The following is a 115,343-nucleotide window of genomic DNA, read 5'->3' as shown; positions in this document are numbered from 1 at the left end:
AGCAATACAACTTCATAATTATATGAACTTATAAGATCCTTAATCTCTTCTATTCCCTGTTTTATATGTTTGAAATTTTTATTATCTTTTTCATTATATTCAAATATTTTATACCATAGTGGAACTGCTCTTTTTCCCACTTTCAGCGAAAATTTAAGTATTAAAAATTTATCTTCCAGTGTTGTATGGTCAAATATTACAACCAGTTTATTAGTGGTACTTCTTTTTATATAATTTATCATAATTTCATCGATAAAATTATAATATAGGTAGTCTGACTTTATTGTTGAACTTGAAAAAAATCTATAAATTCTTTTTATTTTACTTTCTTCATTGGCTTCTGTATAGTAATCCTTTAGCTTTTCTGATATTTCTGAGATTATAACTGATTTTGATAACAATATTCCCAAAACAATATATACTAAATTTTTTAGTTTCTTGGATGATATGGGTAAAATCTCATATAGCATTTTTCCTAATTCTGCGGTAATATATTCTTGATTGTTAAGCATAGCCAATTCTCCTTTTTTATAAGTTTGTTTGTCCGAATTTAACTTATATTTTAGGGCTTGGCTATGTTTTTTTCTATCCTTTTTTTCATGTTACTTTATTCCATGTTAATTTTTCTCTTTTTACTGTCCTTACGTCAGTATATGAAGGACTATATAAACTATTTAGTAAAGAATATGATATGATACCATTTATAAAGGGATACAAGAAAATGATTGATAAGGCAAAAGCTGAGTCGATTTGTTTACCAAAAACTAAAGAAGGTCAAAATAAAAATATTAGTGAAATATTTTTAAGGGAATTTGATAAAGAGTACAGAAATGAAATAGAAAAAATGCTGAAAGATGGTTATTATATACCGCAGGAGATAGTGAATATTACAGATTTATAGCTGGAGGTTAACATGGATTTAAGCTTTTTAGATGTGCAGCATATTAGAATGAAAAAAATTGGTGCCTATGCTTTGCTTTTTAGAAATAGTATAGCTAAGGGAACCTGGAAAAAGTATGGTTTTGAAGAGGGATATGAACAAGATAATTTAATATTTTCAGTTTTGCTTTACATAATGGAGCAATCTCTAAAGGAAGAAATATGTACTATTGATCATATAGCTGCTTTTATTGATGAGGTTAACAATCTACATTTTAAAAAGGGGATTATCTATGAAGAATGCAGGGATTTAGGGGAATTCATAGTTAATACAATTTTATGTGACGAAGGTAATGCCATGTATTTTAAAGCTTATAATTTTAAAGAGGGACAGTATAAAGATATTAACATAAGTTTTATTAAAAATAAAATGGAATATATTGAAGGGGTAAGAAGGGTGTCATACTCTCTGACGGAGGACGGATATTCACTGCTGTTATCTACCTTAGAAATAGAGGAAAATTTAAAAATTACTATTCATGAAATTGTATTTAAAATGCATTTAGAAAAAGCATCTTATGATAAGGCAGTAGATGATATTAAAAACATATTTAATATGCTTAGAATAAGAGTTCAAAGTATGGAGGATGCCATAAGAAAGATAAAAGAAAATCCACTTGCATATTCGACTGAAGACTATAAGTCCATGATGGAAGGAAATATAGACATTTTAAATAATACTAAAAAACAGTTTATTATTCATAGAGAAATGGTAAATGAAAAAATTAATGAGTTTATTGAGCATGATATACATATTAAAGAATTAAATAAAGAGGAGGAAGAAAATCTCAATAATTTACGAATAATAGAGAAATATTTAAGCAGAACCATTGATGAAGATCAAAGAGTGCTAAAAAAACATTTTAACTTGAAGGATGTTTATGGGAAAGAACTTGAAAATATTTCGAAAATGTCCTTAATTGAAAGATTTAATTTTAGGAAAGAAGTCTATGATAGAATACTAGACGACCCAAATAAATTAGAGGATATTGATATATTTTTAAGACCATTATTTAAAATGCAGCCAGGGAAATTTTATAATATAAATAAAGCTTTAGAATATCAAAAGGCAATTAGAAAAGCTGAAATAGAAGATGATGAGGAAATTTCCTTTGATGAAAAGGAATTTATTGAAGCTGAGACTAAGAAAAAGTTAGAAAAATTGGAAAAGTATAAAGGGGTAATAGAAATACTTATAGAACTGGCAATTGGGCGTAATAAAATTTCTTTAGGAGAAATTAATTCTTTAATAAAGGAAAGCGAAACGCTAAGGATTACTTTGATACCAACTGTAGAAATATTCAGAGAAGTGATTATCGAAATGCTGAAAAATAGAACTATAGATATAGCTGAAATAAGAGAAGAAAGAAAAAATTCTGTTGAATCTGGAGAAATAGAATTTCAGCTTAATAAAAGTATTTTAGAAATTATAGATTCTAATAACAGCTTCAAGAAAATAGCAAAGATAAAGGTCGAAAAAATATTAGATCATGAGGATGTTAAATTAGAAGGCTTAAAAAACGAAAATGGAGATATAAAAAACTTCATATGCTCGGATATTTCTATTGAAATAATAAAATCAGGAGGCTTAAGGTTATAATGGCATATACTACTGAAGAAATTAAGATAAGCAATAAAATATTTTATCATTTATTAAAGCATGGTGAACTGAAAGAAGGATCAGAAGAGCTTTATAAAAGTTATTCTGAAAATGAAAATGTAACGGAGCTTGTCAAAGAACTGGGAGAAGCTTCTGAATGTTATGTTAAAAAATATGGGGGAGTAGTATATCTTATACCAAAGGAAGACAATGATTTTATAGGATATTCAAAAGGTGAGCTTAAAAAAATATTGTGTAAATCTGGAGCAAATGATAAGGATTATTATTTGTCACAATTTGTTATATTAACTCTTTTGGTGGAGTTCTATAATTCCCAAAGTGTCACCAGTAAATCCAGAGAGTACATTAAAGTTGGTGAATTTTTAAATATTATTACTGACAGATTAAAGGATGGTATTGAAAGATCACATAATAATGAAGAAAGCGGAATTGCCTATGAGAATATACTTGAGAGGTTTGAAGCTTTAAAAAGCAGTGAAAAGAAAAGTATGTCCAAGACAACAAAGGAAGGTTTTATAAATACAATTTTAGATTTTTTGGATAGCCAAGGTTTAATTTACTATATTAAAGGCGATGATATGATTAAAACAACTAAAAAGCTGGACAGTTTTATGGATTGGAATCTTTTAAATAAAAATAATTACAATAGGGTGCTAAAAGCTTTAGGAGAAGAGATAAATGAGTAAGATAAATAAAATTAGGTTTGTAAATTTAAATTATAATTACAATACTATGAAAATAGATGATGAAAAATTTTATTTAGATGGCGAAAATACTATGCTTAATTTAAGAAACGGCGGTGGAAAATCTGTTCTTGTTCAAATGATTATGGCTCCCTTTGTTAACAGAAGATATAGAAACACAAAAGACAGAGCCTTTGAAAGTTATTTTACATCGGGAGTACCTACCTATATATTAATAGAATGGAAGCTTGATGATGGAGCAGGTTATTTATTAACAGGTATGATGGTTAGAAAAAAGGAAGCTGCTTCTGATGAAAACTCTAAAGAAAGATTAGATATTATAAACTTCGTTCATGAGTACAGAGAAAAAAATGAATATGATATTAATAGTATCCCTATAATTGAAGAAAAAAATGACAGAAAAATGATAAAGAGCTTTGCTAATTGCAAAAGTTTGTTTGAAGCTTTGAAAAAAGATAGAGAGTTAAAGTTTAATTATTATGATATGAATAATCCTGTAACGACAAAAAATTACTTTAACAAATTAGAGGAATATAAGATTAATTACAGGGAATGGGAAACTATAATTAAGCAGATAAATATTAAGGAATCAGGGCTTTCAGAACTTTTTACTAAAGCTAAGGATAGCAATGGATTAGTTAAAGAATGGTTTCTGCCAGCTGTAGAAAATAAACTAAAGGTTGATGATGATAGAATTGATAATTACAGGCAGCTGCTGGACAGTTACATTAAGCAGTATAGACAGAACAAAGCAAATATTGATAAGAAAGCAAAGCTTGAATTATTCAATGAGTTGTCTAAGGATATACTTATATGCTGTGAGGAATTTATACTTACTGCTGAAAAAAGAGAAGAGATAAAAAATTATATAGCAAATGTAATAGTATATTTAAGAGAAAAGCTTGAAGATAAAGAAAAGGAAGAAGCAGCATTAGAACAATTAATTGAAAGCCTTAATGATAAAATTATAGAGCTGCAGTATGAAGAAGAATCTATAAAAGTTTATAAAAAGCAGGAGGAAATAGATAGCTTAGAAGCTGACATAAAAAAACATCAGGAATTAGTCAATGAAAGTGAGTTTAGGAAAAATAGCTTAATAAGAGAAGGTAATATATTAGAGTGCGCAAAAATACATAGGCAGTATCAAGATACTTCAAAAGAGCTTTTAGAGCAAGAAACTAAATTAGCTAATTTACATAAAAAGAATGAGGATAACGCACCGCATATTATTAATCTAGGCTTTACTATAAGAGGAATTTTGCAAAAGGAGCTGGACACTGTAAAAAAACAAAAGTCAGATAAGCTTCAATTGAATAAAAATTTAGAAGAAGAAAAAGAAACTATTAATAATTCCTTGAAGATTAATAGAAATGAAATAAATAATTTAAATGAGAGAAAAGGAAGTCTTTCAGCTGAAATTTCATCCTTTGATAAATTAGAGGAAGGCTTTAACAGAAGCTCTGGTTTTAATTTATTTAGAAATATTGAAGCATATTTTGACGAGGAAAGATTGCTTAGTATTGATAAAGAAATTAACGATGAAGGCAATACGCTGGATAAAGAAAGAAAAAATGTCAGTGAAAAAATACTGCAGGATGAAGAAAAATTAAAAAGTAAAGAAAGTGAAAAAATACGCAATTTAGAAAAAAACTCTGATGTTAAAAATAAATTGAACAATAAAAATTCAGAACTTGAAAAGGCAGAAGAGGAAATAGAGAGAAGAAAGGAAATAATTAAGTTTATTGATTTTGAGGAAGATAAGGTTTTTGATAATGAAAGTATAATCAATGCTTTTGACAGAAAAATAGATTTGTTAAAAGAGGATGAAGTAAAGCTAAAAAAGTTATTTGATAATTTAAATAGTGAGCTGATAAAACTTAAAACAGGTAAGGTTTTAGAACTGTCTAAGGATATTGAAGAAAAGCTTAGAGAAAAAGACATCAGCATAACTTATGGAATGGAATGGTTAAAGAAAAATGGGTATCAGTTAGAAAAGAACGAAAAGCTTGTAAAGGATAATCCTTTTATTCCATACTCCTTAATAATGGATTCTAAAGAAATTGAGCTTCTAGAAAAAGAGCTTTTAGATATATTTACTTCTTCTCCAATATCAATAATTAATAGAAAGGATCTTGAGAAAAGTTTTGCTAATATAAATGCAGGTGTCGCTCACTTAAATGGAGTTAGCTTTTTTATATCCTTTAATAATAAGCTGTTAAATGAAAGAGAGCTTTTAAAGCTGATAGATGATAAAGCTAAAGAAGCACAAGCAGTACAAGCAAAGATAAATGAAAAGAGTGAAAATATTGCTTTTTACGAAGAAAAAAGAAACATAATAAAATATTCAGCTTTGACCTTAGAAGTTTACGAAGGGTTAAAAAAAGAAATCAGCAATTTAAAAGTGGAAGCTTCTGAATTAAGAGAAATAGAAATTGCTTTAGAAAAGAGTATATTAAGCATCAAGGATGAATTAAAAAATTGTAAAGAAAGAGTACAGCTTTTAGAGAAGGATATTCAAAAAAGTATTGATAAAGCAAAAGCTTTTAAAGAACTTTTAGAAGCCTATGAAAAGTATAAAAAGAATAAAATTTCTTTAGAAAGAGTACTGGAAAGCCTAAGTGTAATAAATAATCATATAGATAAAGCTGAAAGCAGAATAAGTGATATTGAAAAAGAAATAAAAGAGTGTAACAGCGCAATTAATTTTTATAATAATGAAGAGGAAAAAGCTTCAAAGGAGCTTGCAGAGTTTAATATTTATAAGTCAGGAACTTTAATTGAAAAGGATAAGGAAGATTTAATATCTGAGTATAATGCTTTGACAAAGGATATTACAAGCTCAGAAAAGGAATTAAGAGATTCAATAAAAAAGCTTAATGAAAAATTTGATGAGATACATAGCGAGCTTACTTTGAAGGCTGATAAATATGAAGTAAAAGAAGCTGAGTATATTAATGAAACTTTTGATACGCAGAAGGAGTTTGAATTAAAAGATGAACTCCAAAAAGAAAATAAAAAATACAATAATTTAAAGGATGAATACAATAAATTTGACAAAGCACAGGGTATCGCTGTAAGTAAATTAGAAGATTTAAAGGCTAAACTTAAAGCTAAGTTTAATAAGGATGAGCCGAAAGCTAAGAATTTATTAATAGATAAGGATTTTAAACTGGAAATAGAAAAACTGAAATTAGAGATTGTTGAAACTAATAGTAAAAAGGCAGAAGTTAATAAAGTTATAGCAAAAATTGAAAATAATTTAACCAGCTTGAATGAGTTTAATGATCTAAATATTACAGATAAAGTTGATGTAAACATAGACTTAAATGAATTAGACAGCTTTGTAGGAAAACTAAAAAGAGACTTAAATAATGTAATAGCACAAGAAATTGAAAGAGAAAAAAATCTTACAAATTTAGTCGTTGATGTTGAGATAAAGGATGAATTTAAACAGGAAAGCCTATTCAAAGAGCCAATTCAGACGCTGAAAAGTTTAATCGGAAAACCAAGAGAGTTTAAGGAACAGCTGAATTTAGTTATTAATTCCTATGGAATGATTATGGAAAAGTTAATGGCAGACATTGAACTTATAGAAAAAGAAGAGGGCAAAATATTAGAGAGCATATTAGAGTATATAAAAGATGTTCATGAGAATATTGAAAAGATAGACGACAATTCATCCATAACTATTGGAGCAAAAAGATTAAAAATGTTAAATATAAGTGTATCTGCTTGGGAAGAAAATAAAGAGCTTTATAAGGTTAGATTAAAGGAATATATTGAGAGAATAAGAGAGCAAAGCATAAAAGCTTTAGAGCAGAATGAAGACATAGAAGATATTATCAGCAATAATATCAATATAAATAAGTTATATGATGAAGTTGTTGGAATTGGAACAGTAAATATTAAATTATACAAAATAGAAGAGGATAAGCAAAGACAGATTTCCTGGGATGAAGTTTCAAAAAATTCAGGGGGAGAGGGTTTCCTTTCCGCATTTGTAATACTATCAAGCTTATTATCCTATATGAGAAAGGATGATAGTGATATCTTTAGCAGAAAGGAAAGCGGAAAGGTGCTTATAATGGATAATCCTTTTGCACAAACAAGTTCCGCGCATCTTTTAAAACCATTAGTTGATATTGCTAAAAAGAGCAATACTCAGCTTATATGCTTAACAGGACTAGGCGGAGATTCCATATACAACAGATTTGATAATATATATGTTTTAAACCTTATATCCTCTAAGCTTAAAAGCGGCGTTAAATATTTAAAGAGTGAACATACAAAAGGTGAGGAAGAAAAGGAAGAAATTGTAGCATCAAGATTTAAAATAGAAGAACAAATTAAATTGTTTTAAAAATTTATTACCATATGATATTGAATTTGTGCAACAAGTAGTTGCACAAATTCCCTGGGCACATAATATTGTTATTATGGGGAAAATAAAAGATAAAGAGGAAAGGTTATGGTATATAAATAAAACAGTTGAGAATAGTTGGTCAAGAAATGTTCTAGTAGCAAGGAGCTGACTTCCAGCCATCTCCTAGTGGGACTGACACCATAGCATACTGGATATGATTATTGAAGAGTCTGGTGAAGATAATGTGGGGAACTATGTAAATTATAATATTTAAAAGACATGGATAATAGTTTAAGAAATATGATAAAATTTAATATATAAAATTGTAGTTATTGAGTAAGTTTATTTTATAATTTAAGAATAGATGTTGATTAACACTTTGTTTTATCCTACTTTTTGCAATTTATTTTCTCCAAAGAAACGATAAATTTACAATTTAAAATATCCTATTTAGAAGATAAATTAACCTAAAATTTCACTTTAATTTATCAATCATAAGTAAAAAATAAAAGAACAGTGAACTGCTCTAAAAATGAATTAACAATTATAGATAATCAGCAAAAGTATACAAAGCATCCGCAACAGTGATCCCATCAATATTGCCCAAAACTCTGCATAATTGTTCTTTAGCAAGCTCAGTCATCATTCCTTCGCAAGGGTAACAGTGACTTGGGAAAAATAGTAGCGAGGAGTGACTTACAGTCATCTCCTAGTGCCTCGGAGGTTGAGCCTTATTTTGGAAACTACGTTAAGTATAACTAAAGCATTTTCTTGGAAAAAATAATGCCTAAAATTTGTAAAGTATATAATTTGAAATATTTTAATATACATTAATGTAGAATAATATATTAATGGAATGAGTTTATATGAATAAATTTGTAGTTAATTATATAGATATAAATTTTAGAGTAAGACTTATTAAATCAGCCAAGAAAAATATATTTTTGCAGGTTAAATATTTACAAAGATTTGAAATTGAAGCTATTTTAGAAATGGAAAAGATACTAGGAAGAGATAATATCGTTATTTGGATTGACAAAGACATGAATTTATCTACAAAAAATTATAGAGTATTAGAAAATCTAAAGCTATTGCATAAATTGATAGATGTTACTTTGTGTGTTAAAGGAATAGGTATAAATATTCTCTCGGTAGATGATATTGTCTGTGTTTATTATGATTGTGAATATGAAAATAATATACGAACTGCTAATGGGTTTATGTTAGATAAAGTATCAAGTAAAAAATTATTGGATAATAGAAATAAAACATTGAGCGGAAAGATTCCAACAAATTTAACAAAAGAGATTATAGATTCAATTGAAATGGAGTATTTGAATAAAGTAACATATTGTGATTTAGAGGTGCTAAGAAAAAAGATTCAATTCATAAATATAAGGTTTAATGGTATAAGATTTTCAGATAAAACAGTAGGAATAAATACTATTATTAAAAGTATGTTTTCAAAAACTAAGAAAGAAGGTAAACTATTAAATAAATGGAGAAGTAGTCTAAAAGTATTTTATGATAGTGATAAAATTAAAAAAGTTTCAAATAAGTTTGATTATGAATCTAAAAAAATTAAGAAAGCAAATCTAATTAGCACTGGAGAAAGAGAATATATCATTTTAAAAGAAAAGATTCCTTTACTATGTGAAAGAATAAAGGAATTTAATAAATATGTTGAAAAATTATTTAGGGAAAATGATATACAAAAACAAATTGATAAATGTAAGCAAGAATTTAATAAGACTATAGAGGAAATGAAGAAAGAGTACTTGTTAAGTGAATATGTAAGTAAACAAGACTTACAGGATAAAATAGAAAAAGTAAAAAGTTTTATTCCTGATGAAAATTCTATTATCAATTCAATAAAAGTGAGTATAGCATACTATGATATATCTATAGATAATCTCAAAGATAAAGATTTTTTATTCAGTTTATTAGAAGAATTAGACATTAAAATTAAAGATGGATATACTGATGATAATGAGTTTAGAAATTTTGTGGAAAAATTAACGTTAAAAAAATCTTAGTAATGTTAAAAGAGAATGATTCACTATTAAAAGAAGGTGCAAAAAATGCTAAACGTAGTAGCAGCCATGTTAAAAAACAATAATGACAACATCCTAATAGCAAAAAGACAACAGGGAAAAAGCATGGGCGGCTTCTGGGAGTTTCCTGGTGGCAAGATAGAGCAAGGAGAAACTCCAGAAGAAGCACTTATTAGAGAACTAAAAGAGGAAATGAATATAGATATAGCCATTGATAATTATTTTGGAGAAAATATTCATAGATATGATACAATTACTATAAAACTAATAGCTTTTCAGGGAAGTATAGTTAAAGGAAATATAAAGCTTTCAGTACATGACGAGTGCAGATGGGTAAGCATAGAAGAATTAAAGAACTTTAATTTTGCACCGGCGGATAAATATTTTGTTGAGAAGTTGATGGAGGAATAGTATTAATGGAAGTAACGGATTTTAAAGCCCTTCAAAAATGGGCTGAACTACCTAAAAACATACAGGAACTTATAGTAAAAAATGTTTTTTGTCCTGATTGTGGAATGACTACTATAGTTAGATATACTTTACATAATGATAAAGCTGGTATTGTACTTAAAGGCAAGTGTAAAAAGTGTGGTCATGATGTAGCTAGGTTTGTTGAAGATGAATAAAAGTACAAAAATAAAAAAGAGGCTTTTATAATATACATATTGAGTAAATAAAAAAAGGTGATACATATGAAGAATAAGCAAATGGCCCAGGGAATATATGAACAGGTAATAAATGAAGAAATAAAAGAAAAACTTAAAGCCTTAGATGTGGATAAATATCTTATAGAAAAAGAGTCTATAGATGTAGAGGAAGCGAAAACTGTTCTTTCAAATTACATATCTTTAGTTATAAAAAAATCACTTCGTTTTATAAGGGAAAACTATAAATCTGATGATAAAGAAGAGGCTTTACTTTCACAGATAAAAGCTTGTAATGAACTTATAGAAAGTCTCAGTAAACTCACAAAAGACAAGGGTATAGAAGATTTTAAAATTGATGAAGAGGGAGAGATGTTAACGGCTCTTTATTCTAAAATAAATAATGCAAGAGCAGTAAAAGGTGATAAACATAAGTCTCCAAGACCAGTTACCCCTCTTTCTCAAAGTTCTCTTTTTACGGGAACACCCTTAGAACCTGATATGATGAGTGAGATAAAAAAAGAAATTTTAAGCAGTGATGCTGTGGATTTGTTAATATCTTTTGTAAAGTGGAGTGGATTAAGATGTATAATAGATGAACTTAGAGAGTTTACAAAGGATGATAACCATAAGCTTAGAATAATAACCACTTCCTACATGGGAGCTACAGATTATAAAGCTATAGAGGAACTCAGTAAGCTAAAAAATACTGATATAAAGATTTCCTATGATACAAAAAGAACAAGACTTCATGCCAAAGCTTATCTATTCAAACGTGAAACTAGCTTTACTACAGCCTATATTGGTTCTTCAAATCTCTCAAATGCTGCTTTAACTTCAGGACTAGAATGGAATATAAACAGAGTTCTTAGTATCAGGTGGAGTTTTTGTTCCACCTGATGCTTAGAAATCGTTATCCAGGGACGTAGCCACTCTTTATTCCCACTTTGAAGAAGATGGGAGTATTAGAGTGGGTAGTCATCGGACAAAAGTAACAGAAAAGGATTCTTTTGATATTATAAAAAAGTTTGAAGCTACCTTTGAGAGCTATTGGAATGATGCAGAATTTATAAGTTTTAATTCTGAAAGCAGGGAAGATGAAATAAGATTAAAGACATCTTTAAATAGGGAATCTTTAAAAGATAGTGGTAGTGAATTCACCTTTAATTTTGATATAACTCCCTACTTTTATCAGAAGGAGATACTTGAGAAGCTAAAAGCTGAAAGAATATTGTACGGTAGAAATAAGAATCTCATAGTAGCAGCCACAGGTGTTGGTAAAACTGTAATAGCAACTTTTGATTATAGAGATTTTGCAAGGCAGAATAAAAAGGAAAGAAACAGGTTATTATTTATAGCTCATAGAGAGGAAATATTAAAACAGAGTCTTGGTACATTTAGGGCTATTTTAAAAAATAATAATTTTGGGCAGCTGTTGGTGGAAATGTTCCCACATCTTTAGACCATCTATTTATGAGTATTCAAAGCTTTAACAGTGTAAAGCTTCAGGAGAAAACTACAGAGGATTTCTATGATTTTATCATTGTAGATGAATTCCATCATGCAGAAGCACCTTCATATACAAAACTTCTTGACTATTATAAACCTAAAATTCTTCTTGGACTTACTGCTACGCCTGAAAGAATGGATGGTAAAAATGTTCTTGAGAGATTTGATGGTAGAATGGCAGCAGAGATGAGACTTCCAGAAGCCATTGATAGAAAACTTTTAAGTCCTTTTCAGTATTTTGCTGTATCAGATTCAGTAGACTTATCAAAGCTTAAATGGACTCGTGGTGGATATGATAGAGCTCAGCTAGAAAATGTATATACTAATAATGATTTGAGAGTTAATCAGATAATAACTAGTGTGCAAAAATATGTTACAGATATTAATTCAGTAATAGGATTAGGCTTCTGTGTAAGTGTAAAACATGCACAATTTATGGCAGATAGATTTACTACAGCTGGAATTCCATCCTTAGCATTACATGGAGATAGTAGAGCAGAGGAAAGAAATGATGCAAAAGTAAAGCTGGTTAATGGTGAGATTAAATTTATATTCACTGTGGATTTATATAATGAAGGTGTAGATATTCCAGAAGTGAATACAGTATTATTTCTAAGACCTACAGAAAGTTTAACGGTATTTCTTCAGCAGCTTGGAAGAGGGCTTAGACTTTCTGAGGACAAAGACTGTTTGACTGTTTTAGATTTTGTTGGACAGGCACATAAAAATTATAATTTTGAAGAAAAATTTAAGGCTTTAATAGGTAAATCAAAGCATTCAGTAGAATACAGCATAAATAATGGATTTATAAAACTTCCTAAGGGATGCTATATACAGCTGGAGAAAGAAGCTAAGGATTATGTACTTAGAAACATAAAGAGTGCAAAAATTACTAAAGCCAATCTAATAAGCAAATTAAAATATTTTGAAAAGGATACAGGAATAAACCTTACTTTAGGCAACTTCTTGAAATATAACAATTATATTTTAGGTGAGTTTTATGGTAGTCAAGGTAATAGAAGCTTTTCTAGACTTAAGGTGGATGCTGGTTTAATAAATGACTTTCAAAATGAAGATGAGGCAATAATAACAAAAAGACTTAAAAATTTATTTCATATAAATTCAAGAAAGTTTATAGAATTTGCTATAAGGAGTTTAAGATCATTTATAGAAGGATATAAGGTAGATAATTATAATGAAGAAGAAAAATTAATGCTAGGAATGCTATATTATAGTTTCTACCAAGACTGTTCAGAAAAGCTTCAATATGAAAGTTTTGAAACTGCACTAATACAGCTTTGTAAAAATAAAGAGCTAAGGATATAAGGTAGATAATTATAATGAAGAAGAAAAATTAATGCTAGGAATGCTATATTATAGTTTCTACCAAGACTGTTCAGAAAAGCTTCAATATGAAAGTTTTGAAACTGCACTAATACAGCTTTGTAAAAATAAAGAGCTAATGGAAGAGGCAATAGAAATACTTACTTATAATTATGAAAACATTGATTTTATTGCTAAACCTGTAGACTTAGGATTTATTTATCCCCTAGAGTTGCATTGCAGCTATTCTACAGATCAGATAATGGCTGCTTTTGGATTTTTTAATGAAAATAAAAAGCCTTCTTTTAGAGAAGGTGCCAAATATTTTAGTGATAGAAAAACAGATGATTTTTTCATAACTCTAAATAAATCTGAAAAGGACTTTTCACCTTCAACACTTTATGAGGATTATGCCATAAATGAAAGACTATTCCACTGGCAAAGTCAAAGTGGAACTTCACAGGATAGTCCTACAGGGCAAAGATATATTAATCATTTAAATACAGGAAATAAGATAATTTTATTTGTAAGAGAATATAAAGTAAATAATGGATTAACTTCGCCATATACATATCTAGGTGAGGCTGAATATGTAAGTCATGAAGGTAACAAGCCCATAAGCTTTATGTGGAGACTGAAAGAGGATATGCCAGCAGGACTTGTTAGAAGTGCGGAGAAGGGTGCGGTGTAGAGAATAAATTAAACTCTTAATAATTTCTTCTCCATGTTGGGAGGAGTATTGTTATTTCATGATAAATCCCTGACACTCATCTGCTTAACAGGAATATACTCGTGGTTACCGGAGTGATCTTAAACAGCCTTACAGCTGTCTCCAATCACGTTACACAACTTTCTTGTAATATACAAGAAATAAATGTATCATAATATTCTAAACTATATATAATCAGGGAAGGGATATTAACTACAAGGAATGCCCTTTATCTAATTAATATGGCCAGGCATAGACATGGAAAATCACTTAAGGCCCTTGAAATCAAGGGCTTTAAGTGATTATTATACACACTCTATTAATCTAGTTAACAGTAATCGCATGGGGCATCTGTTTAGCGAATAAAAGAAGAAGATCTAAATTCATTGTTGATCTCAGAAATTTCTTTTTCACCGTCAATATATGTCTGATACATTTCATAAGGATCCTGTGCTCCGTATACGCCGCATGCAGAACAGTTTTCACAGCCGCCTCCGCCGCAGTTAAGTGAATCTCTGATAATTTTTTCTCTTTGTTCTTTAGTTGTATTCTTAATTAAATATTTATCCATAATATATTCTCCTCCCATCTAATATTCATATTTAATTTATTGAATATTCTGATTTCTTTCTTTAATTATATATAATTTTATTCATTTATTGGGTATATTAATTTAAAATAAATGTAAAATATTTGTGAACAGCCCATATGGTTATACGGATCATAAAATGTGGACTGAGATTATTTTTTATTTTTGAGCTATATATTATCTGCTACCGATAAAATTCATAAGATGATAAAATAGAGTTACAGGTATGTTTATGTAAAATATTTAAATAAAGGGTGATAAAACTATGAACAGATTAGTAAAAATACGTATAATTGTTAATGATATTTTAAACAATCAACCTGATTTAGAGTTAAGAAATCATGGCTATATTCATCTATATGCGGTATCTTCATTTTGCAATTTACTTGCATTAAAAAGAGGAATCAATGCAGAGCTCTGTACTATTTCAGGAATGCTTCATGACATATATACTTATAAAACTGGCAGCAGTACTGACCATGCAATATTGGGTTCTATTGAAGCTAGAAAAATCTTAAGTGAACCTATTGTGCTAGTTAAATCACTAGTACAATAGGTTAATTAATATTCTTATATTGACACAATCCTTATATACTGTGATATAATATCAGCAAATAACAATTAGATAAAGGTGGATATTTATGCCGAATATCAAAGATATTGCAAAGCTAGCTGGTGTATCGCATGGAACAGTATCAAATGTTCTGAACAAAAAAGGAAATGTGAGTGTTGAGAAAATCAGGTTGGTTGAAAATGCAGCTAAAGCACTTGGCTATAAAATCAATGCTCAGGCAAGAGAATTAAGACAGAGATACAGTAAGCGTATAAGTATAATAATCCCTGAACTTAATATGAAGGTATACACTGATTTGGTTATAAGTATTGATAATCAGTTGAAAGAATATGGGTATGAAGTAAATGTTTTTGCCACTAATAGTATATCCTATTCAGAACAAAAGATTCTAGAACGGGTTTTATCATTAAATCCTGATTATGTAATTGTCGTAAGCTCTTTCGTGAAAAACAATGAAATTTATAATGATAATACAAAATTTATTTTTGTAGATAGATTTGTGGAAAATATGCCTGAAAATTCTACCTTTGTTTCTTTTGACTTTAAAAAAGCAGGAACAGATATTGCAAAGAGACTAATAAAAGACGGGCATAAAAATATTGCATTGTTTTCAGGAGAAAGTAAATTTTCCAATATAAAACAGTTTGTAAAAAGCTTATCCGAAACTTTGGAAGATAATTATTGCAATCTTAAAATTTTTAGCAGTGATTATTCTCTAAGATTTATCACTGCGTTTGACGTGATTTCATCTAGTAATTGTTTTGATGCTATTGTAACTACAAGTATAGAAAGAGCTTCTTGTTTAAAGGATATCCAAATCTATAATCCTCAGAAGAAATTACCATCTATATATTCTATTTCAAGTACAGAAACCATGCCTAGCAGTGATATTATAAAGTATGAGCTGAATTATAGACTCTTAGGGAAAAAAATAGGTCAATACATTCTAAAATTAGTTAAAAATGAGAATACAAATAAAAATTACCTCTATACACCAAATGATGGATTCCGCTTTTGCTTTTCTGATATTTCTGTACGTAATCAAAAACGTGAATTGAATGTTTTAACACTTGCAAGTCCTACTACAGAGGCTTTGAAAAAACTTTTACCAAGCTGTAAGTTGGAGACAGGTATCGATGTTAGAATTACTGATTTGACTTATGATGAACTATACAAAACAGCTACAACCATAAATTCATGCTATGATTTGATAAGACTTGATATGGCTTGGCTTTCTGAACTGGGAGAAAAGCTATATATGCCTTTAGATATTAATTCATCACAGATTCAATCATTGCTAAAGAAATTTTCTGATAGTATTTCTGCTGATTATTATAAAATAAATGATAAATTATATTCTATGCCATTAGATCCAAGTGTACAGATTTTATATTACAGAAAAGATTTATTTGAAGATGCAAAAATTCAAAGAGAATTTTATGAAAGATATAGACGTCATCTAAGATTGCCACAAAGTTTTAAAGAATATAATGAAATAGCAAGATTTTTTACAAGAAAATATAATCCAGACTCTCCGATAGATTATGGTACAAGTCTTGTATTTGGTTCTGCAGCTGTGGCGGCCTGTGATTTTTTGCCAAGATTTAAAGATTTCGGAGGAGAAATATTTGATGAAAATGGAAATGTTGTTATAAATACAGAAATAGCAAAGAAATCACTGGTAAGTTATATAGAGACTTATGATTATACAGATGGGGCTACAAATATTTGGTGGCAAAAATCTTTAGAAAACTTTGCGGAAGGCAATACAGCTATGATTATTGTATTTTCTAATCACTCATCACACATGCTTCATAGTAAGAATTCTAAAGTTGTTGGAAAAATCGGTTTTGCAAAAGTTCCAGGGGGCTATCCTCTTCTGGGTGGTGGTATTGTAGGTATAAGTAAAGAAAGTAAAAAATATCAGGAAAGCATTGATTTTCTAAATTGGATTTATAGTGACAATATTTCTTCTACTATTACTTATTTGGGAGGTTTTTCACCTTGTAAAAGTATTCATAATAATGAAGATGTGATGACTCTATATCCATGGATTAAAGGGATGGATAAAAGTTTTAGACATGGATATAGAAGAAATAAAAATTCAAAGCATTCCCAATTTGACGATAGAAAATTTGAAACAATACTGGGTATGGCTATACGCAGTTCTGTAACAGGAATTGTTAATATCGATACAGCATTAAGTAATGCACAGCATTATTTTGATAAAGAGTTTAACAGGTAGACACATAAAAAAACGGTATGCACATTTTAGTGCGTACTGTTTTTTTTTATGCAATATTTTACAATTTAGAAATTCTAAATTGTAAAATATTAGAACGTTCCAATCAATATAATCATTATATATTGTAAATACTAAGTAAAATGTATGTAAAAGCTAGGTAAAATCGTTTGTTTACTAAGGAAATATAATTGACACGTTCAAAAATAGTTTGTTATAGTATAGCTGTGGAAAGAAGGGAGTAGAATTAAATTGAACTTTGAATTAATAAGAGAAAATATTTGGAAAAAGAAAGAAGAAAAAAAAATACTGATTGCTGCACATAGGGGGACTTGTGGTGGAAATATTGTGCAAAATACTATAAAAGCATATGAAAATGCTCTAAAACATGGGGCAGATATTATTGAAGTTGATGTAATTATGAGTACTGATGGTGATTTTTATGCATTCCACAATGGAATGGAAAGAGCAGTTATTGGTGTAAACAAAGACATCAGAACTATGAGTACAAAAGAAATTGAAAGTTATTCCTGCCTTAATGTAGATGGAGTTAAAATTAATCAGAAGATTGAAAAACTGGATAATGTCCTTGAACATCTTAAAGGAAGATGTTTGATTAATATCGATAGATCTTGGTTTTATTGGAACGAAACAATAAAAGCTTTAGAAAAGCATAATATGGCAGACCAGATTATTTTGAAATCTCATGAAGATAAAAAACTTTTAAAGTCTCTTGAAGACAGTGAAAGCAATTTAATGTATATGCCTATTGTATATACTAAAGAAAATATTACTTCAGTAATGAAATGTAAGCTTAATTTAATAGGAGTGGAATTGATATTTAAAGATTTACATAGCGAATTAATAGATACAGAATATATTGAAAAGCTTAAGTCAAATGGAATTTTAACCTGGGTAAATGCGATAACTCTTGATGATGACACTATACTCTCTGCAGGACTTGATGATAACAGAGCAATCATGGAAAACGAAGATGAAAGCTGGGGTAAATTGATAGATATTGGCTTTGATATTTTGCAAACAGATTGGCCATTGCTTTTAAAACAGTATATAGATAGCAGAAATGCTAAATTTATATAAAATATAGGAGGTAACTATGAAAAAAGTAAAAGTTAAATTTTTGCTACTGACATTAGTTTCAATTATCTTAATGACATTTGCAGCGGGCTGCAGCACAACGACTGGAAATCAAGGGGGAAATAAAAACAAACAAGCACAGGGGACAGAAGAAAATAAAGACAAATCATTAGTAATTTACACAAACTCAGGCTCTGATGGGAGAGCAGAATGGCTTACACAAAAAGCTGCAGAGAAAGGATTTAAGCTAAATGTCGTAACATTAGGAGCTGGAGATCTAGCAAACAGATTAGTTGCGGAAAAGAATAATCAGATTGATGACGTTGTTATTGGATTAAATGCAGTGGAATATGAAAAATTGAAAAAACAAGATATGCTTATGAAGTTTAAACCTTCTTGGGCTAAAGATGTTGATATGACTCTTGGAGATAAAGATGGTTATTATTATCCAACAGTGACTCAACCACTAATTTTGGCTTATAATAAAAAATATTATAATGATCAGACAGTTCCAACGGATTGGACAGACTTAATAAAACCTGAATATAAAAATAAATATACTATACTAGATTTAGGTGGAGGTACTTCAAAAACTATTTTAGCAAGTATTCTTGTAAGATATAAGGATCCTAATGGACAATATGGTATTTCACAGGAAGGCTGGGATGTTGCAAAGAAATATCTTCAAAATGGGCATATAGAAAAAACTGGTGAAGATAGCTATGCTGCAGTAATGAATGGTCAACGTCCTTTGATAATGGCCTTTGGTAGTGGATTGTTACAACATGAAAAACAACTAGGGACAAACTTAGGGATTATGGCACCTAAGATAGGTGTTCCATTTGTAGTAGAACAAGTAGCTATTTTTAACAAAAGTAAAAAGACTGATGTAGCAAAAGAATTTGTAGACTGGTTTGGTTCTGCTGAAGTGCAGGCAGAATGGTCTCAAAAGTTTGGTACAGTGCCTGTTCAGCCTGATGCTCTTGCAAAAGCAGCACCAGAAGTAAAAGAATTAATGGCTAATGTAAAACCTCAACAAATTGACTGGAAGTTTGTTGCAGACAATATGGACAAATGGATGGAAAAGGTACAACTTGAATTTCTGAAATAAATTCATTTATGGCGGTGTATAGGTTGTTATATACACCGCATTTATATATAGGAAGGTGTATATATATGATAGAATTTAAAAACGTACAAATAAAATATGGAGATTTTCTTGCCATACAAAATTTAAATTTATCTATCAATGATGGAGAATTTTTTACATTGTTAGGACCTTCAGGATGTGGAAAAACTACAACTTTAAGAAGTCTTGTAGGTTTTATTACTCCAAGCAGTGGAAGTATATTTATTGATAATAAAGATGTTACTAATGTATCTGTAGAAAAAAGAAATATAGGAATGGTGTTTCAAAGTTATGCACTTTTCCCATCTATGAATGTATATGAAAATATTGCTTTTGGATTAAAGGTAAAAAAAGCTTCAAAAGAAGAAATACATAAAAACGTAATGGAAGTTGTTAAAAAAATAGAATTAAATGAAACGCAGTTATACAGAAATGTATCTGAGCTTTCAGGAGGTCAGCAGCAGCGTGTTGCATTGGCTCGTGCTATTGTGTTAAAGCCAAAAATACTATGCCTTGATGAACCTCTTTCAAACCTTGATGCCAAATTAAGAGTCGGTCTTAGATATGAACTGAAAAGATTTCAAGAAGAACTTGGTATTACAACATTATATGTAACACATGATCAAGAGGAGGCACTTACTCTTTCTAATAGAATTGCTGTTTTTAACAAGGGCAAGATAGAGCAGGTGGGTACACCTTATGAAATTTATAATAAATCTGCTTCTGAATTTGTTTGTGATTTTATAGGTGATGTTAACAGACTTGACAACGAAATAATAAAAGAAATCAATAAGCAGACTGTAAATAAATTAAATGAAAGCAAAGAAGCTTTTGTTAGAATAGAAAGAATTTACACACAAAAAAGAGAGGGCTTTGTAAAACTTAAAGCTATTGTCAAAGATTCAGAATATAATGGTATTTACACAAAATATAATTATTCAGTTTTAGGACGAAACATAAAAAATATTGAGAAAAATGATGATGTTATATACCATAAAATAGGAAGTGAAGTTGATCTATATATAAATACTAAAGATATTATGCAATTTTAAGTGCATAATATATAAGGTAGGGTAAAAATATGAAAAAATTAAATTTAAAAGAAAAATTTAAAGGTATAGGAATTATAGGGATTGTTATTAGAGCGTTCCTTATATGGTTTGTTATTGCTTTTTTAATTTATCCTAATGCTAATCTTTTAATCAACGTATTCTTTAAAAATGGTGAGTTTTCTACAGCAGTATTTAGTAAGCTCTTATCTTCCGAAAGAGCTATGAGAAGTTTATTAAACAGCTTTATTTTGGCGGTTTCACTTATTATAACTGTAAATATTGTGGGTACATTATTAGTTGTTTTTACTGAATATTTTGACATTAAGGGTGCTAAAATATTAAAAATAGGTTATATGAGTACGCTGGTATATGGAGGGATTGTGCTGTGTACCGGATATAAATTTATATATGGTACAAATGGTGTATTTACGAAGCTTTTACTTTATATAAATCCAAACATCAATCCAAATTGGTTTACAGGCTATTTCGCAGTTATATTTATTATGACTTTTGCCTGTACATCAAATCATATCATTTTTCTTACTAATGCTATTCGTGGGATAGACTATCAAATCATAGAAGCAGCGAGAAATATGGGGGCATCTTTTAGAACTGTATTTTTTCAAATCGTGATGCCTGTTTTGAAACCTACTTTCTTTGCTGTTACTATTTTAACATTTCTCACAGGGCTTGGAGCCATGGCTGCACCAATTATTGTAGGAGGAGATTCTTTTCAGACTATAAATCCTATGATTATTATCTTTGCAAAAAGCTCATACTCTAAAGAAATCGCATCTCTTCTTTCTATTATTTTAGGAGTGGTAACTATAATCCTATTACTCATATTGAATAAATTTGAAAAAGGTGGCAACTATATTTCTATATCAAAAACAAAATCGAAAATGGTAAAGCAAAAAATTATAAATCCGGTAGGTAATTTCATAGCACATTTTTTGGCATATATTTTATTTGTAATTTATACTGTACCAATTTTACTAGTAATTGTTTATTCTTTGTCAAATTCTAGCAGTATTAAAAGTGCTACCTTATCTTTTAAGAGTTTGACTCTAGAAAATTATAAAGCATTGTTTATTGATGTGAATGCATTTAAACCTTATTTAATAAGTATTGTTTATTCTTTACTTGCAGCTATTATTGTGGCAATAATTTCTATATTAGTATCAAGAATCATACACAAATCAAAAGGAAAATTTGCTGCTATGCTAGAATATAGTATGCTTATTCCATGGCTGCTTCCAGGTACATTAATAGCGCTTGGTCTTATGACTACTTATGACACACCAAGAATTTTAGTGGGTAATAAGGTGTTAATAGGTACTGCAGGTATACTTTTGTTAGCATATGTTATTGTAAAAATACCTTTCTCATTAAGAATGATTAAGGCTGCATTTTTTAGTGTGGATGAAAGTTTGGAAGAGTCTGCAAGATGTATGGGAGCAAGTGCATTTTATATAATGCGTCGTGTAATTTTGCCAATTATTTTACCTTCAATTTTATCAGTAATAGTTTTAAACTTTAATAGTATGCTCACAGATTATGATGTGACAGTATTCTTATATCATCCACTTCTTCAACCACTGGGTATAGTAATTAAAAATGCCAGTGATGAAGATGCAAATATAAATGCCCAAGTAATGTCTTTTGTTTATACAGTAGTTATCATGATAATTTCTACAGCAGCACTTTATTTTACAAGTAGTATGAAGATAAGAAAAAATAAATAGGATAATATCAAAGACTTGGGGTATTTTGCTATTTTTGGTGTGTATTTTATATTCTATATTTCCTTAAACTACAGTTTGAGGAAATTTTTATTGTTTTAGAATGCCACTGGTTTTACCAGTGATTCCAAAAAGCTTATAGCTATGAGCAGAAAAAACAAAACTTCCAATATAAAATAGAAGTATGATATGAATGATGTATAAATAATAAAGACAAGACTTCATAATTTTATAAATAAAAAACCATAAAGTCTTGTCTTTGTTCATTATTTTGTTATCCATATTTGTTACTCTCCAAGTAGTATTATTGTGATGTAAATAAGAGCTATGCAACCTTTTGTGTTTTTTTACCATCTTTTTTTGCATCCATATCTCTAATAATGCCACTCAAAATTGAATAATAAGATGAAGAGTATGATTCAGTGAATGCACTGTATATCAGAGTTCTCTCTAAAGTTTCTAAATTAAATATTTCTTTAAATAACTTTTTCATAAATTATTTCCTCCTTGCAATTAATTTTTATATTATTATAATATTCTATTTCCAATAAAAATTCAAAGGAGGAAACCACCGAAATCGTTACAATATATGAACGAATAATAAATATATTGTAACTAATTTGTGAATATAATATATAAATGCTTGAAACCGTTTAAGAAAACGTATATAACTTTCTCTTAAATTTTTGGATAATAACTTTTGAACATATGTTATCTAAAAAGTGATAAAAAATAGTGGTGGATAGCATTACATTAGCTTCCAGCCATCTCCTGTAGGAAATGCCTATTTAGTGAAGGGCTTGACCTAAATTGCTTTTATCCACAAATTCCTTAAATAAATTTAGATTCCTTACTTTTACTAATTCTTCATCTTCTAAAACATATTTTAAAAACTGTGGATATAATTTTAAAGCCATAATTATATCTTCACATGCCTTATTTTCTTCATCAATTACAGCATAAAAACAACTTCTGTTATAATATAAAAAATATACTTCACTACAATTATTAATTCCCTTGGATAAAATTTCTATACCCTTTTTTGTATCTTTATATTTATAAATTACTGCTAAATTCAAATAACTATATTCATAGCCTTTATCTTTTTCAATTGACCTTTCATAAAAATTAATGGATTTTTTTATCATATTAAACTTATGACAAATTACTCCCATATTGAATAAAGCTAGATGATTATTTGGGTCTATTTTTAAAGCTTTTGAAAACATTTTATATGCAAGATCATTTTGATTTTGTTCCTCATAAATACATCCTAGATTTAAATTTGCCCAAAAATCCATAGGATTTAAACTTAACAGTTTTTCGTAAGTTTCTATTGATAAATCTTTTTCCCCAGATACATCATAGGCATTTGCTAAGAAAAAATAAGCTTTATGATAATTTGGATTTATATAGATAGCTTTATTGTATAATCTTATAGCTTCTTCATATTTTTCTTCTTCATCATATATTGTAGCTAAACCATAGTAGGCCCTTTCTTCATAGTTATCTATACTTAAAGCTTCTTTATAGTACTCTTTAGCTTTCTCTGATTTTCCCAAAGAGTCATATATTAAGGCTAAATTAATTATTGCATCCAAATTTTTACCACTTGAAAGTTCATAAACTTTATTATATAAATCTAATGATTTAATTAATTTATTATCTTCAAAAGCTTCTTCTGCCTTTTTTAAATATTTATTAATTTGTATATCATCCTTCATAAATACACTCTTTCTATAAAAATTATTATTTAGTTTTTTAAAATTGTATATAATTATTACTTTAATAATACTGTTTCTTCTCAATTATATTTCATTATATCATAATATATGTTAAGTTAGATTATGCTCATAACTCTAATGACAATAAAACAAATCTTTAAATTTTTTATCCAAGGCAAAACCATAACAAATCTATTGATTATTATAAATCTAAGATTTTTCTTGGATTTATTGATATTGATAAAGTAATAAATTATAAAATAGAACACATATAAATCTAACTTCACAAAATGGTTCTAATAATATAGAATTTATATTATCAGGTTAGATGATATATAAATAAAACAGTTGAGAATGGTTGGACAAGAAATGTTTTAGTCCATCAGATAGAAACTAAGCTTTATAAAAGACAAGAATTAAATGAAAAAATTACAAATTATAATGAAAAATTAACAAAGCCTAATAGTGATCTAGCTGTAGAAACTTTAAAAGATCCATATATATTATAATTATAGATGAGGAACATAAAGAGATGACAATAGAATTGGAAAAATACTACAATAAATTTTGTGAGGACAAAAGATTAACGAGAAAATATGGACAAGTTGAATATATCACTTCCATGAAGTATATTCATAAGTATCTAGAAAATAATGAGAACGCAAAAATCTTGGATGTTGGTGCAGGGACAGGGAGATACTCTGTACAATTAGCAAATGAAGGATATGATGTTACTGCAATTGAACTTGTGAAGCACAATCTAGGTATTTTGAAGTCAAAAGGAAGTACAGTAAAAGCAATGCAGGGAACAGCATTAGATTTATCAAGATTTTCAGAAAATACTTTTGACATGACTTTGGTGTTTGGACCAATGTATCATTTATATAAATTTGAGGATAAAGTAAAAGCGCTGCAAGAGGCAAAAAGAGTAACGAAAGTTGGAGGTGTTATCTTAGTAGCATATTGTATGAATGAATATAGTGTAATAACATATGGTTTTAAGGAAAATAATATTCGTGCATGTATTGATAATGGGAAACTTAATGATGATTTTCATATTATATCGGAACCAAAAGATTTATATGATTATGTAAGGATTGAAGATATTAATAAGTTAAATGAGGAAGTAAGACTGCAAAGGATAAAAATAATTGCAGCAGATGGACCAGCTAATTATATGCGACCTGTTTTGAATGCTATGGATGAAAATACATTTCAACTTTTTCTTAATTATCATTTTTCTACGTGTGAAAGACCAGATTTGTTGGGAGCAAGCGCACATACATTAGATATCTTGAGAAAGGAATAGGGAAAAGAGAAGAAGGCAATCAAAAGGTATATTTTGAAAATAGCAAGGATCTGACTTCCAGTCATCTCCTAGGGGGACTGATATCATAGCAGATACAAGGAAGCAAATGGGTAAGAGTTGCTAAAGTAACAAATGATTTAGTTTGGAGGGAGACAAATGGGGACAACACTGGCTAATCTTCAGATTCACAAGCTGTCAATTGACGAGGCGGAAAAATTATTGCCAGGCAGCCTTATAAAACAATTTAATCCTGAGTGGACTACAATCACCTCGAAGAAATTTGAGGTAGCTATGGAGAAGATACAATATTCATGGTGAACAACTGTTCATTGAAGATATTGCTGATTATTATGTATGGTCAGTATTAAAGAATGGATGTTTTTATTTATGCCACTTTGATGACAAAACTAAAAAGACCAAACTTATAAAGAAGAAGGCTGATACTGAGTACACTTGAAGTATTCAATACTGACCTTAACATAATTTCTAGACATCGTTTAAAAGGAGTAATACAAGATAATTATATAAATGCAGCCGGAAATGTTTGCTTTGTAACCTTTCAAATGACTGGTGAAGCATTTACTACGGATAATGTTAAAAGCACCTTGAGAGTTTATGAAATACTGAATTCAAAGTTGTAATAGATGCAAGTTTTATAGCAAGGAGCTGACTTCCAATCATCTCCTAAGGGGACTGACCCTATAGGAGAAACTGGAAGTTTCTGCTTGCTAGTGTTGTTAAATGGAGATTCTATATGGGCTGATGATGTACTCAAGGTGCTTTATTTCGATTAAATAATAAGTCCAAAAACTTTTAATACAAAAATGCAGAATGTCAGAGTAAAAGCTGATAATAAAGTTGGCTTTATCTTTGCCAGTGCTTTTCTTTCCTGAAAACCAGCTCCAATGGTGACTAGAGCCAGGGGAGATGCCATAACTGCAAAACTTTTTAATGTTTTATCAACCATCTGAGGGAACCTAATATTTAATAAGGATATTAACATCCCCAGTAAAATTCCAATAATGATGGGATTCTTTATAATATTGATACATGCTTTTTTTATATTATCGTTTCCCTGTTTGCCATTTTCACCTTCAAAGGTAAGCACAATAACAGAATATATGTTATAAAGAGGTACGGCACCTATAATCATCATGGGAGCCATACCTGAATTTCCGTAGATATTTTGAATAAAAGCAATTCCAAGAATGGCGGCACTTCCACGAAAAGAAGCTTGCACAAAAGCTCCAGTCATATAGGAATCTTTCATAAATTTTTTGGTAAAGAACCAGATTGACCAAAAACAAATTGATGTAACTACGGCACAAAACAATATATACTTTGTATCAAAATTCTTAATTATATTAGTGGCTCCTATATCTGTAAAGAGCAGAATAGGCAAAGTAACTTTAAAGTTGAATTTGTTTACTTTAAAGAACTTTATAGAGTAATGTCTGATATAAAAGGGGACACTAATCTTGTAAGAAATAAAAAAATTAGAATAAAGAGGTGTTAAAAATGGCAGGAAAACAACAACTTACAAATCAGCAAATGTCTTCAGCAGGAATGAAAAGAAAAGATAATGGTGAGGTAGAGCATAATTCAGAGAAGACAGCAAAAAGTAAGAAAAATGATAATGTAAGGCCAAGATCTTAACCTGAAAAAATTATATAGTGGCAAGTATTTTGAGAGCTTGCCACTAGTTATTTTTGTTATAAAAAATAGTAGCTATCCAATTTTTTCTAGTAGTGCTTTGACGGTTTATTCATATCCCTCAGCAGATGATGTAAGATAACAATAATGAATGAAGCAAGCAGGGAATCGAGAAATCCACCCATATTCACTCCGGATACAAAGTGATCCGCAATCAATATGGTCCAGGCATTTACGATAAAGGTGAATAAACCTAAGGTGAGGATGCTTAATGGCAATGTAATCAACAGCAAAAATGGTTTCAACAATAGATTGATTATTAATAAAACCAATCCCATAATCAGCAATGAGAGTGTATCACCAATATAAATTGTATGAATTAACATTGATAATAAATAAATGGTCAATATAATTGATAAATATTTTAAGATGACTTTTGTCATGTTTACCTCCATATGGATAAGATTTACCTGATTTTTATTGATATCCTGACTTTATCAGTGGTTACGTCAACAAAGTCATAGGGTTCAAACTCTGATGATGAATCACACAGATCAATTATCATTTGCACAAGTTCTTTGGCAGTATATACAGTAAAGGATGAGTATGAATCCGAATTAGGCTTGTTTGATACAAATAAGCCTGCAAATTTCAATAAATCCAGGGTACTGTCCAACAATTCCTGAAAGATATACAAGGGAATAGGAAAGGAAAAATAAAAATGCTTATTTTTCCCTATCTGCAATTTCAGCCATATTATACGAAAGCTTTTATTCCACATATATTTTTACCTTTACCATGGCTTTGTGTTCTTCATCCCATGCTTCAACATCTACGATATTCGGATCATCCAATGTGCCGTTTAATATTTCTTCAATAATTTTAGCGAAATCGATGCTTGTGATGTCAATGCCTTTGCTCTCCATTTCTTTTCGGGCATCTGCTGGTACCATAGTAGTCATTTTGCTTGCTATTTCACCGATGGTGGTTAACAGGCGTATAGGAATATTAACTTTTACATTCACTGTATTATTGTCAGAGGTAACCTTTACCTTAAAAAATTTATAATTGAATTTGGCTCCGGTCAGAGCTTTAGAGGTTTCAATTGGTTCAGGTTCCTTAGTGGTATTGAGGGCTTCCAGAAGTTCCATACCTTCAGCAGCTGTAATTTGACCTTTTTCAATCATTTCCAATATTTTTTGTTGTTCACTCATTTTCAACACTCCCATAAATTAATTATAGATTTTTAATTTTTTCAGTTGCCTCTTTGGCAGTGATTTCACCCTTTGATAATTGCTCTAGAATTTCCATTTTAGCTGATTCCTTTAAATCTTTATCCTTTACAGTATCTTTAGCAGGTATTTCTAGGCCTAGAGCTTTTATAACTGCATCTAACTTGCCACGGACGGTGGGATAAGAGATGCCAAGTTCTTTTTCCACATCTTTAATGTTGCCCCGGCATTTAATGAATACTTTGACAAAATCAAGATCTTCTTCAGGAAGACGACAAAATTCACAGGGCTGGAAGTCACCTTCAATGGATGTAGAGCACTTGGGACAGTTGAGTTTGGTAATGGAAAGTTTTTCACCACATACGGGACATTTGCCCGGGGCTTTGTATTTCATTATTTTCACCTTCTTAATGTACTATTATGGTTTTAATATACACCCGTCAATTCATAAAGTCAATATTAATATTAATATAATTAATAAAAATATTAATATAATTAATAAAAATATTAATTATATTAATTATGAAAATTAAATAATTAATATTTTATAGCCAGTAGCAAGTGGGTCATCGATGGCCCCACTAAGGCCCTCGAGGGATGTAAACAAATTGTGAACACAATTTGTTTTACTAATAAGTTAATGTAATAGTTTTAAATCAAATAATTCATCGGTTACAAAGATAGACAATGCTTTGAATAGTGATATTTTTACACTTGAAAGTACATATGTAAGTGTAATTAATCAATTATAAGAATATTTTTCAGATATTATGCATTAAATAAAAAAATCACTATACATGTTTACTTGGTATAGTGATTTTTTATCCATAATATTATATACTCTTGTTTAAAATCTCCCTTTGCTATGCCTAACCCTAAGTTAATTAACTCATTTTGAGTAAATTTTAATTTAATTCCATTATATTCCAATAATATGAGCATTACATATATTCCTATTCTTTTATTTCCATCTACAAAAGAATGATTATTTATCATACTATAACAAATATTTGCACATTTATCTTCAAGAGTAGGATAGAGATCTTCTCCATTGAAAGTTGACTTTGAATTTTCTATTGATGATTTTAACAATTCTATATCTCTTAATTCACTTGATCCACCTGTAGCTGTTATAAGTTTTTTATGAAGTTTTAAAACATATTCAATTGAAATATACTTTATCTAGCTAATTCCTTAAATGCTTCCATGTTTTCTTCTAATATTCTATTAGCAATAGTATCTAGCTTTTCTTCTTCTGAAGTAGCTTCTTTACTAAATTCTTCAAAATCTAAAAGAATATATTTAGGTTTATTATTCTTCATTATTACTACAGATTTGTCTTCATCAACTATTTTTGCTATTTTAGAAAAATTTTGATTAGCTTCAGACATAGAAATAATTTTATGAGTATTTACTAACATATAAATCCCTCCAAATATTTATCTTATATATATCATATCATATTTAGGATAAATTTATCCTATTTTTTAAAATTATTATTAAAATATTCCGGACACTTATCTATTTCTTCGGCTTTAGCAAGGAGCGACTTCCACTCACCTCCTAGCGTCTCGGAGGTTTGACCTTATTATTTTCGATTTAAATATTATGCACTACTGATAAAACTCATAAGATGATAAAATAGAGTTACAGGTATGTTTATGTAAAATATTTAAATAAAGGGTGATAAACTATGAATAGATTAGTAAAAATACGTATAACTGTTAATGATATTTTAAACAATCAGACTGATTTAGAGTTAAGAAATCATGGCTATGTTCATTTATATGCGGTATCTTCCTTTTGTAATTTACTTGCATTAAAAAGAGGAATCAATGCAGAGCTCTGTACTATTTCAGGAATGCTTCATGACATATATACTTATAAAACTAGCAACAGTACTGACCATGCAATACTGGGTTCTATTGAAGCTAGAAAAATCTTAAGTGAGCTTAATTGTTTTAGTAAAGAAGAAGCTGATATTATCTGCATGGCAATTCATAATCATAGCAGCAAACTAGACATAGATGGAATTTATGATGAAACACTTAAGGATGCTGATACACTGCATCATTACCTATATGATATAAATGCCAAGGTGGCTAAAAAGGAAAAGAAAAGACTAGAAAAGTTGATTCAAGAATTGAATATGGATCATGTAAATTAAATATTTTATTTTATAATGATAATAATAGTTTAGAAATACTTTTAATAAACTGGGAGGATTAATAATATGAAAACTTTAGTAATAGTAGCTCATCCTAATATGGAGGAATCAAGAATTAATAAGAGATTTATGGAGGAAATAAAAAAACAGCCTAAGGTTACAGTACATGAACTTTATAAAGAATATGAAGATGAAAAAATTGATGTAGAAAGAGAACAGCAGCTTTTATTAGACAATGATAGAATAGTACTTCAATTTCCGTTCTACTGGTACAGTACTCCATCACTAATTAAAAAATGGCAAGATACTGTTTTAACTTATGGCTGGGCTTATGGTCCAAATGGAAATAAGCTTAATGGTAAGGAATTTGTTTTAGCAGTATCTACTGGAGGGCCACAGAATTCCTATCTAGCAGGTGGATATAATAACTATACTTTAAGTGAATTATTAAGACCTCTTCAAGCTACAAGTAATTTGATAGGTACTACTTATCTAACTCCATACGTTTTTTATGGTGCTGTAGTAGCCAGTGATGATGAAATAGAAAAAGGTGCGAAAGCATATGTTGCACATGTTTTAAATCCTGAGTTAGATCCAAAGGCTGCCCTTAGAAATCTTACAAAAAAATGAAGGAAGAAGGAGTGGAATTATAATATCAATAGCAAGTGGGTCCTCAATTGTTCCACTAAATAATCTCTATAGCACTTGATGTACAGTTTGAACTAAATTATTAGCAAGTTCACTACGTTCGCAAAAACCCCAGGGGGATATTAATAAATTGTGAACACAATTTGTTTTGCTATCTCTGTCATCAATTCTAAATTCTTATAGAGCTTCTATTTGTCTTGCTAAGTATTGGTATGAAGATTAAATATAGTGAATTATTTGATATAAATAAAATCGTAAATTATTTGAAACCATATAGTTCTTATTTAAATAAATCATATATTTGGAATACACCTTTAGAGATGGAGCTTTTAGATGCAGTAGAAAATAAAATATTTAATGAGATACAGTTTAATGAATTAATATCAGAAGAAAATATGTTTCAGAGAAATGTAATTTTAAAGAAAATGATATGTAAAATAATTTTATCAACTAATTCAGCAGAAACTAAAAAGAAAATTTTTAAATGGATTGTTAATATTCATTTCGGCTGGCTTTTTTAATGGGATAAGTATATTGAAAAAGAAAAGTTAAATGACTGTGGAGGAAGAGCTACTATTCGGTTGTTGCAGGGTGATTCTTGTGATATACGGTATGATGTTAACGGTAATGAGCTAGTCTCACCCAAAATTTCTCCAGCAAATCAGTTAGTATGGGAAGCTTTTGATGCTGCAGTTGAGGTTGTAGTCAATAACGGAGGCAAAGCCATTAAAGGTAAAGCACGTTCCGGTGCTAATCTTGGTAGTGATGATTTACCACTTAACTCAATTGAAGGATATATTGCCTATAAAGTACACGGGGTCAGGAAGGTCAAACTGCATTTGGACCCAGGTTCGTAATTGCTGCAGTTCTAGATTGGGCGGGTATTTGTAATAATGAAAGAGGCTATTTGACAATCAATCCAAGTTTTATGAATGAACTAAAATAAAGGTTTTGGGGGTATATAGCTGAACTTTTCAATGATGAGGAAAGAAAAATGTGCAGAGATAGACTTGAAAGGTTTGAATTTAACTCTGACCAGGCTCATGTCGAGTAGAAAGTTTGGGCAAGCCATCATCACAAGGATGTTTTTTGGCATAAAATGGGACCTTGTGCTTGGTAAATAATATAGTCAAAGGAATTTGTTAAATATGGCTAAATTTTATGAGATTTTTTCTGATAAAAAAAATTTGCAGACAGTGTCTGCAAAATTATCTTGGTCTCACTTTGTTAAATTAAGACCAAGGGTAGTCGACCTAAGCAGCTGGAACTACCGTTAGACACCGTTCTGTAAGTACTTTATAATACCGATAATGATTAATAAATTAAGTAATATGTTATAATATATAATAGAAAAGTCCATATTAAGGAAGGTGTTTTACATGAAATGGGAAGAAATAAGAAAAACATATCCAGATAAATTTGTAAAGCTTCAGATATTAGAATCACATATGGAAGGAAACAAAAAATATATTGATGATATGGCTGTTATAAAAGTTATTGATGATAACAAGGAAGCAACAAAAGAGTTAGTTCATGCTAGAGATAATACAATAGTCTACCATACAGGAAATAAAAGTATATTTGTTGAGGTAAAAAACATTAGAGGCTACAGAGGTGCAATTTAATGAAAATTGAATATAGAGATGGATTAATATATACATCTATTAATATTTCCTATAAAGGTAATTCAAAGATAATTGATAATGTGGTAATTGATACTGGAGCAGCTGGTTCCATTATATCTCCTGATGCAGTAGATGACATCGGAATATATGCTGAGCTGGGTGATAGAATTATGGAATACTACGGTGTTGGTGGAAGTTCACATATTGCTTTTATAAAAAAGATTAATGAAATTAAATTAGGCTCTCAAGGTATAAAAGATATTGAAATTGACTTTGGTATAATTGATACTACAGGAGAGATAAATGGATTGATTGGATTGGACATTCTTATTAAAGTTGGAGCAATAATTGATTTGAAAAATTTGAATATTGATATAAGTTGAGTATTTCACCTAATTAGTTTACAGAAAATTAAATATGGTTGTCTGTATTTTTATATATTTTTTTTGAAAATTCTGCTATGGGGATTGACCCCATAGCAGAAACTGGAAGTTTCTGCTTGCTAATATTTATGAAATGAATTTACAATGATGAGAAGGTAAATTTATTATGATAATAAACTGTACAAAAAAGTTGCAAGATGAATTGAAAATCAATCCGATTCTTTCTGAAGTAGAAGACCCTTTATTTTCCTGGCACGCAAATATTATAAAGATCAATCGAAGAAACGCAGTTGTGCTTGTCAATGATGCAAGCCGTTATTCAGTTATATTATATGGTTTAAAAACAAAAGAGTTTAAGAATATCTCTGCACTTATTGTAGATGCGATTTATAGGACCTTTGTAGATGATGGAATTAATCCGGAGGTTGTTTTAAATTATTTACAAGATGCTGGTGAAATAGTTTTCTCCAAAACGCAAAACAGAACTCTCGTTTCTAGGATGAATAAAGGTTGCGAGGCGGCAGAAGTATATTCTGATTTTATTGCAGAAAATAGTATTATCCAGACCTGCTTGGCTAAAAAAGCATACCGTTTTATTTATGTTGATTGCGAAAGCGAAATTAAACATCCAAATGAAATACTTTATGAAGAATTAGAGAAAAAATATAAAAATCCCATTATTATGTGCAAGGCAATAAAAATAAAAGTAAAATTAGATCTAGAAAAATTTCATATATGGAGAAGTGCAATTGTTCCTCTTAATTATACCTTTGGAGAATTTCATCAAGTAATGCAAAAACTGTTTGATTGGAAAGATTATCACCTGCATGATTTTTTGGTTTACAGAGGAGATGAGCCAATCATAAATATTGTTGGAAGTGAAGAAGATTTTGAATATCAAATGGATACTCCTATGGTTATGGAAAGTAAAGTGAAGCTTTCAGATTATCTTCCCGAATACAAAAGTCTGAAATATAGATATGATTACGGAGATAATTGGGAACATATCATCAAAGTTGAGGATGCTATTTTTGACTATGACAAAAATTATTCTTATTGTTTAGATGGCAGTGGCGATAAACCTCCAGAAGATGTAGGCGGAGAACATGGATATGAAGAATTTATAGAAATTATGAGTAATCCTATTCACGAAGAATATGAGCATATGAAACAATGGGCAGACAGTCAGGATTATGGGGGATTTGATATTGATATGGTTAATAGAAAATTGAAGTATTTGTGGTAGATAAATGAACATTATAAATATTTATCAGGTTTATTTTCAATGGATTATTCAAGAGAAATTAAAAGGTAGGGGATAATTATAATGATAGAGCCATCAAAAATAGAAGAAGAATTTAAAAAGGCTGAAGATGAAAATTATGCTTTTAGAACATATTTAAAAAATCATGCAGATTCAGACGAATTAGATGAGCAATTTGCGAAGCTTCATAGTGAATTATTCCATAATTATGATTGTAATAAGTGTAGAAATTGCTGCAAGATATATTCAATAACCTTTGAAGAAACTGAAATAGAGTCAGCTGCAAAGTTACTTAAAATGACAAAGGGGGAATTTATGAATAAACACATAGAAATGACTGCTAATGGATATGAGGTAAAAGGAAAACCATGTTATTTCCTAAGTGAAAGTGGCATATGCAAGATTGAAAGCTGTAAACCAGAAGGTTATAGAGATTATCCATTTACAAATAAGCCAGAGAGATTATTCAGTTTGTACAGCATAATTGGCTCTGCGGGTGTATGTCCAGTTGTTTTTGAAATACTTGAAAGACTGAAAAAAATGTATAATTTCAAAAGAAGAAAAAGAAATTAAAATTTACAGATATGACAATGATTTTAATGAATAGTAGTAGTAAAATCACTGAGAATCATGAATATTTTGGAACGAGAGGATGAAATTGAAGATAATATTTTAATTTATAATAGCTACGCACTGCGTAGCGAATTGATTTTTGAACACAATGCTGTTATAAAGATAATCAAATCATTGTAAATGTATCCGTGAAATACCTAGACCAACAAACGAAAGCAACTCAAATCTCACAATTTACTTTAACCTTACAAAAGTTTGAAAATTGGACAATTATAAAATAAAAAGAAAAACAAGCTAATGATTGTACTCGAGAGTGTAAAATAATCTGTGTAAACTCCATAAAGATGATATAATTATTCTTATTAAATGGAGGGTGCACAGATTATGTCTTTTTCAAGAAAGGAACTTATTAAACAACTTATTAAGGAAACAAAGCCTACAAGTGCAAAAGATGTTCAAGAAACATTGAAAGATCTATTCGCCGATACGCTTAAAGAAATGTTAGAAGCGGAGCTTGATGACCATCTGGGATATTCTAAATATGACTACAAAAATAAAAATACATCTAATAGTAGAAATGGACGAAGCTCTAAAAAGGTAATTTCAGATCTTGGAGAATTTCAACTTGATGTACCAAGAGATAGAAACAGTAGTTTTGAACCGGAGGTTGTTAAGAAAAATCAAACAGATATATCTGGAATTGAAGATCAAGTTATTGGTATGTATGCAAAAGGAATGACTACCAGAGATATTGCTACTCACTTAGAAAACATATATGGTTTTGAGGCTTCGCCTACACTAATATCTGGTATAACAGATAAAATTACTCCTATAGCTAAAGAATGGCAAAATAGACCATTAGAAGCCGTTTATCCTATAATCTTTATGGATGCCATACATTATAAAGTTAAACAGGATAATAGAGTCATAAACAAGGCTGCTTACGCAGTTATTGGAGTAAACTTAGATGGTATTAAAGAAGTTTTGGGAATTTGGATTGGAGCTAATGAAACATCAAAATACTGGCTCTTAGTATTAAATGAACTTAAAAATAGAGGGGTTAATGATATACTTATAGCTTGTGTTGATGGTCTTAATGGATTTAAAGAAGCTATTAAAGCGATTTATCCTCGTACTGAAATTCAGAGATGCATAATACATCAAATTAGAAACTCTTCTAAATATGTATCTTATAAAGATTTAAAAGCATTCAATGCAGATTTAAAACTAGTATATACATCTGCAACAGAAGATGCAGCCTTAGCGGAGCTAGCTAAATTTGAAGAAAAATGGGGAGATAAATATCTTATTGCTATCCGCTCATGGAAAGCTAATTGGGAAGAACTTTCTACATTCTTCAAATACCCGCCAGAGATACGAAAAATAATATATACTACCAATGCAATGGAAAGCTATAATAGACAATTAAGAAAAGTAACCAAGAGTAAAAGCGTATTTCCTTCAGATGATGCTTTACTTAAAATGCTTTATCTAGCAACAATGGATATAAGCAAAAAGTGGACCCAATCTATACGTGGATGGGCTCAAATACTAGCTCAATTATCTATATATTTTAGTGATAGGCTTGAAACTGTAATTTTTTAAATTTACCTATAATCTTCTAGTCATAGCTATAATGCTTTACTGTAAAAATATATAATAAATATAAAAAACTAGGTTTTTATATTTCTAATACCAAACCTAGTTTCTCATAAAAACATCTAATTTAAAATTTCTTATGGCAGTTTACACAAAATTATTGACAGACTCTTGTACTCTAATCAATAGCTTTTAAATCATTTGGTAATAATTCTATATCTTCTCCCTGTTGTTGTCTTTTTTTAATATTATCTCTTCCCCAAGAACACATTAAATCAATTATTTTATTTACTGATACTCCATACTCTGTAATATGATACTCAACTCTGGGAGGCATTTGATTATATACAATTCTACCTACAATACCATCCTCTTCAAGTTCACGAAGTTGTTGAATAAGAACCTTTTGAGTAATAGTCGGAATACGACGTTGTAATTCGCTTGTCCTTTTTTTTCCATGCATTAAAAGGCATATGATTAATGCTTTCCATTTACCTCCGATTATTTCAAGTGTAGCTTCTATACCTAAATTATATTGCTTCATAATAACCTCCTTTTTACAAATTTAAATAATAGCAGAGTTATAGTCCAGTACTACCTTTATCATATACTAACACCATCTAATACATACTTTCAAGTAACATTGTTACTTGAAAGTGTGTATTTACAGTACACTCCATGCGTTATAAAATGTAAATATTCAAAAAAACAAAATATTATAAAGAGCTGTACTTACTTTTGAGCTAAAATTAGAACACACTTTATAAATATTGATAGAACAGTTTGGCTTAGTATATCCTGTTTTTTTGATTTTGAAATAAATTCATAAAAATTTAAGAAAAGGAGAACTATTATGAAAAAACTTGTAATTTTAGCACACCCGAACATAGAAGATTCAAAAATAAATAAAAGATGGAAACAGGAATTGCTTCAATATCCTGATAAAATTACTATTCATGAGATTTACAAAGAGTATCCAGACTGGAATATTGATGTTTTAAAAGAGCAAAAATTAATCGAGACATACGATAGTATTATATTCCAATTTCCATTATATTGGTATAGCTATCCCCCGTTATTAAAAAAGTGGTTGGATGATGTTTTCACTCATGGGTGGTCTTATGGTTCTAAAGGTCATAAGCTCAAAGGGAAGAAGCTGGGGATAGCAATGTCAATTGGCGATAAAAAAGATAATTATTTGCCTTCCGGTTCAGTTAAATTTACAGTAGATGAGGTTATTGCTCCTTTTAAAGCAACCGCAGTGCATGTTGGTGCAGTCTCTTTGCCATATTTTGCTATATTTGGGGCTTCGTATCAAGCTAGTGATGAAGATATTAACCAGAGCGCAAAAGACTATATCAAATATATCTTTGACCATAAGTAACAACAAAATAAACACTTTAGCTTTGTAGATTAATATTAAACCTTAAATTACTAAACAGTAAATAAAAAACTGTTTTTGGTAATTTTGTTTTTCATGCGTCTAAATTAAATATTTAAAAAGCTGTGTCACTATCTATGCATGGAAATGCATTGTGACACAGCTCTTATTTGTACAAATTTATACTATAAATTTATTTTTACATTGTATAAAAAATCATTTTATATTTTTTTAGTTCCTTTATTAGATTTATTAATTACACCAACAGAATTTTTTTGTTCTGAAGTAACATTCACACTATGTGTTCCTTTAGTTGGAATTCCAACTTCTTCGGCAGCTTCCAGCTTAAATTTAGCTGCAGCTTCTCTTCCCTCTGATACAGAGAATCTACCTTTACTTTTTTTATTTGCCATATCTAACATCTCCTTTTTTAATAGCATTATTATATTTATGTAGTTTTCATAAGGCTATTACAGGGAATTAGAGGCTAATATGGAATTAAATTTTTTATATGACTTATATATTTTTCTCTTTTAAAATAGAGCTTTTCAGCATCCTTTAGGGAAATTTCTTCAAAACTAATTTTCTCATTAGACTTCAACTGAACAATTTCCTGAATATCCACAGAAACTAGCAAGGATATAATCAATATTATGTAAACAAAGCATCATTTTTTATTAAAGGATAATTTTAATGGGTACATTGAAATCCCTTTTTGAACAAGTTCTAAAAATTCATTTCTAGGAATGTTTACTGCACCTAAGCTTTCAAGATGTTGAGTATAAACTTGGCAGTCTATTACAATAAAATTTTTTTCCTCTAATAATTTGCAAAGAGTAATAAAAGCTGCTTTAGAACTATTACTCATAGTAGAAAACATAGATTCTCCAAAAAAACATTTTCCAATGATAATTCCATATAGTCCACCTACTAACTTGTTTTCATGCCAGGCTTCTACAGAATGTGCAAAACCAAGTTCATGGAGCTTGCAGTAGGCTTCTATCATTTCATTAGTAATCCAGGTTCCACTTTCTTTCCTTGTATTACCACAATTATATATAACTTCTCTAAAACAAGTGTCAAATGTAATTTTATATATATTCTTTTTAATTATTTTTTTCATAGAATGAGAAATTTTTACGTCTTTTGGATAGAGAATGAATCTAGGGTCAGGAGACCACCATAGTATTGGTTCATCTTCTGAGAACCAGGGAAATATTCCATTAGAATAGGCAAGTAACAGTCTCTCTGGAGACAGGTCTCCGTATACAGCTAAGAGCCCATCCTCTCTTGATAGAGAAGGATGAGGAAAGATTAAATCATCGCTTAATGAGTAAATTGGCATAATGCAGCACCATCCTTAAAATATATATTACAATTTTTTGTAGAATTCTGCAAGTGCAGGGGTTCAGATACCATAGCATTAATATTATAAAAAAGTTTGAGGCTACCTTTGAGAGTTATTGGAATGATGCAGAATTTATTAGTTTTAATTCTGAAAGCGGGGAAGATGAAATAAGATTGAAGATCTCTTTAAATATGGAATCTTTAAAGAGATAGTGGAAAAGCTAACATTAACATTTATAATAGCTACGCACTTTGTAGCGAATTGATTTTTGAACACAATGCTGTTATTATGGAGAAAATTAAATTTATACTTATTGGGGGTGCTTTTGCATTGAACAAATTACTTGAAGAAATACAATACAATGCACTATTTTCAAGGGTCAAATAGCGGTATACTATATCTAGATGTAAACAACATAAGGATAGTTATAAATTTAACTCAGGAGATGATAATATGGAACTATCAAAATATATAGATCATACCATACTTAAGCCAGATGCCACTTTGCAGGAAGTTAAGAAAATCTGCAGTGAAGCGAAAAAATACAGTTTTGCTTCAGTTTGCGTAAATCCTTATTATGCAAAATTTGTCAGTTGTGAGCTTAAAGAAACAAGCGTAAAGACCTGTGTAGTGATAGGTTTCCCACTAGGTGCAAATACTAAGGAAGTAAAAGCATTTGAAGCTTCAAATGCTGTGGAAAATGGTGCTCAGGAAGTTGATATGGTAATTAATATCGGGGCACTTAAGGACAAGAAGTACGATGTGGTGGAAAGCGATATAAAGGCAGTAGTGGATAGTGTTAGTGGTAAAGCATTGGTAAAGGTAATCATTGAATGCTGTCTTCTAACTAAAGAAGAAATAGTTATGGCATGTAGACTCTCCTTAAAGGCTGGTACAGATTTTGTAAAGACCTCAACAGGGTTCAGCACGAGCGGTGCTAAGGTTGAAGATGTAAAGCTAATGAGAGAGACGGTGGGTGAGAATGCTGGAGTAAAAGCATCAGGTGGAATAAGGGACTACAAGTCTGCAATGGAGATGATAAATGCAGGTGCTAATAGAATAGGGGCAAGTGCAGGAATTGCTATAGTAAGTGAATTTAATGAGCAAAACTAATGACAGATATAAAAAGTACAGAAATATTGGCTTCAATATGTTGTGAGCCGTATAACATTTAAAAACAATCGATTATTTAATAAAAAAGTAACCTTTTGTTAAAAAACAGAAGGTTACTTTTTATTAAATAAAATATAAATAATTTGGAATTTGGAAGGAAGTGTAACTGTTAAACAATTGTAGTAAAGCAACCTTAATTAAGATAGTAGATTTATGATTATGAAGGATTAATCGTAACAGACAAAAGGGAAACTTGAGATTAAAGAATTAGAATAGTTATTTATTTTCTGGAGTATATATTTTTCAATTAGAAAAAACTTTAATTGTTATTGATAAGAAATATGAAGCTGATAAAATAGAGTTAACAGATTATTATGAAATGAACGTTAAAGTAGAAAATTTAAATTCATATTTAAACGAATAGCTTAAATTTGAATGTTATAGGGAGTATTAGGAGGAATGGTAGATGGTGTCTATCAGCATAACCGTAATTTTAATAGCAGTAATTTTAATAGCACTTATTTTTGCACTTTCCAATGGGCTGCATGATGCAAGCTCTGTAGTTGCAACCTGTATTGTTTCTGGTGCAGCAATGCCAAAGCAAGCAATTGGAATTGCATCAATTTTTGGAATGATAGGTTCTATTTTAGGTGGAAGTGCAGTAGCGGATACTATCTCTAAGATTATAGATTTACCAGTGAATACTTCCATGCTCACAATACTTCTTGCAGCAATTATGGGAGCAGTTATATGGAATTTAGTAACCTGGAGATTAGGACTGCCTTCAAGTTCTACACATGCTTTGATAGGCGGAATAATTGGATCAGTATGGGTGTCTTCAGGTTATAAACATATACTATGGGGCTGGAATGAACTAATTGGTGGACAGTATCAACTCACTGGAATTGTGAAAGTAGTTGCAGGTTTAATTATTTCACCGATGCTTGGATTTATAATTGCATTTATTCTTCAAAAAGTTACGAGATTGTTGCTGAGGAATGCGAAATTTACATTAAATAATAGTCTAAATAAGCTGCAATTGGGAATAGCTGCAGCACTTGCCTACAGCCATGGTGCTAATGACACTCAAAAAATAATTGGAATAATAACCTTAGCATTGATGGCAGGTAAAGGTATAGCAATAAATACAGCACCGCTTTGGGTAAGAATAGCTGGCGGACTTGTAATGTTTATTGGAACAATGCTTGGAGGCTGGACAATAATGAGAACTATCGGTAGAGGAATATTTAAAATAAGGGTTATTCATAGCGTAAACTCTCAATTAGCTTCTTCAGGGTCACTACTATTGGCTACTTTTATTGGGGCACCCGTTTCTACTACTCATGTAGTTGTCGGCAGTGTTATGGGAGTTGGTGCAGCTGACGAATATAAAATGGTCCATTGGGGTGTAGCAAAGGAAATTATTTTAGCTTGGTTTATTACAATACCACTATCTGCGGTAGTTTCTGCATTGATATATAGTTTAACTAATTTTATTTTCAAAGTAATATAAAGTGAGGGCAGGAAATATGGATAAAAGAAATATCTTTGATAGGTTTTTCCCAGTAAAATATGATTTTTACGAAATGCTAAACAAACAGGCAGAGCTTAATATGTTAGGTATTGATATGTTACACAAATGGTTGAGTAGTCGATCAAAGAATGAAGAGGAAGAACTTCTACGGTATGTTAAAGAGGCAGATGAAGTTAGATTGGATATGGAAAGTAAACTGATAGAGGCGTTTACAACACCTTTTGACAGGGAAGATATTTATTCTATTTCCGTTGAAATGGATAAGGTAATTGAGTTTGCTAAATCAACATTAGAATCTATGGAAGCATTTGAAGTGGAACCGAATGATATCATTATTAATATGGTGGAAAAGCTTAAAGAAGGTATGGATTTTCTATTTGAATCCTTAACAATATTGGAAAGCAATCCAATAAAATCGCAGCAAAACATAATTAAAATGAGGGAAGCGCACGTTGAGGTAGAACGGCTTTATCGAAATGGAATGGCTGAAGCGTTTAAGTGTAATGACCCAATGCATGCTCTTAAACAAAGAGAAGTGTATCACCATATAAAAGATGCCTCAGCTAATTTAGAATATACTGTAGATATATTTCACAGGATAGTTGTACGAAGAGTATAATTTGGGGGAGTAATTCCCCAATTCTACTCGACCCATGCCCACATTATAGATTTAAGGAAGTTTTAATTTTAGCATCCTTATTGTTTTATTTAAAATTATTGTTTATAATATTTTTATAAAATCTGACTTTCCAAATTTAAAGGGTTTTTCGGAAAGAAATCTTAAATAGAAGAATAGCCAAAGGCAATATAAAGCTTTCAGTACATGATGAGTGTAGATGGGTAAATATAGAGCAGTTAAAGGAATCTAAATTTGCACCAGCAGATACATATTTTGTTGGAAAACTTATGAATAATAAGTAGCTTGTTTAAGAATATAGTAATATACTTTTATTAAGTACAGTGAAAACATATTTTAAGCTTTTATAATATACATATTGAGATTTTTTTTAACGCTAGAAAGAGCCTAAAAAGTACACAATTATTGCAAAATAAAAATGCACAAATTTGTGTACTTTTTCTTTTATTAAAATATATTTAAGTACATATAACCTTAGTTTTTATAAGTTTCATATCGAATATATATAAAAGGTTTTAATGCGAGGTGAAAAGATGTTTTTTAAGAAATCTCTTGAGGAACGAGTAGAAAAGGCAAAAAAAAGTCAAGAAGAATTAAACACGTTAATCGAGGAATATAAGCCGTTTATAGCAAGTACTTTGCAGAAAAAGACAGGAAAATATTTAAAGTATGGATATGATGACGAGCTTACAATTGGTATGATGGCTTTTAAGGAAGCTATAGATTCATACGATAAAAGCAAAGGGAAATTTTTAAACTTTGCTAAACAGGTTATTATTCTTAGAGGTATAGATTATTACAGAAAGAATGAAAAATTAAAAAATACAGTTTATTTGCAAGGAACTTATGATATAGAAAATGAAGATATAAGCATTGGAATACTGAATAGAGCGATGGAAGAATATGAACATAAAAATGTAAATGAAATGAGAAAATTGGAAATTTTAGAATATAAAAAGGAATTAAAAGAATGGGGAATTGAACTTTTAGAACTAGTGCAAGCTTCTCCAAAACAACAAAAGCTTAAAAAAACCTATAAGGATATTGCACAATTTATTGTACAGGATAAAGATATGCTTAACAAGTTAATAAGTATAAAAAGATTGCCTTTAAAAGAAATAGAAAACAGTATGCTTATCCAGCGTAAAAAACTTGAAAGAGGAAGAATATATATTATTGCATTAGTGATTGCGGCAATAGGTGACTATGAACTGATACGAGAATACATCGAATGAGGGTGAAAGTATGAAAGGAATTGTATTTGAAGAATTAAAGGATAAACTTATTGTGTTAACAGAAGAAGGAGATTTTATAGAAATAGGTAGGTTAAGTGACAAGGTAGAAATCGGGGAAGAAATTGTTATTAAAGGAGAAAAAAGAAATACAAAACAAACTTTAAAACGTTTTACTTTCGCTGCAGCTATATTTGCTATGATTATATTGGCAAGTTATGGAGTTTATGGTTGTTTTATTACACAAGGATATGTAAGTATTGGTATAAATCCAAGTGTTAATAAAAATGCAAGCATGGAAATGGCCTACAATTTGTTTGGAAAAACTATAAAATTACAAGCATTAAATAAAGATGGAAATACTCTTATTGAAAAAATAGGTGGATTTCAATTTAAACCTACAAATATAGTGATTAATGAATTTATTAAAGCAGCAGAAAAAGAAAAAGTTATTTTACAAGAAAAGGAAAATACAATTGTAATAACGATAACCACCTCTAATAAGAAAATTGATGATGAAAGCCTGGATAGTTCAGTAGAACATTATATTAAAGACAATAATATAAAGGCAAAAGTTATGATTGTATTGGGAAATAAAACTGATTATGAAAGAGCTAAACAATCCGGTGTTCCAACTGATAAGTTTATTTTGATAAATAAAGCATTGAAAAAGAATTCTGCTTATAAATTTGGTGATTTAAATAAAAAGTCCATAGAGGAAATTATTCATATAATTAATGAAGAAGAAAAAAACTATAAATAGGATAATCAGCAAAAGGAAAGATATGAAGATATCAACAATTAGAGGAGTAAACAAAATTGTTATTTAGTTGCATTAAATATGAATATAAATTAAATTTATATTTAATAATAATGTAATTATAAGAAAAAGATCAAATTAATTAGATTATGTACAAAGCAAAGGGGTTAATCCTATTTGGTCTATTTGACGAGAATTCATTATATATGGTAATTTTGTGTAAACGAATAAAGTGGAGGGGTTTATTTGCAAAAAAGAGAAATTTATAAGAAAGCATCTAAACGATTAGTTGCTTTAGTGATTTGTTTGGGGGTATTATTAATTATCTTCTTATCTTCCTATCAGCTAAATAAGAAAATAATTAATATAGTTCACCCAAGTATTTGGTCACGTCAGCAAGCACAGAATTTCGTACTTACAAAGGAAAATACAGCATCTAATATTGATCCAAATTTCAAACTTGCGGCTCCTGATCTCTGGATTTGGGATACTTGGCCACTTACTAAAAGAGACGGTTCTGTAGCAACAGTTAATGGATATAAGGTTATTTTTGCGCTAACTGCACCTAGAAGTGTGGATTGGGACAAACGTCATGATGTTGCAAGAATAAGTTGTTTTTACTCAGAAGATGGTAAACATTGGACATACAAAGGACCTGCTTATAATCCAGAAGATGCTCTTGGTTCTAGACAATGGGCTGGTTCAGCAATGCTTGATGACAATGGAAAGGTTCAGTTTTTCTATACTGCTACTGGTAGAAAAGGGGAGGCAGTTATAACTTCTGAACAACGTTTAGCTAAGACTACCTTTGATATAAGTGCAGATAAGAATGGAGTTCATCTTTCAAATTGGAGTAAGCACCAAGTTATCCTTGAGCCAGATGGGGTATACTATCAAACTATGCAGCAGGCAAAAGGACCTATAATATATTCTTTCCGTGATCCGTGTTTCTTTGAAGATCCTAAAACTGGAAAAGAGTATTTATTGTTCGAAGGAAATAAAGGTGGAGATGATCAAAGATTAAAACCTGAAAATATTGGTGATGAATTATTTCGTAAAACACATATAATACCACCAGAAGCGGAAAATTTCAACGGAAATATCGGTATTGCCGCTGCAGAAGATAAAGATTTAACAAAATTTAAATTATTGACTCCATTACTTGAAGCAGCTGGTGTTAACCAACAGCTTGAACGCCCACATGTTGTAATTAAAGGAAATCAATATTACTTGTTTACTATCAGCCACAGATTTACTTATGCTCCAGGATTGAATGGTCCAGATGGATTATATGGTTTTGTTGGTGATTCTCTACGTAGTAATTATAAGCCTTTAAACGGAAATGGGCTTGTAATAACTAATCCTGCTAATGATCCATATCAAACATATTCATGGTATGTGATGCCTGGTGGAAGTGTTTTAAGTTTTATAAATGAATATCATGTTAATGGACAACTTAGATATGGGGGTACTTTTGCACCAACATTGCAAATTAGTTTAACAGGAGATAAATCAAAAATTACAGAAGAACTTGCAGAAGGAGTAGTTACTTCTTCACATTAGTTGAAAACTTACTAATTTTATATGAATTCAAATCTATCCCTTATTGAATGCTGTCTTCTAACTAAAGAAGAAATAGTTATGGCAAGCTTTGGATATGGTGCAAAGGAACCATATCCAAAGACTAGGCAGTCATTAGAGAAAGTTGTACAGTGGATATAATTATTTGTTAGAAAAACATATTTTTAAAGCATTAAATTGAGATATTACTTTTATGTCAATCAATAAAAATATTGACAGAATATAATTAATATAATATTATATTATATGCATATACATATAATATTAATAATTCTTCTGTAGAAAGCTAAAAATAAATAAATTTTACTTACTTATATGTATATACATACAAAAGGAGTGATTGAGATGAAAACTTTATTTGACAAAACGCAGATAGGTACTCTTAAGTAAATTGCACAATTAAGTTTTTCTAAATTATATATTAAAGAAGTAGAATACTTAAGGGGAATCCAAGCATGTGGGGGTGAATTTCCTTTTGCCATTGTAGCAAATAAATTCAATGCTTATACAATATAAAATTTGCTCATTTAACTTTTTAAGAGGGAGTGATCAGGTATGGAAACAATTGAACAAATGATTCAAAAAAAAGCTTACGAACTGGGCTATGAAAAATGTGGTATTATTCCAATTAGTTTGATGAAAGGTTATGCTGAAAAATTTGAAGAGCGCATGCAAAAAGTTCCGGAGTCCAGACCATTTTATCAAGGACTGCAGCGCTTAGTTAATCCGCTGGAGGTGTATCCATGGGCAAAATCCGTGGTAGTACTTACAGTATCATACGGAAAATACAAGATTCCAGAAGAGGTAAAGGGACACATTGCTAAGGCGTATTTATTTGATGTACGTGTGGATACAAATACGAAAGAATATCAAAATAATCGTGCATTAGAAAAATACATGCAGGAACTTGGTTTAAAGGTAGAAACCAATCAGAAATTTGGAGTAGTAGGAATGCGTTGGGCAGCTATGCAGGCTGGAATCGGGATTATTCGCAGAAATAATTTTTTGTACACCGAGTCTGGTTCATGGGTTCATCTTGAAGCCTGGGTTACTGACCGAGAAATGGAGTTAAAAGAAACAAATAATGTTCCTCAGTGTCCTAAGGGATGCAATCGTTGTATGGCATCCTGTCCAACAAAATCTCTTTCTGATCCATATACCATGCTGCCAACTGCCTGCGTTTCTTTCCTGACAACCTTTGGTGGGCGTAATCTGCATCAAGAACCATTAAGTAAAACCTTCGGAGGCTGCATTTATGGATGCGATATTTGTCAAGATGCGTGTCCTATGAACAGGGGAAAGTGGAAGGGTGAGGAAGAATTTCCCGGCCTTGCAGAATTGGCTCCTGAATTAACTCCTGAAAATATTTTGAATATGGAGGAAGATTTTTATCGCGAGAAAGTTCAGCCAAAATTTTTCTATTTATCACCAGAGGAACTTTGGAAATGGAAGGTAGATGTATTGAATTATATGCGTAATAACTATATGGAAAGTTATAAGTCGCTTATTATAAATGCATGTAATAACGAAAATGAAAAAATATGTGAAATGGCGAACTCAATTTGCAATGAACTTTGCTTACAAGGAAGGCAGAACTCTATATGAAGAAAATTTAAATAGTCAATAATAAATTTTCAATGGAGGACCATGCTCTTTTTGAATATATTGTCTTTATGCCAAGCTTCTTTGATTCTTTTTTTATGTGCTCACATAATTTATGATTCACAAAATCAATAAGAACTATTACAAGTTCAGCATTTTGAGGTATATCAACACATTTATGATTATTTTTTCTTCCGCTTATATGCTTTATAACACAAAAACCTTTGCTGCATAAATGGCAATTTATCATTTTAATATTATCTCCTCCGACAATCATAATTCCCATAGAATCCCCTCCTTATTCATACTATTCATATTAGTATACTATATTTATTGCTATTCTTCAATACCAATTTTTGTATTTATAGCTGTATACAATAAAACTTTAAGGTAAGTAATTTTGAGTTTGAGAAAGACAGTGAATTAGGAATAATATTTATAAAGTAAATTTACAATTAAATTTAATGAAATTAAATAATTATAAGTTAATGGATAAGCTTGGTCATACTGCTATGAATGCTTATAGACTTAAAATTTGTGAAATTATAAATATATAACATTTAACCATATAATTCAAATAAAATTCCATTTAAATTATAGAGAACTTAATATAAAATATTATATGTGAAAAGCTTTTCTAATAGATTGACAGTAGCATATTATACAATTAAACAATTTCCTGTTGATATGTAAAATTAAGGTGGAATGTTCATATCCCAGAAGGAATAAAAGTGGACAAGAAACAAAGTTTGAATGGTATGAAGAGACAGGTCCTTTGGGCTTTGGTCTTAAAGTATAGATTATTAATAACAAATTTGTCTTTTAAGGAGGATAATATGATAAGAGAAGATAGATATGATAATATGGAATATGTAAAATGTGGTAAGAGCGGTCTGCTATTGCCGCGATTGTCCCTAGGAATCTGGAACAATTTTGGTGGAGTTTTCGCCTATGAAAATGCAAAGGATATGTTGGTTACTGCCTTTAATGAAGGTATAACGCATTTTGATGCAGCAAATAATTACGGACCACCACCAGGAAGTGCAGAAATACTTTTGGGTAATGTATTAAAAAGAGAATTGAATGGATATCGTGATGAATTATTAATTACAACAAAGGCTGGTTATGATATGTGGCCTGGTCCCTATGGCAACTGGGGATCAAGAAAATATATGATATCAAGTTTGGATCAAAGTCTAAAACGATTGCAATTAGATTATGTAGATATTTTCTATTCTCATAGAAGAGATCCTGAAACTCCATTGGAAGAAACCATGGGAGCCTGACGTAAGGACAGTAAAAAGAGAAAAATTAACATGGAATAAAGTAACATGAAAAAAAGGATAGAAAAAAACATAGCCAAGCCCTAAAATATAAGTTAAATTCGGACAAACAAACTTATAAAAAAGGAGAATTGGCTATGCTTAACAATCAAGAATATATTACCGCAGAATTAGGAAAAATGCTATATGAGATTTTACCCATATCATCCAAGAAACTAAAAAATTTAGTATATATTGTTTTGGGAATATTGTTATCAAAATCAGTTATAATCTCAGAAATATCAGAAAAGCTAAAGGATTACTATACAGAAGCCAATGAAGAAAGTAAAATAAAAAGAATTTATAGATTTTTTTCAAGTTCAACAATAAAGTCAGACTACCTATATTATAATTTTATCGATGAAATTATGATAAATTATATAAAAAGAAGTACCACTAATAAACTGGTTGTAATATTTGACCATACAACACTGGAAGATAAATTTTTAATACTTAAATTTTCGCTGAAAGTGGGAAAAAGAGCAGTTCCACTATGGTATAAAATATTTGAATATAATGAAAAAGATAATAAAAATTTCAAACATATAAAACAGGGAATAGAAGAGATTAAGGATCTTATAAGTTCATATAATTATGAAGTTGTATTGCTGGCAGATAGAGGTTTTAAGAGTATAGATTTATTTAAGTTTATAAATAAAATAGGATGGAAATATTGTATAAGATGTACCAATGATATGCTTGTAAATATAGAAGGGAAAGAAAAAATAAAATACCTTAGAGATATAAAAACTCTAAAAAAAGGCGTAAAAAAGTTTAATGGAATTTTACTAAGTGCTGAAAAATATAGATGCAATTTAGCAGTTTGTAAGGCAGAAGAAGCAGCGGATACCTGGTATATAGTAACCAATCTTGATAGTAAGAATGCTGTTAATGAATATAAGAAAAGATTTATTATAGAAGAAATGTTTAGAGATTTAAAATCCAGTGGCTTCAATATGGAAGATACATGGACAAACAGTCTTATATATTTTGAAAACTTATATTTATGCTTATGTATAGCATATACATGGATGATAATATTAGGAGCAGATTGTTCTAAGAATAAGAAGAGTAAGATAATAGGCGCAACTAAAAAGATAAGAAATAAAATAGTTAGAATATACAGCTTATTCAGCAGTGGATTGACATGGTTTAACAGATGTTATGATTCTAATAGAAAAAAATATGCCTTAAAATTTAATTTGATACTTTATGACATCTAATATGGCAAAAAAAGTAAATATATTCTTTAATAGTAAGGCACCAGTATACCCATTCTCTATTACATTAATTTCATGTTTATGATTATATTATCTTTATAAGCATATTATTGCATTATTACTATTTGGAAATATAATCTTGTAAATGATTTTTATGTTTATTATTCTTATTTAATGCAATTCACTGTCCGTAAGTCAGCCATGGGAGCACTTGCTGATGTAGTAAAACAAGGAAAGGCTCTTTATGTTGGTGTTTCAAATTATAGTCCGAAAGATACAAAGAAAGCATCGGATATTTTAAAGAATATGGGAGTGAAATTATTGGTGCATCAGCCAAAATATTCAATGTTTTGGAGAGAACCAGAAGAGGGATTACTTAAGGTATTAGAAGAAGAAGGTATTGGATCGGTTGCTTTTTGTCCATTGGCACAGGGACTATTAACCGATAAATATATTCATGGTATTCCAGATGATTCTAGAGCGGCTAATTCAAATATAAGACATTTAAATAGCAATGATATAAAGCCAGAATTAATTGAAAAAATAGTTGCTTTAAATGAGGTAGCAAAAGATCGAGGTCAAAGTCTTGCACAGTTAGCCCTTGCTTGGGTCATTAGAGAAGGTGGGGTTACTTCTGCAATTATAGGAGCAAGTCGTAAAGAACAAATTATTGATAATGTAAATATGTTAAAAAATAAAAAATTAACTTCTGATGAATTAGCACGAATAGATGGAATATTAAGTAAATAAAAAGTAGCATGCAGAAACTGGAAATTTCTGTTTGTGAATACAATCTATTTTGCTAATTTCTGCGAAAAAGTCAATTACACATATGTAATTGACTTTTTTTCGATTTACATGGTAGAATTTGAAAGTGGATTATTTATTTAATGATGTTTACGATTCCTTGTTTTTCAAAGGGCTTTTGTTGTTTCGTATTATCATGAATGCTAAAAATAGGTGATAGGAGTGATAACGTGAAGAATATAATTGAAGTTCGGAATTTTGTAAAGAAATATGGTAATTTTACAGCAGTGGACAATGTTTCATTTGAGGTAGAGGAGGGCAGCATTTTTGCTTTTTTAGGTCCAAATGGAGCGGGTAAAAGCACCACCATCAATACCCTCTGCACTATATTCGATAAGACTAGTGGCACCCTGATGATTGATGGAAAAGACGTTTCCAATGACAAGGATGCCGTTAGAAGTGTTATTGGAGTTGTTTTTCAGGAACCAACACTTGATAATAAAATGACCATTTTTGAAAATCTAAATATGCATTGTTATTTTTATGGAATCCCTAAAAGTGAAATCGTGGAACGTATTGACTTTGCTCTAGATATAGTGGATTTACGGGATCGGAAAAAAGCCATGGTAAGTAGTCTGTCCGGAGGGATGAAACGACGTGTGGAAATAGCCAGATCGCTCTTGCATTACCCCAAGGTATTGTTTTTGGATGAGCCAACCACAGGACTTGACCCTCAAACAAGGGCACATATCTGGGATTATATTGTGAAGCTCCAAAAGGAAAAAAATATTACTATTTTTCTAACAACGCATTATATGGACGAGGCTGAGATTTGCAGCAAAGTCGCTATTATGGATGCCGGTAAAATTGTTGCAATAGACACGCCATATCATTTGAAACAGCAATACACAAAAGATAAAGCATATATCACAACAGGTGATGAGCAAGGGTTGGAATCACTGCTTAATAAGTTAGGGTTTATTTACAAGAAAAAAGATGGTTATTATTCTATTGAAGTTCGAAGTTTGCCGGAATTGATGGAGATATTGAGTGCCCAGAAACCGGCGATTACAGATTTGGAAATTAAAAAAGGTACATTGAACGATGTGTTTTTAAAAATCACAGGAAAAGATATAAGGGAGTGAGAAATTATGCAAATTATAGCAGCTTTATGGTTTAGAAATCTTAAAATTTTTGCACGCAATCGCGTTCAGCTTGTTTTCACGATTATCATGCCGTTTTTCTTTTTATATGTGTTCAGTGCAATATTTAAAAACGACAATATTTCCAACCCGGTAAACTATATGCTTGCCGGTATTGTTATAACAACCGTCTTTCAAACTGCACTTACCATTGCCACCAGTACAATTGAAGATATTGTTTCGGGTTTTATGAAGGAAGTGCTGGTAAGCCCAGTTAAGCGAATTCAGATTGCTGCAGGTCAGCTCTTGTCTGCAGCAACAATAGCAACCTTACAGGGCATTATAATTTTATTCATTGGTTATTTCATAGGTTTAAAATTCACATCCCTGATTACGCCATTTGCGGTAATTGGTGTGATGGCTGTGGTTGGGCTTGTGTTTTCCGGCCTGGGATTATTTTTAGCTGCGCTGGTGAAGAATTCCCAAACATTCCAAATTGTCATAACGGCTATTACAATGCCATTGACATTTCTTTGCGGTGCATATATCCCGCTTTCGCTGTTGCCAAAAATATTGCAATATGTTGCTTATCTCAATCCAATGACATATACAACAGCGTTTTTTAGGACCATCATACTGGAAAAGACGTCTTTAACAACCGATCAGTTGATCTCGGAACAACTTGCTTTTAAAATTGGAAATTTTGTAATTACTCCATCTATCAGCATGGTGATTGTAATTATTTTCGGACTCATATTTTTACTGTTGTCAACATTCGTTTTCTCAAGAGTGGATTTTTCAAGAATTAATCGCTCCAAAAGCAAAGAATCAGATATATGGAGTTAGTAATAATATCATGTAAGGAGTATTAACATTTGTCTTGCCACCAGGTATTCCAACCATCCAGGAAAAGAATACTGATTCACACAAAAACGCACTTGTCAATTACGTTGATGGGTGCGTTTTGTACGTCCCCATGTATGCCTATAAGCTAGGACGGATGGATCCACATTTAGGCAGGTATACTTATCTGGAGAAGCCTGAATTATCCACTTATTGCAATGATTTTCCATTATTTTATTCTTGTATTGATGTCACACCTCATCATCCAAATATACATACCTATTATTACTATATACCCAGCCTATGGGCATTACTTGTCGAATCCAAGTTTAAATTTATTTGTGTTCTACCTTAAATGCTTTACCAGCCTGTACAATACTTATATTTAATATATTTGTTAATTGTTTAAGGGCTCTAAGATCATTTATATACTTAATATTGTTCTTACTAATTAAATTTTCAATTATTACTACTATATCCTTTTTTTGATCAGAATTCAGACTGAGCTTATTGTTTAGACACTCTCTATTAATATATGTTAAAGTAGTCCATATCTGCTCCTCTGATATACTATTTATATCCATTAGAACCCATGTGAAATCTTTCCTTCTAGTATTTTCAGGATAGGCCTTCTTAAAAAACTCTATAAAGTGATTCACTGGCTTCGGATCTTTTTCTTTAACATACTTTCCAAGCTGTGTTTTTAGCTTATTCTTTAGATACATCATTGTATTTGGTTTTATTGAACCCTTTAATTGCTCTATATGCTTATAAATATAATTATAGGTGTCTTTAATCTTCTCCTCATTTATATTTTCCTTTTTAAGCACCACTGTTATATCAATGTATTCTAGGATGTTCTTCTTAGAATTAAGTTCTTTATTATATAGTCTTTCCCAAATTTCGGATGCAGTTAATTGTTCAAATTCGGTGTTATTTAATACTACGTCTTTATCCATATATGCTCCTTACCTCTTTTTAAATTTCTTAATTCTTATATTGTATCACAATTAGTAGGTGGCTTGCAGTCATCTACTCGCTACTTGATAAATAAAAATATATCACTATTGTCATAGTAACATTAGTGATATATTTTCTAAAATCTTCAATTATTATACCTATAGTATTGGTATGATGGTAAGTGTACCTACATTCTCAGTACTGTGTATACTCTTTTAAAAGAGTTTGTCTATATATTCATACTAAGTACTAAGCCACTGATAAAATATGAAACCAGGCTCTCTGCCCCTTCATTTAAATTTATACTATTTTCAGTAATTCCATCATAACAACCGCCGTTCTCACTATCGACCAAGCATTTACCCTTTGAATTCTCACCCTTATACCAAGCATAACACTGCTTGGCTTTATTTAAATAATCAATATTCTTTGTCAATTTATAGGCAGTTATATAAGTTAGCGCTGTTTCCGCAGCCTCCACAGGCTGCTCATCATATTTAGATGCCTCTTCTCCCTTGTTTAACCATCCATTACAGCCCACTGGTTTGTAATACCAATTTTTAAAAGTAATCTTTTCTAAAAATTTTAGACTCTCCTCTGCACAGTCTAAAAATTTTTCTTCTCCTAAAATTTCATAGCTTATAAACATAGCCCAGGGAAATATGGAATTGCTGTAGGTAATAGAGGACTCATACCATTTCCACTCTTCATCTTTACAATGATTATATTTTTCAAGTATACTCTCTGCCAGTGGTCTTATATACTTTTTAGGATCATCAACATATTGAAGCCCTATAATGGAATAAGCTTTTCCTCTAAGAAATTTAAGATCAGCACAGTTTTTTAAAGACTTTGTTAACATGTGCTTACAGGTAAGCTTTATATTATTAGGTACCTTTAAGTCTGATACAGTGTATCCAAGAGCCCAAAGGCATCTTCCAAAGCAGTCTTCAGAGCCTTCCTTCTCAATAAACTGCCTATCATAATTCATAAAATTTTTAAATTTTCCTTCATCATTTTGTGCATTAAGTAGAAATGAAGTGTAGGTATATATAAGCTTTAAATATTTTTCTTCTGATTTATTATGATAAAGCATAACTGCCATAATAAGAGCTCTTGCATTATCATCTGTAGTGTAACCCTTTGTTGGATCCGGTATTCCATATTTGCAGTGCTGAAACATTCCCGTATCATCTGTCATATGAAAAATGTGATCTTCTTTTAATTTACCTAAAGTATCTATCATCATACTACTAAACTTCCTTCTTTCTTATGATCCTCTATAACTGTTATGAATAATTTTGCATATTGCTTAGCTACACTTTCCCACATCATTGTCTTTCCTACTTTTAAGGTTTTATGTTCCATATCTCTTTTTTTATCAGGATTTTCCAGTATATAATTTATACATTTTGCAAGAGAATAGGCGTTCTTAAATTCTCCAAGCATTCCTCTTCCTTCTGACAGCATCTCTTTAGCATAGCTGTAAGGAGTGGATACAATAACTCTTCCATAGCCTGCCGCATAGGCAAGAGTACCACTTACTGCCTGATCTTTTCCAAGATAAGGTGTCATATATATATCAGAAATCTGTAAATAGTTTATTATTTCATCCTTAGTAAGATATTTGTTTATAAAGCAAACGTTGTCCTTTATCCCTAAGTTCTCTACTAACTCTTCAAGTCTTTCTCTATACTCCTCGCCTTTTTCTCTTTTTATACAAGGATGAGTCTGACCTAGAATTAAGTAAACTATATCTTTATGTTTCTTTACTACTTCTGCTACAGCTTCTATACCATATTCTAGTCCCTTACTTGGACCTATAAGACCAAAAGTACTGATTATATTTTTATCTTTTAATCCATACTTATCTTTCAAATTTTCTCTAGCTGGCATAATCCTAAAAGGGACTCCATGATTTATAACTTCTATCTTATTCTTATCTATATCATATATGTTTTCAAGCACATATACTGTGTTTTTTGACATAGTTATAATTTTCTTGCTTTTTTTGCCAATTATATTTAGAATTTCTCTCTGTTTAAAAGATGGTTTAGGCAATACCGTATGCAGCGTAGTTACAAAGGGGATATTTAAATTATCCACAAAATCTAATAGATATTCTCCGCATTCTCCGCCAAATATACCGTATTCATGTTCAATTACCAGTAGTTCTATACTTGAATTATTTATAGCTTTTGCAGCCTTAATATAGTCTTCTCTAGTGCACTGATTTATTTCCATTTTTACGCTATCATTATCATATTTATAATCATCATTACTAAGAGCTATTATCTTTGGTTTTTGTAGAAGTTTTATCTTATCAAGTTCTCTTACTAAATCTTGAGTAAAAGTAGCTATTCCACATTCTCTTGGTGGATAGGTGCTTAAAAATGCTATGTTTCTCATTCTGTTCAATACCATTACAAATCCTCCTGTTTTATATTGCCATAAGCTCAGTATAACCTGGAGTATATATGGTATTATAGTAATCGCTGTCGCCATCCATAATACAATTTGATGACATTATGCTGTGATATAATTTTGATCCGCTGCCTATGTTTACATTGTCCCACAATATACTCCCTATTATGTTACTTCCCGTACCAATGCAGCAATTGTTTCCTATTACTGCATTTGGTCCTATAACTGTATTAGCTCCAATTTCTACATTATCTCCAATATAAGCTGGTTCTATAATTTTTACATTACTATGAAGCTTTACATTTTTACCTCTATATAAGCAGGATTTTTCTAAATTTAATTCTGGTATTTTACATTTTCCAGTAAGAATATCTCTGTGTGCTTCAAAATATTTTTTAGGAGTACCCACATCCATCCAATAGGATAATTTATTATAAATAGCTATCTTATATCCCTTTTTCAGTAATAATGGGAATATTCCCCTTTCGATAGATACAACTCTCCCATCAGGTATTTCCTTTAATACCTTGGGCTCAAATATATATATTCCTGCATTTATATAATTTGATGTAATCTCATTAGGAGAAGGCTTCTCTATAAAGGATTTAGCATAATTGTTTTCATCATAGTCTATTACTCCATAGGCTGATGGATTTCTTACTGTAGTTACGGCAATAGTAACATCTGCCTTTTTACTTTTGTGATATTTAATCATATCTTTAAAATCTATGTCACTTAAAATATCAGAATTAAATATCAAAAATGTATCATCATAAAATTTTTCGGTATTCTTTATAGCTCCTCCTGTCCCCAGTGGAACATCTTCTTTTACATAGTGCATTTTAACACCAAACCTATCTCCATCCTGGAAATATTCCTTGATATGTTGTGGTTTATAACATACACTTAATACAATTTCATCTATGCCACACTTCTTAAGTGCTGTAATATCTCTTTCTAAAAGTGGTTTTGTCATTATGGGAACCATAGGTTTTGGTAATTTGTCTGTAAGAGGTTTTAATCTTGTTCCCTTACCCCCTGCAAGAAATAATGCTTTCATATTGTATTCCTCCCTAATAAATTGTTTTTTAATATATTCCTTAAATTAAACAATTTGAGCACCTTCAGTTAAATAAGCATTTAGTATATTTTTCTTCCGGATGCCTAATTTAGAAATACTTTTTTTATAAGCAAATTATTTTAATAATCTTCCTGCTTAGGTTCTGGGCATCTTTTTATATATTCAATTAAATCACTTAATGAAGCTGTTGCCAGAGCTATACAGGTATCTGCCCCTCCATAATACATTTTAATTTTCCCTGTAGAATTATCTAGTATCCATCCGCAGGGGAAAACTACGTCTTGTACATCGCCATTTCTTTCATAGCTCTCATGAGGACCAAATACCCATTCGTCACTTCTTCTAAGTACTTTTGATGGAGTTTCTAAATCCAATAATGCTAGCCCTAAACGATACAATGCTCCTGAAGCAGTCTGCCTTACTCCATGATATAAAATCAGCCATCCTTCTGGTGTCTCTAGTGGTTGTGTACATAGTCCGATTTTATTTGCATCCCACCAGCCGCCTCTTCTTGCCTTAATAAGTATTTCATGACCTCCCCAATACTTAAGATCATCTGAACCAGAAATCCATATATGTGCATAGGGTCCTTTATTGGTAGAGATAGGCCTGTGGATCATGAGCCATTTTCCATTGAAGCGTTTTGGAAATAAAGCTGCATCCTTATCCTCTGGCGCCATAACCGGTCCTATTCTTTCAAAGTTTGTAAAATCTTCTGTAAGTGCCAGAGATACTAATGGTCCCGCATTGGAGTATGAGGTATAAGTAACTGCCCACTTTTTTAATTCTTCTAAATGTGTAATTCTTGGATCTTCAATTCCCCATTCTTCCTCAGGGTAGTTTTTGGGATCTGATTCAAGGGTTGGTGACGTATCTATCTGCCAATTGCTTACTCCATCGTCACTTATAGCTTTTGTAAGGTGAGAAAATCCTCGTCTATCTTCAACCCTTGCAAGTAACAATACTTTACCGTTAAACATAGTAACAGCAGGATTAAAGACAGTATTAGCAGCGTAGGGCCAGGATTTGGCCGTTAGAATAGGATTGTTTCTATACCTTTTAAAAAGTTCTTTATAGGTATTACCGCCGCTTTTAAGTCTAGTTTTAAATCCAGTCATAAAATATTCCCTCTTTCACCAATAATTAATTATTATGCCTTTAAAAATTAGCAAGAAGATTATCTTATTATTAGCACTCAATGACATTGAGTGCTAATAACTTAAGTTTAGTGCTCTTCATTGCAATGTCAATAATTTCTAACTATTATTAACAAAAAATTCATTATTTAAATCATTTTTTACAACTCTATTTATTAAAATTCAATCATGACCTGACATGATTGTAATATAATAAAAAAAGATACTATAATAAAATGTAACATGTAATTATCTAATCTCAAACAAAAAAGGGAGTGAAATCAAATGAATGAAAATCAAATGAATCGAATGCATACAGGTAAAGGCTTTATTGCTGCACTTGATCAAAGTGGCGGAAGCACTCCAAAGGCACTACTACAGTATGGTGTTCTAGAAAGAAATTATTCTAATGATGAAGAGATGTTTGATTTAGTACACGAAATGCGAAAACGCATCATAAAGAGTCCTGCATTCACTTCGGAGTATATTTTGGGTGCTATTTTATTTGAAAACACAATGTATCGTACCATTGATGGTCAATATACTGCTGACTATCTTTGGAAGCAAAAGAATATTGTACCCTTTTTAAAGGTGGATAAAGGACTTACTGAACTTGAAGATGGTGTTCAGCTCATGAAACCAATAACTGATTTGAATGAACTTTTAAAGAAGGCCGCAGAAAAAAACATTTTTGGAACAAAAATGCGATCAGTTATTAGAGAAGCCAATTCTCATGGAATTAAAAAAGTGGTTGATCAGCAATTCGAAATTGGTAAACAAATCGCTAAGTTTGGTTTAGTTCCAATCATTGAACCAGAGGTTGATATTTACAGCGCTGATAAGGAAGAATCAGAAAAACTTTTAAAACTTGAAATTTCCAAACAATTATCAAATCTTGATCAGAAAACAAAAGTTATGCTTAAACTCTCAATACCAATACAGGATAATTTCTATAGTGATTTGATGGATGATCCACATGTTGTCCGAATCGTGGCTTTATCTGGCGGTTATAGTCAAGCCGAAGCTAACAAAAAACTAGCATGTAATCATGGATTAATCGCTAGTTTCTCACGAGCTCTATCCCAAGGGTTAACTGCTCAGCAAACTGAAGAAGAATTCAACGCAATGTTATCAAACTCAATCAAGAAAATCTATGAAGCATCAATCAAATAATTTAGTGTGAGATTTTAAATATAAAACAAAAGCCGCTGTCAATCCTACAAAGAGGTAGAATTACCACGTTGGAGGGATTTGTTACGATTATTTCAAAGATATATGAGTTTATCCGATGACTACCCACTCTAATACTTCCATCTTCTTCAAGTGGGAGTAAAGAGTGGCTACGTCCCTGGATAACGACTTCTAAGCATCAGATGGAATAAAAACTCCACCTGATGCCAAGAATTCTGTTTATAGGGTTAGCTATAATAATAGTTATATTCCTTTCAGTGCCAGCATACGTAGTTATAGACTTATAGAGAGTGTGTATAAAGGTCAAAATAAAATATTTAAAAAATTATTGTATTCTTAGATATTTTTAAATACTATTAAGCTAACTATCACAAATATATCTAAGGAGAAGTTTGTAAATGAAAAAGAAAATTATTTTATTAACATTGGCAATAACAGTTGTATTTGCGTTAATTTTAGCAGGATGTACTGAGTCAACAAAGAGATCAATCAAGGATACTCAATCGGAATGGACAGGGGGATTAAACCAGTTGTCCGAGCGTACAAGTGCTGTAGAAAAATAAGTGAAGAATAAACCAGCCTATATCTAAAGTTTGTGATATAAGCTGTTTTTTTTATATTCTTAAAAAGCAGTATCAAATAGATAATTAAGTTTCCAAAATTTATACCCTAAAGGTGTAATAAATGGAATTAATCTCATAAATTACATTCCTAGGGTAATTATACTTTAAAGGATTTTTCACATATATGATATAATACCTATTGAAAAAAATATGTGTTTCATAAAAAGGGTTGTAGTAATAGCAGCTAACTTTTCAATTATGACATCATTTCTTAAGCTATTCCGATTAATATTTGCATAAAATGTAATTTGATTAAAAATAATTTTTAAATTTATAAATATTTTTGCACGGATTTTCATTGCCTAATCGTATTAAGTATAGAAGGGGGGGAAAAATGAAGCCTACATTTCTTGATATCAATAAGGAAATTGAAGTTGCACTAAAGAAATACTCTGACATGGTTTATCGAATATGTTTTTTATATCTACATAACAGTGCAGAGGTTGATGATGTATTTCAGGAAGTATTCTTAAAACTATTGCAAAATAAAACTAAAACTACTTTTGAAAGTGCTGAACATGAAAAAGCATGGATAATAAGAGTTACAATCAATAAGTGTAAGGATGTATTAAAAAGCTTTTGGAAGAAGAACATCGATTCTATTGAAAATATGGAATTACCATTTGAAGATAAAGCTGAAAATGAACTTATGCAGGTGGTTTTATCCCTTCCAGAAAAATACAAGAATGTTATCTACCTATATTACTATGAGGATTATACTGTGCCCGAAATTGCAAAGATGTTAAAGAAAAATGAAAATACCATATACTCTAACTTACGTAGAGCAAGGGCACTTATTAAACAAAAATTAGGGGGTAAGGAACATGATTACTCGTTTTAAATCTGCGTTAGATCAAATTAAAGTTGAAGACGCCTTAATAAGTAAAACTGAAGTGTATCTAAAAGATTCACTGACAAAGAATCGGAATTCTAAAATTAATGAATTTATAAAGTGGAGGTTAGTGCCTTTGAAGAAGAAATTAGCAATAGCTACTTGTTGTTTGGTAGTTCTATTAACTCTTGGGGTGGGTAGCGGAGTATATAGTTATTACCAAACACCAGTATCATATCTTAGCTTAGACATTAATCCAAGTGTGGAATTAGGAATTAACACATTTGGCAGAGTAGTAAAAGCTGAGGGATACAATAATGACGGTAAGAATATATTAAATGGAATAAATGTGAAAGGTTCAGATATTACAACAGCTGTTGATACATTGGTTACATCTGCTGTTAAAAATGGATACATAGCTAAAGATGGTTCAACAGTTATTTCTTTTACATCTGAAACAGATGATAAAAATACTGCAACTAACCTTGAAACTGAGGCAGAAACCGGAGCAAACGAAGCTTTAACAACCAGTGGGGAAAAAGCAGAGGTTTTAAAAGATAACGTTGCATTAGCTCGCAGGGATGAAGCAAGAAAATTAGGAATTACACCAGGGAAGCTTAACCTTATTCAAAAGTTACAAAAAGTAGATCCAACGGCAACAGTAGACCAATATAAAGACGCAAAAGTTAAAGATATAATGAAAGCTATACAAAACAATACTGATAATGGTGCTGTAAATAATAATGATAAAGGTACTGTGGATAATAAAGATGAAGGTACCGTAAATAATACTGATAATGGTGCTGTGAATAATAAAGACGAAGATGCCGTAAATAATAATGATAAAGGTACTGTAGAAAGCAAAAAACAAACTATAGATAAAGGTAATACAGTAGATACCACAAAATCAGTTAAAAATGATAATGTAGATAATGGTCATGGCAAAGGTAATAATGGTAAAGGTAAATAATTAGATAAAGTTAAGAGTGAAATAAAGTATATTTTGTAATTTCCTAAAATTGTGCATGATGTGGTAATCATTAAAAAGGTTGTGATTAGTATGAAAATAATATCTAACAAAGAACATATACTTATTAAACCAATATTTCCTCTGGCAAGATTAGAGGTTCCCAATGCTGCTAGATATAATTCTGTAAAATACGATATTCATGTAGATGAATATGATGTAGTTATAGAAGTAAAATGCAGCAGAAAAAGTATAACAGAAAGAACTTTTGAGGAGGAATTTGGTTCGGATATTTGTCATTATCAAACAAGAAATGTATATGACAAAGATAAGATAGTAAAAAATGTTGATGCATCTATAAAATCATATACTAAGAATGGTAATTATTTCAATAAAAATGTTGATGTAATTTTAATTCAGCAGAAACAACCTCAAAGTATAAAACGGACTTCTAGTAAACAGGTACAAGCATCAAAAAAGAACTCTTATGGTAATATATTAGATACATTTGCTTAAAAAACACACCCTATGAGTACAATAAATGGAATATATTTCATTTATTATAATTATGGGGTGTGTTTTAAGCATTATATTGCAGAAACTAGAAGTTTACGATTGCTACTATTTCAGTTATTTAGACAATTTAATATCTATTATTGAAGATTATCAGAAAGCATATATATCTTTATATATTATTTAAAGATTTTAAGCTATGAGAATAAAAGGTGCTGGGTAAAGTAACTTTTATTTTTTTTCTATATATTATATAGTATTAATATAATATATATCAGGGAGGATTAGCTTTTTATGAATAATACACTAACAGAAGAAAATATTAATAAATTAAAAGAAGAATTAGAATATAGAATGACCGTAAAAAGAGCTAAAATAGCAAAGGAAAAATTGGTAGCCGCTGCACATGGCGATAGATCAGAAAATGCAGAATATAAAGAAGCCTGCGCAAACTATAGAGAAAATGATAATAGAATTCAATATTTATTAACTATGATTTCAACAGCAACTGTAATAGATGATAAAAATGTAGATAAATCAATATTAGGAATTAATAGAAAAGCTAGAATTAAATTTATAGAGGATGAAGATGAAGAGATTGTAACATTAGTAACTACTATGGATTCAGACCCAGAAAATATGCTTATAAGTATAGAATCAGATTTAGGAAAAGCATTAGCAGGCAAAAAAGTTGGAGATATAGTTGAAGTTAATGCTCCAAGCGAAAAATATACAATAGAAATATTAGAAATATTATAAGAATTTATCAGTTTTAATCTTTTATAGTACAGATACATCGAAGTCCTTTACAAACTTTGAATACTATGAATTTTAATTAAAATATTACATATGTATATTTAATTCGTCTTTTATAATATATTATTTAAACGTAAAAATACAAATATTGTTGAACTAATGGACAAATTTTATTTGTTTGCATAATTAACACCTCGGTAAAATTGTTGACAAAATTGCAGCAAGGAGCTGAAGCCTAGTTATCTCCATTTTATGAAGATTTCAAGGTAAATAATAGTTTATTTTACACTTTAATATTAGATTTATTAAACTTGGAATATGAATTTACGTTATATTCCAAGTTTTTCTTGTTTATTGTTTTAAATAAGTTTTTTATCCTGTCTATTTTTAAAGGGTTTCTCGGAAAGGAATCTTAAATAATAGTGGCATTCATGTAGCACAATACTTAACTCAAATGCCTCCAAAAGAATTATTTGAAGAAAAACTTCACAAGGCGATACAAAGGGCAAGATTGCATCTTGAGCAAAGAGGTCAAAATATCAATTTTGCACAATAAAAATTAAGAATCCCTTTATATAATTTATTTTGTCTGTTTGAAGTATTACAGCGGCACGACCCTGTATAATTAATCTAAACTAAGTTTGAGAGCAAACTCTCACTAAGTAAGATTCATTGATAATTGTAATCACTTAGTAGAAGTAATTAATCAATATCAATGTAAAATGCAGTAAATGAGCAATTTTATAATATATGAAGTGAAATTTGCTCATTTATAGTATTTAGATCAAAAATGAAAAACTTTACATACTAGCAACTTGTATGTTAATATAAAGTTGTTAGTTTCAAAGTTACACAATATGTAATTAAAAGGAGAAGAGTATGATTAGAGAAAGAAAATTGAGAGAGATTAATATCAATGACTTAGAACATAAATACTCCAATTGGAAAGATTGGAAGTGGCAAGTGAGGCATACGGTAAGAGATATAGATACTTTGGAGAAGTTGTTAGAAATTGAATTAGATATTAGAGATAAAAGAAATATTGAGAGAACTATAGAGAAATTTCCTATGGCTATAACCCCTTACTATTTATCTTTAATAGATATTGATAATTACAAAAACGATCCTGTTTTTAGACAGGCAATTCCAAGTGAAAAAGAACTCATAATCAGCACATATGATATGGTAGATCCTTTGGGTGAAGATGAAGATAGTCCTGTAGAGGGGATTACTCATCGTTATCCAGATAGGGTGTTATTTCATATCAGCAATGTATGTGCCATGTATTGTAGACACTGTACGAGAAAGAGAAAAGTAGGGGATAAAGATCATATTCCAAATAAAGAGATTATAGAAAAAGGTATTGAGTATATAAGAAAAAATGCACAGATAAGAGATGTATTATTGTCGGGAGGAGACCCATTTTTATTACCTGACGAATATCTGGATTGGATTTTAACAGAGGTAAGTGCAATTCCACATGTTGAGGTAATAAGAATAGGATCAAGAGTACCAGTAGTACTGCCTTATAGAATTACTGATGAATTAGTTAATATGCTAAAAAAACATCAACCTTTATGGATTAATACACATTTTAATCATCCAAAAGAAATTACAGATTCGTCAAGAGAAGCATTAAGAAAATTAGCTGATGCAGGTATACCTCTTGGAAATCAATCTGTATTATTGGCAGGAGTTAATGATTGTCCGCATATTATGAAAAAGTTGGTTCAAGAATTAGTGAAAAATAGAGTAAGACCATACTATATTTATCAGTGCGACATGTCAGAAGGACTATCACATTTTAGAACATCAGTGGGAAAAGGAATTGAAATTATGGAGTCTCTTAGGGGGCATACTAGCGGTTTTGCAATTCCTACTTTTGTTGTTGATGCACCAGGAGGGGGTGGGAAAATTCCCGTGATGCCAAATTATTTAGTATCTTGGTCTAATGATAAAGTCATTTTAAGAAATTATGAAGGTGTAATAACAACCTATAAAGAACCAGATAATTATAAAACTACTTCATGTGATCTAAATTGTGATAAATGCGATTTAACTTTAAAAATCGATAATGATAAGAAAATAAAAGTATTAGGTGTTGAAAAATTACTTTCTGATTATGATGAAACTATTTCCTTTGTACCCAATAATAATGAAAGAATAGAGAGAAGAATTAATGAATAATATAACAAACAAAATAAGTAAGTCAACTATTCAACATGATAAAGAGAATAATAGAATATATTTAATGAAAATGCACAAAGACGATGCCTATGATATCATTGATACTTTAGAAGAGATAGTTAGAGAAAACAAATATACTAAAATTATCGCAAAAATACCTTTCAGTTCAAAATTATTATTTTTAAAACAAGGATATTCTGTAGAAGCTATAGTGCCTAAATTTTATAAGGGTAGAGAAGATGGAGTTTTTGTAGCTAAATATTTTTCTATAGATAGGCTAAAAGATAAAGATAAAGAGATTATTAAAAATGTTTTAAATGAGTCAATAAAAAAAAATAATGAAAAGAATCTATGTACTCTATCAAAAGAATTTAACTATAGAAAAGCAGAGGAAGAAGATGCAGAGGCCATTGCAGAATTTTATAAAAGGATTTTTGAAACATATCCATTTCCAATATACAATCCTCAATATATTTTGAAAACTATGAGAGATAATGTTGTATATTTTACTATTTGGAATGGTGATAGACTCATAGCGGTATCTTCTTCAGAAATGGATATAGATAATTTAAATGTTGAAATGACAGACTTTGGTACACTCTCTGAATACAGGAGAAAAGGTTTTGCAGTATATCTTCTAGGAAAAATGGAAGAAGAAATGATAAGTAGAGGAATTAAAACCGCGTATAGCATAGCGAGGGCTGTGTCATATGGTATGAATACTACATTTTCAAAGAAAGGATATACTTTTGCAGGAACTTTAATTAATAACACTAATATTTCAGGAAGAATAGAGAGTATGAATGTGTGGTATAAAGAACTTTTTAAATAATATAGCTATATATATTGATTTAATTAGCAATATTAACACTTGGCAATGCTCAGGTGTTTTTTTTATGTGATGTCAATGAATTGCTTTGACAGCCAATTCAACTCCACCTCTTGAAAAACTGGCACATTCTACAATTGAGGTAGTTGGATATTCATCGAATAAGGAAAATTATCAATCAAATCTATTCACTAGAACATTTTAACATTTTTAGTTACGCCCACTTCTGCTGTAATAGAACCTATGGTTATTCCAGCCACATAATCAAAGTAAGTCAATTGAAATATTTATTTTCTTCCCATAGCTCTTGTTAAAATAACCAAAACAAAATAAGTAACAATTGATCTAAATAAGAGTATTAAATGTTCATTTATTTTAGCACTTCCTTTGTAATTATTATCCATATTAATTACAGTTTAATTTAGCTAATGTCAATACTCTGAAATCAAGCATAAGTTGTACTATAATATTAATTTTTTGGAATACTAATTTTAAATAATAATCCGATAAAAATGTTTAATTTAGGAAGAAACCCAATCAAATACTGCCATGATTGGATTTTCATGTGCCTAACATTTAATTATATAGAGGTTATTATGACTACTTATAATATTTAATATACTGTATAACTCAGTTTGCAAATAATTCAGTTTAATATAATGTTGGAGGTTTTATTGAATGAAGAAGAAAAGAATGTTTTGGATTTTTTCAGTTTTTGTCCTGATTGCTATTATATCTGGTTCTCTTATAATTAAAAGTTTAACTACAACAAGTTATGGTAAACTAGATACAATATTTGGCGTGATGACAAAAATAGAAAAATATTTTAACCCTATCTCACTCAAAGGAAAATCAATATATGAAATGCGGGCAGCGTTACATAAGGATACAACAAAATGGAGCTCTAAACCTATAACCTTTTCAAATATAAAGAACATGGATATAAAAACATCTTCAAATCAAGTACCAGTGCGAATATATACGCCTGATAATGGCAACAAGTTTCCTTTGATAATTTATTCCCATGGTGGTAGTTGGATAGGTGGTAATCTTGATGATTATGACAATGTTTGTAGGAAACTTTCAAAAAATTCAAAGGCTATAGTAGTATCTGTTAATTATCGTCTTGCACCAGAAAATCCTTTTCCAGCCGGGCTTAATGACGTATATAATGTACTCCTATGGGTTTATAAAAATGCTAACAGTATTAACGGGGACTCCAGTAGAATTTGTGTTGCAGGTGATAGTGCCGGGGGCAACCTTTCTGCGGCAGTTTCTCAAATGGCACGTGATAAAGATGGTCCCCACATAACTTCTGTGGTACTAATATATCCATCTACAAACATTTATAAGCTTCATACTAAATCTTGGTCGTATTTTGGTATGAATTATAATCCTACAAGGGAAAATTCTGAGAGATTTATATCCCTATATACTCCAAGATTAGAAGATAGAAAAAGTAACTATGCTTCCCCTTTGTTATCTAAAAATTTCAAGGGATTACCAGACACACTAATAATTACAGCTGAATTTGATCCACTAAGGGATGAGGGTGAAGCTTATGGAAATAAGCTAAGGAATGCAGGGGTGGATGTAATTTCCACCAGGTATAAAGGTGTTAGTCATGGCTTCGTCTCAATGGATAATATTACAAAAAAAGCAGATCAGGCTTTAAATCAAATTTCCACATATCTACAAAGGCAATTTAATAAAAGCTAATTTTACTCTCAATTGGGCCTGCACCAGCGTGTGCATTAGGAAGTTGTTGTGACAAAAAACATGGAGGAAAAGATTGTTTAACTGTTTTAGATTTTGTTGGTCAGGTACATAAAAATTATAATTTTGAGGAAAAGTTTAAGGCTTTAATGGGTAAATCAAAGCATTCAGTAGAATATAGCATAAATAATGGATTAACCTCACCTTATACATATTTAGGTGAAACAGAGTATATAAGTCATGAATGTAACAAGCCTATAAGTTTTGTGTGGAGGCTGAAAGAAGATATGCAGCAGAGCGATTCGCTCTGATTTTTCGTAGTTTAAAGTAGCTGTTCTAACGAAATTGATTTCTCATGAAAAAGCTTACTAGTCATTAGAAAATTCTTCTTTTAAGCATGCTATAAATGCTTTCATAGCTGAATTTAACCATTTGTTTTTATGATACAGTATTTGAGTCATCATATTAAAATCATCTTTATTTAAATTAATGGATATTAATTTTTTACTTTTCAATTCTTTCTTTACGGTCATAACAGGCAAAAGAGTAATACCAAGGTTATGCATAGTAAAAATTTTAATTGCTTCAATACTTCCTACTTCTAAGGATACATGCGGCTTAAATCCTTCTTTATGAAACATGGCTTCAAAGACATTTCTATAGCTGCATCCTTTTTCAGTGAGGATTAATGGCTCATTTTCAATATCTTTTATAGTGACTTTTCTTTTATTTGATAATTTATTTTCTGGGGAAGCTAAGAATACCATTGGCTCATTAAAGGCCATACATGGAATTAGATCCTCATCATCCACTGGTTTATCAAGAATAAATATTAAATCAACTATATTATTTTTTAACATATTTCTTAAATCTGAGCATACACCTAATTTAATTATAATTTCTACATCAGGATATTTAGAATGGTATTTTTTAAGCACTTCTGGAAGCCTGATGGTACAAAGAGATTCAACAATTCCAATTCTTAGGATGCCCTTAGGTGTCTCAACATCACTTACTACTTCTTTAGCTTCATTTGAAAGATTAATCATGTTTTCTGCATATTTTAAGAAAACTATACCTTTTTCAGTAAGTTCCATTTGTTTTCCAATTCTCTCAAATAATTTTATTCCTAGTTCCTGTTCAAGAAGCTGCATTTGAGTTGTAATAGTGGATTGAGCATATCCAAGCTCTTCTGCTGCCTTGCAGTAGCTATTTAATTGTGCAATTTTGCAGAATGTAATAAGATTTCTAAGTTCCATATTAAGCCCTTTCTGTAAGTTCGATAAAATTGAATTGTAAATTCAAATAATTCAATTTTATTAATCATTAATCTTATGTTAATATAAATTCATCTTGAATTCAAGGATTTTATCCGATGACTATCCGCTCTAATACTCCCATCTTTTTTCAAAGTGGGAGTAAAGAGCGGATACGTCCCTGGATAACGATTTCTAAGCATCAGATGGAATAAAAACTCCATCTGATGCAAAGAACTCTGTTTATAAACATTATAAGAAAGATGGTGCTTTATGAATAATAAGAATATTGGTGTTATTACACTTTGCGGACTTATAATTGGTCCAGTTTTAGGTTCAGGAATTGTTCTCCTTCCGCCTCTTGCCTATAAAATGATAGGTGAATGGTCTATATTGGCATGGATTTTTATAATGCTGCTGGGAGTAGTTTTTGCATATGTATTCATATTTTTAAGTCTTGAAAGTCCTGGAAATGAAGGCGTTGCAATTGCAGTTGGAAATACTTTGGGGAATTTTTGGCGTGAGGTAACTTCTAATTTTCTCTCAACTGCAGTCTGCTTTGGTCCAACTGCTATTTTAATTACTGCAGCGGAATTTTTAAAAAATTTCAGCTTATTTTCAAACATGAATGTGATGATACTTGCCTTTGGATTAGAAATTGTCTGTGTCTCTATATTAGCTTTTGGAGTTAAAACTTTAGCAAGGCTTACTCTAATTCTTACCGGATTTACTGCAGTATTATTGACTTTAGGTAGTGTTTATACATTGATTTTTTCTTCAAATATACATTTTTCAGGAAAGCAATTTTCCTTTTCAAGTTTTACACACACACTTTTACTCTTATTTTGGGCAATAATTGGCTGGGAAGTTGTAGGAAATTATATTGAAGATATTAAAGATCCTAAAAAAACATTAAAAAAGGCAATGACTATAAGTATAATTGTTATTATATTTCTCTACATAATTGTTGCACTGTCTTTGCAAAATATTTCTAGTAAAGAATATACTATAGTAGCAATTATAACTCCTCTCTTTGGCTCCTTTGCAGCGCCACTAATAAGTGTTATTGCCTCTTGTCTTTGCATATGCACTTATCTCATGATAGTTGGAGGAGTTTCACGAATGAATGCATCTCGTTCCATAAAAAATAAATTGCCAAGTTTCCTTGCTCACTTAAATAAAAGTGGAAGTCCAATTAATGTCATTATGACCTATTTTACAATACATTGCTTTATATTGCTTTTAGCTTACCTAAAAATCTTAAATCTTGATGAGATTCTCACATCAGCAAATGTATTTTTCTTATCAAACGCACTAATTGGACTATTTACAGGCTTTAAACTACTAAAGAATGTAAAATTAAGAATTGCAATTATAATACTTATTGCATCATTTATGTTCCTTTTATTTAGGGCTTCCATTTGGAGTTTAGCGTTGTTAATAATGATTTTTATACTTACATTATATTATAGAAGAGTGAGTGCCTGATGTAGTTTGGATGGTGCTTTCTACAAGATATTTAAAACTATTTTAAGAAAAAACAAATCATATAATAGATTAGCAAAAAGAAAGTACATAGATTTGATCTACATAAATCCATGTACGCTCCCTCCAACTTTATTTTAATGTGCTATATGCTAGGTTGAGTTGATAATGATTTTAATGTATCTGTAGTTATTGTTTTTTGTTGATTTTAGAGATATCTATTTGTAATTTTAATAATATAACATATTTCATCATCATTAATTTTTATATTGTATTCAGTTTCAAGAATATTTGAGGCTTTACGTATTTCATTAAATTGTTCAATGTTTTTTTCTTTGTACTCCTCAATATTTTCAAACTTAACAAAATTGCCATTTACACATCTATCAAGCATACAGCCTAAATGAATTATTAAATCGATAATATCGTCGCTAGTTTCATTTATATTGCCTAAACTAATAGATTCTATAAATTTTTTAATATTTATAATAGCGATTTTGGGATTTATAAATTTTACATATTCCTCTAGCATTTCTTTTGAAGTTTCATATACACTTTTGATAACATTATTTTTAACACTATGATCATTAAAATTACTATCAATAAATTTTAAAAATTCTCTTTGAAAGCTTTCATTCAGAAGTTTATTTATTGGAAAGTAAGGTACATTTATGTTTGGATTAAATGTACCTATAATGGCTACAATATCATATTTTGATTGTAAATCTGTAATGTTTTCTGAATCTATATAATTACTTGTTACGATTTTAAGTCTATCATTATATTTATTATTCAATATTTGATTTAATATATTTTTGGCTATAACACTAGCACCATGCCCAGTAGCGCACAAGGTCAGTATAATTTTTTCTACAGGTTTCAATGGACTAGATATAGGTATCCCTGCATTAGTTAATGAATTGTATATAGTATTAAGATTGTCATTTTTATAAAGTACATTTCTCAGTGCCTCTATAACAATTAAAGTTGATACATTATTTATAGTCCTAATTTTTATGCCGGTCTCATTCATAATTTTTTCACCAAAACCCGTTAAAGAACCCATGTCAACAAGAAATAGTACACCTTTACCATTATTGTTATCTACAACAATTGATTTGATTTTATCATAGGTTTCTGTAATATCAGCATCCAATGGCATATCAATAGCTTTAGCATAATCTACATTTAAAAGGGTATTGGCAACGTTTACTATGCTGGAGGCAGTTCCATAGCCATGGCATATAACAAATATGCCAATTCCTGATTCATGCTTTTTATAAAGCTTATTATTAGCTAATAGAATGGTTAGGAAACCTCTTTCATCTTCAGGAATTAATACTCTGAATTTTTCATTCAATAATTTAACTAATATTTCTGAAACTCTAAATTCATTAGGATAATCTCTTTTTATTTTTATCATATTTGGATTTCTTATAGGTTTTTCCTCTGCAATTCTCTTTAAAAGTGCTTGTACATGCAAGGCAAATCCAAAAATAAATTTATTATTAAATTTTATTGAAAGTTCATTTTCCGCTATGCTAATTAACTCTACAGAAAAATCTGTTATGTCCTTTGAAACAATTTTGTAGAGCTGATTTATATACAATTTATTTAAGCTGAAACTTTCCATTAATTCTTTAAAATTGTCATCTATTAGAGAATTAATTTTTGTTTCTATTATTTCTTTACTTAAGCCTTTACTTTTAAAGTTTTCTAGTGTTTTAATTATAAGTTCATATATATCTTTCTTTGATTCATCTGGGTAGTACCCTTTTTCATCTAATGGAGATATTATCATATCTTCTGTATACATATTTAAATAGGTTTGTACACTTCTATCTGGATAGTTGTAATTAAGGTAATATTCACGTATTTCATTATCAAGCATATTAAATTTTATTATGAGCTCTTTATCATTTTGAAGATGATTTAGAAAAGATTTTGCACATAATAGTTTTATTTCCGATCTCAATTGTCCTATATTTCCTACATTAAATTTATATAAAGCAAGTGATTTAAGTACTTGGGAAGAAACTCTAATATTCTTTCCTAAATTTTTTGATTCATAGGAAAATAAGCTTTGTATAATTTGAACTCTTTCATCGATAGTTTTTTCTCTAAAAGATGGAAGAGTTATTACCACAGGAATTCTTCTGAGAAATGTGGATAATAGATTACCATTAGGTTCTTCTGTAGTTGCAGCAATAATTAAAACGCTGCTCTTTCTTTTATTTTCAGTTTCACCCATTCTGTGAAATTCGCCTTTATCCATGAGATAAAATAGCATTTCCTGCCCATTAGGTGGAAGTCTGTGAATTTCGTCAAGAAATAGGATCCCACCATCTGCTTTTTCAACTAGTCCAATTTTTTCGTTATCCGCACCAGTAAAGGCACCTTTTATATGACCAAATAATTGAGATAAGAGCAGTTGAGGATTATTGAAATAGTCAGAACAATTAAAAGAGATAAAGGGAAATTCATCCTTTGAAACTTTCTTTTTTGATTTACCAAATTCATGCATTGCGTAAGCAAAGGTAGTTTTTCCTACTCCGCTTTCTCCGAGAATTAGAGTATTCAAGCCTTTAGGTGGATAAATTAGAGCTGCTTTTGCTTGATTAATTTGATTAGAAAGACTATCTTTACTTCCAACTAAATATTGAAAGGGATCCGAACTAGGCTGCTGAGGAGCTATATAATTAACTAATCTTTTTATTTCATCAGATGTATAGCAGTTGCATAGATTCTTTTCAGGTACTGATTTGAATTCTCTAATTACATCAGTAGGAATAAAAGCAACTGGCCTTGTGTTTATTTTTATCAATTGTGATGATTTCCATAATTCACCTAATATAGTACTTGAATTATTACGTAGAATATTAAGGTTGTCTTGTATTTCTAAAGCAGTTACTCCACAGAGTATATTATTTTTTATACAATTTAGTATATAATCCTTTGTTACTTTACTTTTTATATAATTTAAAATAATGTCAATATTCTTCAAGGAAATTCACCTACCATTGTGAGATTATTTATTTTTGTGAATTATATTTAAACTTTCAAATTGTTTAGGAAGTGGAATATCTTTTTTGAACTTGTTTAATATTAAAGCAATTATAAAACAAAAAATTGTGAAGTAAATATTATGGGATAGTATTGAAATAATTAAAAAAGTAAAGTCAAGTACTACAAATAGATACCAAATAGCAATTTTCATAAAATCCTCCTAATCTTAAAATTACTGTAATGGTTAATTTAATTACCAGATAAATTTTTAACTAATGTTTATAGAGTATTTTATTGATAAGATTAATTAATTTGAGTTTCTCAATAAGTATTTAATGTGAAACTTTAAAATTTATTCATAGTCTTTATTTTAAGTTACATAAACATTATATTAGATACAATATAAAAAAATGAAAAAACCAATAAAATATTTGAAAATGTTTTCAATACAAGAAATATATTAAAGATAATAAAAAGAAAGGATGTGAGTATTTAGTAGATTTGTGTACCTATAATACACTGTCTTACTAAAAATAATTTATGAGTTATAAAATAGATTTACATGTTCATTCTTATATGTCTGATGGAACATTAAGTCCAAAGGAAATAATACAACTGGCAGTAGAAAAAGATGTAAAGGCCATTGCATTAACAGATCATGATTGCATAGATGGCATCAAAGAAGCTGATGAAAGTGCAGCACATCTCAATATAGATTTTTTAAATGGAATAGAAATAAGTGTAATATATGAAAATGGAAGAAAGCTTCATATATTAGGTTTAGGCATTGATATAAACAATAGTGAATTTTTAAAGGTATACAATAAGATGAGGATAGCAAGAGAGAAAAGTATACCATCCATATTAAAAGTAGTTGAAAAACAAGGAATTAAAATAGATATTAATGATTTAAAAAAGCATACCCATAATAAATATCTGGATAGATACGATGTACATGAATACTTTACTAGAAATAGACTATGCAATAATTCTCAAAAGATATGGGATAAATATTTGGATCCTATTCCCTATGGAAAGGATGAATTGTTAACAGTTGAAGAAGCTATAGATATTATAAAAAAAGCAGGAGGACTTTCATTTTTAGCCCATTATAATAAGACAATAGGACTATATGGATTTTCAAATACTGAAATAGAATCACGTATAAAGTATATGTTGGATATGGGTCTTAATGGAGTTGAGCGATATTATCCATCCTATACTGAGAAGGATATTAAATTTTTAGATTATATTATAAATAAATACAATCTTGATTTCTCTGGTGGTACAGATTTTCATGGTAAGAATAGGCCTGGTATAAGTCTTGGTACAGGAAGTAATAATAATTTATTTATTCCCTATAAGGTGTATGAGAATATTATATGCAAAACAAGTAATTTAATATAGTTATTTTGTCCAAGGATTACCCAATGCAGCATTCTAACTTCTAAAGTTTATAATAACAGTGGCATGCTGCTGTTATCATAAACTTAGTGAAATGCAAACTTCAACTAAGTAGAGTTAATAGATTAAGCACTAGAAAATATGCACTAATAAATTAAAAATATTAGTGCATATTTTTTTATGCAAGTGGCTATTTATCAGGTATACACTGAGCTGGCACGGTACTTGCTTTAGAATATTGCATAGCAAATTAAACTACACAAAGGGGGTTGTAAAAATGGATGAGAGGGAAGAACTTTTACATGAAGATTTAATCTTTATTAATTACGAGGCACAGAGTAAGGAGGACTTACTAAAAAAATTATCTCAAGTATTAAGGGAGAAGGGCTATGTAAAGGATTCCTATACAGAGGGGATTCTGCAGAGAGAGGTAATTTATCCTACAGGTCTTAACACTGAAGCTATAAAGGTTGCCATACCTCATACAGATGCAGTACATGTAAATAAATCTACAATATTAGTTGCAGTACTAAATAATACGGTAACTTTTAAAGAAATGGGAAATGGGATAAATGATGTTGATGCAAACCTTATATTTATGCTGGCAATTAAGAATCCAAATAGTCAGGTTGCTACACTTAGTAAGCTTATGTCAATTCTATCAAATAAAGAAAGACTGCTGAGCATTTATAATTCTAAGACGGAAAAGGAAGTAATTAATGTACTATCACAGGTTTTAAATTAGGTTAATCAAATGTATCAAATTGAAGGAGTGAAAAATTATGAAAAATATTTTTGTTGCATGTGGTTCAGGGGTAGCTACTTCCCAAACTGTAGCATCTAAAATTGCAAGTATGTGTGAAGAGGAAAGTATCAATGTAAATGTTGAGGCAGTTGATATTAAATCGCTTGAAAATGTTATTAATCAGTGTGACATTTATGTATCCATAGTTCCAACAGGAGTAATGGATTGGGGAAAACCAACTATAAGTGGAATACCATTTTTAACTGGTATGGGTATTGAAGAAGAATTTGATAAACTGAAAGCATTATTAGAAAACTAAAAAAATCTCCCATTGAAAAGGATACAGGGAGATGTTAAATATTCCTTAATATATATTATACAATAAAAAACTATTTATGATGATATATTTTAGTGAAGAGGTGATAGTAATGAGCCAAATAGTTAATTATATATTGAGTTTAGGTGCAGCTATATTTTTACCTGCTATAATGATAATACTTGGTTTAGCCATGAAAATGAAACCTAAAAAAGCAATAATAGCAGGTTTAACTTTAGGAATAGCTTTTACAGGAATGAATGTAGTTTTAGGCTTTATGTTTAATTCCATAAGCCCTGCAGCTAGTGCTTTTGTTAAGCATACAGGAATACAGCTTAATTCGATTGATGTAGGCTGGTCGCCAATGTCAGCTATAGCTTGGGCATGGCCATATGCACTAATTATGTTTCCAATTCAAATAGCTATGAACTTGGCTATGTTAGCACTTAAATGGACCAATTGTTTAAATGTAGATCTTTGGAATGTTTGGGGTAAAATATTTACTGCCACTATGGTTGCAGCGGTAACAGGAAGTGTTTTATTAGGCTTTATAGCTGCGGGGATACAGATATTTATAGAGTTAAAAAGTGCAGATGCATCACAAAAACAGCTATACCACATTACAAAAATACCAGGTGTTGCCTGCTCACATTACATGACAATACAAGCAGCTATTCTTGCTCCTATAAATAGATTATTAGACTTTATACCAGGTCTAAATAAAATTAATATAAATGCGGAACAGTTAAAACAAAAAATAGGGGTGTTTGGTGAAAATAGTGTTATGGGTTTCATTGTTGGCGGTATCATAGCAATATTTGCAGGATATAGTTTTAAAGATATTATGAATACATCAATACAAGTTTCAACAGCTCTTGTTCTCTTTCCAATGGTAGCTAAATTATTCATGCAGGCATTAGCTCCAATAGCTGATGCAGCTGGAAGCTTTATGAAGAAAAGATTTAAGGGTAGAGAAATATACATTGGTCTTGATTGGCCTTTCCTTGCTGGGCAAGCGGAGATATGGGTTGCAGCAATTATTTTAGTACCTTTTGAATTATTGTTTGCAGTTTTAATGTCAAAGGCAGGATTAAATAACGTTATTCCTTTAGCAGGGATAATAAATGTAATAGTAATAGTACCTGCATTAATTGTAACTGGTGGAAATTTAATCAGAATGATTATACTGGGATTAATTGCAACACCAATATATTTGGGAGTAGCTTCAAGCTTTGCGCCTATAGTTACTGATTTGGCAAAGAGTGTTGGATCTATAAAAGTTCCAAGTGGACAATTTATAACTTATTTTGGTGTAGAATGTCCTGAATTCAGGTGGGCACTTGCTCATGGATTTAATATAATTCATGGCGATGTAATCGGTTTCTTAGCATTGATAGGATATTTTGGATTGTTCCTTTGGTATTTAAAATATATGAAAAAGAGAGATTTGAAGTTTATAGAAAAATAAAAAAATGGGGGAATAGAAATGTTAGAAATAATTAAAAAAGAAGTAGTTAAAATTGCTCAGGAGGCAGATAGATCAGGACTTTGCAAACATAGATCAGGAAACTTTAGCATTAGGGATAAGGATACAGGATACGTAGTAGTTACTCCATCTGGCATTGATAGGGAAGAATTAACCATTCATGATATATGTGTTATAGATTTGAAGGCAAATATTATAGAAATAGAGACTAGGGTTAAGCCAACAAGTGAACTACTTATGCATCTACAAATATATAAAACGAGACCAGATGTATTTTCAGTAGCTCACACCCATTCTCGTTTTGCAACTTCCTTTGCAGTATTAAAAAAAGAAATACCTGCAGTTGTATATGAGTGTTCCGTATTAGGACTAAAGGATGGAGTAATACCAGTTGCGGATTATGGAAGACCAGGTACAACGGCTTTATCAGAGAGTGTTATTGAACCTATACAGAGAGCTGATGCTATATTACTAGAGGGACATGGCGTAGTGGCTGTAGATAAGGATCCTAAAGAAGCCCTTTTAAAAGCTCATTATGTAGAGGAATTTGCAGAAGTATACTATAGAGCTCTTACATTAAATAATGGAAAAGAACCAAAGGTTTTTTCAGCAGAAGAGCTGGAAAGATGGAAATATCCTTCTCAAATAAAAATAAATGAGTAAATTAATTGAGGTGAAATTTTAATGAAAAAATTAATAAATAATCCTGAAGATTTTGTGAGAGAGACTGTGGAAGGCATAATAGCAGCGCATCCTGAAAGTTTAAAATTAGTAGATAATAATTTTAGATGTGTTGTAAGATCGGATGAAAAGAAGGAGAATAAAGTTGCCATAGCTACTGCAGGTGGATCAGGACATCTTCCAACTTTCCTTGGATATGTTGGGTATGGATTGGCAGATGGGGTTACTGTAGGAAATGTTTTTGCATCTCCAAGTGCAGAGGCAATGTATGAAGTTGATAAAGCTATTGACAATGGAGCGGGCATACTTCACTTATATGGCAATTATGGTGGAGATAAAATGAACTTTGGCATGACGGAAGATCTTATCTCCATGGATAGTATAGAAGTTGAAGAGGTGTTAGTAACTGATGATGTGGCATCTGCTCCTAAAGGTGAGGAAGATAGGAGAAGAGGGGTGGCAGGACTATTCTTTGCATATAAAATAGCTGGTGCAGCTGCTGAAAAGATGTATTCTTTAAAGGACGTAAAGGCGGTTACGCAAAGAGCTGTAGATAATATAAGAACTATGGGAGTTGCACTTACACCCTGTATTGTTCCCGAAGCTGGAAAAGCTACTTTTTCCATAGCAGATAATGAAATGGAGTTAGGTATGGGAATACACGGTGAGCCAGGAATTATGAGGTGTGAATTAAAGAATGTAGATGAAGTAGTTCAGTATATAATGGATAGAATTATTAAGGATATGCCCTACGTTAATGGGGATGAAATATCAATTTTGGTAAATGGATTAGGCTCTACCCCAAAGGAAGAATTGTATATAGCTTATAGAAAAGCCAGTGCAATTCTAAAGGATCAGGGTATTAAAATCTATAGAAATTATATAGGTGAGTATGCCACATCTTTAGAAATGGCTGGAATGTCAATTTCCTTATTAAAATTGGACGATGAACTAAAGGGGCTACTGGATCAACCTGCATATTCACCTTTTTTCCAACAATATAAATAAAATATAGGGGGGATATATTTCATGGAAAAGATAGATAGAACTATTTTAAAACAGATACTGGGAGAAATAGTTAATGTATTAAAGCAGGAGAAAGAATATCTTACTGAACTAGATGCAGCTATGGGAGATGGAGATTTAGGTCTAACAATGACCAATGGATTTAAAACTATATATGATGAGCTTAACAACATAGATTCAGAAGATATGGGTACAATTTTTATGAAACTTGGAATGAAAATGAATTCTACAGTAGCTTCAACTATGGGCACTCTTATGTCAATTTGCTTTATTAAAGGGGCAAAGGAAGTGAGAGGCATTAAGGAGATAGGACTTGAAGAGGCAGTGAAAATGGCACTATCAGCAGTAAAGGGAGTATCAGAAAGAGGTAAAGCAAAGGTTGGAGACAGAACAATGTTGGATGCACTTTCACCTGCTGTAGATGCTTTAGTGGCATCCTTAATAGAAAAAAGCATATTAACTGAAGCTTTTACAAAAGCTTTTGATGCAGCACGGCATGGTGTAGAAAATACAAAACAACTAAAGCCTGTATTTGGAAGAGCTGCTTATTATAGAGATAAACCTCTTGGAACACCTGACTCTGGAGCTGTGGCAATAATGTTTGTATTTAAGGGTATAAAAGAGGGACTAAATAAATAGTTGTTAATATAAAAATTATATTTATGAATATTAAAGGACCTGGTAGAATTTTTAGTACCAGGTTCTTTAATATTCAATTATCTGGAAATGAAATAAATTGAGGAATTAAAACTACTTATAGAAAAAAATTATATGCTATTATAAGGCTTATGAAGATGGTAAAATGGAATTAAAAGATTACGATGAAATGAATAAATAATTGAAAACTTAAATTTGTATTTCAGTTCATTGATGTGTACGGAAAATATGGATAATAGTAGGAGGAGGATTATCAATGGCAGATATCAAATATGAAATCAAGGAAAATATAGGTGCTCTTTCAGAGTCACCAAAGGGTTGGAAGAAAGAATTAAATCTAATAAGTTGGAATGGAAAAGAAGCTAAATATGATATTAGAGATTGGTCACCTGAGAATGAAAAGATGGGAAAGGGCATTACTTTAACAGTAGAAGAATTAAAAAAGCTTAGGGATATGCTTAATGAAATGAATTTGTAAATTGTATAAATAAAGCTTGCTGCTGAAATCCAAATAAGCAGGTTGGTTTATCAATAGAGAAAAGTACATAGATTTTATTCTTGTAAATCTATGTACTTTCTCAATATAATTTAATGTAAAGACGCCTCATAGGCTTTTTCTATGGCATCTTTAAGTGCTGAAACAGGTTGATCACCAGATATATGTGACTTCCCGTCAAAAAGGAAAAATGGTACAAAATCCAATTCAATCTCTTCACTCTTTTTTATATCTTCTTTTACAGCATCAGAATACTGGTTACTATCTAAAACCTTAAGGGCTTCACTTTTATCAAGTCCAACCTCTTCAGCAAGTGAAGCAAGTGTTTCATGGTCGCTGATTAATAGGGAATCCGTAAAATATGCCTTAAATATACGTTCACAGAGTAAAAAGGATTTACCTTTGGATGCAGCGTAATGGGTAAGGCGATGGGCGTCATGGGTATTAGCTGGAATCATTGTCTCAAAATTATAATCAAGGTCTACTTTTTTTGCAGCTTCAGCAAGTTTTAAGTTTGATGCTTTTGCCTTCTCAACACTTGTACCCATTTCTTTTGCAAGTATCTCATGCTGGGATTTTTCTTCCTTTAGTTTTGCGTCAGGTCTTAATTCAAAACTGCGGATTACAATTTCAACTTCATTTTTATGTTCAAAGGAATCCAGTGCAGTTTCAAATCTTCTTTTTACCATATAAGAATATGGGCAAATATAATCCAACCAAATTTCAACTTTCATTGTCATTCCTCCCTTTTATCCTCTAAGATTTTTTAGTGTATTTTACATATATGTGTTGCAAAATTGTATTCATAAATAGAGTATTTATTCAGTTAACTGCTATCTGAACTAAATTTAAATATAATTTACATATATAATTTAAAACAAGAGCTTTGAATTTATACTACTTAAAATGGTCACTACTTGTAATTATATCATACCCATAAACAGAGTTCTTGGCATCAGGTGGAGTTTTTTTCATCTGATGCTTAGAAATCGTTATCCAGGGACGTAGCCACTCTTTACTCCCACTTTGAAGAAGATGGGAGTATTAGAGTGGGTAGTCATCGGATAAAATTTTTAGATAATCTTGGAGGAAGAAATTATATATCTCATTATTTTTAGGGAATATTAACTTTACGTTTTGAGAAAAACCACTACAATAGCATTCTAATTATTCTTAATATGGTATAATCCGATAATATATTATAAAATAAAAATATATAACTACTAAGTCTAGCATAGATATTGCAGGTAGATTTGTTCAAATATGAATGATGCTCTTAAAAATGAATGAAAGGACAACTTTTTAGATGATGGAAATGGAAGAACTAAAAGAAGAAGTTACACATGGAAATGTTAGCTTTCCTTTAGCCTGTTATAAATGGAATGCTAATAAACAGTTTTTGGTTAAATTGCATTGGCATGATGAAACAGAATTAGTCTTTTTTCAAAAAGGAAAATTTATTGTAGACATTAACATGAAGTAATAAACATAGATGCTCCTGCATTTATGTTTATTACTTCCGGGGATATTCATTCTATTATCGGCGAAGGAGGGGGCAGGGAAAGTGCTGTAGTTTTTGATTTGAAGATGCTCAGCTTTGAGTATTTTGATGGAATACAATATCATATTATCAGACCATTGCTTGAAAAAAAGATACAGTTTCCTAGATTTGTTTTTTCAAAAGATAGTATATTTATAGAAGTGGCAAAAATATACAGGAAAATAATAAAAGAGTCAGGATGCAAGGAATTAAGCTCATGTATTCGAGTGAAATCATATATCTATCAACTGATTGCCCTTTTATATGAAAATAAGAAATTTTACTATTCAGATGACATTAAAGAAGGGGATAACTATAAAATAGCAAATGTTAAAAAGATTCTTACTTACATTCATGATAATTATAGTAAAAAAATATCCACCAATGATATGGCGAAACTAGTAGGAATGAACTCACAATATTTCTGCCGGTATTTTAAAAAGTTAATTGGAAAAACACCAACCGGCTATATCAATGAAATCAGGATTGAAAGAGCTTCTGAATACCTTTTACAAACAGAAATGAAGATTATTGATATTGCTATGGCTTGCGGATACGAGAATATGGGATATTTTATCAAACGTTTTAGGGAACATAAACATATGTCTCCGTCAGAATATCTAAAAAAAATAAAAAAGTCAAAATAGTATAATGTTTTGTCAAAATTGAAGAAGAAATTTCCTTTCTATGTATATATACTGTAAATATATATTTGAAAGGGGATTTTTTTATGAAAAGACAGTGGTGGCACAAAAAAGTAGCATATCAGATTTATCCTAAGAGTTTTAATGATACCAATGGAGATGGTATTGGAGATATTAGAGGAATTATTGAAAAATTAGATTATCTGAAGAATTTAGGAATTGATATTATATGGATTTGTCCTATATATAAATCTCCTTTTGTAGACCAGGGCTACGATATATCGGATTATTACAGTATTGCACCGGAGTTTGGTACTATGGATGAATTTGATGAGCTTCTGGAAGAAGCAAAGAAAAGAAATATGTATATTGTCATGGATTTAGTTATTAATCATTGTTCTGACAAACATGAATGGTTTCAAAAGGCACTAGCTGAACCAAATGGTGAATATGCAGATTATTTCTATTTTGTAAAAGGTAAAAATGGAAATCCACCTAGTAACTATCGTTCCTATTTTGGTGGAAGTGTATGGGAGCCAGTGGAGGGTACAGACAAATATTATCTGCATCTGTTTGCCAAGGAACAGCCGGATTTGAACTGGAATAATCCTAAAGTGAAAGAAGAGTTATTTAAGATGATTAACTGGTGGCTTGAAAAGGGGCTGGCAGGTTTTCGTATTGATGCTATTATCAATATCAAAAAAGATTTAGCATTTCCATGTTATCCGCCAGATGGAGATGATGGACTTGTCAGTGTAACAAAAATGGTAGAAGAAGTAAAAGGAGTAGGTGAAATGCTTCAGGAAATGAAGCAGCAGACTTTTGACAGGTTTGAAGCATTTACAGTAGCAGAGGTCTTTAATATGAAGGATGATGAGCTGCCAAAATTTATTGGTGAAGGTGGTCATTTTTCTACAATGTTTGATTTTTCTGCACATATTCTGACAAATGGTAAGAATGGCTGGTATGATGCTAAGCCAATAGACTTTGCTGCATGGAGAAATGTTATGTTTCAGTCACAGTTACAATGTCAAGGAATAGGATTCCTGGCTAATATTATTGAAAATCATGATGAGCCAAGAGGCATTTGTACGTATCTCCCAAAATATGCACAAGGGGAAGCAGGAATAAAAATGCTTGCAACAACGAGTATTCTCTTGCGTGGAATCCCTTTTATTTATCAGGGGCAGGAAATTGGTATGAGAAATTGCAGGATGGAAAGTATTGATGAATATGATGATATTGGCACAAAGGATCAGTACAAAAAAGCTATAGAGGCAGGTCTAAGCAATGAGGAGGCATTGGAAGTATGCTATGCACACAGTAGGGATAATGCAAGAACTCCAATGCAGTGGAGTGGGAAAGACAATGCAGGATTTACGAAAGGAAAGCCATGGATTAAGGTCAATCCAAATTATTCTGATATTAATGTAGAATCTCAAATGAAGGATGAAGCATCTGTATTACGATATTACCAAAAACTGATTGCTTTAAGAAAATCAGAACAATATGGAGAAGTCTTTACCTATGGAGATTTTATTCCTGCATATTTAGATCATGAAAAGATATATGCTTATTACAGGCAATTAAGCAATTTTAAAATATTGGTAGCAGCTAATTTTGGAGAGAAAGAAATGACACTGGAAATGGAGCATGATAGAAATGAGATATTATTATCCAATATGGATGTTTCGTCACATATTGGAAGAAAAATTGTGTTAAAATCATGTGAGGCAGCAGTAGTATATGTTGGGCAATAGTTAACCTCGTGTTTATTGGATTAGTTATGATAAATATATATTCATCCTATTGGCAGTACGAGGATTTATCTGATGACTACCATCCGTAATACTTCCAACTTCTATCAAAGTGGGAGATAACGGCTGCTACGTCCCTGGATAACGATTTACCCTAAAGGACAACGATTTCTAAGTATCGAAAATACCGATACTAAGAACTCTGTTAGTAAGTTTCAGCTGGAGAAAAAAACTCCACCTGAAACAAAGAACTCTGTTTATACGGTTACAGTTTTTCGTGAATACCATAGAGTAGATTTGTTTAGTATCATGTAATATGGAAATAAAAATAATTATAAAAATAGAGAGAAAGGAAAGGAGAAATTAAGAATGAATCAAAAAGAAAGAATGCTGGCTGGATTACCATATAAAGCTTGGCTGGACGGACTTAGCGAAGAGAGAATACAAAATAAATTAAAAATATATGATTATAATTTACTTCGCCCTGATGAAGATAAAAAAATGTCTCAAATGATCAAAGATATATTAGGGAAAACAGGCGATAGTATTTTTATAGAACAACCATTTCATTGCGATTATGGTAAAAACATAGAAGTCGGAAATAATTTTTATGCAAATTATAATTGTACAATATTAGATGTGGGTAAGGTAATAATCGGTGAAAACGTTATGTTTGCTCCCAATGTAGCAATTTATACAGCAGGACATCCAATTCACCCACAATCAAGAAATTCTGATTATGAGTATGGTCTTGCAGTAACCATCGGCAATAATGTTTGGATAGGTGGAAGTGTTGTAATAAATCCTGATATTAAGATAGGAAATAATGTTGTAATAGGTTCTGGAAGCGTTGTAACAAAAAATATACCAGATAATGTGGTTGCAGTGGGAAATCCATGTAAGGTGATACGAAAAATAACAGATGATGATAGAAAATACTATTTTAAGGATAGAGAATTTGATGTTCAAGATTATTAATAGCAATTAAACATTGTACTAAACAGCTAGGTTTATTGAGAATATTTTGGATACCTAGCTGTTATCAGAAAAGAAATTCATTTTCAACCAACTTTTCCATGTGAATTAGGATGTACTTTCGCTGAAAATACATCTGTTTTTTTATGCCTTTTTTAAGAATGTAATGATTTCTGTTTAGGAAAAAAAGTTAAAATGCCTCTCTAATTATTGACCAAGCCTCATTATACTCTACATTAGTAGTTATACGAAACTCAGGAGCAACGTCAAACAAAGATTCATAAATTATTCGCATCATTTTTTCAAAATCAAACTCCTTCTCTCTTATATTCCAATTAGAAGTACCGTGGAAAGTTTGTAAAAACAAAATAAATACCAATTCATTTTCCATATTGGTTCTAAATTCACCTGAATCCTTACCCTTTTGTATCATGGGCGCAATAGAGTTATATAATATTTTTATTTTATCTTTCTTAAAAGCACCAAATTTTTCAGATATATCTTTTATTGAAAGCTGCCTAACAATATCCGGTCCTGAGGTAGTTGCAAATTCGATTAGACGCTCAAACACTATCCACACCTGCTCAACATAATTTTTCGCGCTCATGATACGCGCAAAAATTTCAGGAGTGATTTCACTTTGAAAATTATAATACTCTTCTAACAATTCATCTTTAGATTTAAAGTGGTAATAAAATGTGTGCTTATTTATGTCCGCAGCGCTACATATATCTTGTATTGTTACGGCATCAAAGCCTTTTTCACGAAATAATGGTAGTACTGCCTCAATGATTCGTTGTCTTGTTTTTATTTCAGCCAAAAAAAAACCTCCTATACACTTAATTTACTATAGAATATCATATTTTTTAAGCAATCGTCAAATTAAATTAAAACATATTGACAAAAAAACTAGAGTGCGGTATCATAAAAACTAAGTTGAGGTTGCAAATTACTTAATCATGCACAAGAAAAAACAAAATAAGTAAAGAAAACCTTGGGGAAACTAATTAGAAGCAATTTGGTAATATGTCAAGAACAAAATGAAAAGAAAAAGAAATGATTTTGAAAAAAATGGGTAACCTTAACAAGCATACGTCAAACTTAGAACGTATGTTCGCAAAACTATTTATTTATCTACCCTATTTGAAGAGTAGAGTTGATTTTTAGCCAGCAATCCAAAAATCAAACGAATCAATTTACGAGATGTTAGTGCGAGTGCTCGTTTATGCTGATGTGTAGTTACTTCAGCAAATTTCTTCTGATAGAATTCTTGATATTCAGGAATATATCTTACGATACTTCCAGCAGCTTCTATCAGATAATAGCGCAAATAACGGTTGCCTGCTTTGTTCATTGGTGTGTTTTCAGCCTTAAAACCACCAGATTGATTTTCCTTCCATACGATGCCAGCGTATTTAGCAATGGCATTGTTATTAGGGAAAGCATGAACACTACCTAATTCTGAAAGAATGCCACTAGAGTAAACAGGGCCGAACCCAGGTATTGACATTAAAATTTGGTATTCAACGGGGTTCATTCCCATAACTGCTTTTTCAATAGCCTTGTTAATAGCTTTAAGTTCTTTCTCAAAAGCCTGAATACAATTAAAAGAGCAGGCAATTGAGGTTGTTAAAGGCTCATACAAACATTTATCAAGGCGGTATGAATTACGTGCAGCCTGCTGCAGAATTTCAGCAGTCATCTGTGGATTGGAAATCCGCTTGCGACTTTTTTTATTGACGAAGTCAACAAGATCTTCAATTGAAGTATTTGCAATATCTTCAGAAGAAAGAAAATCTGTCAATATAGATGACGCAGTAGCACCATATTTATCAGAAAAAGGATGATCATCACCCTGTAACAAAGCAAATTCACTAAACTTGAGAAATACATTGGATAACATGTAAGTCTTTTCTCTGGTTAAGCATTCAACAATATGAAGCCTGTGTCTTGTAAGTCTTTGCAGAGCAAGATATTGAGAACCCCGCCAGGGTTCAGTATGAATTCTGCCAACTCTTGCAAAATCAGCAATAACAAAAGAGTCAATGCTGTCATTTTTATCAAGAGAATTGAAGGAATCTTTGTAGTTAGCAACTTCCTTAGGGTTTAAGCAGTAAACATAAGGCTTGTAAGGCATAAGTCTTTCACTTGAAGATAAAAAATTGGCAATATGTACTCCGTAAAAGGAAGTAGATTCTAAGCCGATTATTACAGTTTTAAAAGTGTTCTTTTCTAACACTTTAACAAGCATGGATTCTAATTGTTCTGCACCAAATTGTGTATTAGGAACAGGCTCCATTTTAATCAAGAATTCTTGATCAAAATTAATAGCAGAGACAACATTTTGTCTCGCACCAATATCGATACCAACAAATAGAGTTGATAAGTAATCTAATTTCTTCATGAAATCACCACCTTTCAAAAATAATGAGGAAATTAGAAAGGAATTATCCTAATCCAAAGTACTGACTGCAACCTCGCGTAATTAGCATTTATCCAGACGAAAAACCTTGCTGGTGGCTACGAAAGGATATGCAACATTTGTGTAAGCAGAATATGATACTTTGGTCAGGCTGCAAGCTTTCTAGGCAATAACAATAAGTTTTGCAGGAGAGATAATGCAGTAACCTTTGCTAAAGTTCCATAAGGACTATTTTAGCATTAGGAAATCCTTTGATAAATAGTAAGTTAAAATGTATAGATTTGAAAGTTAAAGAATCAGCAATATTGAATTGGGAGAATCCCCATTAGAAAAATAGAGATGCTTTCTTAATCTATACAAAATATAAAAAATAAATAAGTCTATAACAGTTATTTAACTGACTATAAACTTATTATACGAGGAGTGATTTATATGAAATATAAAAAAACTGCAGTGATTACAGGTGCTTCTAGCGGTATTGGACGTGCCATTGCAAAAAGTCTAGCTAAAGAGGGAACACATGTCTATATAACTGGACAGAGCCAGGAAAAGCTTGACCTTGTTCGTAGTGAAATTCAAAGCCTTGGTGGAACTGTAGATGCCAGTGCTTTTGACATCAGGGATATAGCTAAACTTCAAAACTTTATTCAACAAGCTAAAGAACAAACGGGGCATTTAGACATAATGGTTAATAACGCTGGTATACACATTCACGGAAAGATAGTTGAAACTGATCCAGAAAGCTGGCGTCAGATGATTGATGTGAACATTTTAGCACTATTAGTTGGTTCACAAGCAGCAATTCGTGTTATGCGTGAGAATCCTGACAATGAAGGGGGGCATATCATTAACATTTCTTCGGGCAACGCTAAAGAACCTGGTAAAGATTTTTACGGTTCGACAAAACATATGGTAAATGCTCTTTGTGAAACATTGACACAAGAACTTGCTGATGAGCCAATAAGACTAACTAACATCATGCCTGGTGCAGTGGCTACTAATTTCGGTAGGAGCGCTGACCCCGCTATAATACAAGGGCTAGCTACAAAGCTTGGTATGAATGTGGAAATCAAGAAGGGCGAGCACCTTTCAGATGAACTACTTAAGCGTATCCATGCAGCTATGGGACAGATTTTTTTAAGTCCAGAGGATATCGCAAATGCCGTAATGTATGCATTAGCACAGCCTAAAAATGTTGTTATGCGTGAAATGTACCTATGTGCGCCAAAAGTGTATTTAGGGAAAGATTTTTCTTTCTAAGAAGTAACTATTAATTATAGATATAGGATGGTGTTATTAAAATGGAGAACGAAAGAATAACTAAAAAAACAAATGAAGATGTTGCTGCAAAATCTTTAGCAGGTCCACTGCTAGCTATTATTTTAGGCATGTTTATGGTTAGTCTTGATGGTTCAGTTTTGAATGTGGCTATGCCGGGAATGGTTAAATATTTTGGGAGTAATTTATCAACTATGCAATGGACTATAACCGGTTATGCACTCGCCCTTGCTGCTATTATCCCTTTAGTAGGTTGGGTCACCGATCGCTTTGGTGCAAAGTCAATTTTCATTCTCGTTATTGGGCTATTTACTATAGGTTCATTTCTATGCTCTTTAGCTACTTCTCCAGAGCAGTTAATTATATTTAGAATTATTCAAGGTATTGGAGGCGGTATGGTCATACCCATAGGTTTGGCAACTATTTATCGTATAGCGCCAAAAGAAAAATTAGGTTCTTTAATGGGGTTGCTAGGGATGCCTTTATTACTTGCACCTGCTATTGGTCCTGTTGTTTCTGGTTATATTTTGCAGTATGCTTCTTGGCAGTGGATTTTTCGTATTAATATACCAATTGGCATTATAGCTATTTTGGTAAATATTAGATACTTGCCTGATTTTAAGAAAAAAACTGTACCTTCCTTTGATATTTGGGGAATGTTACTGGCACCTATTGCTTTTGCAATGTTAGTTTATGGCGTCAATGAGGGAGCTAAAAGTTGGACTTCTATAAATACTATTGCCGCATTGACTATAGGTAGTATTTCATTGGTTACTTTCATCTTTGTGGAGTTACGTCAAAAACAACCTTTAATTGAACTTAAGGTATTTGGTTCTTCTCAGTTTACTCGTGGAATAATTGTATTATGGACTTTTCAAATTGTGCTTTTTTCCATACTCATACTAGCCCCTTTATTTTTACAGTACGTTAAGGGCTATAGTTCGCTTCAAACAGGATTTATGCTTTTACCACAGGCTCTTGCAATGTGTATCATGATGCCTATAAGTGGAAGGTTATTTGATAAGGTAGGAGCAAAGCCCTTAGCATTTATTGGAACAACAATTGCAACTGTAGTATTGTTTATGCTTTCTAGAGTAACTAACGATACAAGTGTAACCTATATTGTATTATGCCTTGTAGTGATTGGAGTAGCTGGTGGACTTACTGTAATGTCGCTTAATACTCATGTTCTTAACGCTGCACCTGAAAATCTAATAAATAGAGTAACTCCACTTACAGGAGCTTTTCAGCAGATTATTTTATCTTTTGCTATAGTAATAATGACAGGCTTTTTAACTTCAAGAACAACCTATCGCCTGGCCAATACTGCAAATAAGCTGAATGCAGTTATATTTTCCTATGATGATACTTTTCTACTTTGTAGTTGTATAGCTGTTATTGGAATTATTATGAGTCTCACCATTAATAGCCCCAAAGTGAAAGTAGAGTGAACCAATATTTGATATATTGTAGTTGATATGGAGATGAAAAAATATTTATAGGATCTTATAGTTACGCACACTTTGGATGGTATGGAGTTTGTATTTTTGGAATAGCAACTCAAATTATAGCAGTTATTGTCCATAAAACTGCAAAATAATTTTATCAGAAGATTATGAGGAAGATTTTAGAGCTTTAACTCCATTAATATATAATCATGTGAATCCATATGGAAATTTTGATTTAGATATGGATGTAAGAATACCAATAGAATAATTTCAAGTAGAAAACCAACTCTAATAAAACATAAATTAGAGTTGATTTTCTACTTTGCCACTGGTTACACAGATGCTCCCATTACCCCAAGTTATATAAATGTGCTATCAGTAGGCCAGAAGACTTGTAAAAAAGGATTTCCGAATAAAAAAAGCAGTTGTGGAAAGAATATTTTTGCAAGTGATGTTTAATAAAAATTATTTTTGGGGTTGATTAAATAGTATATTTTGTGGTATCTTATTAATATGGAAATTATAATTATTATTATATAATAATTAATATTTATATTATTATACGAGGAGTGATTGAAATGAGTAAAATTATCTTGGTGGGTGCAAATCATGCGGGAACTGCTGCAGCTAATACTATTTTAGATAACTATCCTGGAAATGAATTGGTGATTTTTGATAGAAATAGTAATATTAGTTATTTGGGATGTGGTACTGCTTTGTATGTTGGAAAGCAGATAGATGATACTGCTGGCTTGTTTTATTGTTCCCCAGAAATATTTGCTTCTAAAAAAGCTTTGGTACATATGGAAGCAGAAGTAAAAAATGTGGATTTCCAAGAGAAAAAAGTTTATGCTGTAGATAAAAATGGTACAGAAATAGTTGAAAGCTATGATAAATTGATTTTAGCAACGGGTTCACTTCCTATCATTCCTAAAATTCCTGGGGTTGATTTAGAAAATGTAGAAAATGTAAAGTTATTTCAGGATGGTCAAAAAATTGATAAATTGCTTCAAGAGGATTCAATTCGAAATGTGGCAGTTGTAGGAGCAGGGTATATTGGTGTTGAAATTGCAGAAGCAATTAAACGTCGTAATAAAAATCCTCTATTATTTGATGTAGCAGATACTAGCCTTTCAAGTTATTATGATGAATGGTTCAGTCATGATATGGATGAAATTCTAAAAAACAATGGAGTAGAATTACATTACAATGAGATGGTTAAGGAAATCAAAGGTGATACCAAAGTAACAGGTATTGTTACTGATAAAGGTGAGTATGACGTGGATTTGGTAATTATTTGTATTGGCTTTTATCCAAATAGCTATATTGGTAAAGATAAAATTGATACTATTGCAAATGGAGCTTATAAAGTAAATCTTAAGCAAGAGACAAACATTCAGGATGTATATGCTATTGGCGATTGTGCTACTGTTTATAGTAATGTGATGAAACAAAGCAATTATATTGCCTTGGCAACTAATGCAGTACGCAGCGGTGTGGTAGCCGGACACAATGCTTGTGGTACACCTGTTGAGTCTGCAGGTGTACAGGGTTCAAATGGAATATGTATATTTGGATATAAGATGGTGTCTACAGGTCTGAATTTAAAAGCTGCTAAAAAAGCAGGATTTGATCCAGTTTATACACAATATGAGGATTTACAAAAACCAGCTTTTATTAAAGAAGAAAATGCAAAGGTAAAAATTCGCATTATCTATGATAAGGAATCTCGTAGAGTATTAGGTGCAGAGATGGCTTCATATTATGATATTTCTATGGGTATTCATATGTTTTCCTTGGCTATTGAAGAAGGAGTTACTATTGATAAGTTGAAACTTTTGGATATATTCTTCTTACCTCATTTCAACCAACCTTATAACTATATAACTATGGCGGCATTGAGTGCTGAGTAATTTTTATATAACTAGAAAACTGTCCTTTAAATAAGGGCAGTTTCTTATTATTTAACACATACTTATACCAATGAATTTATTATCACTATACATATGAACTAGATAAAATATTTATTAATGCTGGTTATATTTCTGTAATACTTTTTTAAACTCTTCTCCCTGACCTACGGACAAGTATTCTGTTTCACCATTCTTTATAACTGTCTTGTAAGCATATGCCTCATTTGAATCTTCAGGCCCAACTATCACATATTCATTTCCATCCATTTTAACAATATCAATCAATTCTAAATCTACTTTCTTGCCACTTTCATTTACTACAGTGATTAATTTATTAGTTTTCATATATATACCACCTTTCTTTTATTATATTGTGCCTAAATAAAGGTTTTATACCAAATTTATATAATAATTTAGTAAAAATCATAAAAAGCACAATTAAGCAAATGTGAAGGCTCTATACGCAAGTAGTAAACTTATTGAAGAACTTATCTATATTGAAATATGAATAACAATTTCGACCTGTGGTAATACTAATTTTTAGAAATTGGTATAAACTAAAGGAGGAATTTTTAATGGACAAAAGTATTGATATGAAAAAAGGTGAGCATAAAAGATCTATGGAAAAAGCAAAGAAAATGATTGACAGAGGCTGCGGATTAGGGGAGATAGTATCAGAAACTCATCTCAAGGAAGAGGATGTAATTAAATCAAAAAAAAAGTGGGTAGATCAATCTTAAAACCTATGTTTATATATAATTAATGAATTTAGAAAAGTGCATGATAAGTATGATTTCAAAGATTATCAAACTTTTAACATGATAGAAAGTTCGGGCAAGCCCTTACCACAGGGATAGTTCATATAGGAGATGGCTTCCAGTCATCTCCTTGCTTTGTTCGCAGAAAAAAAACCTGTAACAAAATTATATTACAGGTTTTTTCAATGACTTATATAAAAAGTTTTTTATATAAATACATTTTATAGTTCATTTAAAGATTTATAGATGTCATCAGCTAGTTTATCCAGTTTATTCTCTTGTTCTGCCTTAAGTGTAGAAGTTGTATCTATTGGCTCGCCTATAATTTCTATATTTGGCATATTACCTATTAGTGCCTTCATTTCTTTTACAGCAGCACTTGCCCAAGTATGGTTTCCTATAATTGAGACTTTACGATTTTTAAAGCCTAATGCAGTTAATTCATGCAGTAATGTATGCATTGGATAGTAAAGGTTCAGATTATATGTTGGAGCACCAATTACCATATGACTATATTTCCATAGATCAGATATTATATAGGAAGGATGAGTTTTAGATACATCATACATACGTATATCTTTAATTCCCTTTTGAGCAAGTTTATTAGCCAAAGCATTCATTACATTTTCTGTATTACCATACATAGATCCGTAGGCAAAGACAACACCTTTTTTCTCAGGTTTATAAAGACTCCAGTAATTATACTTATCTAAAATGTAGGGAATGTCCTTTTTGTGCCATATAGGACCATGTACGGAACATATCATATTAATTTCAAGCTTTGAAAGCTTTTTCAAAGCAGATTGAACCTGCCTTCCATATTTTCCTACAATATTAGTATAGTATCTTCTTGCTTCATCTAAGAAGACATTTTCAAAATCTGTTTCATCTGCAAAAATATTTCCAGCTAGTGCGCCAAAAGATCCAAATGCATCTGCAGAAAATAAGATACCTTGAGATTTTTCATAGGTTACCATAACTTCAGGCCAGTGAACCATAGGAGCAAAATAGAAGCTAAGGGTATGATTACCAAGTAATATTTCTGTTCCTTCTTTTTCTATTACTATACTATTAGATGATATATCTATATTGAAGTATTGATCAAAGAACTTAAAGGTTGTTTTACTTGCTATTATTTTTACCTCTGGATAAAGTCTTATTATTTCCTCAATATTGGCACCATGATCTGGTTCTATATGGTTAACCACTAAATAATCTAACTTTCTACCTGCAAGAACATGTTTTATATTTTCTATAAATAATTTAGTAATTGATGAATCAACTGTATCTAAAAGTACTGTCTTATCATCTGATATTAAATATGAATTGTATGATACCCCATTTGGAAGAGGAAACATATTTTCAAAAAGTTCAAGTCTTCTGTCGCTTCCTCCAACCCAAAATATTTGTGGAGAGATTTCTTGTACACTATGCAAAGCAAGTGCCCCCTTTCATTTATAGTATTTACTATATATAGTTTTTAATATATATAGTATTATTTTAACACTGTGATACTTAAAAGCAAGTCTACTTATTAAATTTGTAATTTTAAAAAGCTTTTTAATATCTGTAGAAGATCCTATACAGTTATAGATAGTCTACGTTACAGTAATAGAAAAATTATAATTGAGGGATGTACATAGTAAAAATTTCATGTAATTAATTTAAATTGATTAATTCTTAATAATATAAAAAACTATTATGTTATAATCTAGATAATAATATATACAGTGAAAAATATGTGTAATTGTTTAATTTTTTATTTGAAAGCATATAAAAAAGCAATTATTGTATAGAAAATAGTAGTAGTAATTTTGTTGGAATAGAGGTGTAATTTATGAGTAGAAAGTTCAATACTACAGGTGTTTGTATACCACACCTACATTATATGGTAGATATAAGTAATAAACTTGATAAAATTGAAGGTATGGTTCGAAGTGGTGAATACTTCGTTATAAATAGACCAAGGCAGTACGGCAAAACTACAACTATGTATATGTTAGAACAAGATTTAAAAGAGGAATATTTAATATTGAGCATTAGCTTTGAAGGCATAGGAGATAAAGTTTTTGAAAGTGAATCGGAGTTTTCAGTAAGTTTTTTAAAAATTTTAGCTAAGGCTGCCAAGTATCAAGATAAAGAAATAAGTAAGTTCATATTAGAGCTTGTAAATGGTGTAAATAATTTTGAACTTTTATCAGAAAGTATAACTGATCTGGTAGAAGAAAGTAAAAAAGAGGTAGTACTGCTAGTTGATGAAGTTGATAAAAGCTCTAATAATCAATTGTTTTTAAGTTTTTTAGGAATGCTTAGAAATAAGTTTTTATTAAGACAACAGGGTAAAGATAGAACTTTTCATTCTGTTATCCTTGCAGGAGTTTATGATATCAAAAACTTAAAGCTTAAAATTAGGGATGATTATGAAAAAAAATATAATAGCCCATGGAATATTGCAACAAATTTTAAGGTGGATATGAGTTTCAACGCTGAAGAGATAGCTACTATGCTTAAGGAGTATTCAAAAGATAAAAATATATCAATAAATGTTAAAGAAATCTCAGAAAAAATTTATTTTTATACAAGTGGATATCCTTTTTTGGTAAGCAGGCTTTGTGAGATTGTGGATGATAATTTATTACTTGATAGTAAGTCAGCTTGGGGCTCTGAAAATATAAATAAAGCTGTAAAACAATTATTGCAAGAGAGCAATACTCTTTTTGACGACTTAATAAAAAATATTGAAAATAATAATGAACTTAGAGAATATATATTTGATTTAACAATTTATGCTACTGAAAAAACTTTTAATATCCATAATCCATTAATAGATTTAGGTATTGTATTTGGATATTTTAAAAATCTAGATGGAAGAGTAAAAATATCTAATCGAATATTTGAGCAAATGCTTTACAATTATTTTTCTTCTAAGCTAGAAAATAAAACAGATATGTCAAATTATAATTTTAGAGAAAACTTTATTATTAATAATAAATTAGATTTTAAAAATATTGTTTTAAGGTTTCAACAATTTATGAAAGAACAATATAGTTCTATTGATTCTAAGTTCATAGTACGAGAGGGAAGACTCCTTTTTTTAGCTTTTATAAAACCAATTATAAACGGAGTAGGCTCTGATTTTAAAGAAGTACAGGTATCAGAAGAAAAAAGGCTGGATATAGTAATTACTTATTTACAAAATAAATATTTAGTGGAGCTTAAGATATGGCGTGGACAGGAATATCATAAAAAGGGATTAAAGCAATTATATGATTATATGGATATTCAAGAATTGAATGCTTCATATCTTGTTGTATATGATTTTAACAAGAGTAAAGAGTACAAGAATGAAAAGTTAATTTATAAAGATAAAGAAATTTTTATTGTATGGGTATAGAAAACAGAGTATAAATAGAATAACTCCTTTTAAGCTTGGGAAAAGTAAAAAAGAAAGGAGTGGATTTTATGCCTACAAAATCGGAAAAAAAGTCTAAAAATGATAATAAAACTCAAAATGGAAAGACAGCAAATCCAATAACCATGGATACGGACACAAATATGAGAAAACCTGTTAGAGGCTTGCCAAACAAGTAGCGAGTAGAAATTTCAGTACGTTTTCAATTTCTGCTATAGGGACTGTTCTTTATGTGAAAAATGGGAATAGAGTTAGTAAACAGAGCATATCAATTTGCTCTGTTTTTTAATGTACCAGTAGTATTAAATAAAATTCACAGCAAATTTTCATAATAAATATAGTCTTTTCTATAGTCACATTGAGTTAAAGTTATGCTTAATTTATAATAATCTATATAATTAATATATAGAGGTGCTACAATGAATAAGTCAATTGGAATATTAGCTCATGTGGACGCTGGTAAGACTACATCTGAGGCAAAGCCAGTTCGGAATCTTCTTATTTTACGTAACAGCAGCCACAAGACATTAAGATAGTAGATAATGTCTTGTGGCTGTTTTTTGAATTGTTGCAATACCCCTTTTTCAGCATCCATCTTATTTCATTTACTTTGCCCCTGGTAGCACGGATGCTGGTACTACCCCTAATAAGAGTGCAATTAAATCTAATAGTACTCCAAAAAACACTTGACTTGGAGTTAACTCCAAGTGCTAGACTGAATTTGAAGAAGGTAAAAACATGACGATTGCAGAAGCAAGTAAACAATTTGATATCTCTCCATATACGTTACGGTATTATGAAAGAATCGGTTTGATCATAGCGTAGAAGGATATGTTTCTAATGGTGTCAACCTTATGAGCGACATGTATGCAATTACAGCAATAGAAAATGTAGGACGAAATCTTGCAAAGGCAGTAAAGAATGGAAATGATTTAGATGCACGTGAAAAGGTGGCATTTGGAAATACACTCCTTTGCCTGCATGAAAAATCAAATGCGAAATCGAACAAGAGATTCAAGGAATATTATTTGAAACGCAGGTGGTTCCGGCCCAAAGAGAGTATGGAGTATTTACTCCTGTAAATAATTTTTTACGTTTTCAGTATTTTCATGTTTTTTATAAGTGTCGAATTATTTGTAAAGGAGTTGATAGTAAAATATGAGAAATACATGGAAAATTTACATGCTGGCCTTAATTAGCTTTGTAGTCAGTACATCGGAGTTCGTCATTGCAGGTATTCTGGACAGAGTCGCTGCCTCTGCTAATATATCGGTATCGGTGGCAGGACAATTGATCACCGCATTCTCTATTGCTAACGCCATCGGTTCCCCAATTGTCATCATGGGGACAGCGAAAATGGATCGGCGTAAGTTATTAATGCTTTCTCTCGCTGTAATTGTGCTGGGCAGCGTTTTAACATTCACTCTTCCTGGTTTCGGCTTTTTAATGGTCTCTCGTGTTATACTTGCTGTAGGAAGTGGAGTTTTTGTCACCAATGCTAAGACCTTCGCAGCAAAACTAGCGTCGCCTGGTCATCAGGCAGGAGCGATTGCCACCGTTATAACGGGTTTCAGTGCGGCCCTCATCATAGGTCTCCCAATTGGTCGTGTTGTGGCCGCAGCATACGATTGGAAGGTAATCTTCTTGGGTATCGGTATTCTTAGCTTGATAGCAATCTTCATTGTGGCGCGAACGATTCCGTCCACAGATGGAGAGGAGGCCGTCCCTTTGGGCAAGCAACTCGCTCTTTTGAAGAACCCGAAAATCGTAATTGCCATTTTTGTAACCTTCTTCTGGCAGGTAGGATATGCAGTGCTCTATTCATATATTGCCCCTTTCTTGATAGGCGTTACACAAATGAGCGAACGGGAAGTGAGCATTGCCTTGTTTTCTTTCGGTATCGCTGCCTTAATAGGTTTCAAGTTCGGAGGCTTGATGACTGAGCGGATCGGTGTTCACCGATCACTTTTGAGCAGCATGTCTGTTAATATGATAGCTCTGGTGTTACTGTCCACTATCGCCAGATCAACCTTTGTCACCATTCCATTGCTTATGCTATGGGCCTTTTCAACCTGGTCGGCTGGTCCGGCTGTGCAGTATAATATGGTCTTGCTCGCTCCAGAAGCCTCAGGAATCATGCTTGGCCTGTACGGTTCCATCATACAGTTCAGCGTAGCCGCTGGCGCCGGAATTGGGGGTATTGTCGCGGGTAGCTCATCGATGCTAGCAATTAGTTGGATCGGGGCTGCATCAGTTGCGATTGCTGTATTTATTCAGTGGGGACCATTTAGCTTGATTAGGCATAATAAGTTTCGCAAAAATGATGAACTCAAATATTATTCCGCTTCCGGAGAGGAACGGCACTAGTTGTACTGCTATATACACGTACCTACATTTATTACAATAACTGTCAGCCATGCCCCTTCGGAATCAATGTCGGTTCCGTAAACAATACCTGTGGTTAGTAATTATATGGAACAAGAAAATTCAGAAAAAGGCTCCGTTTCTTATAAAGTACTAAGAAATACAGAAGAAAATAGAAATTTTAAAATAGAAGGGTAAGGGTAAGACCTATGTGTGCAGGAAAAGCTGCGTTATTTGAGTCCTGCACCACCGAGAATACATCAGGAAATTATAGGAGAACTTTTTCTACAGATTGGGAATTATCTTAGAGGGAAAAGTAGTAAGGTGTACGTTGCACCTTTTGATAAAGAAATGTACTAAAACTGGCAATTAGAAAAAACGTGAATGAAACAGAAGTATGAATTGCTTCTGTTTTTTTAGGTATTGATTTCCATCACAATCACATGTTACAATAAAGATATAAAGTACAAATCTATTTAATAAATATATGAAAGGGTAAGGGTATTTGCAGCCATGAGAATGTAATTCACTTAAAGGACTATTTAATAAAATAATTTAAAAAACTTAAAATTAGAGTTTTTGCGCTTAATTTTATTAAAAACCTATGAGTGGATAGTATATCATTGCTTTTATAATATCTTTATTACCATTAAGAGTATATTTTATCTATGATTTTGTCCGATGACTAACCTCTCTAATACTCCCATCGCACTCTGTGAAAGCGATTTACACAGAATCTAAGATTTTGGTTCTCTGCTTTTTTCAAAGTGATAGTAAAGAGTGGCTACGTCCCTGGATAACGATTTCTAAGTATCAAAAATACTGATACTAAGAACTCTGTTTATCATGGGTTTATTTGTGCATTATATTATATAACTGCACTCTGTATTGTACTTTTATGTAATTTTTATATTGGCAAAGTTATATCCTCTCTGGGTTTAAGGAGGGGTTTTTTTGTTGTTAATAGAATGTGAAAATATTAAAAAATATTATGGAGAGAGACTTGTACTGGATATAAAGAATTTAAAAATTTATTCAGAGAACCGGGTTGGTTTAGTAGGTATCAATGGTGAGGGTAAAACTACTCTGATAAATATACTTTTGGGTAAAGACAATCAATATGAGGGCAGGGTTAAAAGATACGGTAATTTTAGTATAATAGATCAGCTAGATAAAGAAGATTACGGCTCTATAAATAGTGAGACAGCTAAAGTTTTTGGAGCTAATACAACATGGAATAATTATTTAAGTGGTGGAGAAAAGACAAGGTTTAAGCTTGCTAAGTGTTTTTGTGAGAATAGTGATATGATAATTGCAGATGAGCCCACCAGCAATTTAGACATTGCGGGAATAGAGTTCCTTGAAAAAAAGTTTAAAGAATATCAGGGTGCCTTTATAATTGTATCCCATGATAGAGAATTCCTAGATAAATTATGCAATAAGATATTTGACTTAGACAAGGGTAAAATCAAAGAATATAAAGGTAACTACAGTGAATATAAATTTGAAAAAAATCAGGAGCTTAAAAGGGCAGCTTTTGAATATGAGAAATATGACAAGGAGAAGAAAAGAATTAAAGAATCTATTGAAAGTATAAAAAAGAGTGAAGTTTCTATAAAAAAAACACCTTCAAGAATGGGTAATTCTGAGGGAAGGCTTCATCGTAAAATGGGTGGACAAAAGGCAAAAGCTAATCTTAATAGATCTATAAAAAATATGGAAGTAAGATTAGCCCATATGGAGATAAAAGAAAAGCCCAGTGATATAAAAAAGATAAAATTAGATATACCTGATAAAAATAAGCTTTATAGCAATGTAGTTATCTTTGGGCATAATATTAATAAATCCTTTAGAAATAAAATTATATTTAAAAATGCGGAGTTTACCATATACAATAATTCAAAAAATGCTCTTATAGGCCCTAATGGCTGTGGTAAGAGTACTCTTATAAAGATGATTATACAGGGTGATACTTCAATTAAAAAAGTTCATGGATTGAAAATAGGATACTATAGTCAGCAATTAGACATAGTAAAGGGTAATCTCAGCATATTGGAAAATGTTATGATGGACAGTGTATATGATGAAACTTATATTCGTATTGTATTAGGCAGGCTTTTATTTAAAGATAGAGATGTTCATAAGAAAGTTGAACTTTTAAGCGGAGGAGAACGAGTTAAAGTTTGTTTTGCAAAGCTTATATTAAGTGACATAAATCTACTTATACTAGATGAACCTACTAATTATCTGGATGTAGATTCCCTTGAGGTAGTAGAAGAGGTATTAAAGGATTACTGTGGAACTATTTTATTTGTTTCTCATGACAGAAGATTTATAAGTTCCCTAGGAAATAATATTATATATATTGAGGATAATAAGATTTTAACCTCAAAAGGAACTTATGAAGAATATCTTCAGAAAAAGAGTAATTGTTTAACTGATAGAGAAGAAGAGATTAAGGAACAACTATTTGTTCTTGAAAATCGTCTTTCAGAGATTATAGGTAAACTGTCTGCTCCTTCTAAAAGGGATGATGTTAAGAATCTAGATATAGAATACTATAAAATAATAAAGCAGATAAAGGATTTAAAGATGAAGTTAAAGGAAAACTTGAATTCAAGATAGAATCTAAAATAATGGAAGAACTTCAAGAGTAATTCAAAATGTATTGTTAAGTAATAAAGATATGCCAAGAGTTATTATAGACCCCGGGATAAACAGCATTATTATAAAGCTTTAAAAGATGCTACAGTATATGGTGATAGAGCGGGATTTATAAGATTTTCCTTAGAATATACTTCGTTTATGTGAATAAATGGTATGGAGTTTGTTAAAGAGATTAAATAAATTAAAAATAAAGTGCATCAAATTACAGATGCACTTTATTCTTCTATCCAAAGAAGAAATTGAGAATTAACAAGGCAATAAGTCCCGTAAAGCAGGCAAGCGTTGAAGTAACAGACCATACTTTCATTTGCTCTTTAACATCTTTTATACCTATAGATTCATTGATAACCCAAAAATAGGAATCATTAAAATATGAGAATAGCATTGAACCGATACAAGCAGCTAATGCTGCAAAGGTAGGGTCAATATGAAGTCCTGAAACCATTGGAGCTGTTACAGAAGCAGCAGTCATTATGGAAACAGTTCCTGAACCCTGTACTAGTCTTATCAAACAGGAAATAATAAAAGGCAGAAGAATTGGAGGAATACTGGTTCTGGAAATGCCTAATGCAATATAGTTTCCAAGTCCGCTGTTTTGTATAATCATTCCAAGAGCTCCGCCACCTCCAACTAATAGAATCAATTTTCCGCTGGCTTTTAGACCTTCTTCCATGGCATCTAATGTTTCACCCTTTGAAAAAGCTTTAGTTAGGCCCAAAATGGCAATTAGTAATCCTAGTGCCAGTGCAATTATTGGAGTACCTATAAAGGAGAAAAAGGAAGCTATAACATTACCTTTAAAATTCAAAGATTTGAAAATAGTGCTTAATAGTATTAATAATATGGGAATTAAAACTGGAGCAAAGGATAAAAAAGGTGAAGGCAATTCTTTATCATTTTCTTTTAGAGTAGCATTTTCTTCAAAGACATTATCTTCACTTAGATTATCTTTTACTTCAGGCCTAATCCAGCCGTCTTCAGTTTCATTAGGTAATTGATATATTTTATTTCCCAAATATTTTGCATAGGGAATTATAACGCACATAATTGGAATGGCAATAATAGTTCCAAAGAGCATGAATCTACCTATATTTGCATTGAGAATTCCAGCTGCCCCTATAGGACCAGAAGCAGGGGGAACCAAAGCATGGCTCATTAAAAGTCCTCCCGCCAAAGCTATTCCAAGGGAGACTACAGATTTTCCTGTCTTTTTAGATAGACCTTTAACTAGGGGTGATAAAATAATGAAGCCAGAGGTGCAGAATATTGACAGGGAGGTAACGAAGCCGGAAGCTGCCAGAGCTTCCTCTTCTTTTTTATTGCCGAAGAGCTTGATAAAGCTGTTTGCCATTACTTTTGTAGCACCAGATACTTCTAAAAGTTTTCCAAGCATAACTCCAAATCCGATAATAATACCTATACTGCTTAAAGCATTTCCGAAACCCTTTGAAATTGATTCAATAAGCTTTTGATGATCCATTCCTCCTATGAGCCCCATTGCAGTGGCAGAAATAATTACTCCTAAAAATACATGTACTTTGGTTTTTGTAATTAGAAATATAAGTAGAGACATACCAATAATTAATCCCAGTATCATTTGGATTCCTGAACTCATTTTAATTACCCCTTTATTTTAAATTTATATATATTTAGCCCTGGTTACTGTATTCAGTGGAGGTCTTGGTCTTTAGATAATTGATACAAACGCTTAAGGTATCCTTTGTACCTACTAGTCCTCCTTTTGTTATAATTGGCTTATTGTTAAAAACTCCACCGATTACTCTGCCGTAAATAGCTAGTGGAATGACTTCATCTTTTACATCTATGCCATCAGCTTTTATCTTGTTGCAAAAATCTTCTGTCACATCTCCACCGGAAGTATAAACACTGCCAATTTTATTTCCCAATTTTTTAATTACAAGGCAGAGTATTTCGGCAATGGCGCTGGTTATTAAATTAGAACATTGTTTTTTATTCAGATTATAATTTTTTTCTATTTCTGAGAAATTCAATACATCTTTTTCTTCAGTGGTAGTAGTAACCACTAGAATACTGTAATTATCTTCTTTATGAATAATTTCATTTACAATTCTATTGATTTCTCTATCTTTCTTCGCCTCATGAAGGAAATCTAATGTATTCGTTTTCACAATTAAAGGATTATATTTCACTTTAAGATAATTTATCTGCTCTCTTGTAAGATTACTTGCACTTCCAATACCACACAGTACCTTTTCTCTAATCTTTAATTTTTCATCTTTTTTATAGAATACATTTGCTGCAGCTGCAGTAAAGGGACCTGGATCCACAGATACAAATTTGAGCTTACTTTCAACAGAGGCCTTTGCAATTTCATTGATATCATTATTTGTACAAGCGTCAATTACAATAATCCTATTCTTTTGCTGTGCATTTTTTATTATTTCCTGTTTTATCACATCTGCTCCTTTAAGTACTTTATCCAGAGATATAAAGCCAACCTTATATTTACTCTGTTTTTTTACTATTTCAGTAACTTTGGAAGTGCTGACAGGAGAAGTTGGATCTTTAGCCACTTCTGTTTTTTCAAGGGGAACTCCATTAACCAGTAAAAAATCTCCTATACTGACTCTTCCTGAATCAGGGAAAGAAGCAACTACAATAGCTGTGATGTCAGAGCCAAGACTTTCAATAATACTGTCAATTTCATATCCTACATTTCCTCTTAAAGTAGAATCGATTCTTTTACTAAAGAATAAATTCTCCTTATCATTAAATAGATTTACTGCATCCTTAACCTTTTTATAGGCATCCTCAGGGGCTAAGCCTCGGCTGTTAGTAGTTATGCTTAAAACATCAAAACTTTTAAATTTGTATAAATCTGATTCTTGAAGCAGAGTTCCTACCTTCAAACCATTTTTGGCAAGAAGTGCTCCTGTATCATTTGCACCAGTTAAGTCATCTGCAATAATTACTGTTTTTAACATATAATCCTCTCCCATCCTTGTATTATATCTAAAATATTTTTTTAACAAACAGTTACATTTAATCTAAAATAAAACAATTTTAATTCATGTATGTTAAACTATTAGTGTCCATTTGGATAGGCCTCTTTTTGTTTAATAGATTGAATTTGCAGGTTTTTTCTATATTGACAAATTGAGGCTTTTTATTTTAAGTTATACTTATATACAACTAATTATCTTTATTATTTTCAGTTAAAAATCCTGGCCCATATTTAGCAGCTAATATAATGGCTTCTATCATGCTTACCTCACTTACTTTTCCTGTGCCGGCTATATCAAAGGCTGTGCCGTGGTCTACAGAAGTTCGTAAAAATGGCATATTATTAGTTAAGGAAATTGTTCTTTCAAAGTCCACCATCTTTGTTGCAATATGCCCCTGGTCATGATAGAGGGAGAGAACTGCATCATATCTTCCAAGTAAAGCCTGATAAAATACTGAGTCGGCACCAATTGGACCACTTATATCCACTCCCTTTTCACGTAAATTTTCAACTGCAGGAGATATATATTTAACTTCTTCATCTCCAAAAAGCCCATGTTCTCCAGAATGAGGATTGAGTCCTGCAATAGCTATATGAGGTTTTTCAATTCCAAGAACCTTAAGTGCCTTTTCACAGCGAATTACGAATTCTTCAATACCTTCCTTTGTAATTAGATCACAGGCATTTCTTAAAGATACATGTCTGCTGTAGAAAAACACTTTCAATCCCTTTACTTCAAACATGGTTAAAGGGTTTCGAGTATTAGTAAGACTCTCCAGCACTTCTGTATGACCTATATAGGGTACACCTGCACTTTTAAAGGATTCCTTATTTAAAGGAGTAGTTGCAATAGCTGTCACTTTTTTATCCATGGCTAATTTAATAGCATAGGAAAGATAATCAAAGGCTGCCTGACCGCATTGTGCCTGAACTTTTCCAAACTCTAAAGCTGAAATGTCAATATTATTAAGATCAATAAAATCTATAGTTCCCAGGGTATATTTACCTTCATCTGGGCTTGAGACAGCATTTAATTTCAGTGAAATATTTGTTATATCTAGAGCTTTTTTTAAAACCTCCTTATCTCCTACTACAATAGGATTACATACATAATAAACACTCTTATTTTTAAGGGCTTTAACTACAATTTCAGGTCCTACTCCTGCAGGGTCTCCTAAGGTAATTGCAATAATTGGTCTACTCATTTTCAATCTCTTCCTTTCAATTTATATATTTATTTATAATCAATTTATTAGAACTAAACAAATACACAGTTATCAATGTTGAATTTATTGAAATCTTCTATTAATTTTGTGGATTGTTTGTCAACAATAATTCCAGTTAACTTACTAAAATCCTGTACTTTCACCATACTTTTCTTTTCGTATTTATCACTGCTGGTTAATAAAAAGGTTTTTTCACTTATCTTGATAAAGCTGCGTTTTAAATACATTTTTTCAATACTAGTTGTCATAAAACCATTGTTTATATCAAAAGCATCACAGCCTAAAAAGGAAGCATCTACATTGTATTTCTCAACTATTTTACAGGTTTCAACTCCTGTACATTGTTTTGATTTCATGGAAACTTTCCCACCAAGGAGTGTAACTTCTATATTGGTAAAATCACTTAGAAAAAGAGCAATTTTTAAATTATTGGTTATAACCCTTAAGCTTTCAATATGTTTTATACACTTTGCCATTTCCATTATGGTTGTTCCAGCATCCAAAATAATTGTGGAATTTGATTTTACAAATTCGCTGGCTTTTTTTCCTATTAAGTATTTTTCATTAATCATGGATTTTTCTTTTTCAAAATAGCTTTTTTCTTTAATTATCTTACTTTTGATTATTGCTCCACCAAAAGTTCTATCTATAAGCTGCTGACTTTCTAAAAAGGATAGATCTTTTCTTATGGTTACTTCAGATACATCTAACTTTTTTGACAGTTCTAAAACGGTTACATTTTTATTCTGCAGAATATAGTCATAAATTTTTTCCCTTCTTTCTAAAGTAAACATAATTTTTCCCCCTATAACCTTAGTTTCATTAGCATATCTAAGCCTGTAAACATATAATCCTGAAAGTAATTTGATAATTATACAGCTTATTAAATACTTTCAATGTGTTTCATTTTGTTTCTTTACTAGATAATATGAAAGTCTTTTGACAGTTATGCTAAAAGTTCATTTAAATAAATGATGAAGTTTCTATAAAATTTGGATACAATATAGGTAATAAGATTTGCTACTTAAGTCATTGGAGATGAAAATATGGAACCTATCAGAAATGTGTTTATCAAACCAAAAGAGTTTGAAGAAATTCAATTATTGATGCTGCAGTAACAATACTAATCATACTAAGAATTCTACAATTTATGTAAATGTGAATGGTCCAGCAGGTGGAACTGTTAATATAGACGTTAAAGTTAATCGGAATGGGAAAATATACAGTACTCAAACTTCATTTACACCACGTTAGGAGTTGAATAAAATGAAAGTTATAATTGATAGATTTGAAGGCAACTTTGCAGTATGTGAAAAACAAGATAGGACAATGATTAATATTGAGAAAAGCAAAATTCCTGAGGAATCTAAAGAGGGAGATGTGCTCAATATAGTAGATGGGGAGATTTCTATTGACATAGAAGAAACTAACAAAAGGAAAAAGGAAATTGAAGAATTAACTAAAGATTTATGGAAGTAATCTTGCAATAAAGCTAAAGGAGTAGCTTAAGTGCAACGACTTCTGGGGTTAAGGTGCAAAACAATAGCAAGCTCACTACGTTCGCAAAAACCCCTGGGGAATGTTAACAATCATAGCAAGTTCGGTGAAGTCCTCACAATATAATCAGTCTCTCATGCAAAAAATAGACTAACTAAAAGTGAAACTTATACTTTTAGTTAGTCTATTTCTAATGTTTATATATGAGTTATTATTTTTAAATTACTCTTTTTTTTCTATTAATATAAATTAAAACAACTCCTACAGTTACAAATAAAATACCTACAGTCATTATCACTTGGAAATCAATTAATGAACCTGTCTTTGGAAGAGTTGCTGAGGTCTGTACTGATTGTCCATTATTTGTTGAAGCTGACGCTGATGGGGTTTGAGCTGATTGTCCAGCATTTGTTGTATTTGATGTTGTTGGAGTCTGTGATGATTGTCCACCACTTGTTTGTGGCGGTGTTGTATTTGCAGAATTAAGCTTATTAATTGTGCTTTCTGCTGCTAACAAAGTGTTGTAGTTTGTTACTAGAGCTTGTTCAGCTGATGATAGTGCATCATAAGCAGTTCTTGCAGCTTTAACGCTATTACTGTTTGAAAGAGTTATTTCTGCAGGAAGTGCTGTTATTTGTGTTGTAACAATATCTGCTAGTTTCTGAGTTTCTGGTTCTGTAATAGAAAATGTATTTACCTTATTTAAAGAAACGGTTTTGTCTGCATTTGTAACTACTAATTTTGTATCTACTGTAATGCTGTCTTTAGCTACTGTAATTGCACTAAATGCAGGTGCTCCATTTGTACTGTTGATTTCCTGGTAATCTTGCAGTACACCAGCACTATCTTGCTTAGCACCAGAGCTTCCAGTTTCTACACTAATTGTTCCTACGCCATTTGGATCAGCCTGACCATTTCTCATAGCTTTAGATTTCATATAAACATGGTCATGTCCCTGAAAAATAAGATCAACTCCATATTTATCAAAAGTACTTCCAAAAGTTTGTACTAATGTGTCGTCTACACCTGGTGATTCATATAAGCCTCTGTGTAAAGCAACTATTTTCCACTTTTTAGTTGTAGCAGCTAAATCTTTTTCAAGCCATGCTTTTTGAGCTTCTAAATCAGTTTGAGTATTTAGTACAACAAAGTGAGCATTACCATAATCAAAGGAATATACTGTACCTGGTGTTACAGTGGAAGTTGTTGGTCCATTATTTGGTACAGTAAAGTGTTCTGTAAAGCTTAGTGCATTTCCTGCATCTGTTGGACCTGTCTGTTCATGATTACCTACAGTAGGGAAAAATGCATTATTTCCAAAATGATATCTATAGTCACCACTTAATGCACCAGTTGAATCATAGGTAGGGGTTCCAAAGAAACCACGCCATTCATCTTCTCTATTTAGTCCATCACACTCATCACCAGTATGAAGAATAAAACTTAAAGGCTGGTTTAGAGAAGGAAGATAATTATCTAAAGCTTTTTGCCAAACTTGATAATCACCTAAATTTGTAGCCTGGGTATCAGAAACATTAAGAAATATAAAAGAATCCTGTCCGTTTGCAACTGCCGCTGATTCTGTTGTAAAAGTATAGACAGGACTCCAGCCATCAGTGTCATTTCCAACTCTGTAATAGTAAGTTGTGCCAGACTGTAATCCTGTTACATTCCCACGAAAGACAGAAAAGTTATTTATACCAATACCATTTAATGGTGCATCTGAAAGCTTTGATGTTGTATGTTGAACTGTTGTTGTGATATTAGTTAGAATGCCCGCTTTAAAACCTGAATAATCTATTGTATTTTTGTAAACTTTACCATTTAGGGTACTATTAACAGAAATATTTGATGTGGATATTTGAACTTTACCATTAGTTACACTCTGTGGTGCATCCCATGTAAAATTACGAGTAGTTGCAGCATCAGCAACAAATGCATTTGTTAGTGAATAAGGAGCTGTAGCTTTTGTATTATACTGAGCTGTTAAAGCTGTAGTGGAAGTCAGTTGATTTTTTGAGTCTATTAAAGCTGCATCTGCTTCAGAAAAGATTGATGGGTATATGGAAGGAGTTTCAGTAGGTACTATTGTACCAAAAGCAGTATCATCTGGTTGAACAGGTTTTGCCGTTGCATTCCAAGCACCGTCTGCAGTAGAACGTGGCTTTGCCCAGTTTGCTATGTATGCAGCATTGTAAGGTATAATTTCAAAATCTTGTGCATTGTTGTCTGTATCTTGAAAGTTAATTCTTCTAAGAGATTTTTGTTTTGATTGAACTGACACATAAGAACCTTCATAGCCGTCGATTGAACTGTTATAACTATCATTTCCGCCTACGCCTAACATGTCTACATAACCGGTAACCTTCGTACCTTTTCCATCAATATTAAAAGGATTTATAGGCATAGTTGTTGTAGTATATGAGGATTTTCCGCTTGAATCAAGTAATAGGGCTTCTACACCTTTATTATGCATTCTAACATCCCAGTTCTGGTCAGCTGTAACGGATGGTATGCCTGCATAAACGCTGTCTGTGGAAGCATTACCTGTCTTGAAAAATAAGTGTAAAGTTGAAGGTATGTCACTTGTCTTTGATGCAAGTGTTGTGAAGGCTGATGTACCGCTAACTAAGTAAGATGATTTCGCCTTAATTTTTCCTGTCAAATTCAAACTGTACCAGTTGTTATCCGGTGTGTTTGAATTTGATATGCCGCTAAAGGAGTTACCATGTCTATACCAAAGTGTATAGCCTGTACTTAAATCAATATCACTATTTGTTGGGTTGTATAGTTCAATAAAACTGTTACTCACAGGTACTGAACTATCTGCATTTGGACCTGCGCCATAAACCTGATTGATAATTAAATGATTTGGCAGCGTTTGTGTAGTATCTGCTTTAACCTTAATTAAGCCACCTGTTAAAGAATTACATACAATTACTACTAATGCAATCATTATAATAGCTAACCTTTTTAAAAATGTATTTTTGAAATTTGTCTTCATAAATTTCATCCTCTCTACAATATATTCCTTTTTATTATAAAATATTATATTAGAAAGAATATTAGATTTATGTTAATTTTTAACTTATTTTGTTAAATTTACTGATGAGAAAGCTTGGTCAAGGTCTGCAATTAAATCTTCAGCCTTTTCCAGACCTATAGATAATCTTAAATTTACTTCAAACTGATGGGATTTTGCATATTTAGCATTTTTTATACATACTAAGATTATTAAAATTTCAAAGGAGAGAAGAGATGTTTTTTGCAGTTTCAGAAATACCTAAATCTGTAGAAATCCAACGATACTTGACTTCTATTCATATTGATAATTGGATAAAGCAGGATGTATTCCTTTTTAGGTGGTGGTTCCTATTGGATAGTAATTCTCTTAAGATAAATAAGGCTATCATATCTTTATTTCGTAGTTCATATTCTGACCTCCAAATGTTAAATAAAAGCCTTTATAATAAGATATTTATATAGTAAAATTTATGTTACAATATAAGCTGAAAAATAATATAGTACTTTTTACTTCTAAGTCTTTAAGGGTATATTAAATTGATAAAATCGGAGGAGAAGAATATGAAAAGATATTTAAAATTCTTATTTTCTACAGGTACATTATTTATATTAATTATAAGTCTGTTCACTGGATGTATTCAGAGTGATTCATCAACTAACAGAAAAGGTACTTCTGAATTAAAAAATACACTGACAATTTTATCCGCTTCAGAAAATAAAACACTTGATCCAATCATTCAGGATTTTGCAAAAAAGAATGGAGTCAATATAGAAATGCATTATAAGGGATCAGTTGATATAATGCTTGCACTTAAGCAGGACAATATTGCAGAAGATGCTGTATGGCCTGCAAATAGCATATGGATATCTATGGGTGATGAAAAACATAGAGTAAAATATAACGAATCAATAATGACCTCACCTGTGGTATTTGGAATTAAGAAGAGCAAAGCACAGGAGCTTGGTTTTGTAGGGAAAAATGTTAGTGTTAAAGATATTTTAAATGCAACGGAACAGGGTAAATTACAATTCATGATGACATCAGCCTCTCAATCAAATAGTGGTGCCAGTGCATATATAGGATTTTTATATTCATTTCTTGGTAATCCGGATAATATAACCTTGAGTGATTTACAAAAGCCAGATTTAAAAGATAACATAAAAAAACTTCTTTCTGGGGTTAACCGTTCTTCCGGAAGTTCTGATTGGCTTAAGGATCTATTTTTAAGTGGAAATTATGAAGCAATGGTTAATTATGAGTCAGTAATAATTGATACAAATAAACAGCTTATAAAAGATGGCAAGGAGCCTCTTTATGCAGTATATCCTTATGATGGGTTAACTATAGCAGACAGTCCCCTTGGTTATATAGATAAAGGCGATTCTAATAAAGAAAATATATTTAAAAAGTTACAGGCATTTCTTTTATCACAACCTACACAGCAGAAAATTTTAGCACTTGGAAGAAGGACTGGAATTGGCGGTACTGTGCAAAATCCTGATAAGTCAGTATTTAATCCCGATTGGGGGATAGATGCTGAAAAAGCAATTTCACCAATAAAGTATCCATCTCCTGATGTTATTCAGGAGGCATTAAATTTATATCAATCAGAATTTAGAAAGCCCTCTTACATGGTATTTTGCATTGATTATTCAGGGAGTATGGAATCTAATGGCGGAAATTCCGGAGTAAAGCAGGCCATGAACACCTTGCTGAATTCAGATAAAGCAAAACAATATATGTTGCAGTTAACAGCTCAAGATAAAGTGGTTGTTATGCCCTTTAATAGTAAAGTGATTAGTGAATGGAAAGCTGACGGAAATAATAATCTGCAAATCCAAAATCTGATATCTAATATTAATAATCTGCAGCCTGGTGGAGGCACTGATATATATAGTCCGGTAATTCAAGGGTTAAAAGAACTTAATGGCGTGGATTTAAGTAACTATATACCTTCAATAATACTTATGACTGATGGACAATCAAATACAGGTAAAAATATAGAAGATTTGAAACAATTATTAAAAGACAAAAACAAGGATATACCTGTATTTTCCATAACCTTTGGTGATGCAGATTCTGCACAATTAAAGGATATAAGTAATCTTACAAGAGGAACAGTTTTTGATGGTAAATCAGATTTAATTAATGCTTTTAAGCAGGCAAGAGGATATAACTAAGGCATAAGAAAATAAATTAAATAGTCAGTATGCTAGCCTATTTTGAATATGCCTAATATAGGAGGAAATTGTTGTGAGTAAAACATTAAAGGAAATAGTTGCAGGTCTTTCCGGTGGAATAATTTTTATTATCTTTTATATAATTATTCATGTATCCCTTGTAATATCAATAGCAGTAGGGGTTGCCGCATATATAGGTATTACACTTATAGCTGCCAGGCCAACCTTGTATGGAGTAGAAATGAGTGGTGCCAATGGTGCATTAATTGAACAGCTTAAAAATACTATAGATGAAGGCTATTCAAAGGTAACTGAAATAAAAAGGTTATCAAAACAAATTAAGAAAGTAAGCATTAAAAATAAAATTGATGAAATTTGTACTATTGCAGATAAAATATTCCAATATCTTAAAGAAAACCCTAAAAGGGTAAGTAATATCAGAAGATTTTTAAATTATTATCTTGATGCCATGATAAATATTCTTAAAAAATATATTTCTATATATAATCAAGAAGTAGATTCAGCGGAAATTACTCATTCTCTTTCAAAGGTTGAAGAACTGCTGGATACAGTAAAAAAAGCCTTTACAGAACAACAGGAAAAACTCCTTTCAAATGATATGGATGCACTTGATACAGAAATTGAGCTATTTAAAGATATTATGAAATCGGAGGGATTTGATGATGAAAAGTAAAATTATAGGAGTCTCCATTCTAGTTCTTATAATATGTTCTGCATTTATATTTAATTACATGAATACTACAGCTAAAAAAACAAAATCAAATGTGGTCTCTAAAGATAATATTGCAGTTACAGGACTAATAGGTGGAGAAAAGCAAGGATTATTCGATGATACAGATATACAGAAAATTTTAAGCAGCAAGTATGCATTGTCAGTTCACTATAATAAATCTGGCTCTGTTGATATGGTAACAGGTGATACCTCCAAATATGACTATCTCTTTCCATCCAGTGAAAATGAACTTGAAATATTTAAGGCCTCCAAGGGAAAGCAGCTTGTCAAAAGTGAAAGTATGTTTAACTCACCTTTAGTTTTTTATTCATGGAATGATGTAACTGATGCCCTCATAAAACAGGGTGTTGTGCAAAAAGTTAGTGATTCCTATTATGTTGCTGACATGCATAAAATACTGAATCTCATACAGGAAAATAAAAAATGGAGCGACATAGGCTTACCTAATTTATATGGGAAAGTTAGTATTGCTTCTACTGATCCCACTAAATCTAACTCTGGAAATATGTTTGCGGGGTTATTAGCCAACATGTTAAACAATGGCAGTGTAGTGGACGACAACACCGTAGATACAGTAATGCCCCAGTTGAAAAATATAATTAGTAAATTAGGTTATATGCCTTCAACTTCATCTGATATCTTTGATCAATATCTAAAAACCGGTGAAGGCGCAAATCCTATTATAGTTGGATATGAAAATCAGATAATTGAATATTCACAGCAAAACCCAGCTGTATGGAACCAGGTAAAGGATAAAGTAAAAATTATTTATCCAACGCCTACAGTATGGGCCAACCATCCGCTTTTAGCCCTTAATGACAAGGGATCACGGCTAATAACTGCATTGGAGGATAAAGATATTCAGAATATTGCTTGGCAGAAACATGGATTTAGAACAGGAATCAATGCTGTGCAGAACGACTCTAAAAGCTTAAAAATTAGTGGTATAGCTTCAAGTATTGATCAAGTTATTCCAATGCCAAAGCCAAGTGTAATGGAGAAGATTATTAACAATTTAAAATAAGATATGTGTAAATGAATATACTAGCATACTAACTAGTTATTTGTTTGAATATGTATAAATTTGGAGGGGAAAATTATGGAGATAAGACCAACAGCAAATAATAATATTATAAATTTGGATAATCAGGTGCGGAGTCTAACAGAGGATCAAAAAAAGCAGATTGAAGATATTCAATCAAAAATTGATATTAGAAATACTCAAGGAATTTTATCTTATGGAGTAGCAGCTCAGTCCAACCTGACATCTTTTGCAGATTCAGCATTGGGCAGCATAAGATCTAAAGAAGCCGGATATGTAGGGGATATGCTCACTAATCTAATGCTGAAAGTTAAAGATGTCAATGTGGATAGTATAGGATCAAATAGCGGGTTCTTATCACGTATACCATTGTTTAACAATCTAGTTAGTAATGCTAAAAAGTTCATGGCAAAATATGAAAGATTAACTGTAGAAATAGATAAGATAGTTGACGAGCTGGATAAAGCTCAAGTGAATCTCATGAGGGATATTAAAATGTTTGATACCCTTTATGAGAAAAATATTGTGTATATTAAAAATCTTGAGTTTTTAATACTTGCAGGGGAATTAAAATTAAAAGAAGTAAAAGAAAAGGATCTGCCTAATTTGAAGGAAAAAGCAGAAACAACTAATGATCCTATGGATTCGCAGGAATATAATGATATGCAGCAGAGGGTCGTTAGATTTGAAAGAAAGCTGGATGATTTAAAAAGGACAAAAATGATAGCTGTGCAAAATGCTCCACAAATAA

Annotated in this window: 109 protein-coding genes and 5 pseudogenes (2 of these 114 running past the window's edge); 82 read left to right on the top strand and 32 right to left on the bottom strand. The window is 31.0% G+C overall.

Annotated elements, in window-relative coordinates; all coding sequences use genetic code 11:
- Positions 1–512, bottom strand: partial view of an IS4 family transposase gene (locus CLOPA_RS23925; protein WP_015614406.1) — the 5' portion only. 613 nt of this gene lie to the left of the window's left edge; only the first 512 of its 1,125 coding nucleotides appear in the window; its start codon is at positions 510–512; its stop codon lies beyond the left edge, outside the window.
- Positions 513–691: 179 nt separating this feature from the next.
- Here CLOPA_RS23925 and CLOPA_RS18130 point away from each other — a divergent pair, with 179 nt between their 5' ends.
- From CLOPA_RS18130 to CLOPA_RS26540, 10 genes and pseudogenes are all read left to right on the top strand, one after another.
- Positions 692–901: a hypothetical protein gene (locus CLOPA_RS18130; protein ID WP_207637887.1), complete on the top strand. Its 210-nt coding sequence runs from the start codon at positions 692–694 to the stop codon at positions 899–901.
- Between the two features lie 12 nt (positions 902–913).
- Positions 914–2,539 carry a hypothetical protein gene (locus tag CLOPA_RS18125; protein WP_015616884.1) on the top strand — a complete coding sequence of 542 codons (1,626 nt, stop codon included), beginning with the start codon at positions 914–916 and terminating at the stop codon, positions 2,537–2,539.
- On the top strand, positions 2,539–3,246 hold the full coding sequence (locus tag CLOPA_RS18120; RefSeq protein WP_015616883.1) for a DUF6063 family protein: 708 nt from the start codon (positions 2,539–2,541) through the stop codon (positions 3,244–3,246). Before CLOPA_RS18125 ends, CLOPA_RS18120 begins: the two co-directional genes overlap by 1 nt.
- Complete coding sequence (locus CLOPA_RS18115; protein ID WP_015616882.1) at positions 3,239–7,624, top strand: hypothetical protein; 4,386 nt, start codon at positions 3,239–3,241, stop codon at positions 7,622–7,624. Before CLOPA_RS18120 ends, CLOPA_RS18115 begins: the two co-directional genes overlap by 8 nt.
- A 19-nt stretch (positions 7,625–7,643) precedes the next feature.
- A complete protein-coding gene (locus CLOPA_RS24545) occupies positions 7,644–7,796 on the top strand; it encodes a DUF1016 N-terminal domain-containing protein (RefSeq protein ID WP_080648346.1) in 153 nt (50 codons plus the stop codon).
- Between the two features lie 697 nt (positions 7,797–8,493).
- Positions 8,494–9,663, top strand: coding sequence for a hypothetical protein (locus tag CLOPA_RS18110; protein ID WP_015616881.1), 1,170 nt, complete (start codon positions 8,494–8,496; stop codon positions 9,661–9,663).
- 45 nt (positions 9,664–9,708) lie between these two features.
- A complete protein-coding gene (locus tag CLOPA_RS18105; RefSeq protein ID WP_015616880.1) occupies positions 9,709–10,092 on the top strand; it encodes a (deoxy)nucleoside triphosphate pyrophosphohydrolase in 384 nt (127 codons plus the stop codon).
- A 5-nt stretch (positions 10,093–10,097) separates the two neighbouring features.
- Positions 10,098–10,307, top strand: coding sequence for a hypothetical protein (locus CLOPA_RS18100; protein ID WP_015616879.1), 210 nt, complete (start codon positions 10,098–10,100; stop codon positions 10,305–10,307).
- A gap of 81 nt (positions 10,308–10,388) precedes the next feature.
- Positions 10,389–11,183 (top strand): annotated as a pseudogene (locus CLOPA_RS26260) (restriction endonuclease PLD domain-containing protein); the annotation flags it as partial.
- Between the two features lie 130 nt (positions 11,184–11,313).
- Positions 11,314–13,848 (top strand): annotated as a pseudogene (locus CLOPA_RS26540) (DUF3427 domain-containing protein); the annotation flags it as partial.
- A 373-nt stretch (positions 13,849–14,221) separates the two neighbouring features.
- On the opposite strand, the gene CLOPA_RS18085 reads toward CLOPA_RS26540, so the two are convergent.
- The gene (locus CLOPA_RS18085; RefSeq protein ID WP_015616878.1) at positions 14,222–14,437 is read right to left on the bottom strand and encodes a hypothetical protein; all 216 of its coding nucleotides are present in this window, start codon (positions 14,435–14,437) and stop codon (positions 14,222–14,224) included.
- Between the two features lie 283 nt (positions 14,438–14,720).
- Between CLOPA_RS18085 and CLOPA_RS18080 the strand changes: the two genes are divergently transcribed.
- The 6 genes from CLOPA_RS18080 to CLOPA_RS18055 all read left to right on the top strand — a co-directional run bounded on the left by CLOPA_RS18080 (position 14,721) and on the right by CLOPA_RS18055 (position 22,295).
- Positions 14,721–15,011 carry an HD domain-containing protein gene (locus CLOPA_RS18080; protein WP_015616877.1) on the top strand — a complete coding sequence of 97 codons (291 nt, stop codon included), beginning with the start codon at positions 14,721–14,723 and terminating at the stop codon, positions 15,009–15,011.
- Between the two features lie 85 nt (positions 15,012–15,096).
- Positions 15,097–17,274 carry an extracellular solute-binding protein gene (locus CLOPA_RS18075; RefSeq protein WP_015616876.1) on the top strand — a complete coding sequence of 726 codons (2,178 nt, stop codon included), beginning with the start codon at positions 15,097–15,099 and terminating at the stop codon, positions 17,272–17,274.
- 249 nt (positions 17,275–17,523) lie between these two features.
- Positions 17,524–18,372, top strand: coding sequence for a glycerophosphodiester phosphodiesterase family protein (locus CLOPA_RS18070; protein ID WP_015616875.1), 849 nt, complete (start codon positions 17,524–17,526; stop codon positions 18,370–18,372).
- 16 nt (positions 18,373–18,388) lie between these two features.
- A complete protein-coding gene (locus tag CLOPA_RS18065; RefSeq protein WP_015616874.1) occupies positions 18,389–19,480 on the top strand; it encodes an extracellular solute-binding protein in 1,092 nt (363 codons plus the stop codon).
- A 65-nt stretch (positions 19,481–19,545) separates the two neighbouring features.
- Positions 19,546–20,550: an ABC transporter ATP-binding protein gene (locus tag CLOPA_RS18060; protein ID WP_015616873.1), complete on the top strand. Its 1,005-nt coding sequence runs from the start codon at positions 19,546–19,548 to the stop codon at positions 20,548–20,550.
- A gap of 29 nt (positions 20,551–20,579) precedes the next feature.
- The gene (locus CLOPA_RS18055) at positions 20,580–22,295 is read left to right on the top strand and encodes an ABC transporter permease (protein WP_015616872.1); all 1,716 of its coding nucleotides are present in this window, start codon (positions 20,580–20,582) and stop codon (positions 22,293–22,295) included.
- Between the two features lie 322 nt (positions 22,296–22,617).
- On the opposite strand, the gene CLOPA_RS25305 is transcribed toward CLOPA_RS18055, so the two are convergent.
- Positions 22,618–22,785, bottom strand: a complete 168-nt coding sequence (locus tag CLOPA_RS25305) for a hypothetical protein (RefSeq protein ID WP_015616871.1) — start codon at positions 22,783–22,785, stop codon at positions 22,618–22,620.
- Positions 22,786–23,080: 295 nt separating this feature from the next.
- Positions 23,081–24,016, bottom strand: a complete 936-nt coding sequence (locus tag CLOPA_RS18045) for a tetratricopeptide repeat protein (protein ID WP_015616870.1) — start codon at positions 24,014–24,016, stop codon at positions 23,081–23,083.
- A 532-nt stretch (positions 24,017–24,548) separates the two neighbouring features.
- Here CLOPA_RS18045 and CLOPA_RS18040 point away from each other — a divergent pair.
- Together CLOPA_RS18040 and CLOPA_RS25300 are read left to right on the top strand one after the other, a co-directional pair.
- The gene (locus CLOPA_RS18040) at positions 24,549–25,325 is read left to right on the top strand and encodes a class I SAM-dependent methyltransferase (protein WP_015616869.1); all 777 of its coding nucleotides are present in this window, start codon (positions 24,549–24,551) and stop codon (positions 25,323–25,325) included.
- A gap of 156 nt (positions 25,326–25,481) precedes the next feature.
- Positions 25,482–25,643 carry a hypothetical protein gene (locus CLOPA_RS25300; protein ID WP_015616868.1) on the top strand — a complete coding sequence of 54 codons (162 nt, stop codon included), beginning with the start codon at positions 25,482–25,484 and terminating at the stop codon, positions 25,641–25,643.
- A gap of 472 nt (positions 25,644–26,115) precedes the next feature.
- On the opposite strand, the gene CLOPA_RS18035 is transcribed toward CLOPA_RS25300, so the two are convergent.
- Positions 26,116–26,727: an AEC family transporter gene (locus CLOPA_RS18035; RefSeq protein ID WP_242834224.1), complete on the bottom strand. Its 612-nt coding sequence runs from the start codon at positions 26,725–26,727 to the stop codon at positions 26,116–26,118.
- A gap of 116 nt (positions 26,728–26,843) precedes the next feature.
- Here CLOPA_RS18035 and CLOPA_RS25295 point away from each other — a divergent pair, with 116 nt between their 5' ends.
- Positions 26,844–26,981 carry a hypothetical protein gene (locus CLOPA_RS25295; RefSeq protein WP_015616867.1) on the top strand — a complete coding sequence of 46 codons (138 nt, stop codon included), beginning with the start codon at positions 26,844–26,846 and terminating at the stop codon, positions 26,979–26,981.
- A gap of 86 nt (positions 26,982–27,067) precedes the next feature.
- Here the strand turns inward: CLOPA_RS25295 and CLOPA_RS24535 are convergent, their stop codons facing one another.
- The 6 genes from CLOPA_RS24535 to CLOPA_RS18010 form a co-directional block, all read right to left on the bottom strand.
- Positions 27,068–27,421: a phage holin family protein gene (locus CLOPA_RS24535; RefSeq protein WP_015616866.1), complete on the bottom strand. Its 354-nt coding sequence runs from the start codon at positions 27,419–27,421 to the stop codon at positions 27,068–27,070.
- 23 nt (positions 27,422–27,444) lie between these two features.
- The gene (locus tag CLOPA_RS18030; protein WP_172638625.1) at positions 27,445–27,723 is read right to left on the bottom strand and encodes a hypothetical protein; all 279 of its coding nucleotides are present in this window, start codon (positions 27,721–27,723) and stop codon (positions 27,445–27,447) included.
- Between the two features lie 25 nt (positions 27,724–27,748).
- Complete coding sequence (locus CLOPA_RS18025; protein ID WP_015616865.1) at positions 27,749–28,192, bottom strand: SHOCT-like domain-containing protein; 444 nt, start codon at positions 28,190–28,192, stop codon at positions 27,749–27,751.
- Positions 28,193–28,214: 22 nt separating this feature from the next.
- Entirely contained in the window at positions 28,215–28,604 is a 390-nt protein-coding gene (locus tag CLOPA_RS18020; RefSeq protein WP_015616864.1) for a DUF2089 domain-containing protein, read from the bottom strand.
- A gap of 407 nt (positions 28,605–29,011) precedes the next feature.
- Positions 29,012–29,392, bottom strand: coding sequence for a type II toxin-antitoxin system death-on-curing family toxin (locus CLOPA_RS18015; protein ID WP_015616863.1), 381 nt, complete (start codon positions 29,390–29,392; stop codon positions 29,012–29,014).
- On the bottom strand, positions 29,389–29,631 hold the full coding sequence (locus tag CLOPA_RS18010) for a type II toxin-antitoxin system Phd/YefM family antitoxin (RefSeq protein WP_015616862.1): 243 nt from the start codon (positions 29,629–29,631) through the stop codon (positions 29,389–29,391). Before CLOPA_RS18010 ends, CLOPA_RS18015 begins: the two co-directional genes overlap by 4 nt.
- A gap of 272 nt (positions 29,632–29,903) precedes the next feature.
- Here CLOPA_RS18010 and CLOPA_RS18005 point away from each other — a divergent pair, with 272 nt between their 5' ends.
- The 11 genes and pseudogenes from CLOPA_RS18005 to CLOPA_RS17965 all read left to right on the top strand — a co-directional run bounded on the left by CLOPA_RS18005 (position 29,904) and on the right by CLOPA_RS17965 (position 36,475).
- The gene (locus CLOPA_RS18005) at positions 29,904–30,377 is read left to right on the top strand and encodes an HD domain-containing protein (protein ID WP_015616861.1); all 474 of its coding nucleotides are present in this window, start codon (positions 29,904–29,906) and stop codon (positions 30,375–30,377) included.
- A gap of 66 nt (positions 30,378–30,443) precedes the next feature.
- Positions 30,444–31,007: an NAD(P)H-dependent oxidoreductase gene (locus CLOPA_RS18000; RefSeq protein ID WP_015616860.1), complete on the top strand. Its 564-nt coding sequence runs from the start codon at positions 30,444–30,446 to the stop codon at positions 31,005–31,007.
- Positions 31,008–31,237: 230 nt separating this feature from the next.
- On the top strand, positions 31,238–31,546 hold the full coding sequence (locus tag CLOPA_RS17995; protein WP_155241936.1) for a hypothetical protein: 309 nt from the start codon (positions 31,238–31,240) through the stop codon (positions 31,544–31,546).
- Between the two features lie 63 nt (positions 31,547–31,609).
- A complete protein-coding gene (locus CLOPA_RS17990; protein WP_041710962.1) occupies positions 31,610–31,882 on the top strand; it encodes a hypothetical protein in 273 nt (90 codons plus the stop codon).
- A 279-nt stretch (positions 31,883–32,161) separates the two neighbouring features.
- A pseudogene (locus tag CLOPA_RS26850) lies at positions 32,162–32,302 on the top strand (DUF1016 N-terminal domain-containing protein); the annotation flags it as partial.
- 102 nt (positions 32,303–32,404) lie between these two features.
- Positions 32,405–32,650: a hypothetical protein gene (locus CLOPA_RS17985; RefSeq protein WP_015616858.1), complete on the top strand. Its 246-nt coding sequence runs from the start codon at positions 32,405–32,407 to the stop codon at positions 32,648–32,650.
- A complete protein-coding gene (locus tag CLOPA_RS17980; protein ID WP_015616857.1) occupies positions 32,650–33,033 on the top strand; it encodes a retropepsin-like aspartic protease in 384 nt (127 codons plus the stop codon). The genes CLOPA_RS17985 and CLOPA_RS17980 overlap by 1 nt, the downstream gene beginning before the upstream one ends.
- A 166-nt stretch (positions 33,034–33,199) precedes the next feature.
- A complete protein-coding gene (locus tag CLOPA_RS17975) occupies positions 33,200–34,279 on the top strand; it encodes a plasmid pRiA4b ORF-3 family protein (protein WP_015616856.1) in 1,080 nt (359 codons plus the stop codon).
- Positions 34,280–34,360: 81 nt separating this feature from the next.
- Positions 34,361–34,870, top strand: a complete 510-nt coding sequence (locus tag CLOPA_RS17970) for a YkgJ family cysteine cluster protein (protein ID WP_015616855.1) — start codon at positions 34,361–34,363, stop codon at positions 34,868–34,870.
- Positions 34,871–35,040: 170 nt separating this feature from the next.
- Positions 35,041–35,151 carry a conjugal transfer protein gene (locus tag CLOPA_RS25290; RefSeq protein ID WP_155242010.1) on the top strand — a complete coding sequence of 37 codons (111 nt, stop codon included), beginning with the start codon at positions 35,041–35,043 and terminating at the stop codon, positions 35,149–35,151.
- Positions 35,152–35,254: 103 nt separating this feature from the next.
- Complete coding sequence (locus CLOPA_RS17965; RefSeq protein WP_015614553.1) at positions 35,255–36,475, top strand: IS256 family transposase; 1,221 nt, start codon at positions 35,255–35,257, stop codon at positions 36,473–36,475.
- Between the two features lie 172 nt (positions 36,476–36,647).
- Here CLOPA_RS17965 and CLOPA_RS17960 read toward each other — a convergent pair whose 3' ends face one another.
- On the bottom strand, positions 36,648–37,013 hold the full coding sequence (locus tag CLOPA_RS17960; protein ID WP_015616854.1) for a winged helix-turn-helix transcriptional regulator: 366 nt from the start codon (positions 37,011–37,013) through the stop codon (positions 36,648–36,650).
- Between the two features lie 309 nt (positions 37,014–37,322).
- Between CLOPA_RS17960 and CLOPA_RS17955 the strand changes: the two genes are divergently transcribed.
- Positions 37,323–37,853, top strand: coding sequence for an NAD(P)H-dependent oxidoreductase (locus tag CLOPA_RS17955; RefSeq protein WP_015616853.1), 531 nt, complete (start codon positions 37,323–37,325; stop codon positions 37,851–37,853).
- Between the two features lie 218 nt (positions 37,854–38,071).
- Here CLOPA_RS17955 and CLOPA_RS17950 read toward each other — a convergent pair whose 3' ends face one another.
- Together CLOPA_RS17950 and aat are read right to left on the bottom strand one after the other, a co-directional pair.
- The gene (locus CLOPA_RS17950; protein ID WP_015616852.1) at positions 38,072–38,263 is read right to left on the bottom strand and encodes a small, acid-soluble spore protein, alpha/beta type; all 192 of its coding nucleotides are present in this window, start codon (positions 38,261–38,263) and stop codon (positions 38,072–38,074) included.
- 254 nt (positions 38,264–38,517) lie between these two features.
- Positions 38,518–39,195 (bottom strand): leucyl/phenylalanyl-tRNA--protein transferase, encoded by a 678-nt coding sequence (gene aat / locus CLOPA_RS17945; protein ID WP_015616851.1) that lies wholly within the window; start codon positions 39,193–39,195, stop codon positions 38,518–38,520.
- 456 nt (positions 39,196–39,651) lie between these two features.
- Here aat and deoC point away from each other — a divergent pair, with 456 nt between their 5' ends.
- The 8 genes from deoC to CLOPA_RS17910 all read left to right on the top strand — a co-directional run bounded on the left by deoC (position 39,652) and on the right by CLOPA_RS17910 (position 47,660).
- On the top strand, positions 39,652–40,311 hold the full coding sequence (gene deoC, locus CLOPA_RS17940; RefSeq protein ID WP_015616850.1) for a deoxyribose-phosphate aldolase: 660 nt from the start codon (positions 39,652–39,654) through the stop codon (positions 40,309–40,311).
- A gap of 466 nt (positions 40,312–40,777) precedes the next feature.
- Entirely contained in the window at positions 40,778–41,824 is a 1,047-nt protein-coding gene (locus CLOPA_RS17935; protein ID WP_015616849.1) for an inorganic phosphate transporter, read from the top strand.
- A gap of 16 nt (positions 41,825–41,840) precedes the next feature.
- Positions 41,841–42,464, top strand: coding sequence for a DUF47 domain-containing protein (locus CLOPA_RS17930; RefSeq protein WP_015616848.1), 624 nt, complete (start codon positions 41,841–41,843; stop codon positions 42,462–42,464).
- Positions 42,465–43,015: 551 nt separating this feature from the next.
- A complete protein-coding gene (gene sigI, locus CLOPA_RS17925; RefSeq protein WP_015616847.1) occupies positions 43,016–43,717 on the top strand; it encodes an RNA polymerase sigma-I factor in 702 nt (233 codons plus the stop codon).
- Between the two features lie 10 nt (positions 43,718–43,727).
- Positions 43,728–44,477: an anti-sigma factor domain-containing protein gene (locus CLOPA_RS17920; RefSeq protein WP_015616846.1), complete on the top strand. Its 750-nt coding sequence runs from the start codon at positions 43,728–43,730 to the stop codon at positions 44,475–44,477.
- 243 nt (positions 44,478–44,720) lie between these two features.
- Positions 44,721–46,037 carry a glycoside hydrolase family 68 protein gene (locus CLOPA_RS17915; RefSeq protein ID WP_015616845.1) on the top strand — a complete coding sequence of 439 codons (1,317 nt, stop codon included), beginning with the start codon at positions 44,721–44,723 and terminating at the stop codon, positions 46,035–46,037.
- A gap of 21 nt (positions 46,038–46,058) precedes the next feature.
- Positions 46,059–46,196, top strand: a complete 138-nt coding sequence (locus tag CLOPA_RS26245; protein WP_242834223.1) for a hypothetical protein — start codon at positions 46,059–46,061, stop codon at positions 46,194–46,196.
- Positions 46,197–46,610: 414 nt separating this feature from the next.
- A complete protein-coding gene (locus CLOPA_RS17910) occupies positions 46,611–47,660 on the top strand; it encodes an epoxyqueuosine reductase (protein ID WP_015616844.1) in 1,050 nt (349 codons plus the stop codon).
- Positions 47,661–47,667: 7 nt separating this feature from the next.
- On the opposite strand, the gene CLOPA_RS17905 is transcribed toward CLOPA_RS17910, so the two are convergent.
- Positions 47,668–47,943 carry a DUF2325 domain-containing protein gene (locus tag CLOPA_RS17905; RefSeq protein ID WP_015616843.1) on the bottom strand — a complete coding sequence of 92 codons (276 nt, stop codon included), beginning with the start codon at positions 47,941–47,943 and terminating at the stop codon, positions 47,668–47,670.
- A 550-nt stretch (positions 47,944–48,493) separates the two neighbouring features.
- Here CLOPA_RS17905 and CLOPA_RS17900 point away from each other — a divergent pair.
- The 5 genes and pseudogenes from CLOPA_RS17900 to CLOPA_RS17880 form a co-directional block, all read left to right on the top strand.
- Positions 48,494–48,940, top strand: a pseudogene (locus tag CLOPA_RS17900) (aldo/keto reductase); the annotation flags it as partial.
- 137 nt (positions 48,941–49,077) lie between these two features.
- A complete protein-coding gene (locus tag CLOPA_RS23910) occupies positions 49,078–50,202 on the top strand; it encodes an IS4 family transposase (RefSeq protein ID WP_015614406.1) in 1,125 nt (374 codons plus the stop codon).
- 171 nt (positions 50,203–50,373) lie between these two features.
- Positions 50,374–50,949 carry an aldo/keto reductase gene (locus CLOPA_RS17890; protein WP_080648342.1) on the top strand — a complete coding sequence of 192 codons (576 nt, stop codon included), beginning with the start codon at positions 50,374–50,376 and terminating at the stop codon, positions 50,947–50,949.
- Between the two features lie 227 nt (positions 50,950–51,176).
- The gene (locus CLOPA_RS17885) at positions 51,177–52,091 is read left to right on the top strand and encodes an ABC transporter ATP-binding protein (RefSeq protein ID WP_015616842.1); all 915 of its coding nucleotides are present in this window, start codon (positions 51,177–51,179) and stop codon (positions 52,089–52,091) included.
- 6 nt (positions 52,092–52,097) lie between these two features.
- Positions 52,098–52,934: an ABC transporter permease gene (locus CLOPA_RS17880; protein WP_015616841.1), complete on the top strand. Its 837-nt coding sequence runs from the start codon at positions 52,098–52,100 to the stop codon at positions 52,932–52,934.
- A 332-nt stretch (positions 52,935–53,266) separates the two neighbouring features.
- On the opposite strand, the gene CLOPA_RS17875 is transcribed toward CLOPA_RS17880, so the two are convergent.
- The 5 genes from CLOPA_RS17875 to CLOPA_RS17855 form a co-directional block, all read right to left on the bottom strand.
- Entirely contained in the window at positions 53,267–53,890 is a 624-nt protein-coding gene (locus CLOPA_RS17875; protein ID WP_015616840.1) for a hypothetical protein, read from the bottom strand.
- 230 nt (positions 53,891–54,120) lie between these two features.
- Positions 54,121–55,140, bottom strand: coding sequence for a hypothetical protein (locus CLOPA_RS17870; RefSeq protein WP_015616839.1), 1,020 nt, complete (start codon positions 55,138–55,140; stop codon positions 54,121–54,123).
- Positions 55,137–56,315: a glycosyltransferase family 4 protein gene (locus CLOPA_RS17865; protein ID WP_015616838.1), complete on the bottom strand. Its 1,179-nt coding sequence runs from the start codon at positions 56,313–56,315 to the stop codon at positions 55,137–55,139. Before CLOPA_RS17865 ends, CLOPA_RS17870 begins: the two co-directional genes overlap by 4 nt.
- A 16-nt stretch (positions 56,316–56,331) precedes the next feature.
- Complete coding sequence (locus CLOPA_RS17860) at positions 56,332–57,375, bottom strand: nucleotidyltransferase family protein (RefSeq protein WP_015616837.1); 1,044 nt, start codon at positions 57,373–57,375, stop codon at positions 56,332–56,334.
- Between the two features lie 140 nt (positions 57,376–57,515).
- Positions 57,516–58,514, bottom strand: coding sequence for a glycosylase (locus CLOPA_RS17855; RefSeq protein ID WP_015616836.1), 999 nt, complete (start codon positions 58,512–58,514; stop codon positions 57,516–57,518).
- A 303-nt stretch (positions 58,515–58,817) separates the two neighbouring features.
- On the opposite strand from CLOPA_RS17855, the gene CLOPA_RS17850 reads away from it, so the two are divergent.
- The 10 genes from CLOPA_RS17850 (at position 58,818) to CLOPA_RS25270 (ending at position 68,457) form a co-directional block, all read left to right on the top strand.
- Positions 58,818–59,705: a fructose bisphosphate aldolase gene (locus CLOPA_RS17850; protein ID WP_015616835.1), complete on the top strand. Its 888-nt coding sequence runs from the start codon at positions 58,818–58,820 to the stop codon at positions 59,703–59,705.
- Positions 59,706–60,121: 416 nt separating this feature from the next.
- Positions 60,122–60,286 (top strand): hypothetical protein, encoded by a 165-nt coding sequence (locus CLOPA_RS25280; protein ID WP_015616834.1) that lies wholly within the window; start codon positions 60,122–60,124, stop codon positions 60,284–60,286.
- A gap of 394 nt (positions 60,287–60,680) precedes the next feature.
- Positions 60,681–61,187 (top strand): RNA polymerase sigma factor, encoded by a 507-nt coding sequence (locus CLOPA_RS17845; RefSeq protein WP_015616833.1) that lies wholly within the window; start codon positions 60,681–60,683, stop codon positions 61,185–61,187.
- Positions 61,171–62,148 carry an anti-sigma-I factor RsgI family protein gene (locus CLOPA_RS17840; RefSeq protein ID WP_015616832.1) on the top strand — a complete coding sequence of 326 codons (978 nt, stop codon included), beginning with the start codon at positions 61,171–61,173 and terminating at the stop codon, positions 62,146–62,148. Before CLOPA_RS17845 ends, CLOPA_RS17840 begins: the two co-directional genes overlap by 17 nt.
- A 90-nt stretch (positions 62,149–62,238) precedes the next feature.
- The gene (locus CLOPA_RS17835) at positions 62,239–62,661 is read left to right on the top strand and encodes a hypothetical protein (RefSeq protein ID WP_041710961.1); all 423 of its coding nucleotides are present in this window, start codon (positions 62,239–62,241) and stop codon (positions 62,659–62,661) included.
- 291 nt (positions 62,662–62,952) lie between these two features.
- Complete coding sequence (locus CLOPA_RS17830) at positions 62,953–63,417, top strand: GreA/GreB family elongation factor (protein WP_015616831.1); 465 nt, start codon at positions 62,953–62,955, stop codon at positions 63,415–63,417.
- Between the two features lie 876 nt (positions 63,418–64,293).
- Entirely contained in the window at positions 64,294–65,601 is a 1,308-nt protein-coding gene (ablA, locus tag CLOPA_RS17825; RefSeq protein WP_015616830.1) for a lysine 2,3-aminomutase, read from the top strand.
- A complete protein-coding gene (gene ablB / locus CLOPA_RS17820; RefSeq protein ID WP_015616829.1) occupies positions 65,594–66,433 on the top strand; it encodes a putative beta-lysine N-acetyltransferase in 840 nt (279 codons plus the stop codon). The genes ablA and ablB overlap by 8 nt, the downstream gene beginning before the upstream one ends.
- 675 nt (positions 66,434–67,108) lie before the next feature.
- Positions 67,109–68,149 (top strand): alpha/beta hydrolase, encoded by a 1,041-nt coding sequence (locus CLOPA_RS17815; protein WP_015616828.1) that lies wholly within the window; start codon positions 67,109–67,111, stop codon positions 68,147–68,149.
- Positions 68,150–68,295: 146 nt separating this feature from the next.
- On the top strand, positions 68,296–68,457 hold the full coding sequence (locus CLOPA_RS25270; protein WP_155241935.1) for a hypothetical protein: 162 nt from the start codon (positions 68,296–68,298) through the stop codon (positions 68,455–68,457).
- A 57-nt stretch (positions 68,458–68,514) separates the two neighbouring features.
- Here CLOPA_RS25270 and CLOPA_RS17810 read toward each other — a convergent pair whose 3' ends face one another.
- On the bottom strand, positions 68,515–69,405 hold the full coding sequence (locus CLOPA_RS17810) for a LysR family transcriptional regulator (RefSeq protein WP_015616827.1): 891 nt from the start codon (positions 69,403–69,405) through the stop codon (positions 68,515–68,517).
- Positions 69,406–69,675: 270 nt separating this feature from the next.
- On the opposite strand from CLOPA_RS17810, the gene CLOPA_RS17805 reads away from it, so the two are divergent.
- Complete coding sequence (locus tag CLOPA_RS17805; RefSeq protein WP_015616826.1) at positions 69,676–70,890, top strand: APC family permease; 1,215 nt, start codon at positions 69,676–69,678, stop codon at positions 70,888–70,890.
- Positions 70,891–71,095: 205 nt separating this feature from the next.
- Here CLOPA_RS17805 and CLOPA_RS17800 read toward each other — a convergent pair whose 3' ends face one another.
- Positions 71,096–73,891, bottom strand: coding sequence for a sigma 54-interacting transcriptional regulator (locus CLOPA_RS17800; protein WP_015616825.1), 2,796 nt, complete (start codon positions 73,889–73,891; stop codon positions 71,096–71,098).
- 542 nt (positions 73,892–74,433) lie between these two features.
- Here CLOPA_RS17800 and CLOPA_RS17790 point away from each other — a divergent pair.
- The 8 genes from CLOPA_RS17790 to CLOPA_RS17755 all read left to right on the top strand — a co-directional run bounded on the left by CLOPA_RS17790 (position 74,434) and on the right by CLOPA_RS17755 (position 80,686).
- Complete coding sequence (locus CLOPA_RS17790; protein ID WP_015616823.1) at positions 74,434–75,300, top strand: PHP domain-containing protein; 867 nt, start codon at positions 74,434–74,436, stop codon at positions 75,298–75,300.
- A 274-nt stretch (positions 75,301–75,574) separates the two neighbouring features.
- The gene (locus tag CLOPA_RS17785) at positions 75,575–76,042 is read left to right on the top strand and encodes a PTS sugar transporter subunit IIA (protein ID WP_015616822.1); all 468 of its coding nucleotides are present in this window, start codon (positions 75,575–75,577) and stop codon (positions 76,040–76,042) included.
- Positions 76,043–76,079: 37 nt separating this feature from the next.
- Positions 76,080–76,361, top strand: a complete 282-nt coding sequence (locus tag CLOPA_RS17780; protein WP_015616821.1) for a PTS sugar transporter subunit IIB — start codon at positions 76,080–76,082, stop codon at positions 76,359–76,361.
- A 109-nt stretch (positions 76,362–76,470) separates the two neighbouring features.
- On the top strand, positions 76,471–77,826 hold the full coding sequence (locus CLOPA_RS17775; RefSeq protein ID WP_015616820.1) for a PTS galactitol transporter subunit IIC: 1,356 nt from the start codon (positions 76,471–76,473) through the stop codon (positions 77,824–77,826).
- Between the two features lie 18 nt (positions 77,827–77,844).
- Positions 77,845–78,507, top strand: a complete 663-nt coding sequence (locus CLOPA_RS17770; RefSeq protein ID WP_015616819.1) for a class II aldolase/adducin family protein — start codon at positions 77,845–77,847, stop codon at positions 78,505–78,507.
- A 21-nt stretch (positions 78,508–78,528) separates the two neighbouring features.
- On the top strand, positions 78,529–79,533 hold the full coding sequence (locus CLOPA_RS17765; protein WP_015616818.1) for a dihydroxyacetone kinase subunit DhaK: 1,005 nt from the start codon (positions 78,529–78,531) through the stop codon (positions 79,531–79,533).
- A 21-nt stretch (positions 79,534–79,554) separates the two neighbouring features.
- On the top strand, positions 79,555–80,190 hold the full coding sequence (gene dhaL, locus CLOPA_RS17760) for a dihydroxyacetone kinase subunit DhaL (RefSeq protein ID WP_015616817.1): 636 nt from the start codon (positions 79,555–79,557) through the stop codon (positions 80,188–80,190).
- Between the two features lie 274 nt (positions 80,191–80,464).
- Positions 80,465–80,686 (top strand): YdbC family protein, encoded by a 222-nt coding sequence (locus tag CLOPA_RS17755; RefSeq protein WP_015616816.1) that lies wholly within the window; start codon positions 80,465–80,467, stop codon positions 80,684–80,686.
- A gap of 110 nt (positions 80,687–80,796) precedes the next feature.
- Here CLOPA_RS17755 and CLOPA_RS17750 read toward each other — a convergent pair whose 3' ends face one another.
- The gene (locus CLOPA_RS17750) at positions 80,797–81,438 is read right to left on the bottom strand and encodes a DsbA family oxidoreductase (protein WP_015616815.1); all 642 of its coding nucleotides are present in this window, start codon (positions 81,436–81,438) and stop codon (positions 80,797–80,799) included.
- A 572-nt stretch (positions 81,439–82,010) separates the two neighbouring features.
- Between CLOPA_RS17750 and CLOPA_RS26240 the strand changes: the two genes are divergently transcribed.
- The 4 genes from CLOPA_RS26240 to CLOPA_RS17735 all read left to right on the top strand — a co-directional run bounded on the left by CLOPA_RS26240 (position 82,011) and on the right by CLOPA_RS17735 (position 85,623).
- Positions 82,011–82,187, top strand: coding sequence for a hypothetical protein (locus CLOPA_RS26240; RefSeq protein WP_242834222.1), 177 nt, complete (start codon positions 82,011–82,013; stop codon positions 82,185–82,187).
- Positions 82,188–82,210: 23 nt separating this feature from the next.
- The gene (locus tag CLOPA_RS17745; RefSeq protein WP_242834221.1) at positions 82,211–82,891 is read left to right on the top strand and encodes a helix-turn-helix domain-containing protein; all 681 of its coding nucleotides are present in this window, start codon (positions 82,211–82,213) and stop codon (positions 82,889–82,891) included.
- An 83-nt stretch (positions 82,892–82,974) separates the two neighbouring features.
- Positions 82,975–84,648: an alpha-glucosidase gene (locus tag CLOPA_RS17740; RefSeq protein ID WP_015616814.1), complete on the top strand. Its 1,674-nt coding sequence runs from the start codon at positions 82,975–82,977 to the stop codon at positions 84,646–84,648.
- Positions 84,649–85,014: 366 nt separating this feature from the next.
- The gene (locus CLOPA_RS17735) at positions 85,015–85,623 is read left to right on the top strand and encodes a sugar O-acetyltransferase (RefSeq protein ID WP_015616813.1); all 609 of its coding nucleotides are present in this window, start codon (positions 85,015–85,017) and stop codon (positions 85,621–85,623) included.
- A 187-nt stretch (positions 85,624–85,810) separates the two neighbouring features.
- Here CLOPA_RS17735 and CLOPA_RS17730 read toward each other — a convergent pair whose 3' ends face one another.
- Both CLOPA_RS17730 and CLOPA_RS17725 read right to left on the bottom strand, forming a co-directional pair.
- The gene (locus CLOPA_RS17730) at positions 85,811–86,440 is read right to left on the bottom strand and encodes a TetR/AcrR family transcriptional regulator (RefSeq protein WP_015616812.1); all 630 of its coding nucleotides are present in this window, start codon (positions 86,438–86,440) and stop codon (positions 85,811–85,813) included.
- 306 nt (positions 86,441–86,746) lie between these two features.
- Positions 86,747–88,024: an IS110 family transposase gene (locus CLOPA_RS17725; RefSeq protein WP_015613850.1), complete on the bottom strand. Its 1,278-nt coding sequence runs from the start codon at positions 88,022–88,024 to the stop codon at positions 86,747–86,749.
- Between the two features lie 450 nt (positions 88,025–88,474).
- Between CLOPA_RS17725 and CLOPA_RS17720 the strand changes: the two genes are divergently transcribed.
- The 3 genes from CLOPA_RS17720 (at position 88,475) to nox (ending at position 92,681) form a co-directional block, all read left to right on the top strand.
- Positions 88,475–89,302, top strand: coding sequence for an SDR family oxidoreductase (locus CLOPA_RS17720; protein WP_015616811.1), 828 nt, complete (start codon positions 88,475–88,477; stop codon positions 89,300–89,302).
- Positions 89,303–89,343: 41 nt separating this feature from the next.
- Positions 89,344–90,771 (top strand): MDR family MFS transporter, encoded by a 1,428-nt coding sequence (locus CLOPA_RS17715; protein ID WP_015616810.1) that lies wholly within the window; start codon positions 89,344–89,346, stop codon positions 90,769–90,771.
- A 575-nt stretch (positions 90,772–91,346) separates the two neighbouring features.
- Positions 91,347–92,681 carry a H2O-forming NADH oxidase gene (gene nox / locus CLOPA_RS17710; protein WP_015616809.1) on the top strand — a complete coding sequence of 445 codons (1,335 nt, stop codon included), beginning with the start codon at positions 91,347–91,349 and terminating at the stop codon, positions 92,679–92,681.
- A gap of 114 nt (positions 92,682–92,795) precedes the next feature.
- On the opposite strand, the gene CLOPA_RS17705 is transcribed toward nox, so the two are convergent.
- Positions 92,796–93,026, bottom strand: coding sequence for a DUF1292 domain-containing protein (locus tag CLOPA_RS17705; RefSeq protein WP_015616808.1), 231 nt, complete (start codon positions 93,024–93,026; stop codon positions 92,796–92,798).
- Positions 93,027–93,256: 230 nt separating this feature from the next.
- Between CLOPA_RS17705 and CLOPA_RS25680 the strand changes: the two genes are divergently transcribed.
- On the top strand, positions 93,257–93,421 hold the full coding sequence (locus tag CLOPA_RS25680; protein WP_015616807.1) for a hypothetical protein: 165 nt from the start codon (positions 93,257–93,259) through the stop codon (positions 93,419–93,421).
- 239 nt (positions 93,422–93,660) lie between these two features.
- Here the strand turns inward: CLOPA_RS25680 and CLOPA_RS17700 are convergent, their stop codons facing one another.
- The gene (locus CLOPA_RS17700) at positions 93,661–94,875 is read right to left on the bottom strand and encodes an FprA family A-type flavoprotein (RefSeq protein ID WP_015616806.1); all 1,215 of its coding nucleotides are present in this window, start codon (positions 94,873–94,875) and stop codon (positions 93,661–93,663) included.
- Between the two features lie 401 nt (positions 94,876–95,276).
- Here CLOPA_RS17700 and CLOPA_RS17695 point away from each other — a divergent pair, with 401 nt between their 5' ends.
- The 6 genes and pseudogenes from CLOPA_RS17695 to abc-f all read left to right on the top strand — a co-directional run bounded on the left by CLOPA_RS17695 (position 95,277) and on the right by abc-f (position 101,840).
- Positions 95,277–96,833: an AAA family ATPase gene (locus CLOPA_RS17695; protein WP_015616805.1), complete on the top strand. Its 1,557-nt coding sequence runs from the start codon at positions 95,277–95,279 to the stop codon at positions 96,831–96,833.
- Positions 96,834–96,901: 68 nt separating this feature from the next.
- Positions 96,902–97,030, top strand: coding sequence for a hypothetical protein (locus tag CLOPA_RS26535; RefSeq protein WP_015616804.1), 129 nt, complete (start codon positions 96,902–96,904; stop codon positions 97,028–97,030).
- 559 nt (positions 97,031–97,589) lie between these two features.
- Positions 97,590–97,667, top strand: a pseudogene (locus tag CLOPA_RS24525) (MerR family DNA-binding transcriptional regulator); the annotation flags it as partial.
- A gap of 38 nt (positions 97,668–97,705) precedes the next feature.
- Entirely contained in the window at positions 97,706–97,933 is a 228-nt protein-coding gene (locus CLOPA_RS26845; protein WP_041710960.1) for a hypothetical protein, read from the top strand.
- Positions 97,934–98,009: 76 nt separating this feature from the next.
- A complete protein-coding gene (locus CLOPA_RS17685; protein WP_015616802.1) occupies positions 98,010–99,218 on the top strand; it encodes an MFS transporter in 1,209 nt (402 codons plus the stop codon).
- Between the two features lie 951 nt (positions 99,219–100,169).
- The gene (gene abc-f, locus CLOPA_RS17680; protein WP_041710957.1) at positions 100,170–101,840 is read left to right on the top strand and encodes a ribosomal protection-like ABC-F family protein; all 1,671 of its coding nucleotides are present in this window, start codon (positions 100,170–100,172) and stop codon (positions 101,838–101,840) included.
- 265 nt (positions 101,841–102,105) lie between these two features.
- Here the strand turns inward: abc-f and CLOPA_RS17675 are convergent, their stop codons facing one another.
- The 4 genes from CLOPA_RS17675 to CLOPA_RS17660 form a co-directional block, all read right to left on the bottom strand.
- The gene (locus tag CLOPA_RS17675; RefSeq protein WP_041710956.1) at positions 102,106–103,497 is read right to left on the bottom strand and encodes a GntP family permease; all 1,392 of its coding nucleotides are present in this window, start codon (positions 103,495–103,497) and stop codon (positions 102,106–102,108) included.
- 34 nt (positions 103,498–103,531) lie between these two features.
- The gene (locus CLOPA_RS17670; protein WP_015616799.1) at positions 103,532–104,848 is read right to left on the bottom strand and encodes a four-carbon acid sugar kinase family protein; all 1,317 of its coding nucleotides are present in this window, start codon (positions 104,846–104,848) and stop codon (positions 103,532–103,534) included.
- Between the two features lie 208 nt (positions 104,849–105,056).
- A complete protein-coding gene (gene pdxA, locus CLOPA_RS17665; protein WP_015616798.1) occupies positions 105,057–106,073 on the bottom strand; it encodes a 4-hydroxythreonine-4-phosphate dehydrogenase PdxA in 1,017 nt (338 codons plus the stop codon).
- Between the two features lie 53 nt (positions 106,074–106,126).
- A complete protein-coding gene (locus CLOPA_RS17660; protein ID WP_015616797.1) occupies positions 106,127–106,888 on the bottom strand; it encodes a DeoR/GlpR family DNA-binding transcription regulator in 762 nt (253 codons plus the stop codon).
- Positions 106,889–107,360: 472 nt separating this feature from the next.
- Here CLOPA_RS17660 and CLOPA_RS17655 point away from each other — a divergent pair, with 472 nt between their 5' ends.
- Positions 107,361–107,573, top strand: a complete 213-nt coding sequence (locus CLOPA_RS17655; RefSeq protein ID WP_015616796.1) for a DUF3006 domain-containing protein — start codon at positions 107,361–107,363, stop codon at positions 107,571–107,573.
- A gap of 235 nt (positions 107,574–107,808) precedes the next feature.
- Here CLOPA_RS17655 and CLOPA_RS17650 read toward each other — a convergent pair whose 3' ends face one another.
- Positions 107,809–110,595, bottom strand: a complete 2,787-nt coding sequence (locus CLOPA_RS17650; protein WP_015616795.1) for a fibronectin type III domain-containing protein — start codon at positions 110,593–110,595, stop codon at positions 107,809–107,811.
- A gap of 581 nt (positions 110,596–111,176) precedes the next feature.
- Here CLOPA_RS17650 and CLOPA_RS17640 point away from each other — a divergent pair.
- The 4 genes from CLOPA_RS17640 to CLOPA_RS17625 form a co-directional block, all read left to right on the top strand.
- On the top strand, positions 111,177–112,796 hold the full coding sequence (locus tag CLOPA_RS17640) for a substrate-binding and VWA domain-containing protein (RefSeq protein WP_015616793.1): 1,620 nt from the start codon (positions 111,177–111,179) through the stop codon (positions 112,794–112,796).
- 73 nt (positions 112,797–112,869) lie between these two features.
- Complete coding sequence (locus CLOPA_RS17635; protein ID WP_015616792.1) at positions 112,870–113,490, top strand: 5-bromo-4-chloroindolyl phosphate hydrolysis family protein; 621 nt, start codon at positions 112,870–112,872, stop codon at positions 113,488–113,490.
- Entirely contained in the window at positions 113,477–114,574 is a 1,098-nt protein-coding gene (locus CLOPA_RS17630; RefSeq protein WP_015616791.1) for a substrate-binding domain-containing protein, read from the top strand. The genes CLOPA_RS17635 and CLOPA_RS17630 overlap by 14 nt, the downstream gene beginning before the upstream one ends.
- 75 nt (positions 114,575–114,649) lie before the next feature.
- Positions 114,650–115,343, top strand: partial view of a toxic anion resistance protein gene (locus tag CLOPA_RS17625; RefSeq protein ID WP_015616790.1) — the 5' portion only. The gene runs 395 nt beyond the window's last position; 694 of the gene's 1,089 nt are visible here — the first part of the coding sequence; it begins with the start codon at positions 114,650–114,652; its stop codon lies off the right edge, out of view.

Origin of the sequence: Clostridium pasteurianum BC1, from assembly GCF_000389635.1 — a bacterium.
GTDB classification, from domain to species: Bacteria; Bacillota; Clostridia; order Clostridiales; family Clostridiaceae; genus Clostridium_I; species Clostridium_I pasteurianum_A.
Note: the sequence above shows the minus strand (reverse complement) of the source record. Positions and strands in the feature narration are given on the sequence as shown.

What these genes read in the sequence shown, in the direction of transcription:
- CLOPA_RS17965 (WP_015614553.1), top strand. Translation starts at nt 35,255, where the DNA reads ATGTCTTTTTCAAGAAAGGAACTTATTAAACAACTTATTAAGGAAACA.
- CLOPA_RS17805 (WP_015616826.1), top strand. Translation starts at nt 69,676, where the DNA reads ATGAATAATAAGAATATTGGTGTTATTACACTTTGCGGACTTATAATT.
- CLOPA_RS17935 (WP_015616849.1), top strand. Translation starts at nt 40,778, where the DNA reads ATGGTGTCTATCAGCATAACCGTAATTTTAATAGCAGTAATTTTAATA.
- CLOPA_RS17750 (WP_015616815.1), bottom strand. Translation starts at nt 81,438, where the DNA reads ATGAAAGTTGAAATTTGGTTGGATTATATTTGCCCATATTCTTATATG.
- CLOPA_RS25305 (WP_015616871.1), bottom strand. Translation starts at nt 22,785, where the DNA reads ATGAAAAAGTTATTTAAAGAAATATTTAATTTAGAAACTTTAGAGAGA.
- CLOPA_RS17880 (WP_015616841.1), top strand. Translation starts at nt 52,098, where the DNA reads ATGCAAATTATAGCAGCTTTATGGTTTAGAAATCTTAAAATTTTTGCA.
- CLOPA_RS18100 (WP_015616879.1), top strand. Translation starts at nt 10,098, where the DNA reads ATGGAAGTAACGGATTTTAAAGCCCTTCAAAAATGGGCTGAACTACCT.
- CLOPA_RS17695 (WP_015616805.1), top strand. Translation starts at nt 95,277, where the DNA reads ATGAGTAGAAAGTTCAATACTACAGGTGTTTGTATACCACACCTACAT.
- CLOPA_RS17850 (WP_015616835.1), top strand. Translation starts at nt 58,818, where the DNA reads ATGAATGAAAATCAAATGAATCGAATGCATACAGGTAAAGGCTTTATT.
- CLOPA_RS18055 (WP_015616872.1), top strand. Translation starts at nt 20,580, where the DNA reads ATGAAAAAATTAAATTTAAAAGAAAAATTTAAAGGTATAGGAATTATA.
- CLOPA_RS17970 (WP_015616855.1), top strand. Translation starts at nt 34,361, where the DNA reads ATGATAGAGCCATCAAAAATAGAAGAAGAATTTAAAAAGGCTGAAGAT.
- CLOPA_RS17950 (WP_015616852.1), bottom strand. Translation starts at nt 38,263, where the DNA reads ATGGCAAATAAAAAAAGTAAAGGTAGATTCTCTGTATCAGAGGGAAGA.
- CLOPA_RS17815 (WP_015616828.1), top strand. Translation starts at nt 67,109, where the DNA reads ATGAAGAAGAAAAGAATGTTTTGGATTTTTTCAGTTTTTGTCCTGATT.
- CLOPA_RS18130 (WP_207637887.1), top strand. Translation starts at nt 692, where the DNA reads ATGATACCATTTATAAAGGGATACAAGAAAATGATTGATAAGGCAAAA.
- CLOPA_RS26535 (WP_015616804.1), top strand. Translation starts at nt 96,902, where the DNA reads ATGCCTACAAAATCGGAAAAAAAGTCTAAAAATGATAATAAAACTCAA.
- CLOPA_RS17630 (WP_015616791.1), top strand. Translation starts at nt 113,477, where the DNA reads ATGATGAAAAGTAAAATTATAGGAGTCTCCATTCTAGTTCTTATAATA.
- CLOPA_RS18110 (WP_015616881.1), top strand. Translation starts at nt 8,494, where the DNA reads ATGAATAAATTTGTAGTTAATTATATAGATATAAATTTTAGAGTAAGA.
- CLOPA_RS17725 (WP_015613850.1), bottom strand. Translation starts at nt 88,024, where the DNA reads ATGAAGAAATTAGATTACTTATCAACTCTATTTGTTGGTATCGATATT.
- CLOPA_RS17910 (WP_015616844.1), top strand. Translation starts at nt 46,611, where the DNA reads ATGGAAACAATTGAACAAATGATTCAAAAAAAAGCTTACGAACTGGGC.
- CLOPA_RS17715 (WP_015616810.1), top strand. Translation starts at nt 89,344, where the DNA reads ATGGAGAACGAAAGAATAACTAAAAAAACAAATGAAGATGTTGCTGCA.
- CLOPA_RS17875 (WP_015616840.1), bottom strand. Translation starts at nt 53,890, where the DNA reads ATGGATAAAGACGTAGTATTAAATAACACCGAATTTGAACAATTAACT.
- CLOPA_RS25300 (WP_015616868.1), top strand. Translation starts at nt 25,482, where the DNA reads ATGGGGACAACACTGGCTAATCTTCAGATTCACAAGCTGTCAATTGAC.
- CLOPA_RS17670 (WP_015616799.1), bottom strand. Translation starts at nt 104,848, where the DNA reads ATGTTAAAAACAGTAATTATTGCAGATGACTTAACTGGTGCAAATGAT.
- CLOPA_RS18065 (WP_015616874.1), top strand. Translation starts at nt 18,389, where the DNA reads ATGAAAAAAGTAAAAGTTAAATTTTTGCTACTGACATTAGTTTCAATT.
- CLOPA_RS17930 (WP_015616848.1), top strand. Translation starts at nt 41,841, where the DNA reads ATGGATAAAAGAAATATCTTTGATAGGTTTTTCCCAGTAAAATATGAT.
- CLOPA_RS18125 (WP_015616884.1), top strand. Translation starts at nt 914, where the DNA reads ATGGATTTAAGCTTTTTAGATGTGCAGCATATTAGAATGAAAAAAATT.
- CLOPA_RS17745 (WP_242834221.1), top strand. Translation starts at nt 82,211, where the DNA reads ATGTTTATTACTTCCGGGGATATTCATTCTATTATCGGCGAAGGAGGG.
- CLOPA_RS23910 (WP_015614406.1), top strand. Translation starts at nt 49,078, where the DNA reads ATGCTTAACAATCAAGAATATATTACCGCAGAATTAGGAAAAATGCTA.
- CLOPA_RS17810 (WP_015616827.1), bottom strand. Translation starts at nt 69,405, where the DNA reads ATGGAACTTAGAAATCTTATTACATTCTGCAAAATTGCACAATTAAAT.
- CLOPA_RS17975 (WP_015616856.1), top strand. Translation starts at nt 33,200, where the DNA reads ATGATAATAAACTGTACAAAAAAGTTGCAAGATGAATTGAAAATCAAT.
- ablB (WP_015616829.1), top strand. Translation starts at nt 65,594, where the DNA reads ATGAATAATATAACAAACAAAATAAGTAAGTCAACTATTCAACATGAT.
- CLOPA_RS17845 (WP_015616833.1), top strand. Translation starts at nt 60,681, where the DNA reads ATGAAGCCTACATTTCTTGATATCAATAAGGAAATTGAAGTTGCACTA.
- CLOPA_RS17920 (WP_015616846.1), top strand. Translation starts at nt 43,728, where the DNA reads ATGAAAGGAATTGTATTTGAAGAATTAAAGGATAAACTTATTGTGTTA.
- CLOPA_RS17980 (WP_015616857.1), top strand. Translation starts at nt 32,650, where the DNA reads ATGAAAATTGAATATAGAGATGGATTAATATATACATCTATTAATATT.
- CLOPA_RS17655 (WP_015616796.1), top strand. Translation starts at nt 107,361, where the DNA reads ATGAAAGTTATAATTGATAGATTTGAAGGCAACTTTGCAGTATGTGAA.
- CLOPA_RS17675 (WP_041710956.1), bottom strand. Translation starts at nt 103,497, where the DNA reads ATGAGTTCAGGAATCCAAATGATACTGGGATTAATTATTGGTATGTCT.
- CLOPA_RS18000 (WP_015616860.1), top strand. Translation starts at nt 30,444, where the DNA reads ATGAAAACTTTAGTAATAGTAGCTCATCCTAATATGGAGGAATCAAGA.
- CLOPA_RS18120 (WP_015616883.1), top strand. Translation starts at nt 2,539, where the DNA reads ATGGCATATACTACTGAAGAAATTAAGATAAGCAATAAAATATTTTAT.
- CLOPA_RS17740 (WP_015616814.1), top strand. Translation starts at nt 82,975, where the DNA reads ATGAAAAGACAGTGGTGGCACAAAAAAGTAGCATATCAGATTTATCCT.
- CLOPA_RS17840 (WP_015616832.1), top strand. Translation starts at nt 61,171, where the DNA reads ATGATTACTCGTTTTAAATCTGCGTTAGATCAAATTAAAGTTGAAGAC.
- CLOPA_RS25295 (WP_015616867.1), top strand. Translation starts at nt 26,844, where the DNA reads ATGGCAGGAAAACAACAACTTACAAATCAGCAAATGTCTTCAGCAGGA.
- CLOPA_RS17985 (WP_015616858.1), top strand. Translation starts at nt 32,405, where the DNA reads ATGAAATGGGAAGAAATAAGAAAAACATATCCAGATAAATTTGTAAAG.
- pdxA (WP_015616798.1), bottom strand. Translation starts at nt 106,073, where the DNA reads ATGAGTAGACCAATTATTGCAATTACCTTAGGAGACCCTGCAGGAGTA.
- CLOPA_RS17735 (WP_015616813.1), top strand. Translation starts at nt 85,015, where the DNA reads ATGAATCAAAAAGAAAGAATGCTGGCTGGATTACCATATAAAGCTTGG.
- CLOPA_RS18040 (WP_015616869.1), top strand. Translation starts at nt 24,549, where the DNA reads ATGACAATAGAATTGGAAAAATACTACAATAAATTTTGTGAGGACAAA.
- CLOPA_RS17830 (WP_015616831.1), top strand. Translation starts at nt 62,953, where the DNA reads ATGAATAATACACTAACAGAAGAAAATATTAATAAATTAAAAGAAGAA.
- CLOPA_RS26240 (WP_242834222.1), top strand. Translation starts at nt 82,011, where the DNA reads ATGATGGAAATGGAAGAACTAAAAGAAGAAGTTACACATGGAAATGTT.
- CLOPA_RS17780 (WP_015616821.1), top strand. Translation starts at nt 76,080, where the DNA reads ATGAAAAATATTTTTGTTGCATGTGGTTCAGGGGTAGCTACTTCCCAA.
- CLOPA_RS18085 (WP_015616878.1), bottom strand. Translation starts at nt 14,437, where the DNA reads ATGGATAAATATTTAATTAAGAATACAACTAAAGAACAAAGAGAAAAA.
- dhaL (WP_015616817.1), top strand. Translation starts at nt 79,555, where the DNA reads ATGGAAAAGATAGATAGAACTATTTTAAAACAGATACTGGGAGAAATA.
- CLOPA_RS17855 (WP_015616836.1), bottom strand. Translation starts at nt 58,514, where the DNA reads ATGACTGGATTTAAAACTAGACTTAAAAGCGGCGGTAATACCTATAAA.
- CLOPA_RS18115 (WP_015616882.1), top strand. Translation starts at nt 3,239, where the DNA reads ATGAGTAAGATAAATAAAATTAGGTTTGTAAATTTAAATTATAATTAC.
- CLOPA_RS17835 (WP_041710961.1), top strand. Translation starts at nt 62,239, where the DNA reads ATGAAAATAATATCTAACAAAGAACATATACTTATTAAACCAATATTT.
- CLOPA_RS17660 (WP_015616797.1), bottom strand. Translation starts at nt 106,888, where the DNA reads ATGTTTACTTTAGAAAGAAGGGAAAAAATTTATGACTATATTCTGCAG.
- CLOPA_RS18105 (WP_015616880.1), top strand. Translation starts at nt 9,709, where the DNA reads ATGCTAAACGTAGTAGCAGCCATGTTAAAAAACAATAATGACAACATC.
- CLOPA_RS26845 (WP_041710960.1), top strand. Translation starts at nt 97,706, where the DNA reads ATGAGCGACATGTATGCAATTACAGCAATAGAAAATGTAGGACGAAAT.
- nox (WP_015616809.1), top strand. Translation starts at nt 91,347, where the DNA reads ATGAGTAAAATTATCTTGGTGGGTGCAAATCATGCGGGAACTGCTGCA.
- CLOPA_RS17960 (WP_015616854.1), bottom strand. Translation starts at nt 37,013, where the DNA reads ATGAAGCAATATAATTTAGGTATAGAAGCTACACTTGAAATAATCGGA.
- CLOPA_RS17785 (WP_015616822.1), top strand. Translation starts at nt 75,575, where the DNA reads ATGGATGAGAGGGAAGAACTTTTACATGAAGATTTAATCTTTATTAAT.
- CLOPA_RS17890 (WP_080648342.1), top strand. Translation starts at nt 50,374, where the DNA reads ATGCAATTCACTGTCCGTAAGTCAGCCATGGGAGCACTTGCTGATGTA.
- CLOPA_RS17650 (WP_015616795.1), bottom strand. Translation starts at nt 110,595, where the DNA reads ATGAAGACAAATTTCAAAAATACATTTTTAAAAAGGTTAGCTATTATA.
- CLOPA_RS25270 (WP_155241935.1), top strand. Translation starts at nt 68,296, where the DNA reads ATGGGTAAATCAAAGCATTCAGTAGAATATAGCATAAATAATGGATTA.
- CLOPA_RS17765 (WP_015616818.1), top strand. Translation starts at nt 78,529, where the DNA reads ATGAAAAAATTAATAAATAATCCTGAAGATTTTGTGAGAGAGACTGTG.
- CLOPA_RS25280 (WP_015616834.1), top strand. Translation starts at nt 60,122, where the DNA reads ATGAAAAAGAAAATTATTTTATTAACATTGGCAATAACAGTTGTATTT.
- sigI (WP_015616847.1), top strand. Translation starts at nt 43,016, where the DNA reads ATGTTTTTTAAGAAATCTCTTGAGGAACGAGTAGAAAAGGCAAAAAAA.
- CLOPA_RS17720 (WP_015616811.1), top strand. Translation starts at nt 88,475, where the DNA reads ATGAAATATAAAAAAACTGCAGTGATTACAGGTGCTTCTAGCGGTATT.
- CLOPA_RS18045 (WP_015616870.1), bottom strand. Translation starts at nt 24,016, where the DNA reads ATGAAGGATGATATACAAATTAATAAATATTTAAAAAAGGCAGAAGAA.
- ablA (WP_015616830.1), top strand. Translation starts at nt 64,294, where the DNA reads ATGATTAGAGAAAGAAAATTGAGAGAGATTAATATCAATGACTTAGAA.
- CLOPA_RS17870 (WP_015616839.1), bottom strand. Translation starts at nt 55,140, where the DNA reads ATGATGATAGATACTTTAGGTAAATTAAAAGAAGATCACATTTTTCAT.
- CLOPA_RS17955 (WP_015616853.1), top strand. Translation starts at nt 37,323, where the DNA reads ATGAAAAAACTTGTAATTTTAGCACACCCGAACATAGAAGATTCAAAA.
- CLOPA_RS18005 (WP_015616861.1), top strand. Translation starts at nt 29,904, where the DNA reads ATGAATAGATTAGTAAAAATACGTATAACTGTTAATGATATTTTAAAC.
- CLOPA_RS17770 (WP_015616819.1), top strand. Translation starts at nt 77,845, where the DNA reads ATGTTAGAAATAATTAAAAAAGAAGTAGTTAAAATTGCTCAGGAGGCA.
- CLOPA_RS18075 (WP_015616876.1), top strand. Translation starts at nt 15,097, where the DNA reads ATGCCGAATATCAAAGATATTGCAAAGCTAGCTGGTGTATCGCATGGA.
- deoC (WP_015616850.1), top strand. Translation starts at nt 39,652, where the DNA reads ATGGAACTATCAAAATATATAGATCATACCATACTTAAGCCAGATGCC.
- CLOPA_RS17860 (WP_015616837.1), bottom strand. Translation starts at nt 57,375, where the DNA reads ATGAAAGCATTATTTCTTGCAGGGGGTAAGGGAACAAGATTAAAACCT.
- CLOPA_RS18010 (WP_015616862.1), bottom strand. Translation starts at nt 29,631, where the DNA reads ATGTTAGTAAATACTCATAAAATTATTTCTATGTCTGAAGCTAATCAA.
- CLOPA_RS17790 (WP_015616823.1), top strand. Translation starts at nt 74,434, where the DNA reads ATGAGTTATAAAATAGATTTACATGTTCATTCTTATATGTCTGATGGA.
- CLOPA_RS24535 (WP_015616866.1), bottom strand. Translation starts at nt 27,421, where the DNA reads ATGACAAAAGTCATCTTAAAATATTTATCAATTATATTGACCATTTAT.
- CLOPA_RS17995 (WP_155241936.1), top strand. Translation starts at nt 31,238, where the DNA reads ATGAAGATTAAATATAGTGAATTATTTGATATAAATAAAATCGTAAAT.
- CLOPA_RS18025 (WP_015616865.1), bottom strand. Translation starts at nt 28,192, where the DNA reads ATGAGTGAACAACAAAAAATATTGGAAATGATTGAAAAAGGTCAAATT.
- CLOPA_RS25680 (WP_015616807.1), top strand. Translation starts at nt 93,257, where the DNA reads ATGGACAAAAGTATTGATATGAAAAAAGGTGAGCATAAAAGATCTATG.
- CLOPA_RS17755 (WP_015616816.1), top strand. Translation starts at nt 80,465, where the DNA reads ATGGCAGATATCAAATATGAAATCAAGGAAAATATAGGTGCTCTTTCA.
- CLOPA_RS26245 (WP_242834223.1), top strand. Translation starts at nt 46,059, where the DNA reads ATGAATTCAAATCTATCCCTTATTGAATGCTGTCTTCTAACTAAAGAA.
- CLOPA_RS17685 (WP_015616802.1), top strand. Translation starts at nt 98,010, where the DNA reads ATGAGAAATACATGGAAAATTTACATGCTGGCCTTAATTAGCTTTGTA.
- CLOPA_RS18080 (WP_015616877.1), top strand. Translation starts at nt 14,721, where the DNA reads ATGAACAGATTAGTAAAAATACGTATAATTGTTAATGATATTTTAAAC.
- CLOPA_RS17705 (WP_015616808.1), bottom strand. Translation starts at nt 93,026, where the DNA reads ATGAAAACTAATAAATTAATCACTGTAGTAAATGAAAGTGGCAAGAAA.
- CLOPA_RS17775 (WP_015616820.1), top strand. Translation starts at nt 76,471, where the DNA reads ATGAGCCAAATAGTTAATTATATATTGAGTTTAGGTGCAGCTATATTT.
- CLOPA_RS17640 (WP_015616793.1), top strand. Translation starts at nt 111,177, where the DNA reads ATGAAAAGATATTTAAAATTCTTATTTTCTACAGGTACATTATTTATA.
- CLOPA_RS17905 (WP_015616843.1), bottom strand. Translation starts at nt 47,943, where the DNA reads ATGGGAATTATGATTGTCGGAGGAGATAATATTAAAATGATAAATTGC.
- CLOPA_RS18060 (WP_015616873.1), top strand. Translation starts at nt 19,546, where the DNA reads ATGATAGAATTTAAAAACGTACAAATAAAATATGGAGATTTTCTTGCC.
- CLOPA_RS17865 (WP_015616838.1), bottom strand. Translation starts at nt 56,315, where the DNA reads ATGGTATTGAACAGAATGAGAAACATAGCATTTTTAAGCACCTATCCA.
- aat (WP_015616851.1), bottom strand. Translation starts at nt 39,195, where the DNA reads ATGCCAATTTACTCATTAAGCGATGATTTAATCTTTCCTCATCCTTCT.
- CLOPA_RS18020 (WP_015616864.1), bottom strand. Translation starts at nt 28,604, where the DNA reads ATGAAATACAAAGCCCCGGGCAAATGTCCCGTATGTGGTGAAAAACTT.